The 115343-nt window shown below is 57.5% G+C and carries 87 protein-coding genes, 10 tRNA genes, 6 rRNA genes, 2 other RNA genes and 1 riboswitch (2 of these 106 running past the window's edge); of the genes, 78 read left to right on the plus strand and 27 right to left on the minus strand.

From position 1 onward, the window contains the following. The 10 genes from wzxE to KOL70_RS13355 form a co-directional block, all read left to right on the plus strand. On the plus strand, positions 1–1107 hold the 3' portion of the coding sequence (gene wzxE / locus KOL70_RS13310) for a lipid III flippase WzxE (protein ID WP_215480776.1). It extends 147 nt beyond the left edge of the window; 1107 of the gene's 1254 nt are visible here — the last part of the coding sequence; its start codon lies beyond the left edge, outside the window; it ends in the stop codon at positions 1105–1107. After that, on the plus strand, positions 1104–2174 hold the full coding sequence (locus tag KOL70_RS13315) for a TDP-N-acetylfucosamine:lipid II N-acetylfucosaminyltransferase (protein WP_215480777.1): 1071 nt from the start codon (positions 1104–1106) through the stop codon (positions 2172–2174). The genes wzxE and KOL70_RS13315 overlap by 4 nt, the downstream gene beginning before the upstream one ends. Beyond that, positions 2171–3514, plus strand: coding sequence for an ECA oligosaccharide polymerase (gene wzyE / locus KOL70_RS13320; protein ID WP_215480778.1), 1344 nt, complete (start codon positions 2171–2173; stop codon positions 3512–3514). The genes KOL70_RS13315 and wzyE overlap by 4 nt, the downstream gene beginning before the upstream one ends. A gap of 28 nt (positions 3515–3542) precedes the next feature. After that, complete coding sequence (gene wecG, locus KOL70_RS13325) at positions 3543–4277, plus strand: lipopolysaccharide N-acetylmannosaminouronosyltransferase (RefSeq protein ID WP_021506979.1); 735 nt, start codon at positions 3543–3545, stop codon at positions 4275–4277. Between the two features lie 159 nt (positions 4278–4436). Continuing rightward, positions 4437–4513, plus strand: a tRNA-Arg gene (locus KOL70_RS13330). A gap of 90 nt (positions 4514–4603) precedes the next feature. Next, positions 4604–4679, plus strand: a tRNA-His gene (locus KOL70_RS13335). Between the two features lie 16 nt (positions 4680–4695). Then, positions 4696–4782 (plus strand) — tRNA-Leu (locus tag KOL70_RS13340). Positions 4783–4818: 36 nt separating this feature from the next. Further along, a tRNA-Pro gene (locus tag KOL70_RS13345) sits at positions 4819–4895 on the plus strand. A gap of 35 nt (positions 4896–4930) precedes the next feature. Then, positions 4931–5060, plus strand: a non-coding RNA gene (locus KOL70_RS13350) — RtT sRNA. 35 nt (positions 5061–5095) lie between these two features. Beyond that, positions 5096–5225: non-coding RNA, RtT sRNA (locus tag KOL70_RS13355), on the plus strand. A gap of 629 nt (positions 5226–5854) precedes the next feature. Here KOL70_RS13355 and hemY read toward each other — a convergent pair. The 4 genes from hemY to hemC are packed head-to-tail and all read right to left on the minus strand — an operon-like array spanning position 5855 to position 9886. Next, positions 5855–7051 carry a protoheme IX biogenesis protein HemY gene (gene hemY, locus KOL70_RS13360; protein ID WP_058775512.1) on the minus strand — a complete coding sequence of 399 codons (1197 nt, stop codon included), beginning with the start codon at positions 7049–7051 and terminating at the stop codon, positions 5855–5857. A 2-nt stretch (positions 7052–7053) separates the two neighbouring features. Next, the gene (hemX, locus tag KOL70_RS13365; RefSeq protein ID WP_058758109.1) at positions 7054–8184 is read right to left on the minus strand and encodes a uroporphyrinogen-III C-methyltransferase; all 1131 of its coding nucleotides are present in this window, start codon (positions 8182–8184) and stop codon (positions 7054–7056) included. A 23-nt stretch (positions 8185–8207) separates the two neighbouring features. Continuing rightward, positions 8208–8948, minus strand: a complete 741-nt coding sequence (hemD, locus tag KOL70_RS13370; protein WP_021506976.1) for a uroporphyrinogen-III synthase — start codon at positions 8946–8948, stop codon at positions 8208–8210. Then, positions 8945–9886: a hydroxymethylbilane synthase gene (gene hemC, locus KOL70_RS13375; protein WP_031279613.1), complete on the minus strand. Its 942-nt coding sequence runs from the start codon at positions 9884–9886 to the stop codon at positions 8945–8947. Before hemC ends, hemD begins: the two co-directional genes overlap by 4 nt. 317 nt (positions 9887–10203) lie before the next feature. Here hemC and KOL70_RS13380 point away from each other — a divergent pair, with 317 nt between their 5' ends. From KOL70_RS13380 to KOL70_RS13420, 9 genes are all read left to right on the plus strand, one after another. Continuing rightward, positions 10204–12762 carry a class I adenylate cyclase gene (locus tag KOL70_RS13380; protein ID WP_058758111.1) on the plus strand — a complete coding sequence of 853 codons (2559 nt, stop codon included), beginning with the start codon at positions 10204–10206 and terminating at the stop codon, positions 12760–12762. Between the two features lie 125 nt (positions 12763–12887). Further along, positions 12888–13094 carry a lipoprotein gene (locus tag KOL70_RS13385; protein ID WP_022548017.1) on the plus strand — a complete coding sequence of 69 codons (207 nt, stop codon included), beginning with the start codon at positions 12888–12890 and terminating at the stop codon, positions 13092–13094. A gap of 29 nt (positions 13095–13123) precedes the next feature. After that, positions 13124–13948, plus strand: coding sequence for a diaminopimelate epimerase (dapF, locus tag KOL70_RS13390; RefSeq protein WP_031279612.1), 825 nt, complete (start codon positions 13124–13126; stop codon positions 13946–13948). Next, positions 13945–14649: a DUF484 domain-containing protein gene (locus KOL70_RS13395; RefSeq protein ID WP_021506972.1), complete on the plus strand. Its 705-nt coding sequence runs from the start codon at positions 13945–13947 to the stop codon at positions 14647–14649. The genes dapF and KOL70_RS13395 overlap by 4 nt, the downstream gene beginning before the upstream one ends. After that, positions 14646–15557, plus strand: coding sequence for a tyrosine recombinase XerC (gene xerC / locus KOL70_RS13400; RefSeq protein WP_215480779.1), 912 nt, complete (start codon positions 14646–14648; stop codon positions 15555–15557). The genes KOL70_RS13395 and xerC overlap by 4 nt, the downstream gene beginning before the upstream one ends. After that, positions 15554–16270: a 5-amino-6-(5-phospho-D-ribitylamino)uracil phosphatase YigB gene (gene yigB / locus KOL70_RS13405; protein ID WP_104189200.1), complete on the plus strand. Its 717-nt coding sequence runs from the start codon at positions 15554–15556 to the stop codon at positions 16268–16270. The genes xerC and yigB overlap by 4 nt, the downstream gene beginning before the upstream one ends. Before the next feature lie 173 nt (positions 16271–16443). Then, on the plus strand, positions 16444–18606 hold the full coding sequence (uvrD, locus tag KOL70_RS13410) for a DNA helicase II (protein WP_021506969.1): 2163 nt from the start codon (positions 16444–16446) through the stop codon (positions 18604–18606). 321 nt (positions 18607–18927) lie between these two features. Continuing rightward, complete coding sequence (corA, locus tag KOL70_RS13415) at positions 18928–19881, plus strand: magnesium/cobalt transporter CorA (RefSeq protein ID WP_010617090.1); 954 nt, start codon at positions 18928–18930, stop codon at positions 19879–19881. A 292-nt stretch (positions 19882–20173) separates the two neighbouring features. Next, entirely contained in the window at positions 20174–21226 is a 1053-nt protein-coding gene (locus tag KOL70_RS13420; protein WP_215480780.1) for an AbrB family transcriptional regulator, read from the plus strand. Here KOL70_RS13420 and rarD read toward each other — a convergent pair. Next, positions 21197–22096, minus strand: a complete 900-nt coding sequence (gene rarD, locus KOL70_RS13425) for an EamA family transporter RarD (protein ID WP_152391574.1) — start codon at positions 22094–22096, stop codon at positions 21197–21199. The two genes, KOL70_RS13420 and rarD, sit on opposite strands and share 30 nt — an antisense overlap. 42 nt (positions 22097–22138) lie before the next feature. Continuing rightward, positions 22139–22609 (minus strand): thioesterase family protein, encoded by a 471-nt coding sequence (locus KOL70_RS13430; RefSeq protein WP_031279610.1) that lies wholly within the window; start codon positions 22607–22609, stop codon positions 22139–22141. Between the two features lie 164 nt (positions 22610–22773). On the opposite strand from KOL70_RS13430, the gene pldA reads away from it, so the two are divergent. Genes pldA through rhtC form a run of 3 tightly spaced genes read left to right on the plus strand, consistent with a single transcriptional unit; the run spans position 22774 to position 26132 of the window. Beyond that, on the plus strand, positions 22774–23652 hold the full coding sequence (gene pldA / locus KOL70_RS13435) for a phospholipase A (RefSeq protein ID WP_021506965.1): 879 nt from the start codon (positions 22774–22776) through the stop codon (positions 23650–23652). A gap of 20 nt (positions 23653–23672) precedes the next feature. Beyond that, complete coding sequence (gene recQ / locus KOL70_RS13440) at positions 23673–25496, plus strand: ATP-dependent DNA helicase RecQ (protein ID WP_058758115.1); 1824 nt, start codon at positions 23673–23675, stop codon at positions 25494–25496. Between the two features lie 12 nt (positions 25497–25508). After that, entirely contained in the window at positions 25509–26132 is a 624-nt protein-coding gene (gene rhtC / locus KOL70_RS13445) for a threonine export protein RhtC (protein WP_021506963.1), read from the plus strand. 81 nt (positions 26133–26213) lie between these two features. On the opposite strand, the gene rhtB is transcribed toward rhtC, so the two are convergent. Beyond that, on the minus strand, positions 26214–26837 hold the full coding sequence (rhtB, locus tag KOL70_RS13450) for a homoserine/homoserine lactone efflux protein (protein WP_021506962.1): 624 nt from the start codon (positions 26835–26837) through the stop codon (positions 26214–26216). Positions 26838–26940: 103 nt separating this feature from the next. On the opposite strand from rhtB, the gene pldB reads away from it, so the two are divergent. After that, positions 26941–27936, plus strand: a complete 996-nt coding sequence (pldB, locus tag KOL70_RS13455; protein WP_058775518.1) for a lysophospholipase L2 — start codon at positions 26941–26943, stop codon at positions 27934–27936. 32 nt (positions 27937–27968) lie between these two features. Continuing rightward, the gene (yigL, locus tag KOL70_RS13460) at positions 27969–28769 is read left to right on the plus strand and encodes a sugar/pyridoxal phosphate phosphatase YigL (RefSeq protein WP_058758117.1); all 801 of its coding nucleotides are present in this window, start codon (positions 27969–27971) and stop codon (positions 28767–28769) included. A gap of 34 nt (positions 28770–28803) precedes the next feature. Here the strand turns inward: yigL and glpT are convergent, their stop codons facing one another. Beyond that, a complete protein-coding gene (glpT, locus tag KOL70_RS13465) occupies positions 28804–30144 on the minus strand; it encodes a glycerol-3-phosphate transporter (RefSeq protein ID WP_021506959.1) in 1341 nt (446 codons plus the stop codon). Positions 30145–30548: 404 nt separating this feature from the next. Between glpT and KOL70_RS13470 the strand changes: the two genes are divergently transcribed. Then, positions 30549–31427, plus strand: coding sequence for a carboxylate/amino acid/amine transporter (locus tag KOL70_RS13470; protein ID WP_021506957.1), 879 nt, complete (start codon positions 30549–30551; stop codon positions 31425–31427). Here the strand turns inward: KOL70_RS13470 and KOL70_RS13475 are convergent. Further along, a complete protein-coding gene (locus KOL70_RS13475; protein ID WP_021506956.1) occupies positions 31424–31906 on the minus strand; it encodes a DUF1456 family protein in 483 nt (160 codons plus the stop codon). The two genes, KOL70_RS13470 and KOL70_RS13475, sit on opposite strands and share 4 nt — an antisense overlap. A 90-nt stretch (positions 31907–31996) precedes the next feature. Continuing rightward, a complete protein-coding gene (gene metR / locus KOL70_RS13480) occupies positions 31997–32929 on the minus strand; it encodes an HTH-type transcriptional regulator MetR (protein WP_021506955.1) in 933 nt (310 codons plus the stop codon). A gap of 226 nt (positions 32930–33155) precedes the next feature. Between metR and metE the strand changes: the two genes are divergently transcribed. After that, positions 33156–35426 (plus strand): 5-methyltetrahydropteroyltriglutamate--homocysteine S-methyltransferase, encoded by a 2271-nt coding sequence (metE, locus tag KOL70_RS13485; protein WP_125310331.1) that lies wholly within the window; start codon positions 33156–33158, stop codon positions 35424–35426. Between the two features lie 53 nt (positions 35427–35479). Here metE and KOL70_RS13490 read toward each other — a convergent pair whose 3' ends face one another. Next, entirely contained in the window at positions 35480–36319 is an 840-nt protein-coding gene (locus KOL70_RS13490) for a dienelactone hydrolase family protein (RefSeq protein ID WP_021506953.1), read from the minus strand. A gap of 300 nt (positions 36320–36619) precedes the next feature. On the opposite strand from KOL70_RS13490, the gene udp reads away from it, so the two are divergent. The 10 genes from udp (at position 36620) to tatD (ending at position 46006) form a co-directional block, all read left to right on the plus strand. Beyond that, positions 36620–37381, plus strand: a complete 762-nt coding sequence (gene udp, locus KOL70_RS13495; protein ID WP_021506952.1) for a uridine phosphorylase — start codon at positions 36620–36622, stop codon at positions 37379–37381. 100 nt (positions 37382–37481) lie between these two features. After that, complete coding sequence (locus KOL70_RS13500; protein ID WP_166712309.1) at positions 37482–38753, plus strand: tetratricopeptide repeat protein; 1272 nt, start codon at positions 37482–37484, stop codon at positions 38751–38753. A 117-nt stretch (positions 38754–38870) separates the two neighbouring features. Continuing rightward, positions 38871–40382 carry a DNA recombination protein RmuC gene (rmuC, locus tag KOL70_RS13505; protein ID WP_021506950.1) on the plus strand — a complete coding sequence of 504 codons (1512 nt, stop codon included), beginning with the start codon at positions 38871–38873 and terminating at the stop codon, positions 40380–40382. Positions 40383–40457: 75 nt separating this feature from the next. Next, the gene (gene ubiE / locus KOL70_RS13510) at positions 40458–41216 is read left to right on the plus strand and encodes a bifunctional demethylmenaquinone methyltransferase/2-methoxy-6-polyprenyl-1,4-benzoquinol methylase UbiE (protein ID WP_021506949.1); all 759 of its coding nucleotides are present in this window, start codon (positions 40458–40460) and stop codon (positions 41214–41216) included. 6 nt (positions 41217–41222) lie between these two features. Then, a complete protein-coding gene (locus tag KOL70_RS13515) occupies positions 41223–41828 on the plus strand; it encodes an SCP2 domain-containing protein (protein WP_058758122.1) in 606 nt (201 codons plus the stop codon). Further along, the gene (ubiB, locus tag KOL70_RS13520; RefSeq protein ID WP_021506947.1) at positions 41825–43462 is read left to right on the plus strand and encodes a ubiquinone biosynthesis regulatory protein kinase UbiB; all 1638 of its coding nucleotides are present in this window, start codon (positions 41825–41827) and stop codon (positions 43460–43462) included. The genes KOL70_RS13515 and ubiB overlap by 4 nt, the downstream gene beginning before the upstream one ends. A gap of 110 nt (positions 43463–43572) precedes the next feature. Then, positions 43573–43815: a Sec-independent protein translocase subunit TatA gene (tatA, locus tag KOL70_RS13525; RefSeq protein ID WP_010618194.1), complete on the plus strand. Its 243-nt coding sequence runs from the start codon at positions 43573–43575 to the stop codon at positions 43813–43815. A 9-nt stretch (positions 43816–43824) separates the two neighbouring features. Continuing rightward, entirely contained in the window at positions 43825–44352 is a 528-nt protein-coding gene (tatB, locus tag KOL70_RS13530; RefSeq protein ID WP_104094213.1) for a Sec-independent protein translocase protein TatB, read from the plus strand. 2 nt (positions 44353–44354) lie between these two features. Then, the gene (tatC, locus tag KOL70_RS13535; protein ID WP_021506945.1) at positions 44355–45116 is read left to right on the plus strand and encodes a Sec-independent protein translocase subunit TatC; all 762 of its coding nucleotides are present in this window, start codon (positions 44355–44357) and stop codon (positions 45114–45116) included. Between the two features lie 107 nt (positions 45117–45223). Next, on the plus strand, positions 45224–46006 hold the full coding sequence (gene tatD, locus KOL70_RS13540) for a 3'-5' ssDNA/RNA exonuclease TatD (protein WP_058758125.1): 783 nt from the start codon (positions 45224–45226) through the stop codon (positions 46004–46006). Here tatD and rfaH read toward each other — a convergent pair. Next, on the minus strand, positions 46003–46491 hold the full coding sequence (rfaH, locus tag KOL70_RS13545; RefSeq protein WP_031279607.1) for a transcription/translation regulatory transformer protein RfaH: 489 nt from the start codon (positions 46489–46491) through the stop codon (positions 46003–46005). The genes tatD and rfaH overlap by 4 nt on opposite strands. Before the next feature lie 208 nt (positions 46492–46699). Here rfaH and pepE point away from each other — a divergent pair, with 208 nt between their 5' ends. The 3 genes from pepE (at position 46700) to fre (ending at position 49722) form a co-directional block, all read left to right on the plus strand. Continuing rightward, entirely contained in the window at positions 46700–47431 is a 732-nt protein-coding gene (pepE, locus tag KOL70_RS13550; RefSeq protein WP_058758126.1) for a dipeptidase PepE, read from the plus strand. Between the two features lie 73 nt (positions 47432–47504). Then, entirely contained in the window at positions 47505–48989 is a 1485-nt protein-coding gene (ubiD, locus tag KOL70_RS13555; protein WP_021506941.1) for a 4-hydroxy-3-polyprenylbenzoate decarboxylase, read from the plus strand. A gap of 31 nt (positions 48990–49020) precedes the next feature. Further along, entirely contained in the window at positions 49021–49722 is a 702-nt protein-coding gene (fre, locus tag KOL70_RS13560) for an NAD(P)H-flavin reductase (protein ID WP_021506940.1), read from the plus strand. A gap of 88 nt (positions 49723–49810) precedes the next feature. Here fre and fadA read toward each other — a convergent pair whose 3' ends face one another. Together fadA and fadB are read right to left on the minus strand one after the other, a co-directional pair. Beyond that, entirely contained in the window at positions 49811–50974 is a 1164-nt protein-coding gene (gene fadA, locus KOL70_RS13565) for an acetyl-CoA C-acyltransferase FadA (protein WP_215480781.1), read from the minus strand. 10 nt (positions 50975–50984) lie between these two features. Beyond that, positions 50985–53168 (minus strand): fatty acid oxidation complex subunit alpha FadB, encoded by a 2184-nt coding sequence (fadB, locus tag KOL70_RS13570; RefSeq protein ID WP_058781593.1) that lies wholly within the window; start codon positions 53166–53168, stop codon positions 50985–50987. 185 nt (positions 53169–53353) lie between these two features. Between fadB and pepQ the strand changes: the two genes are divergently transcribed. The 10 genes from pepQ to birA all read left to right on the plus strand — a co-directional run bounded on the left by pepQ (position 53354) and on the right by birA (position 65033). After that, on the plus strand, positions 53354–54685 hold the full coding sequence (gene pepQ / locus KOL70_RS13575) for a Xaa-Pro dipeptidase (protein ID WP_058758128.1): 1332 nt from the start codon (positions 53354–53356) through the stop codon (positions 54683–54685). Beyond that, entirely contained in the window at positions 54685–55302 is a 618-nt protein-coding gene (locus KOL70_RS13580; protein WP_021506936.1) for an IMPACT family protein, read from the plus strand. The genes pepQ and KOL70_RS13580 overlap by 1 nt, the downstream gene beginning before the upstream one ends. A 27-nt stretch (positions 55303–55329) precedes the next feature. After that, positions 55330–56781: a Trk system potassium transporter TrkH gene (gene trkH, locus KOL70_RS13585; protein ID WP_021506935.1), complete on the plus strand. Its 1452-nt coding sequence runs from the start codon at positions 55330–55332 to the stop codon at positions 56779–56781. A 17-nt stretch (positions 56782–56798) separates the two neighbouring features. Then, positions 56799–57347, plus strand: coding sequence for a menaquinone-dependent protoporphyrinogen IX dehydrogenase (hemG, locus tag KOL70_RS13590; protein ID WP_058775529.1), 549 nt, complete (start codon positions 56799–56801; stop codon positions 57345–57347). A gap of 394 nt (positions 57348–57741) precedes the next feature. Then, positions 57742–59283: ribosomal RNA gene (locus KOL70_RS13595) — 16S ribosomal RNA — on the plus strand. An 88-nt stretch (positions 59284–59371) separates the two neighbouring features. Continuing rightward, positions 59372–59446: transfer RNA gene (locus tag KOL70_RS13600), tRNA-Glu, on the plus strand. Positions 59447–59660: 214 nt separating this feature from the next. Then, positions 59661–62565 (plus strand): 23S ribosomal RNA (locus tag KOL70_RS13605). Positions 62566–62770: 205 nt separating this feature from the next. Next, a 5S ribosomal RNA gene (gene rrf / locus KOL70_RS13610) occupies positions 62771–62886 on the plus strand. The 16S, 23S and 5S rRNA genes sit together here with 1 tRNA gene alongside, the layout of an rRNA operon. A gap of 150 nt (positions 62887–63036) precedes the next feature. Further along, positions 63037–64074 carry a UDP-N-acetylmuramate dehydrogenase gene (murB, locus tag KOL70_RS13615; protein WP_215480782.1) on the plus strand — a complete coding sequence of 346 codons (1038 nt, stop codon included), beginning with the start codon at positions 63037–63039 and terminating at the stop codon, positions 64072–64074. Then, entirely contained in the window at positions 64071–65033 is a 963-nt protein-coding gene (gene birA, locus KOL70_RS13620) for a bifunctional biotin--[acetyl-CoA-carboxylase] ligase/biotin operon repressor BirA (RefSeq protein ID WP_215480783.1), read from the plus strand. The genes murB and birA overlap by 4 nt, the downstream gene beginning before the upstream one ends. A gap of 53 nt (positions 65034–65086) precedes the next feature. Here the strand turns inward: birA and coaA are convergent, their stop codons facing one another. Then, a complete protein-coding gene (gene coaA / locus KOL70_RS13625) occupies positions 65087–66037 on the minus strand; it encodes a type I pantothenate kinase (protein WP_058759911.1) in 951 nt (316 codons plus the stop codon). Positions 66038–66433: 396 nt separating this feature from the next. Between coaA and KOL70_RS13630 the strand changes: the two genes are divergently transcribed. The 13 genes from KOL70_RS13630 to rpoC all read left to right on the plus strand — a co-directional run bounded on the left by KOL70_RS13630 (position 66434) and on the right by rpoC (position 80606). Continuing rightward, positions 66434–66509: transfer RNA gene (locus KOL70_RS13630), tRNA-Thr, on the plus strand. Positions 66510–66516: 7 nt separating this feature from the next. Next, a tRNA-Tyr gene (locus KOL70_RS13635) sits at positions 66517–66601 on the plus strand. A 189-nt stretch (positions 66602–66790) separates the two neighbouring features. Then, positions 66791–66865: transfer RNA gene (locus KOL70_RS13640), tRNA-Gly, on the plus strand. Positions 66866–66870: 5 nt separating this feature from the next. Further along, positions 66871–66946: transfer RNA gene (locus tag KOL70_RS13645), tRNA-Thr, on the plus strand. A gap of 106 nt (positions 66947–67052) precedes the next feature. Next, entirely contained in the window at positions 67053–68237 is a 1185-nt protein-coding gene (gene tuf / locus KOL70_RS13650) for an elongation factor Tu (RefSeq protein WP_022547082.1), read from the plus strand. Positions 68238–68464: 227 nt separating this feature from the next. Further along, complete coding sequence (secE, locus tag KOL70_RS13655) at positions 68465–68848, plus strand: preprotein translocase subunit SecE (protein ID WP_021508209.1); 384 nt, start codon at positions 68465–68467, stop codon at positions 68846–68848. Position 68849: 1 nt separating this feature from the next. Continuing rightward, a complete protein-coding gene (nusG, locus tag KOL70_RS13660; RefSeq protein WP_010616908.1) occupies positions 68850–69395 on the plus strand; it encodes a transcription termination/antitermination protein NusG in 546 nt (181 codons plus the stop codon). Positions 69396–69542: 147 nt separating this feature from the next. Beyond that, positions 69543–69971: a 50S ribosomal protein L11 gene (gene rplK, locus KOL70_RS13665; protein ID WP_013507401.1), complete on the plus strand. Its 429-nt coding sequence runs from the start codon at positions 69543–69545 to the stop codon at positions 69969–69971. Between the two features lie 3 nt (positions 69972–69974). Then, positions 69975–70679 (plus strand): 50S ribosomal protein L1, encoded by a 705-nt coding sequence (gene rplA / locus KOL70_RS13670; protein ID WP_021508208.1) that lies wholly within the window; start codon positions 69975–69977, stop codon positions 70677–70679. A gap of 346 nt (positions 70680–71025) precedes the next feature. Further along, positions 71026–71523, plus strand: coding sequence for a 50S ribosomal protein L10 (rplJ, locus tag KOL70_RS13675; RefSeq protein WP_021508207.1), 498 nt, complete (start codon positions 71026–71028; stop codon positions 71521–71523). Positions 71524–71589: 66 nt separating this feature from the next. After that, entirely contained in the window at positions 71590–71955 is a 366-nt protein-coding gene (gene rplL / locus KOL70_RS13680; RefSeq protein WP_021508206.1) for a 50S ribosomal protein L7/L12, read from the plus strand. A 326-nt stretch (positions 71956–72281) separates the two neighbouring features. Then, positions 72282–76310 (plus strand): DNA-directed RNA polymerase subunit beta, encoded by a 4029-nt coding sequence (gene rpoB / locus KOL70_RS13685; RefSeq protein WP_021508205.1) that lies wholly within the window; start codon positions 72282–72284, stop codon positions 76308–76310. Between the two features lie 72 nt (positions 76311–76382). Continuing rightward, positions 76383–80606, plus strand: a complete 4224-nt coding sequence (gene rpoC / locus KOL70_RS13690) for a DNA-directed RNA polymerase subunit beta' (RefSeq protein WP_021508204.1) — start codon at positions 76383–76385, stop codon at positions 80604–80606. A gap of 66 nt (positions 80607–80672) precedes the next feature. On the opposite strand, the gene KOL70_RS13695 is transcribed toward rpoC, so the two are convergent. Next, positions 80673–80858 (minus strand): DUF1127 domain-containing protein, encoded by a 186-nt coding sequence (locus KOL70_RS13695; RefSeq protein ID WP_215480784.1) that lies wholly within the window; start codon positions 80856–80858, stop codon positions 80673–80675. A gap of 175 nt (positions 80859–81033) precedes the next feature. On the opposite strand from KOL70_RS13695, the gene KOL70_RS13700 reads away from it, so the two are divergent. Then, entirely contained in the window at positions 81034–82488 is a 1455-nt protein-coding gene (locus tag KOL70_RS13700) for a PLP-dependent aminotransferase family protein (RefSeq protein WP_152391448.1), read from the plus strand. 162 nt (positions 82489–82650) lie between these two features. Here the strand turns inward: KOL70_RS13700 and thiE are convergent, their stop codons facing one another. The 3 genes from thiE to KOL70_RS13715 form a co-directional block, all read right to left on the minus strand. Next, the gene (gene thiE, locus KOL70_RS13705) at positions 82651–83298 is read right to left on the minus strand and encodes a thiamine phosphate synthase (protein WP_215480979.1); all 648 of its coding nucleotides are present in this window, start codon (positions 83296–83298) and stop codon (positions 82651–82653) included. Then, the gene (gene thiC / locus KOL70_RS13710; protein ID WP_215480785.1) at positions 83298–85220 is read right to left on the minus strand and encodes a phosphomethylpyrimidine synthase ThiC; all 1923 of its coding nucleotides are present in this window, start codon (positions 85218–85220) and stop codon (positions 83298–83300) included. Before thiC ends, thiE begins: the two co-directional genes overlap by 1 nt. A gap of 90 nt (positions 85221–85310) precedes the next feature. Further along, positions 85311–85411, minus strand: a riboswitch (TPP riboswitch). Positions 85412–85562: 151 nt separating this feature from the next. Then, on the minus strand, positions 85563–86069 hold the full coding sequence (locus tag KOL70_RS13715; protein WP_021508199.1) for an Rsd/AlgQ family anti-sigma factor: 507 nt from the start codon (positions 86067–86069) through the stop codon (positions 85563–85565). A gap of 88 nt (positions 86070–86157) precedes the next feature. On the opposite strand from KOL70_RS13715, the gene nudC reads away from it, so the two are divergent. From nudC to KOL70_RS13745, 6 genes are all read left to right on the plus strand, one after another. Further along, positions 86158–86931 carry an NAD(+) diphosphatase gene (nudC, locus tag KOL70_RS13720; protein WP_021508198.1) on the plus strand — a complete coding sequence of 258 codons (774 nt, stop codon included), beginning with the start codon at positions 86158–86160 and terminating at the stop codon, positions 86929–86931. 39 nt (positions 86932–86970) lie between these two features. Then, complete coding sequence (gene hemE, locus KOL70_RS13725; protein WP_215480786.1) at positions 86971–88038, plus strand: uroporphyrinogen decarboxylase; 1068 nt, start codon at positions 86971–86973, stop codon at positions 88036–88038. Positions 88039–88040: 2 nt separating this feature from the next. Continuing rightward, positions 88041–88709, plus strand: coding sequence for a deoxyribonuclease V (nfi, locus tag KOL70_RS13730; protein ID WP_215480787.1), 669 nt, complete (start codon positions 88041–88043; stop codon positions 88707–88709). 62 nt (positions 88710–88771) lie between these two features. Further along, positions 88772–89362, plus strand: a complete 591-nt coding sequence (locus KOL70_RS13735) for a YjaG family protein (protein ID WP_215480788.1) — start codon at positions 88772–88774, stop codon at positions 89360–89362. 188 nt (positions 89363–89550) lie between these two features. Beyond that, the gene (hupA, locus tag KOL70_RS13740) at positions 89551–89823 is read left to right on the plus strand and encodes a nucleoid-associated protein HU-alpha (protein WP_006121511.1); all 273 of its coding nucleotides are present in this window, start codon (positions 89551–89553) and stop codon (positions 89821–89823) included. 68 nt (positions 89824–89891) lie between these two features. Then, entirely contained in the window at positions 89892–90557 is a 666-nt protein-coding gene (locus KOL70_RS13745; protein WP_021508194.1) for a DUF1481 domain-containing protein, read from the plus strand. Positions 90558–90585: 28 nt separating this feature from the next. On the opposite strand, the gene purD is transcribed toward KOL70_RS13745, so the two are convergent. After that, positions 90586–91866: a phosphoribosylamine--glycine ligase gene (gene purD / locus KOL70_RS13750; protein ID WP_159377819.1), complete on the minus strand. Its 1281-nt coding sequence runs from the start codon at positions 91864–91866 to the stop codon at positions 90586–90588. Positions 91867–91884: 18 nt separating this feature from the next. After that, complete coding sequence (gene purH / locus KOL70_RS13755; RefSeq protein ID WP_215480789.1) at positions 91885–93474, minus strand: bifunctional phosphoribosylaminoimidazolecarboxamide formyltransferase/IMP cyclohydrolase; 1590 nt, start codon at positions 93472–93474, stop codon at positions 91885–91887. A 626-nt stretch (positions 93475–94100) separates the two neighbouring features. Between purH and KOL70_RS13760 the strand changes: the two genes are divergently transcribed. From KOL70_RS13760 to aceK, 8 genes are all read left to right on the plus strand, one after another. After that, positions 94101–95642, plus strand: a 16S ribosomal RNA gene (locus tag KOL70_RS13760). Between the two features lie 86 nt (positions 95643–95728). Beyond that, positions 95729–95804: transfer RNA gene (locus KOL70_RS13765), tRNA-Glu, on the plus strand. Between the two features lie 342 nt (positions 95805–96146). Further along, positions 96147–99051: ribosomal RNA gene (locus KOL70_RS13770) — 23S ribosomal RNA — on the plus strand. Between the two features lie 205 nt (positions 99052–99256). Beyond that, positions 99257–99372 (plus strand): 5S ribosomal RNA (gene rrf, locus KOL70_RS13775). A gap of 299 nt (positions 99373–99671) precedes the next feature. Next, the gene (gene metA / locus KOL70_RS13780; protein WP_031279798.1) at positions 99672–100601 is read left to right on the plus strand and encodes a homoserine O-succinyltransferase; all 930 of its coding nucleotides are present in this window, start codon (positions 99672–99674) and stop codon (positions 100599–100601) included. Positions 100602–100871: 270 nt separating this feature from the next. After that, entirely contained in the window at positions 100872–102470 is a 1599-nt protein-coding gene (gene aceB, locus KOL70_RS13785; RefSeq protein ID WP_104093892.1) for a malate synthase A, read from the plus strand. Between the two features lie 16 nt (positions 102471–102486). Further along, entirely contained in the window at positions 102487–103791 is a 1305-nt protein-coding gene (gene aceA, locus KOL70_RS13790) for an isocitrate lyase (RefSeq protein ID WP_132465673.1), read from the plus strand. A 66-nt stretch (positions 103792–103857) separates the two neighbouring features. Then, the gene (gene aceK, locus KOL70_RS13795) at positions 103858–105594 is read left to right on the plus strand and encodes a bifunctional isocitrate dehydrogenase kinase/phosphatase (RefSeq protein ID WP_058780913.1); all 1737 of its coding nucleotides are present in this window, start codon (positions 103858–103860) and stop codon (positions 105592–105594) included. On the opposite strand, the gene iclR is transcribed toward aceK, so the two are convergent. Further along, on the minus strand, positions 105591–106421 hold the full coding sequence (iclR, locus tag KOL70_RS13800) for a glyoxylate bypass operon transcriptional repressor IclR (protein WP_215480790.1): 831 nt from the start codon (positions 106419–106421) through the stop codon (positions 105591–105593). The genes aceK and iclR overlap by 4 nt on opposite strands. Positions 106422–106617: 196 nt before the next feature. On the opposite strand from iclR, the gene metH reads away from it, so the two are divergent. Next, complete coding sequence (metH, locus tag KOL70_RS13805) at positions 106618–110301, plus strand: methionine synthase (RefSeq protein ID WP_215480791.1); 3684 nt, start codon at positions 106618–106620, stop codon at positions 110299–110301. A gap of 149 nt (positions 110302–110450) precedes the next feature. Here the strand turns inward: metH and KOL70_RS13810 are convergent, their stop codons facing one another. The 5 genes from KOL70_RS13810 to pgi form a co-directional block, all read right to left on the minus strand. Further along, a complete protein-coding gene (locus KOL70_RS13810; RefSeq protein ID WP_058769990.1) occupies positions 110451–112541 on the minus strand; it encodes a YjbH domain-containing protein in 2091 nt (696 codons plus the stop codon). Beyond that, positions 112541–113278, minus strand: a complete 738-nt coding sequence (locus tag KOL70_RS13815; protein WP_125309296.1) for a capsule biosynthesis GfcC D2 domain-containing protein — start codon at positions 113276–113278, stop codon at positions 112541–112543. The genes KOL70_RS13810 and KOL70_RS13815 overlap by 1 nt, the downstream gene beginning before the upstream one ends. Further along, the gene (locus KOL70_RS13820) at positions 113275–113922 is read right to left on the minus strand and encodes a YjbF family lipoprotein (RefSeq protein ID WP_058757594.1); all 648 of its coding nucleotides are present in this window, start codon (positions 113920–113922) and stop codon (positions 113275–113277) included. Before KOL70_RS13820 ends, KOL70_RS13815 begins: the two co-directional genes overlap by 4 nt. A gap of 78 nt (positions 113923–114000) precedes the next feature. Next, positions 114001–114249: an exopolysaccharide production protein YjbE gene (yjbE, locus tag KOL70_RS13825; RefSeq protein WP_021508031.1), complete on the minus strand. Its 249-nt coding sequence runs from the start codon at positions 114247–114249 to the stop codon at positions 114001–114003. A gap of 641 nt (positions 114250–114890) precedes the next feature. Beyond that, positions 114891–115343 carry the 3' portion of a glucose-6-phosphate isomerase gene (pgi, locus tag KOL70_RS13830; RefSeq protein ID WP_021508030.1) on the minus strand. The gene runs 1194 nt beyond the window's last position, so the window shows 453 of its 1647 coding nt (coding positions 1195–1647); the start codon falls outside the window, past its right edge; its stop codon occupies positions 114891–114893.

Below are 115343 nucleotides of genomic sequence, written 5' to 3' on the forward strand. Positions count from 1 at the left end.
CTCGGTGTGCTGGCCGGCGCAGGTATCTTCAACGGCGTAACCACCTATGTCGCGCAGTTCCGCCAGCAGCCAGCGCAGCTGCGTGCCGTGACCGGCACTGCGTCAGCAATGGTGCTGGGGTTTTCCACGCTGCTGGCGCTGCTGTTTCTGCTGGCGGCGGAGCCCATCAGCCGGGCGCTGTTTGGTCACGCCGCCTGGCAAAACGTGGTGCGTATCGTCGCCTTTTTGCAGCTGGGCATTGCCTGGGCCAACCTGACACTGGCGCTGCTGAAAGGTTTTCGCGATGCGCGCGGTAACGCGCTGGCGCTGATTGCCGGCAGCCTGATCGGCGTGGTGGGTTATGTGCTGTGCTGGTGGCTGGGTGGCTATGCCGGTGCGCTGGTCGGGCTGGCGCTGGTGCCGGCGCTGCTGGTCGGGCCGGCGCTGTGGATGCTGCGACGCCACCGCGAGGAACTGCCGCTGCGCTGGCTGATGCCGCAGTGGCAGCCGGCGCTGGCGCGTAATCTGGCCAAATTTACCCTGATGGCGCTGATGACGGCCGTGACCCTGCCGGTAGCCTGGGTGATGATGCGTAATCTGCTGGCGCAACAGCAGGGCTGGGCGCAGGTCGGGCTGTGGCAGGGCGTCACCAGCATCTCCGATGCGTATCTGCAATTTATCACCGCCACGTTCAGCGTCTGGCTGCTGCCAACGCTGGCGCGGCTGGAGCATAAAGCCGACATCGCGCGCGAAATTGGCCGTGCGCTGCGCTTTGTGTTGCCGGCGGTGGCGGCGGCCAGCTTTTGCGTCTGGCTGCTGCGCGATGTCGCCATCTGGCTGCTGTTTTCCCCGCAGTTCAGCGCCATGCGCGATCTTTTTGTCTGGCAGTTGTGCGGTGACGTCTTTAAAGTAGGCGCCTATGTTTTCGGATACCTGGTGATCGCCAAAGCCTCACTGCGCTTTTATATTCTCACGGAAATCAGCCAGTTTGTGCTGCTGACCGCCTTTGCGCACTGGCTGATCCCACTGCACGGAACGGCGGGCGCGGCGCAGGCTTACATGGCGACCTACGTGCTCTACTTTGCCCTTTGCTGTGGCGCTTTCTTGATTTATTGCCGGAAAAAATGACGCTATTTCACGTGCTGGGCTCCGATATCCCGCATCACAATCACACGCTGCTGCGCTTTTTTAACGACGTCATGAGCGTCGAAGCGCCAGCCGACGCGCCGCGTCAGTTTATGGTGGTATCGGCCGCGCCGGATACCCTGCTGGCCTATCCTCAGTTGCAGATCGACGTGTATCCCAGCAAGCGCGCGCTGGCGCAGGCGGTGATCGCACGCGCCGCCGATCGCCGTCAGCGCTTCTTCTTTCACGGCCAGTTCAATCCGCGCCTGTGGCTGGCGCTGCTCAGCGGCAAGCTGCGGCGACAGCAGGCGTTCTGGCACGTCTGGGGCGCCGATCTCTATGAAGAGGGCGCCGGGCTGAAGTACCGCCTGTTTTATCTGCTGCGGCGTATCGCCCAGGGGCGCATGGCGCAGGTGTTTGCCACGCGCGGCGATCTGCACTTTTTCCAGCAGCGCCATCTGCGCGTACCCACTTCGCTGCTCTATTTTCCAACGCGCATGCCGGAGGCCGCGATACCCGCCCCTGCCGCCAGCGACAGCTTTACCATTCTGCTCGGCAACTCGGGCGATCGCAGCAACCGGCACATTGAAGGATTGCAGGCGATTCGCCGCCAGTTTGGTGAGCAGGTTAACGTGGTGATCCCGCTCGGTTATCCGGCCAGCAACTATGAGTACATCGATGAGATTGATGCTGCCGCGCAGCGCCTGTTTCCGCGCGGCCAGGTGACGCTGCTGCGCGACAAAATCGACTTCACTGCCTATCTGCAATTGCTGAGTCGCTGTCAGCTCGGTTATTTTATGTTCGAGCGTCAGCAGGGCATTGGTACGCTGTGCCTGCTGATTCAGGCCGGCATTCCGTTTGTGGTCAACCGTAAGAATCCGTTCTGGCGTGACCTGAGCGAGCAGGGGCTGCCGGTGTTATTTAGCGCTGATGCGCTGGATCGCACGCGCGTGGCGGAGGCGCAGCGTCAGCTGGCGCAGTGCGATCGTTCCGCTATCGCCTTTTTTGCCCCGGGCTATCTGGCGGGATGGCGCCACGCGCTGGCGGAGAGTGAAAGGGAGTCAACATGAGCCTGCTGCAGTTTAGTGGTCTGCTGGTGGTGTATCTGTTTTCGCTGGGCTTCATTCTGACGCTGACCTGGCGCGAATTTAAACGGGTGCGTTTTAATTTCCACCTGTTCTTTACCCTGCTGTTTTTACTGACCTTTTACTTTGGCTTTCCGCTGACCAGCGTGCTGGTGTTCCGCTTTAACGTCAGCGTGGTGCCGGCAGACTATCTGCTGCAGGCGCTGCTGGCCGCCACCAGTTTCTACGCCATCTATTACGTCAGCTACAAAGTGCGGCTGCGGCCTGCGCAGGCGGTGCCGCGCAAACCCTGGCTGACGATGAACCGGGTGGAAACCCATCTGACCTGCCTGCTGCTGGCGCTGGTGGCGGTGGGAACCGTCACGGTGTTCTTTATGCATAACGGCCTGCTGCTGTTCCGGCTGTCGGCCTATAACCAGATCTTCTCCAGCGAAGTGTCCGGCGTGGCGCTCAAGCGTTTCTTCTACTTCTTCATTCCGGCGATGCTGATCCGCTATTTCCTTAATCCTACCCAGCGCCAGTGGCTGCTGTTTTTGCTGATCACGGTGGCGTTTGGTCTGCTGACCTATGCGCTGGTGGGCGGGACGCGCGCCAATATCATCATCGCCTTTGCGCTGTTCCTATTCATCGGCATTACGCGCGGCTGGATTACGCTGTGGATGCTGGTGGGGGCTGGCGTGATGGCGATTGGCGGCATGTTCTGGCTGGCGCTGCGTCGTTACAATCTCGACGTGGTGGGTGATGAAGCGTTTTACACGTTTCTCTATCTGACGCGCGACACCTTTTCGCCGTGGGAAAACCTTGCGCTGCTGCTGCAGAATTACGACAAAATCGATTTTCAGGGGCTGGCACCGATCTGGCGTGATTTCTACGTGTTTATCCCGGGCTGGCTGTGGCCGGATCGGCCCTCAATTGTGCTCAACAGCGCCAACTATTTCACCTGGGAAGTGCTGAATAACCACTCCGGGCTGGCGATTTCGCCCACGTTGCTCGGTTCGCTGCTGATCATGGGCGGCGCAGGCTTTATTCCCCTTGGGGCGATAGCGGTCGGGCTGTTGATGAAAGGGTTTGATTCTCTCTACCAGCAGGGGCGCGAAGCCGGCAACCGCTACAGCGGTGCCATTTTGCAAAGCTTCTGCTTTGGCGCGGTGTTCAATATGATCGTGCTGGCGCGCGAAGGGCTGGATGCATTCGGCTCGCGCGTGGTGTTCTTTTGCCTGATTTTCGCCGCCTGCGTTGGGCTGGCGAAGTTACTTTTCTGGCTGTTAGCGCGTGCCGGGCTGATTCGCCCGCGCGCGGAGCCAGTTTTATCGCGCTCTGCTTAACCTCCGGGCCTGACGGGAAATACCGACCATGGAAACCGATCATCCGCGTTATACCCTGCGCGGCATCGATTTACACGCTTTCGCCGATATGGCGAGCTTTCTTCACTTTCTGCTGCCGGACGGCAAGCCGCGCAGCGGCACGCTGGTGGCGATCAACGCCGAAAAGATGCTGACGCTGGAAGAGGATGCCCAGCTACGCGCGCTGATCGCCGCCGCGGAGATCAAATACCCGGACGGCATCAGCATTGTGCGTTCGCTGCGAAAAAAATACCCGCAACTGACGGTGAACCGCATCGCCGGCGCCGATCTGTGGGAAGCGCTGATGGAACAGGCGGGCCGCAGCGGTATTCCGGTGTTTTTAATCGGCGGGCGTGAGCAGGTGCTGCAGGAAACCTGCGATAAATTACGCCGTCAGTGGAACGTCAACATCGTGGGCAGCCAGAACGGCTACTTCGCCCCTGCCGAACGCGAGGCGCTATTTGCGCGCATCGCCGCCAGCGGGGCACAGATTGTGACCGTGGCGCAGGGATCGCCGCGCCAGGAGCTGCTGATGCGCGACTGCCGCGAACACTGGCCGCACGCGCTATATATGGGGGTCGGCGGCACCTATGATGTCTTTACCGGCCACGTCACGCGTGCGCCACGCATCTGGCAGCAATTAGGGCTGGAGTGGCTGTATCGCCTGATACGTCAGCCATCACGCTGGCGTCGTCAGTTAAAACTGCTGAAATATTTACGCTATCACTGGCGCGGCGATCTGTAACGCGGCAGGAATAGTGCTGTAATTCCGGCAGGTTAAGCAGGCAAATTGCGTTATTTATCGACGGAATGCACAAAGCGTAAGCAAACGCGATTTTTTTATGAAAAAGCACTGGACAGCCTGGAGTCAAATACGTAGTATGCCCATCCGCAACGGCGCTACGCGCCCGTAGCTCAGCTGGATAGAGCGCTGCCCTCCGGAGGCAGAGGTCTCAGGTTCGAATCCTGTCGGGCGCGCCATTTAGTTTGTGCGCAAGAGCTTCGGTGGTTGGTTTAACCGCGTTATGCAGTGCATTAAGTAAGCGGTTACGCTTACGCACCAGAATTATGGTGGCTATAGCTCAGTTGGTAGAGCCCTGGATTGTGATTCCAGTTGTCGTGGGTTCGAGTCCCATTAGCCACCCCAGATTTTGCTGGGACATGCGAAGGTGGCGGAATTGGTAGACGCGCTAGCTTCAGGTGTTAGTGTTCTTACGGACGTGAGGGTTCAAGTCCCTCTCTTCGCACCAGGCAAAACAAGTAAGCAGTAACAGGCAGTACAAAATCGGCGAGTAGCGCAGCTTGGTAGCGCAACTGGTTTGGGACCAGTGGGTCGGAGGTTCGAATCCTCTCTCGCCGACCATATTCGAAAAGCCCGCTTTGCAAAAAGCGGGCTTTTTTCGTTCGTAGCAAAAGAGGATGAGAACCTCCGAAGGAGGTTTGAGCCGAGCGCAGCGAGACAACGTTGCGTCAGCAACGGCCCGCAGGGCGCTTCTCGCAGAGAAGCGTAATCCTCTCTCGCCGACCATATTCGAAAAGCCCGCTTTGTAAAAAGCGGGCTTTTTTCGTTCGTAGCAAAAGAGGATGAGAACCTCCGAAGGAGGTTTGAGCCGAGCGCAGCGAGACAACGTTGCGTCAGCAACGGCCCGCAGGGCGCTTCTCGCAGAGAAGCGTAATCCTCTCTCGCCGACCATCATTTAAGAAACCTGCTTTGCAAAAAGCAGGTTTTTTTTCGTCTGTAGCAAAATAGGATGAGAACCTCCGAAGGAGGTTTGCGCCGGGCGCTGCGAAGGAAAAGCAGTCGGGGGAGTTGTCGCTATTACGCGACACCTAACCTGCTGATTTTTAACAGCCTTACCTTTCCTTGCACAGCCTGTCGCTCAGCGGAGACAGCTTTAAACCGGTCTGTCGCGTTTTCGCGACATCGTAACCGCTGTTAGCAGGCAGGGATTATCTAACTGACTGATATAAAATAACTTCCCGTGACTCATGCCATTCTGGCACGCTTTGTGCAATAATCTCTGCGTAGATGCTCATTCCACCTCTTATGTTTGCGGATGCAACATAAACCTAGGAATGATGCAGAGCCCCTTACGGTATCCGTTGTCCAGCTGGCAGTAACGTGCACGCGCTACTGCAGTAAGAAGGACATTACGTTGAGTCGGATACCATCAGTTGTCTTACCGACCTGATCTTACACCTGCTTCTGGCAGGTGTTTTTTTATCTGCCGTTCACGGATTGATGCCGTATTCCCTGCACGCTCTTTCAGGCAAAAAAAAGCCGGGACTGGCCCGGCGTGCACAAAAATAACAACAGTAAAATCAGGCGCCAGGATTGTTCTTCAGCGTCAGTAACAGACCTTCGCGACGCATTTTAGCCGCGTCTTCCGGGCGATGCAGGCGATCGTAAACGTCCGCCAGCCAGGCGTAGTCAAAGCCATCCGGACGCTGTGCCAGCGCCTGCTGGAAGGCTTCTGCGGCCTGCTGCCATTCACCGTGGCGCATCAGCAGCTGGCCGAGCGTGCTGTGCAACAGCGGCGTGGCGCCGTGCTGCTTAATCTGCTGACGCAGCGCTTTCTCCAGGGCCTGCGGGTCACCGCTTTTGATGCGCGGCATCAGCAGCACCAGCCGATCGTCATACTGACGCTTCAGCCCTTCCAGCACGATGCTTTGCGCTGTGTCCGGGTCGTCGCACTCGATCAAATGCTCAGCCATCGCCACCTGCAGCGCGGTCTCCTGACGGGTTTTACGACTCTGGTTCTGCCACCATTTTTTCAGGCCTTCGCTGCCCTGATCGGCCATAGCCTGATTCATCAGACCCAGCCACGCCTGCTGCTGCAGCGCGTTACGCTGGTTCTCATCGTTAATCTGCGCCTTCTGCATAGAGGGCAGGATATCCAGCAGTGCGCCCCAGGCGCCGGTGCGGATATAAGCCTGCTCGGCCAGACGCAGCACTTCCGGATGGCGCGGCGCCACTTCCAGCAGGCGATCGATACCGTGACGTGCGGCGTGATCTTCGTTACGCGCCAGCTGCAGTCGCACGCGGGTGATCTCAACCGGAATGGTATCGTTCTCGGAGAGCTCAGAGGCGCGCTCCAGGTGCTGGTTAGCACGGATTTCATCGCCGCGCTGCTGCGCTGCTTCCGCCGCCAGCAGATAGTTCGCCACCGGCTGATCGGCGTGATCGGCATTCTTTGACAGCAGCTTTTCTACCTGACGGTAATCACCTTCCGCCAGCTTCATCAGCGCGCTTTGCGTGTGACGCTGAGCGCTGCGACGTTTCCGCCCGGTGAACCAGCCGCGGGTGCGGGCGCCGGTGCGGAACAGGCGACGCAGAATCCATTCGACCAGCAGAATCACCAGCAGGCTGAGAATCAGGATGATGGCCAGACCGGTGACGCTGGTCTCAATGTTCCAGTTATCGGTCTGGATCAGCACGTAGCCCTGATGGCCGGCAACCATCGGCCCCAGCACAATGCCGGCAATCAGCAGCAGGAAAAGCACCAATACTTTCAGCATGGTTAGCCTCCCTGTTGATCAGCCGCAGCCGATGGCTGCGCCAGCAGATTGCGCACGCGCGTTTGCATCAGTTTTTCCAGCAGCGCCTGGCTCTCCAGCGTGTCCGGCACGTCCATCGAAATACTCTGCTGACTCAGCTCGTCGAGCTGGGCGAGGAAGGCTTTGGTTGCCGCATCGTTAGTGTCGTACCAGGCACGCACCCAGGTGGATACCGCATCGATGGACTGTTTGTAGATCTCATCCTGATGGCGCGGCACCGCCTGCGCGGCAATCAGCAGACGTGAACGGATGTTTTCGCGCAGATAAACATCCTGATTCGGTGCCAGCAGCGGCTGCGCGGTGTTATCGCGGCGGCGGATGGTGATGAAATCATCCATGAAGTTGTGCCAGCTCTTCACCAGATTCTGACGCCACTCGTGCAGCGAGCTGGAGAGCTCACCGCTGTCGGCATCCATCGGCGATTCATCGCTGTCGTTATCGGCCAGACGCAGATTATCCACGCCGTTCGATAACTGATTCAGCTTGAGGATGATGCCGTCGTAGTCCACCTGGCTGACCGCCGCCAGTGAACTGATGTCCTGGGTCAGCGCGCGGCGCACGTTCATGATGCTGGGATCGTTCATCTCCGCCAGGCTGGTGTCTGCGCTTTTCAGCAGCGCTGCCGCGGTGGTGACGTCCTGATCGCTCCACAGTTTGCGACCCGCCAGTTTGACGAGGTAGTCGGCCTGCGCCAGCAGCCAGGTGCGGGTATCGTTGCCGGAAATAGTGGCCACTTTTTCACGCAGCGTCTCCAGCTCTTTGGCGCTGTTATCCTGCTGGCTGCGTGCTTCCTGCAGCGCAGTATTGGCGTCCGCCAGCTGCTGCGAGAGCTGTTGTTTATCGCTGCCCAGTTGCTGCTGCAGGGCGCTCAGCTGCTCGCTCAGGTTCTGGTTAGTCTGAGCCTGTAAGTCGGCCTGGTGTTTCCCATTCAGGTAAAGTCCCGCGCCAATCGCCAGTGCAATGACAATTGCCACCGCGCTCAGCACCTTGCCGTCGCTCTTTTTTGCGCGAGGCGGCTGGCTGGCTGGCGTCGGGGAAGTGTCCGCAGGGGTGGTTTCTTCAACCATGGCGGAGGAGTCTTTTTGTTCCGTCATTGTGGCTCATCCCAATGTTAAGTTCAGCGTAACGCACGCAGCAGCGCGTCGTTATCCGCACCATCGGCTACCTCAATCTCCTGCCAGCCTAATTCGGCGGCCTGGGTAGCCAAACGTTCACTGACGACCAGCAGTCGACAGTGCAGCAGCCATTCCCGCCGATCGATTGGCGGAAACAGCGCAAACAGTTGTTGTAACATTTCACCGCTGGTCACCACCAGCGTGGTAATACCGCGATCGCGCCAGCGACGGCCTTCAATCGCGCCGTCGTACTGCTTTTCACAGCGCTGATAGCACTCACAGTATTGCACGTCCGCGCCGCGGGCGATCAGCGTCTCCGCCAGCAGTTCACGGCCCGGACTGCCGCGCAGAATCAGCGCACGCTTGCCGCTGACCTGCTGCAGGCGATTCAGTCGCACCAGCTCTTCGCTGGTTTCCCGCGCATGCGGATAGTCAACTTTCAGATTACTGACGGTGTGCAGCGCCAGCGCGGTGCTGCGACCAATGGCATAATAGTCGAGAAATGCCGGCCACGCGCTGCGCTGCTGCTGTAAAGCGGGCTGGGCAAAGTGCACCACCTGCTGCGACAGCAGAAATACCAGGTCACCGGGCTGCAGGGCGGCCAGCTTTAGCGGCAGTTGAGAGAGATCGCGACCCGGCGTGAATTCAATCAGCGGAAACGACCACGCCAGTTTGCCCTGGCTGCGCAGGCGCGCGACCAGTTCGCTGGCGGCGGGTTCCGGACGGGTCACGAGGATAGTCATGCGGGCGGCTGTCCCTGATAAACTTCACGCAGAATGTCGCGCGCGCCGCCGTCCAGCAGCTCTTCGGCCAGTGAAATCCCCATCTGTTCGGCCTGTTCACGCGGGCCGCGGCGTTCGCCCACCACCATCTGGCTGCCATCCGGCGCACCGACCAGGCCGCGTAGCCACAGCTGATCGTCTTCCAGCACGGCAAAACTGCCGATCGGCACCTGACAGCCGCCTTCGAGACGGGTATTCATGGCGCGCTCGGCGCGCACGCAGACGGCTGTGTCGCTGTGGTTCAGCGCCTGCAGCAGCGTAATTAACGGCTGATCGTCGAGGCGGCATTCAATGCCGACCGCGCCCTGGCCCACCGCCGGCAGGGAAAACTCCGCCGGCAGCGCCTGGCGAATGCGATCTTCCAGTCCAAGGCGTTTCAGCCCGGCGGCAGCAAGAATGATGGCGTCATACTCGCCGGCGTCCAGTTTGCTGAGACGCGTACCGACGTTACCGCGCAGCGAGCGGATCACCAGATCCGGGCGCCGTGCGCTGATCTGGCACTGGCGACGCAGGCTGGACGTGCCGACCACCGCGCCCTGCGGCAGCGCGTCGATCGAGGAATAATGATTCGAGACGAACGCGTCGCGCGGATCTTCGCGCTCGCAGATGGTCACTAGTCCCAGACCGTCGGGAAAATCGACCGGCACATCTTTCATGGAGTGCACCGCCATATCGGCACGGTTTTCCAGCATCGCCAGCTCAAGCTCTTTGACAAACAGTCCCTTGCCACCCACTTTCGCCAGCGGCGTATCAAGGATGACATCACCTTTGGTGACCATCGGCACCAGCTCAACCTGCAAGCCGGGATGCGCAGCCATCAGGCGCTGTTGGACATATTGTGCCTGCCACAAGGCAAGCGGGCTTTGCCTGGTAGCAATTCTGAAAATTTTGTTTAACATGCTGTTAACCATTTTGATCGTTCATCGATTATCCTATCATTGATAGGGGAATGCTGTCAGTTTCAACGGATTGACCAGGCTGCAATCTCAGACCGGAGCCCGCTTTTTACGGCGTCAGATTCTGAGGCTGGAGTCCGAAAATGCAGGGCTACGTTTGGAACGTGCTAAACTGTCAGGTAGCGCAACTTTCTTTACGGTCAATCTTCCAGGTGTTAGATTGATCACGTTTCCAGCAATAATTTGCCCGACATCTTTATTATTAAGCGGCAGATTTTGGAAACAGGGTGCTTAACACTGGGACAATCAGGCGAAACGTCTTGTACCTCTACATTGAGACACTGAAACAGAGACTGGATGCGATTAACCAGCTGCGTGTAGATCGCGCACTGGCTGCCATGGGACCTGCTTTCCAGCACGTCTACAGTCTGCTGCCAACATTACTGCATTATCATCATCCGCTGATGCCGGGTTACCTTGAAGGTAGCGTTCCCCATGGCGTCAGCTTCTTTGCGCCTGATGAAAACCAGCAGCAGCTGCTGCAACAGTTAGCGGGCGACCATCCGCTCGAACTCAGCAGCGCGGTGAAGGGCGAACTGCCTATCACCGGCATCTACTCGATGGGCAGCACCTCGTCCGTCGGCCAGAACAGCGTCTCCGATCTCGACATCTGGGTATGCCATCAGTCATGGCTGGATAACGAAGAGCGTCTCAACCTGCAGCGCAAGTGTACGCTCCTGCAAAAATGGTGTGTGTCGCTGGGTGTGGAAGTCAGCTTCTTCCTGATCGACGAAAACCGCTTCCGCCATAATGAGAGCGGCAGCCTCGGCGGTGAAGACTGCGGTTCTACCCAACATATTTTACTGCTGGATGAGTTCTACCGTACCGCCGTGCGCATGGCGGGCAAACGCATTCTGTGGAACATGGTGCCTGGCGAAGAAGAACATCACTACGACGATTACGTAATGTCGCTCTATTCACAGGGCGTGCTGACGCCGAATGAGTGGCTGGATCTCGGCGGTCTCGGCACGCTGTCGGCGGAAGAGTATTTCGGTGCCAGCCTGTGGCAGCTGTATAAAAGTATCGATTCGCCGTACAAAGCGGTGCTGAAAACCCTGCTGCTGGAAGCTTACAGCTGGGAATACCCAAACACGCAGCTGCTGGCGATGGATATCAAACAGCGGCTGCACGACGGCGAAATTGTCTGCTTCGGTCTCGATCCCTACTGCATGATGCTGGAGCGCGTGACGCGCTATCTGACCAGCGTCGATGACACCGCGCGCCTCGACCTGGTGCGCCGCTGTTTTTACCTCAAAGTGTGCGAAAAACTCTCCAGCGAGGAGCAGCATCCGCGCGCGGGCTGGCGGCGTGAAATCCTGTCGCAGCTGGTGAAAGAGTGGGGCTGGGACGATGAGAAGCTGGCGGTGCTGGATAATCGCGCGCAGTGGAAAATCGAACGGGTGCGCGAGGCGCACAACGAGCTGCTGGATGCGATGATGCAGAGCTATCGCAACCTGATCCGTTTTGCCCGTCGCAACAATTTAAGCGTCAGCGCCAGCCCGCAGGACATCGGCGTGCTGACGCGTAAATTGTACGCCGCGTTTGAAGCGCTGCCGGGCAAAGTCACGCTGGTGAACCCGCAAATCTCACCCGATCTGTCGGAAGAGAACCTGACCTTTATTCATGTGCCGGCGGGGCGCGCCAACCGTGCCGGCTGGTATCTGTATAACCAGTCGCCGGACATGAGTTCAATCATCAGCCATCAGCCGCTGGAATATAACCGTTATCTCAACAAGTTAGTGGCATGGGCGTGGTTTAACGGACTGCTGACGCGCAAAACCCGTCTGCACATTAAGGGCAACGAGTTCTGCGATCTGCCGCGCCTGCAGGAGCTGGTCAACGATGTCTCCAGCCACTTCCCGCTGCGCCTGCCGGCACCGACGCCGAAAGCGCTCTACAGCCCGTGCGAAATCCGGCATCTGGCGATCATCGTTAACCTCGAACACGATCCGACCTCAGCGTTCCGCAATCAGGTGGTGCACTTCGACTTCCGCAAGCTGGATGTGTTTAGCTTTGGCCAGCAACAGCAGTGCCTGATCGGCAGCATCGATCTGCTGTACCGCAACTCGTGGAATGAAGTGCGCACGCTGCACTTCAGCGGCGAGCAGGCGATGATTGAAGCGCTGAAAACCATCCTGGGCAAAATGCATCAGGACGCCGCACCGCCGGACACGGTGGAAGTATTCTGCTACAGCCAGCATCTGCGCGGTCTGATTCGTACCCGCGTGCAGCAGCTGGTGTCGGAATGCATTGAGCTGCGCCTGTCGAGCACGCGTCAGGAGCCGGGCCGCTTTAAAGCGCTGCGCATGGCCGGTCAGACCTGGGGGCTGTTTTTCGAGCGCATGAGCGTCTCGGTGCAGAAGCTGGAAAACGCAGTCGAATTTTACGGCGCGATTTCCAACAACAAGCTGCACGGTTTGTCGATCAAAGTTGAATCGAACCAGACGCCGCTGCCGCCGGTGGTCAACGGCTATGCCAGCGAAGGCATCATTCAGTTCTTCTTTGAAGACACCAGTGATGATCGCGGCTTTAACATCTATATCCTCGATGAAAGCAACCGGGTGGAGGTGTATCACCATTGCGAAGGCAGCAAAGAGGAGCTGGTACGTGACGTCAGCCGCTTCTATTCGTCGTCGCACGATCGCTTTACCTACGGCTCGAGCTTTATCAATTTCAACCTGCCGCAGTTCTATCAGATTGTGCACGCCGGCGATCGCTTCCAGGTGATTCCGTTCCGCAGCCAGACGCTGACGCAGCTGTGCGCCACCCAGCCGGACAACGACAACGGCGACTTCCAGCCGCGCTACCAGATGCACTAAAGCCGCTGCGCTGAACGCAGTGGCCTGCCCCCGTTTCTGAACCTTCTGCCGGATATTTCCTGTTGCTTTTACAACGTCAACTGCGATGATAAGCAGCTGGGATTTGGATAAAAAGAGCAGACAGAATGATACGAGTGATGAGCCAGCTGGGTATGGCGCTGGCACTGGTCAGCCTGGTAGGCTGTGGCCTGAAAGGACCGCTGTATTTCCCGCCCAACGATCGGCCGCAACAGAAAAATCAGCCGGTGACTGAGCAGCAGCAGAAAGCAGCACAGGATGCGGATACCAGCGGCCTGGTCACCAGCAAACCGGCTGGCGTGCAGGCGAATTAAACCCGATGAGTCATCCGGCGGAGCAGAAAATGCAGTTCTCGAAAATGCACGGTCTCGGTAACGACTTTATGGTCGTCGATGCCGTGACGCAAAACGTCTTTTTTTCGCCGGAACTGATTCGCCGCCTGGCGGATCGGCATCTGGGGATCGGCTTCGATCAGTTGCTGATCGTCGAGCCACCTTACGATCCGGATCTCGATTTCCACTACCGCATCTTCAACGCTGACGGCAGCGAAGTGGCACAGTGCGGCAACGGCGCGCGCTGTTTTGCCCGCTTTGTTCGCCTCAAAGGGCTGACCAATAAAAGCGACATTCGCGTCAGCACCCAGACCGGCCGCATGGTACTGAGCGTCACCAGCGATGAGCTGGTACGCGTTAACATGGGCGAGCCCAACTTTGACCCGCAGCAGGTGCCGCTGCGCGCTAACAAGGCGGAAAACCTCTATCTGCAGCGCGTGGCCGAGCAGACCGTGATGTTTGGCGCGGTATCAATGGGCAATCCACACTGCGTGATCCAGGTTGAAAGTGTGAAAACCGCCGCGGTGGAGACGCTCGGTCCGGCACTGGAGAGCCATGAGCGCTTTCCCGAGCGCGTGAACGTCGGCTTTATGGAAGTGGTCAATCCGGAACACATCCGTCTGCGCGTGTATGAACGCGGCGCGGGCGAAACCCAGGCGTGCGGCAGCGGCGCCTGCGCCGCAGTGGCCTGCGGCATTCAGCAGGGCATTCTGGCGGAGAAAGTGCGCGTCGATCTGCCCGGCGGCACGCTGCATATCGCCTGGAAAGGGGCCGGTCAGCCGCTGTTTATGACCGGGCCAGCCACACACGTCTATGATGGGTTTATTCATCTATGAAAAATATCGAAGAGCAGACCGACAGCGCGGTTTTGCTGGACGATCAGGCGGTGAGCGCCTGGCTGCGTCACAACCCCGATTTCTTTATTCGCAATGCGCGCCAGGTTGAGCAAATGATGGTGCCGCATCCGGTGCGCGGCAGCGTATCGCTGGTGGAGTGGCATATGGCGCGTCAGCGCAACCACATCCAGCAGCTGGAAGAGGAGATCACGCTGCTGATGGAGCAGGCAACCGCCAATCATCAGCTGTTCGATCGCCTGCTGGCGTTGCAGAGCCATCTCGCGGCGGCCGATAGCCTGCAGGAGATGCTGACGCGCCTGCATCGCTGGGCGCGCGAGCTTGGCCTGGCGGGCGCTAATGTGCGGCTGTTCAGCGACCGCTGGCGCATCGGCGCACCCTCCGATTTCACCCAGCTTGGTCTGTCACGCCAGGCGTTTGAGCCGCTGCGCATCCAGCGCTTTGGTCAGCAGCATCACTACCTTGGCAGTCTGAACGGACCGGAGCTGCTGCTGCTGCTGCCGCAGGCAAAAGCCGTCGGATCGGTGGCGATGTCGCTGATGGGCGAGCAGGGCGATCTCGGCGTACTGATCTTCAGCAGCCGCGACAACCAGCACTATCAGGCGGGCATGGGCACGCTGCTGCTGCAGCATCTGGCACAAATGCTGCCCGACCTGCTGTCTCGCTGGGTTGAGCGCGCATGAGCAGCGCCAGCCCGCTGTTGCCGGCCGTTGAGGGCTTTCTGCGCTATCTGAAAGTCGAACGCCAGCTCAGCCCGCTGACGCAAAAAAATTACCAGCGCCAGCTGCAGGCGCTTATCGCCATGGCGGATGACATGCACATTACCGCGTGGTCGCAGCTGGAACCGGCACAGGTGCGCAGTCTGGCGGCGCGCAGCCGGCGCGGCGGCCTCGGGGCCAGCAGCCTGGCGCTGCGCATGTCGGCGCTGCGCAGTTTTCTCGACTGGCAGGTCAGTCAGGGCATGCTGACGGCCAATCCGGCCAAAGGTATCGCCACGCCGCGCAACGCACGGCATCTGCCAAAAAATATGGATGTCGACGAAGTCAGCCAACTGCTGGAGATCGACCTCGACGATCCGCTGGCGGTGCGCGACCGCGCCATGCTGGAAACCATGTACGGCGGCGGTTTACGTCTCGCTGAGCTGGTGGGCATCGACTGTCGTCATCTGGACCTGGAGAGCGGTGAAGTCTGGGTGCGCGGTAAAGGCAGCAAAGAGCGCCGCGTGCCGATTGGCGGCACCGCCGTCACCTGGCTGCAGCACTGGCTGCCGCTACGCAACTGCTTCGCGCCGCAGGATGATGCGGTTTTTGTGTCGACGCGCGGCAGCCGTATTTCGGCGCGCAATGTGCAGAAACGCTTCGCCGAATGGGGCATTAAGCAGGGCGTCGCCAGCCATATCCACCCGCATAAGCTGCGCCACTCGTTTGCTACCCATCTGCTGGAATCGAGCGGCGATCTGCGCGCGGTGCAGGAGTTGCTCGGCCACGCCAACCTCTCGACCACGCAAATCTATACCCACCTGGATTTCCAGCATCTGGCGTCGGTATACGATGCGGCACACCCGCGTGCCAAACGAGGAAAGTCTGAATGAAGTTTTATCGCCCGCTGGGCCCGATCAAAGCCATCACCTTCGATCTTGACGATACGCTGTATGACAACTATCCGGTGATCCGCAAAACCACGGCGGAATCGCACGCTGCGCTGCAGGCGTATCACCCGGCGCTGCACGAGTTTACGCCGGAAGATTATCAGGCGCTGCGCGATGAACTGCTGCTGCGTGAGCCGGAAATTTATCACGATGTCTCTGAGTGGCGTCGCCGCTCGGTAGAGCTGGCGCTGCTCAACGCCGGACTGCCGGCCGCGCAAGCCAGCGCAGGTGCCCGCGACGTGATGAGCGTGTTTCATCAGTGGCGCAGTGCGGTGGAGATGCCAGAAGAGACGCATCAGACGCTGGCCTGGCTCGGCGAGCGCGTGCCGCTGGTGGCGATCACCAATGGCAACGCCGACCCGCAAAAGCTCGGCATTGATCACTACTTCCAGTTCGCGCTGCGCGCCGGTCCGCACGGGCGCGCCAAGCCGTGGCAGGATATGTACCATCTGGCCGCCGAACGGTTGGGCATTGCGCCGCAGCATATTCTGCACGTCGGCGATGACCTGACCACCGACGTCGCCGGTGCGCTGCGCGCCGGTCTGCAGGCGTGCTGGATCAACCTGCGTGACGGCAATCTGATGAAGATTGATGACGCGCGCCTGTTGCCACACGTGGAAATTCATCAGTTGGCATCGCTGACCTCGCTGCTATAATGGCTGTAAATTTATCCAGTCGTATTCTGTATTCTGCAACGCGCGGCCGTGCAGGCTGTGTGTCACCAGCCTGATCGCTTAGCTGATTACGCCCTCGCAGATATCTGCCCTTGCCGCCAGGCGGCAACGCGAACGGTGCAGGATACGCATCCTACTTGCTTAAAACGGTGCTTATGGACGTTTCCGATCTGCTTAACGGCTTGAATGACAAACAGCGCGAAGCGGTCGCCGCGCCGCGCAGCAATCTGCTGGTGCTGGCCGGAGCAGGCAGCGGTAAAACCCGCGTGCTGGTGCATCGCATCGCCTGGCTGTTGTCGGTAGAGAACTGCTCGCCTTACTCAATCATGGCGGTGACCTTCACCAACAAGGCGGCGGCGGAGATGCGCCACCGTATCGACCAGCTGATCGGTACCAGCCAGGGCGGCATGTGGATTGGTACCTTCCACGGCCTGGCGCACCGTTTACTGCGCGCGCACCACCTGGATGCCGGGCTGCCGCAGGATTTCCAAATCCTCGACAGCGAAGATCAGTTGCGTCTGCTCAAGCGCCTGATCAAAGCCATGAACCTCGACGAGAAACAGTGGCCGGCGCGTCAGGGCATGTGGTACATCAACGGCAAAAAGGACGAAGGGCTGCGGCCTAAGCACATCGAAAGCTACGGCAATCCGGTGGAGCAGACGTGGCTGCGTATCTATCAGGCGTACCAGGAAGCCTGCGATCGCGCCGGGCTGGTCGACTTCGCCGAACTGCTGCTGCGGGCGCATGAGCTGTGGCTCAACAAGCCGCAGATTCTCAATCACTACCGTGAGCGCTTCAGCAATATTCTGGTGGACGAATTCCAGGACACCAACAACATTCAGTACGCGTGGATTCGCATGCTGGCAGGCGACAGCGGCCGGGTCATCATCGTTGGCGATGACGATCAGTCCATTTACGGCTGGCGCGGCGCGCAGGTGGAGAACATCCAGCGTTTCCTGCAGGATTTCCCAGGCGCGGAAACCATCCGTCTTGAGCAGAACTATCGCTCCACCAATAACATTCTGAAAGCAGCCAACGCCCTGATTGCCAATAACAATGGCCGTCTGGGGAAAGAGCTGTGGACCGACGGCAGCGACGGCGAAAAGATTTCACTGTATTGCGCGTTCAACGAGCTGGATGAAGCGCGCTTTGTCGTCAATCGCATCAAAACCTGGCATGAAAACGGCAACGCGCTGCAGGATTGCGCCATTCTCTACCGCAGCAATGCCCAGTCGCGCGTGCTGGAAGAGGCGCTGCTGCAGGGCAGCATGCCGTACCGCATTTATGGCGGCATGCGCTTCTTCGAGCGCCAGGAGATTAAAGATGCGCTGGCCTATCTGCGGCTGCTGGCCAACCGCAACGACGATGCGGCATTCGAGCGCGTGGTCAACACGCCGGTGCGCGGCGTTGGCGATCGCACGCTTGACGTGGTGCGACAGACCGCGCGTGAGCAGCAGCTGACGCTGTGGCAGGCCACGCGCGCACTGCTGCAATCCAAAGCGCTGGCTGGCCGTGCCGCCTCGGCGCTGCAGCGCTTCTGCGAGCTGGTGGATGCGCTGGCGACGGAAACCGCTGAGCTGCCGCTGCACGTACAGACCGATCGGGTGATTAAAGACTCCGGCCTGTGGCTGATGTATGAGCAGGAAAAGGGCGAAAAAGGCCAGGCGCGTATTGAAAACTTAGAGGAACTGGTCACCGCCACGCGCCAGTTCAGCTATCAGGACGAAGACGAAGATCTGATGCCGCTGCAGGCGTTTCTGTCGCACGCGGCGCTGGAAGCTGGCGAAGGCCAGGCGGACAAATGGCAGGATGCGGTGCAGCTGATGACGCTGCACTCGGCGAAAGGGCTGGAGTTCAGCCAGGTGTTTATCGTCGGCATGGAAGAGGGCATGTTCCCGAGCCAGATGTCGCTGGACGAAGGCGGCCGGCTGGAGGAGGAGCGTCGCCTGGCGTATGTCGGCGTGACGCGCGCGATGGAGAAGCTAACGCTCACCTACGCCGAAACCCGTCGCCTTTATGGTAAGGAAGTGTATCACCGGCCATCGCGTTTCATTGGTGAACTGCCGGAAGAGTGCGTGGAAGAGGTGCGGCTGCGCGCCAGCGTGAGCCGGCCGGTGAGCCATCAGCGCATGGGCACACCGGTGGCGAAAAGCGACAGCGGCTTCGCGCTCGGGCAGCGCGTGCGCCACGCTAAGTTCGGCGAAGGCACCATTATCAATCTGGAAGGCAGCGGCGAGCACAGCCGTCTGCAGGTGGCCTTTCAGGGTCAGGGCATTAAGTGGCTGGTGGCGGCTTACGCCCGGCTGGAAACCGTGTAGCGCGGTTGCGCTACCTTGACGACTTTTTCGTCTCAGCGTAACATGCGCGCACTATTATCATGAGAGGACAATGCCTTGGACGCGCCCAGTCGATGCTGGCTCTATACCCTGGTTAACAGGGACAATTTCTAAGGCTACCTCTTTAACGCGGGTAGCCTTAGCGGTTATCAGCGACCTCCCTTTTTGATCCCGTCGCACGAGTCAGCACTGATTTACCCTTGAAGCGAAAGTTTCCGCGTTCAGGCTTTGCCGTGCCCGTGGTGCCAGCAGCACTGCGGTTCACCGCCTTGTCCCATGTCGTCTGCAATGGGGAGTATTGCTATGCTGAGCGCATTTAAACTGGAGCGCGATCGCCTGACGCGCATCGAGCTGGAAGACAACAACGACAAACTCAACACCTCGGTGTGGGTCGATCTGATCGAGCCGGACGACAGCGAGCGTGAGCGCGTGCAGTCGGAACTGGGGCAGAGCCTGGCAACGCGCCCCGAGCTGGAGGACATTGAGGCCTCGGCGCGTTTCTTCGAGGACGAAGACGGCCTGCACATCCACTCCTTTTTCTTTTTTGAAGATGCTGAAGATCACGCCGGCAACTCCACCGTGGCGTTTACCATCCGCGAAGATCGTCTGTACACGCTGCGCGAGCGTGAGCTGCCGGCGTTCCGCCTGTACCGCATGCGCGCGCGCAATCAGCAGCTGACCGACGGCAACGCCTACGAGCTGCTGCTCGATCTGTTCGAAACCAAAATCGAGCAGTTGGCGGATGAGATCGAGAACATCTATAGCGCGCTGGAAAAACTCAGCCGCGTGATCATGGAAGGGCAGCAGGGCGAAGAGTACGACGACGCGCTGTCGCGCCTGGCGGAGCTGGAAGATATCGGCTGGAAAGTGCGTCTGTGCCTGATGGATACCCAGCGTGCGCTGAACTTCCTGGTGCGTAAAGCGCGGCTGCCGGGCAATCAGCTGGAGCAGGCGCGCGAGATCCTGCGCGACATCGAATCGCTGCTGCCGCACAACGAATCGCTGTTCCAGAAGGTTAACTTCCTGATGCAGGCGGCGATGGGCTTTATTAACATCGAGCAGAACCGCATCATCAAAATCTTCTCGGTGGTGTCCGTAGTGTTCCTGCCGCCGACGCTGGTTGCCTCCAGCTACGGTATGAACTTTGAGTTTATGCCGGAGCTGAAGTGGAGCTTTGGTTATCCCGGCGCGATTGGCCTGATGATCCTCGCCGGGCTGGCGCCGTATCTCTATTTCAAACGGAAGAACTGGCTGTAAGTTTACCTGGTGCGCATTAATGCGCACCCTACGGGTTAATGCACCGATTGTGTATTAATGGCGCACCCCACGTAAACGCACCGATTGTGTATTAATGCGCACCCTACGGGTTAACGCACCGGTTATGCATACATACCGTTAACTTCACGCGCGCGTTCTGTTCAACCTGCCAGGCCGTCGTAGGGTCGTCATTCATGACGACCGTCTCCATCGCTATCTGTGGCCTTACCCCTGACGCGCCAGCGCTAATCTGCTAACCTGTTGCCTCAACTCACTTTCTGATTTCCTCCTTATGGCGTGTTTCTCTTTGCGGCAGCAGTGGGCGCTGCTGCTGACGGCTTCGCTGGTGCTGGGCTGCCTGCTGCAGCTATTGCACCTGCCGGCCGCACTGCTTCTCGGTCCGATGATTGTCGGTACCATTATGGGTCTGAGCGGCGCAACTGTGCGCATCGACAAACGGCTGTTCGTGCTGGCGCAGGCGGTGCTGGGCTGCATGATCGGCCAGAGCCTGTCGCCTGCGATCCTCTCACCGCTGCTCGATGACTGGCCGGTGGTGCTGGCGGTGCTGCTGCTGACGCTGGCGGCCAGCGGGCTGTCCGGTTTTCTGCTGGTGCGCTTTAGCTCGCTGCCGGGACCGACCGGCGCGTGGGGATCGTCGCCGGGCGGCGCGTCCGCAATGGTGGCGATGGCGGGCGATTTCGGCGCCGACGTGCGGCTGGTGGCGTTTATGCAATATCTGCGCGTACTGTTTGTTGCTACCGCCGCGGCCGTGGTGGCCCGCATCGGCCTCGGCAACAGCGGTGCCGCCGCCCACATTGTCTGGCTGCCGCCGCTGCACAGTGGCTTCGCGCTGACGCTGCTGGTGATGGTGGTGGGCGCGTGGCTGGGGCAGAAACTGCGTATTCCGTCCGGCGCGCTGCTGCTGCCGGCGCTGATGGGTGCCACGCTGCACGGAACAGGTGTCGCGACGCTGCAGGTGCCGGAGTGGCTGCTGGCACTGGCCTATGCGCTGATCGGCTGGAGCGTTGGCCTGCGCTTTACCCGGCCGATCTTTTTGCTGGCGCTGCGCACGCTACCGCAAATGATCGCCTCGATTATCGGCTTGATGCTGTTGTGCGGGGGGCTGGCGTGGATGCTGACGCGCGTGCTGCACGTCGATCTGATGACCGCTTATCTGGCAACCAGCCCGGGCGGGCTGGATACGGTGGCGATTATTGCTGCTGGCAGCCGGGTCGATATCGCGTTTGTTATGGCGCTGCAGACGCTGCGTCTGTTTACCATTCTGCTCACTGGCCCGGCGATGGCCCGTTTTATCTCACGCTATGCGCACGCGCGTGCGGGCTGAAAACAGCAGCGCGTCCAGAATGAAGATCGCCAGCGCCAGCCAGATGAAGCCGAAGGTCACCATTTTATCCGGCGTCAGGCTCTCACCGTAAAACAGCACCGCCAGCAGGAACATCAGCGTCGGCCCCAGATACTGAAAGAAACCGACCGTCGACAGGCGCAGGCGCGCGCAGGCGGCGGCAAACAGCATCAGCGGAATGGTGGTAATGATGCCGGCGGCGATCAGCTTGATATTCAGGCTGAGCGGATTGGCGCTGAGGTGGCTGGTGGCGCTGTCAGCAAAGCCAAACAGATAGATGGCCGCCAGCGGGAACAGCCACGCGGTTTCAATCAGCATACCGCTCTGTGCATCAACCTGAATCTTCTTGCGCACCAGCCCGTACAGCGCGAAGCTCAGCGCCAGGCCGAGGCCGATGATCGGCAGCGAACCGAACTGCCACAGCTGCACCAGCACGCCGGTGGCCGCCAGCAGCACCGCCAGCCACTGCAGACGGCGGAAGCGCTCACGCAGAAACAGCATGCCAAACACCACGTTAATCAGTGGGTTGATAAAGTAGCCGAGGCTGGCCTCCAGCATATGCTGATTATTCACCGCCCAGATAAACAGCAGCCAGTTGCCGCCGATGGTCAGTGCGGTCAGCGCCAGCAGCAGCACTTTTTTCGGCTGGGCCAGCACGCTGCGCACCTGACGCCAGCTGCGGCTCAGGGTAATCAGTCCCAGCATAAACAGGGCCGACCAAATCACACGGTGGGTCATAATTTCTGTCGGAGGCACTTCTTTGACCAGCTTGAAGTAGGCCGGTGCGATGCCCCAGATAAAGTAAGCGCCCAGCGCATAAAAAATGCCCTGACGCGTTTGTTGCGTATCCATCATCTATTCCAGAAAGCGGCGAGTGTGGCAGGCCGCGCGAAGTTAACCAATAAGATAGGTCGCAGTCGCAGTGGCGATGTAATCGCCCTGCTGATTGTGCAATTCGACGCGCGCAACCGCGACTTTATTCCCGGCGCGCAGCAGGCTGCTGGTGGCGACAAAGCGCTCGCCGCGGCCCGGGCGCAGGTAGTCGACGCGCATATCAATGGTGCCCATGCGCGACAAGCGCTGACGCAGCTCCTCTTCGCTGATGCTCTGCTGGCGCGACAGCGCATGGCTGACGCACACCAGCCCGGCGGCAACATCCAGCACTGAGGCAATCACGCCACCGTGCAGAATCTGCTGCGCGGCGTTACCCACCAGCATGGTTTTATTGGCAAAGCCGAGTTCGGCGTAATCGGCTTCAAGGCGATCCAGCTCAAGGCCCAGTGCCTGATTAAACGGCATGTGATAGACAAAGATTTCGCCAATCAGCCGGCGCGCTTCCTGCTGTGTCAGCATCGGGGATGACATTTTTCCTGCCTTAAGATGTTAAAGAATTGTGTATATTATGCCGCGTTCGCGCCGCTTTCCAGTTTCAGAAATCCGCGCTAATCAACCACCGGGTTTGCGTGTAGAATGGCGTGCTTTTTGAACCGTCGCCCGACGATAACTTTTGCAGCGCTCTGGAGAATTCTATGCGTAAGCAGTACGCCTTGCTGGCCGCGGCATTTATGGTTCCTGCGCTGGCGCAGGCCGATGAAGCCACCGTGAAAGAGGTTCATGACGCACCAGCGGTGAAGGGCAGTATTATCGCTAACCTGCTGGAAAAACACGATAACCCATTCGTGCTTTATCCCTATGAAAATAACTATCTGCTTTACACCTACACCAGCGACATGAATAAAGAGGCGATTTCCTCTTACAACTGGGCAGACAAAGCGAAAAAGGATGAAGTAAAATTCCAGCTCAGCCTGGCGTTTCCGCTGTGGCGCGGCATTTTGGGTGACAACTCGGTGCTGGCCGCGTCGTATACTCAGCGCTCCTGGTGGCAGTTGTCGAACCGGGGGGCTTCATCACCGTTTCGTGAAACCAACTATGAGCCGCAGATTTTTCTCGGCTGGGCCACCGACTATTCACTGGGCGGCTGGACATTACGCGACGTCGAGCTGGGTCTGAATCATCAGTCAAATGGCCGTAGCGATCCCACGTCACGCAGCTGGAACCGCGCTTACGCCCGTCTGATGGCGGAGAACGGCAACTTCCTGGCGGAAATCAAACCCTGGTATCGTCTGCCGGAAAGTGCCAGCAACGACGATAACCCGGACATCACCAAATACATGGGCTACTACCGCGCGAAGCTGGGCTATATGCTCGGCGACAGCATTTTCAGCGTGGAAGGCAACTACAACTGGAATAGCGGCTACGGCGGTGCAACCTTCGCGTGGAGCTATCCGATTTCTGAACACGTGCGCTTTTACACGCAGCTGTTCAGCGGTTATGGTGAATCCCTTATTGACTATAACCATCGCCAGACGCGTCTTGGCGTCGGCGTAACGCTTAACGATCTGTTCTAACCAGTCAAAACAGGATTACCGTGGCAACATCGGCAGTGCTTAATCAGGAAATGCTGGCGCAGCAGGTATTACAGGATACCTTCGGCTATCAGCAGTTCCGTCCGGGTCAGCAAACCATCATCGAAACCGCGCTGTCAGGGCGCGACTGCCTGGTGGTGATGCCGACCGGCGGCGGTAAATCGCTGTGCTATCAAATCCCGGCGCTGGTGCGCGAAGGGCTGACGCTGGTGGTTTCGCCGCTGATTTCACTGATGAAAGATCAGGTCGATCAGCTGCTGGCGAACGGCGTGGCGGCGGCGTGCCTTAACTCGACGCAGACGCGTGAGCAGCAGCAGCAGGTGTTTGCGGACTGCCGCAGCGGCAAACTGCGGCTGCTGTACATCGCGCCGGAACGTCTGATGATGGATAACTTCCTCGACACCCTGCAGCACTGGAATCCGGTGATGCTGGCCGTCGATGAAGCGCACTGTATTTCGCAGTGGGGCCACGATTTCCGTCCGGAATATGGCGCGCTCGGTCAGCTGCGCCAGCGCATTCCGCAGCTGCCAGTGATGGCGCTGACCGCCACCGCCGATGAAGCCACGCGTAACGACATCGTGCATCTGCTGCAGATGCACGATCCGCTGATTCAGATCAGCAGTTTTGACCGTCCCAACATTCGCTACACGCTGGTGGAGAAGTTCAAGCCTACCGAGCAGCTGCTGCGCTATGTGCAGGATCAGCGCGGCAAAAGCGGCATCATCTACTGTAACAGCCGCGCCAAAGTGGAAGACACCGCTGCGCGTCTGCAGAGTCGCGGCATCAGCGTTGGCGCTTATCATGCCGGCATCGACAGCGAGCAGCGCGCACGCGTGCAGGAAGCCTTTCAGCGTGACGATTTGCAAATCGTGGTCGCGACCGTGGCGTTCGGCATGGGCATCAACAAGCCCAACGTGCGTTTTGTGGTGCACTTCGACATTCCGCGTAATATCGAATCCTACTATCAGGAGACCGGCCGCGCCGGGCGTGATGGCCTGCCGGCGGAAGCGATGATGCTGTACGACCCGGCTGACATGGCGTGGCTGCGTAAGTGTCTGGAAGAGAAAGCGCCCGGGCCGCTGCAGGATATTGAACGCCACAAACTCAACGCCATGGGCGCGTTTGCCGAGGCGCAAACCTGCCGTCGTCTGGTGCTGCTTAACTACTTTGGTGAAGGTCGCCAGCAGCCGTGCGGCAACTGCGATATCTGCCTCGATCCGCCGCGGCGCTATGACGGCCTGGTCGAAGCGCAAAAAGCGCTGTCGGGCATTTATCGTACCGGGCAGCGTTTTGGGATGAGCTATATTGTTGAAGTTTTGCGCGGCTCAACCAACCAGCGCATCCGCGATAACGGCCACGACAAACTGCCGGTGTACGGCCTCGGGCGCGAGCAGAGTCAGGAGCACTGGGTCAGCGTGCTGCGCCAGCTGATCCATCTGGGCATGGTGACGCAAAACATCGCCATGCACTCGGCGCTGCAGCTCACCGAGGCCGCGCGCCCGGTGCTGCGCGCTGAAGTGCCGCTGATGCTGGCGGTACCGCGCACCGTGACGGTGAAAAGCCGCAGCAGCGCGCCAAAAGTCTACGGCGGCAATTACGATCGCAAGCTGTTCGCCAAGCTGCGTAAGCTGCGTAAAGCCATCGCCGACGAAGAGAATATTCCGCCTTACGTGGTGTTTAACGACGCCACGCTGATTGAAATGGCAGAACAAATGCCGGTCAGCGCTTCAGAGATGCTGAGCGTGAACGGGGTCGGTCATCGCAAACTGGAGCGCTTCGGTAAGCCGTTCCTGCTGATGATCAAAGAACATCTTGATGAAGAATAAGGGAAATAAACCATGCTGATGTTATTTGCCACCGTCGCGCTGGTGCATCTGGTTGCGCTGATGAGTCCGGGACCGGACTTCTTTTTTGTCTCACAGACCGCCGCCAGCCGCTCGCGCAAAGAAGCGATGATGGGCGTGCTCGGCATTACGCTGGGGATTGTGATTTGGGCCGGTGTCGCGCTGATGGGCCTGCATCTGATTCTGGAGAAAATGGCGTGGCTGCATGAAATCATCATGGTCGGTGGCGGGCTGTATCTGCTGTGGATGGGCTGGCAGCTGCTGCGCTCAGCGCGTCAGCGTCACAAGCAACCTCATACGGAAGCGCCGGTGGTTGAGCTGCCAAAGCGTGGCATGAGCTTCCTCAAAGGGTTTCTCACCAACCTGTCTAACCCGAAAGCCATCATCTACTTCGGCAGTGTGTTTTCACTGTTCGTGGGTAACGATGTGGGCGCGATTGAGCGCTGGGGCCTGTTCCTGCTGATCGTCGGTGAAACCTTTGCCTGGTTTACCCTGGTGGCGGCGATTTTTGCCCTGCCGTGGATGCGCGATAAGTATCAGCGGATGGCGAAGTGGGTGGACGGTATGGCGGGCGTGCTGTTTGCCGGGTTTGGTATTCACCTCATCATCTCCCGATAAGATCCCGAACCGTAGCGGCGCAATTTTTTGCGCGTTTCAACTGGGCGCGATAAAGCGTGCCGCTACGATCAATGCCAATCGTTACGCCATTTTACGTGCGCTGGCCAGCAGTGCGCCGACCGCCATAAACAAGCCACCAAACACCCGATTCAGCAGTTTCATCTGCTTCGGACCTTTGATCCAGCCAGCAATGCGCGTCGCCAGCGTGGCGTAACCAATCATCACAATGATGTCGACCACGATGGTGGTCACGCCGAGCACCAGATACTGCATCAGCTGCGGCTGGTGCGGCACGATAAACTGCGGAAACAGCGCGGCGAGAAACACAATGCTCTTCGGATTGGTGAGATTCACCAGCAGCGCGCGCTGAAACAGACGACGACGCGGCATCGCTTTGGCCACCGCATTGAGATCGATTCCGCCCGCTGAGCGCCACTGCTGAATGCCAAGCCACACCAGATAGGCCGCGCCCGCCCATTTCAGTACCTCAAACGCCAGCACCGACTGCGAAAACAGCGCGCCCAGACCGGCGCCCACCAGCACAATATGCACGGCAAGACCCAGCTGTAATCCGGTAATTGAGGCTGCCGCACCGCGATAGCCGTGGCTGATGCCGGTGCTCATGGTGTTGATCGCGCCGGAACCGGGCGAGAGGCTGAGGATGGTCGTGGTTAACAGGTAGGTTAACCACCATTCAATGGTCATGGGTGACATTCCCTGAAGAGAGTGAAGTGTGACACAATACGCCAGAAAATCGCGCTGCGCTATTAAGTGCAGAGCCGCGTTTGACGTTTTTTCAGGGGGACGGATGCAGCAGCATAAACAGAGTTGGCTCGGACGTGAGCACGCTTTTTCAGCCTTTGCTACCGGTCCGCTGCTCGACTTCTGGCGTCAGCGTGAAGAGTGTGAATTCAGCGGCGTGGGCAATCTGACCATTCGCTATGTGCGCTTCACCTCACCGCAACACCGGCGTGTCATCCTGATTGTGCCCGGACGCATTGAAAGCTACATCAAATACCCCGAGCTGGCCTATGACCTGTTCCACTGCGGCTACGATGTGGTGATTATCGACCATCGCGGTCAGGGGCGTTCAGACCGGCTGCTGGCCGATTCGCATCGCGGACACGTGGTGGAGTTCAGCGATTATGTCGACGATCTGGAAACGCTGTATCTGAAAGAGATCGTCAGCCATCACTATCAGCAGCGCTACGTGCTGGCGCACTCGATGGGCGGCGCAATTGTGGCGCTGTTTCTGGCGCGTCAGCCGCAGGCCTTCCACGCGGCGGTGTTTTGTGCGCCGATGTTTGGTATCGTGCTGCCGCTGCCGCCGTTTCTGGCGCACCGTATTCTCGACTGGGCGGAAAAGCTGCCCGCGCTGCGCGACGGCTACGCGCTGGGCACCGGACGCTGGCGCGCCAGCCCGTTTGGCATTAACCGGCTGACGCACAGTCGCGAACGCTATCGTCGCAATCTGCGCTTTTACGCTGACGATCCGGCGATTCGCGTCGGCGGCCCCACCTATCACTGGGTGCGGGAAGGGATTCAGGCCGGACGCCATATCCTTAATCAGGTGGCGCAGATTACGACACCGATTCTGCTGCTGCAGGCCAGTGAAGACGACGTGGTGGATAACCGCGCGCAGGATCTGTTCTGTGAAGCCATGGCGGCAGCGGGACATGCGGTGGAAGGCACCACGCCTTACATCATTCAGGGCGCGCGTCACGAGATCCTGTTTGAAACAGACGCCATGCGCGCCGAAGCGCTTAATGCGGTGGTCGACTTTTATCAGCGCCACCGTGACTAATGTATTCTTAGACATCAATACCAGAGGCCTACATGTACCACATCGTTGCATCCGACCTGGATGGCACGCTGCTTTCTCCGCAACATCGTCTGACGCCGTTTGCCCGCACCACGCTGCAGGAACTGGTGGCGCGCGATGTGCATTTTATCTTTGCCACCGGACGCCACTACATTGACGTCGGTCAGATGCGCGATAAGCTCGGCATTCCGGCGTATATGATCACCTCAAACGGCGCGCGCGTGCATAACGCCGACGGCGAACTGGTGTTCAGCCACAATCTGGACAGCGATATCGCCAGCGAGCTGTATGGCCTGAAGTATCACGATGAGAAAATCCTGACGCACGTTTACCGCGACGATGAGTGGCACATCAGCCGCCATAATCCGCAGGAAGCGGAGTTTTTCCAGGAATCGGTGTTCACCTATCAGGTGTATCAGCCCGGCATGCTGGCCACCGACGGCATCAGCAAAGTGTTCTTCACCTGCGACGATCCGGAGCATCTGGTTCCGCTGGAACAGGCGATTGAAGCGCGCTGGGGTGACCGGGTTAACGTCAGTTTCTCGCTGCCCACCTGTCTGGAAGTGATGGCTGGCGGCGTCTCGAAAGGGCACGCGCTGGAAGCGGTGGCGAAACAGCTGGGCTATTCGCTGAAAGAGTGCATCGCGTTTGGCGACGGCATGAATGATGTCGAGATGCTGAGTATGGCGGGCAAAGGCTGCATCATGCGTAACGCCCATCAGCGCCTGAAAGATACCCTGCCGACGCTGGAAGTGATTGGCAGCAACGCCGATGACGCGGTGCCGCAGACGCTGCGCAAATTGTTCCTCGCCTGAATAAAACGGGCCGGTATGCACCGGCCCGCTCAGATTACGCCTGCTGCTGCTTGTGGCGATGCTCGCTGACCATGGTCAGCAGCAGTAACACCACCGCCAGCACCGATCCGACAATCATCACTAAGAAACCGCCGTCCCAGCCGAAGAAATCCACGGTGTAACCGACAATCGCACTGGCTGCCACCGATCCGCCGAGATAGCCGAACAGACCGGTAAAGCCTGCCGCAGTGCCGGCCGCTTTTTTCGGTGCCAGCTCCAGCGCGTGCAGACCAATCAGCATCACCGGACCGTAGATCAGGAAGCCAATGACGATCATGCAGATCATATCTATGCCCGGATTGCCCGGCGGGTTCAGCCAGTAAATGATGGTGGCGATGGTCACCAGCGTCATGAAAAATACCCCGGTGGCGCCGCGATTGCCGCGGAATACCTTGTCCGACATCCAGCCGCACAGCAGCGTGCCCGGAATCCCGGCGTATTCGTACAGGAAATAGGCCCACGAGGATTTATCCAGCGTGAAGTGCTTCACCTCTTTCAGATAGGTCGGTGACCAGTCGAGGATGCCGTAGCGCAGCAGATAAACGAATACGTTGGCCAGCGCGATGTACCACAGCAGCTTATTCGGCAGCACGTACTGCATGAAAATCTGCTTCGCCGTCAGCTCCTGTTCGTGGTTCTCGCTGTAATCCGGCGGATAGTCATTCTTCCATGCCTCAATCGGCGGCAGCCCGCACGACTGCGGCGTATCGCGCATCAGCGCAAAAGCGATGATGGCGACGAGGATGGCACCAAACGCCGGCATATAGAGCGCAGCTTTCCAGTCGTTAAACCACGCCATGCCGAGCAGGAACAGCAGCGGAGGAATGCCGCCACCCACGTTGTGCGCGCAGTTCCATACCGACACAATGCCGCCGCGCTCTTTCTGCGACCACCAGTGCACCATGGTGCGTCCGCACGGTGGCCAGCCCATGCCCTGGAACCAGCCACACAGAAACAGCAGCACGAACATCACCATGATGCTCGAGGTTGCCCATGGCACGAAGCCCATCACCAGCATCACGGCGGCGGCGAGAATCAGGCCGGCGGGCAAAAATACCCGCGGGTTGGAGCGATCCGAGACCGATCCCATGATGAATTTGGAAAAACCGTAGGCGATGGAGATGCCGGAGAGGGCAAAGCCAAGGTCGCCACGGGAAAAGCCCTGTTCGACCAGGTAAGGCATCGCCAGCGCAAAGTTTTTGCGCACCAGATAATAGGCGGCGTAGCCAAAGAAAATGCCGAAGAAGATCTGCCAGCGCAGACGACGATAGAGCGGATCGACGCGATCGTCCGCCACCTGGGGCTGGTGTGGTGCAGGTTTAAAAATACTCAACATCAGAATGGCCCTCCAGGGCGCAATATAGTTATCGATTCCCAGCAGGTTGGGGCAAAAAAAAGTACGACAGCGAACAGAAAGCAACCTTTCCATTTCGCGCACAGAATAGTGATGGTTACGCGCAGTTACTGTGACGTGTGACACATATGTTACAGTTTTATGACAATAAAGAGCGATATAAACCAGCAAATGTTGGATTTCGCGCATTTGTGCCAGAGAAAATGGCGCGCCGCCTCATAAAAATCGCCGCCCGCCGGTCAACCCGCCATGCGGACGCGTGCCTGCTGACCGGGCAGCGAAGATGCGATCGTGTTTAATTTCATCACTTGTCAACCAGATTATCCCGCCAGCGCGCTGTAGTTTGTTTACACTAGCGCCAGTGTTGAACTTTAGGATGCATAACCGTGCTGTTGCTGATCGTTACCACCATTCTGTGGGCTTTTTCTTTTAGTTTAATCGGGGAGTATCTGGCGGGGCAGGTGGATACCTGGTTCTCGGTGCTGATGCGTTTAGGCCTGGCGGCGCTGGTCTTTCTGCCGTTTCTGCGCTGGCGCGGTTACCGCGCCTCAACGTTGCTGCTCTATATGCTGGTGGGCATGCTGCAATTAGGCATCATGTATCTGATCAGCTTCGAGGCTTATCTCTATCTCAGCGTGCCGGAATTCCTGCTGTTTACGGTGATGACGCCGCTGTATGTCACACTGATTTATGACCTGCTCAGCAAGCGCCCGCTGCGCATTGGCTATGCCTTCAGCGCGCTGCTGGCGGTGCTCGGTGCGGCCATTATCCGCTACGACAAAGTCAGCGATGATTTCTGGTTCGGACTGCTGCTGGTGCAGGCGGCTAACATCTGCTTTGCGATTGGCATGGTGGGCTATAAGCGCCTGCAGGAAGTCCGCCCGATGCCGCAGCACACCGCGTTCTCGTGGTTCTATCTCGGCGCAGTGCTGATCGCGGTGATCGCCTGGTGCATCTGGGGCAATCCGCACAAGCTGCCGACCACCACGCTGCAGTGGGGCGTGCTGGTGTGGCTGGGCGTGGTCGCGTCCGGGCTGGGTTACTTCATGTGGAACTACGGCGCGACCCAGGTCGATGCCGGGACGCTGGGCATTATGAACAACATGCACGTGCCGGCAGGATTACTGGTGAATTTGGCGATCTGGCAGGAGAAGCCGCACTGGCCGAGCTTTATCGCCGGGGCGATAGTGATTTTTGCGTCCCTGTACGTGCATAAACGCTGGGTACTGGGACACACGGCCAAAAGCGGCAGTTCAGGCGCTTAGCTTTTTTTCGCGGGTGTCGATGGCCGCTGAATCAGCGTTAAGCCTTTCAGGAAGTTACGCAGAATCTGGTCACCGCACTCGCGATAATTTTTATGATCCGGATTACGGAAAATCGCGCCGATCTCCGCCTGTGACACCTTGAAGTTAGCCTTCAATAAGATATCCGGGATATCGGTGGTTTTCAGCGCGAAGGCGATGCGTAATTTCTTGAGAAAGATATTATTGTTCATGCGGCGCTCAACCGACGGGGCCGGCGCGTCTTCGCTTTTGCCGCGACGGTAGAAAATCAGACCGTTGAGGAAGTAGCCCATCAGCACATCCGGCAGTTTACGAAACGCTTCATCGTCATCTTTCTTCAGCCACGCCTGCACATCTTCACGCGGTACTTCACTGCCCGCCAGCGCAAAAATCTCCACCACTTTGCTGTCGCTCAAATCCAGCATATAGCGCACGCTGCGCAGCACATCGTTATTGGTCATGGTGAAACTCTCCGGTAGCGGTTAAGGCGGCGCATTATAGAGCAGGCAGGGCGGGGATAACAGCACGGGCGACATTGGCCGCCCGCGGCATCAGGACGAGACCGGCTGCAGGGAACCGGGGCGCGAGGCATCGCGCACGTAAGGCAGGTGCTCGCAGGCGTGCTGACGGGCAAAGCGCACAAAGGCCTCCAGCACCGGCTGTCGCTGCTCGCCGTCGCGCATCGCCGCGTATAAACGGCTCCACAACCCGTCGCCCAGCGTGCGTGTCACCACCAGCCCCTGGTGCTCAAAGCTCTCTACCACCCAGTGCGGCAGCGCGGCAATGCCCATGCCGGCCGACACCATCTGGATCAGCAGCAGCGTATTATCCACGCTCTTCAGCGCCGGGCTGACGCCGGCTGGCTGTAAGAAGTTACGCCACACGTCCAGCCGCTGACGCTGTACCGGATAGATCATCAGCACCTCATCGGCCAAATCTTCCGGCGTGATGTGGGCCAGCTGCGCCAGACGGTGATCCGGCGCCAGCACCAGCCGCACCTCAAAATCAAACATCGGCGCATAGAACAAACCGCTGCGCGGCAGAATATCGGACGTCAGCACCACGTCCAGTTCGCCCTGCTGCAGCGCCGGCTGCGGATCAAAGGTCACGCCGGATTTGAAGTCCATCACCACCTGCGGCCAGCTCTGACGGAAATTGTTCAGGGCCGGCGTCAGCCACTGGATGCAGCTGTGGCATTCGATAGCGATGCGCAACGTGGTCTGATGCGGCTCATGACAGGCCTGCAGCGCCTGCTGAATCTGCGGCAGAATCTGCTCCGCCAGCTGCAACAGAATCTCTCCCTGCGGCGTAAAACGGAGCGGCTGGCTCTTACGCACGAACAGCCGGAAGCCCAGCCGCTGTTCCAGGTCGCTGAACTGGTGAGACAACGCCGATTGCGTCTGATGAAGCTGGGCGGCGGCGGCAGCCAGCGAGCCGGTGTGCCGTAACGCCTGCAGCGTCCGCAGGTGTTTGAGTTCGATCATGAGAGTCCTTCACATCGAGATTGAACAAATTGCGCTTGAGACACATACAGTACCCGCAGATTATAGCGGTGTAAACATCTGGACGGCTAAACATCTCAGTCAGACGCGACGGCCACTTTACCTTTGTCCAGCTAACACGCTCAGCGCACGGCAGGATTGCCCGCTGGATGAACGTAAATCGGTTGCTGCGACTGTCGCACAGCGAATAACTTCTGGAGAATCTCACATGACCATTCTGAACCATACTCTCGGTTTCCCTCGCGTCGGACTGCGCCGCGAACTGAAAAAAGCGCAGGAAAGCTACTGGGCCGGGAACAGCTCACAGGACGAACTGCTGGCGGTGGGTCGTGAACTGCGCGCCCGTCACTGGCAGCAGCAGAAAGACGCCGGTGTTGATCTGCTGCCGGTCGGCGATTTTGCCTGGTACGATCACGTACTGACCACCAGCCTGCTGCTCGGTAACGTACCGGCACGGCACCAGAATAAAGACGGCTCGATTGACCTCGACACCCTGTTCCGCATCGGCCGCGGTCGGGCGCCCAGCGGTGAGCCTGCGGCGGCGGCAGAGATGACCAAATGGTTTAACACCAACTATCACTACATCGTGCCGGAATTTACCCAGGGTCAGCAGTTCCGTCTCAGCTGGACGCAACTGCTGGACGAGGTGGATGAAGCGCTGGCGCTCGGCCACACCATCAAACCGGTGCTGCTGGGGCCGGTGACCTATTTGTGGCTGGGTAAGGTGAAAGGTGACGCCTTTGACCGCCTGTCACTGCTGCAGGCCATTCTGCCGGTGTACCGTCAGGTGCTGGCTGAACTGCGTCAGCGCGGCATCGAATGGGTGCAGATTGATGAGCCGGCGCTGGCGCTGGAACTGCCGCAGGCGTGGCGCGAGGCGTTTAAACCGGCTTATGATGCGCTACAGGGCGAAGTGAAACTGCTGCTGACCACCTACTTTGACAGCATTGGTCAGAATCTTGATGTCATCAAAACGCTGCCGGTGCAGGGCCTGCACGTGGACCTGGTGCACGGCAAAGACGATCTCCAGCAGCTCAACCAGCAGATCCCGGCGGACTGGCTGCTGTCGCTGGGGGTAATCAATGGCCGTAACGTCTGGCGCGCCGATCTCACCCGCTGGTTTGAGCGCCTGCAGCCGCTGACCGGCCAGCGTCAGCAGCTGTGGATCGGTTCCTCCTGTTCGCTGCTGCACAGCCCCATTGATCTGAGCGTGGAAACCCGCCTCGACGACGAGGTAAAAAGCTGGTTCGCCTTTGCGTTACAGAAGTGTACGGAGCTGTCGCTGCTGAGTCAGGCGCTGAACCAGCACGATGCCGCTGCGCTGCACGCCTGGAGCGCGCCGATTCGCGCCCGGGCAAACTCTGCTCGCGTGCACAACCCCGCCGTGGCGCAGCGTCTGGCGCAAATCCAGGCCAGAGACACTGAGCGCAACAGCAGCTACACCGTGCGTGCTCAGGCGCAGCGTCAGCGCTTTAACCTGCCAGCGTGGCCCACCACTACCATCGGTTCTTTCCCGCAGACGACCGAGATTCGCGGCCTGCGCCTCGACTTCAAAAAAGGCAACATTGACGGCGGCCACTACCGCACCGGTATCGCGGAACACATCCGGCAGGCGATTGCGGAGCAGGAGCGTCTGGGGCTCGACGTGCTGGTGCATGGCGAAGCCGAGCGTAACGACATGGTGGAGTACTTCGGCGAAAACCTCGACGGCTTTGTTTTCACGCAGAACGGCTGGGTACAGAGCTACGGCTCGCGCTGTGTTAAGCCGCCGGTGATCATCGGGGACGTCAGCCGCCCGCAGCCGATCACCGTCGAGTGGGCAAAGTATGCGCAGTCGCTGACCGACAAACCGGTGAAGGGCATGCTGACCGGACCGGTCACCATCCTGTGCTGGTCGTTCCCGCGGGAAGACGTGACGCGCGAAACCATCGCAAAACAGATTGCGCTGGCGCTGCGCGACGAAGTGCAGGACCTGGAAAAAGCCGGTATCGGCATCATTCAGATTGACGAACCGGCGCTGCGTGAAGGCTTGCCGCTGCATCAGTCTGACTGGGCAGCCTACCTGCGCTGGGCGGTGGACGCGTTCCGCCTCAACGCTGCGGTGGCGCAGGACGAGACGCAGATTCACACCCACATGTGTTATTGCGAGTTCAACGACATCATGGATTCGATTGCCGCGCTGGACGCCGACGTGATCACTATCGAAACCTCACGTTCTGATATGGATCTGCTGGATGCGTTTAAAGCGTTTGAGTATCCGAACGAAATCGGGCCGGGCGTGTATGACATCCACTCACCCAACGTACCGAGCGTGGAGTGGATGGAAGATCTGCTGCGCAAAGCGGCGCAGAGTATTCCGCAGCAGCGCCTGTGGGTGAACCCGGACTGTGGCCTGAAAACGCGCGGCTGGAGTGAAACGCGTCAGGCACTGGCCAACATGGTGAAAGCGGCGCAGAAGCTGCGCGCCGAAACCGTTTGATGGCAGGATAATACGTTGTGTTGTTGAGTTGGGGCGCGCTGGCGCCCCTTTTTTTATTCCGCGTTCGGCGCGACACCATACTGCTTAAACCACGCCAGCATGCGCTGCCAGCCATCCTGCGCGGAATCGGCGTGGTAGCTCGGACGATAGTCGGCGTTAAAGGCGTGGCCAGCTTCCGGATACACCACAATCTCGGCTTTGGCATTGGCCGCGTGCAGGGCCTGGCGCATCTTATCGATACTTTCCAGTGGAATGCTTTCATCCTGGCCGCCATACAGGCCCAGCACCGGTGCATTCAAATCTACTGCAATATCAATGGGATGTTTCTGCTGCTTCAGCGTTTTCTCGCCCTCCAGGCGACCGTACCAGGCGGCGGCGGCGCGCACCTGCGGATTATGGGCGGCAAACAGCCAGCTGATGCGACCGCCCCAGCAGAAACCGGTGATCGCCAGACGACGGATATCGCCGCCGTGGCGCGCCGCCCAGTTGGCCACGTGGTCGAGATCCGACAGTACCTGCGAATCCGGCACTTTGCTCACCAGCTCTTTGAACAGGGTGGGGATATCGTTGTAATCGTTGGGATCGCCTTCGCGGAAATAGAGCTCCGGCGCCACGGCGAGATAGCCTTCCAGTGCCAGACGGCGGCACAGATCGCGGATGTGCTCGTGCACGCCGAAAATTTCCTGCACCACCAGCACGACCGGCAGCGTGCCGCTAAACTGTTGCGGACGAGCATAATAAGCCGGCAGGTTCTCACCCTGGCTCGGCACGGACGTCTCGCCCGCGTGAATGGCATCGCTGGCGGTAATGATGGTGCTGGCTGCGGTGGGCTGCACCGCTGGCGCAAAGCCGTCGGTGGCGGATTTTTGTGCCATATTGTCTTCGGTTTTCATGGTTCTCTCCGTGCTAGCAAGTGCGCAATCACGTAACTATAGCCTGGCCTTACGGCAAGGCTGGCGTAGGGTACGGGGGATGGTTAACCTGGTCTGCTTCTCTATTAACACTGCCTTTTACGGTTACACAGCACCGCTTGTAGCAATTCAGCGCAGCAGACCGCTAATATGTGATTAGAGTCACACAATATTTTTAGTTCAATGTAACTTTCATTATTGATAGTGAATTCAGTCACATATTTATCCGGGCCGCTGACGTAAAGTGGCGCGCTTATTCCCCTTATCTTCCAGGAGTCTGATATGGCCCAGTCTGACGTTTTCCACCTTGGCATCACCAAAGCCGATTTGAAAGGAGCCACGCTGGCGATTGTTCCTGGCGATCCGGAGCGCGTGAAGAAAATCGCGGCGCTGATGGAGAATCCACAGCACCTCGCGTCGCACCGTGAATTCACCACCTGGCTGGCGGAGATCGACGGCAAACCGGTGGTCGTCTGTTCCACCGGTATTGGCGGTCCGTCCACCTCTATCGCCGTTGAAGAGCTGGCGCAGCTGGGCGTGCGTACCTTCCTGCGTGTGGGTACCACCGGCGCGATTCAGCCACACATCAACGTGGGCGATGTGCTGGTGACCACCGCCTCGGTCCGTCTGGACGGTGCCAGCCTGCACTTTGCGCCGATGGAATTCCCGGCGGTGGCTGACTTCGCCTGCACCACCGCGCTGGTGGCCGCGGCAGAAGCCTGCGGTGCGACCACGCATATTGGTGTCACTGCCTCGTCAGACACCTTCTATCCTGGCCAGGAGCGCTACGATACCTTCTCCGGACGCGTGGTGAGCCGCTTCCAGGGCTCGATGAAAGAGTGGCAGCAAATGGGCGTACTTAACTATGAGATGGAATCCGCTACACTGTTAACCATGTGCGCCAGTCAGGGACTGCGTGCCGGCATGGTGGCTGGCGTCATCGTGAATCGCACGCAAAAAGAGATCCCGGATGCGGCCACCATGAAGCAGACAGAAAGCGATGCGGTGAAAATTGTGGTGGATGCCGCGCGTCGTTTACTTTAGCGCGCCAGTCAGGGAATGATTTCGAGACCAGGCTTATAGGGAGCTCAGCAATTGCCTGATTAGAATGCGCGCAATTTCAGCCGATTCTGAGAAATTTCCTATGCGCAAAACGATCTCTGTCCCACGTCCGGGTTTTACCAGCCGTCCTGCTGCAATGCAGGCCCGCGTTGAGAGTGCCGCCGCGCGGTTTCGTCAGGCAATGGCCGCGTCAGATTATCCTCTGGCGCGCCAGTGCTGCGAAGAAGTGCTGCGCGTCATGCCTAACCAGATGCAGGTGCTCAGCGACTACGCGCTGACGCTGATGCGCGTCGGCGAACATAAAAAATCCTACAAAATTTACCAGAAAATCTATCAGGCACCGGCGGCGCAGCGCGCGCAGGCGTCGGAAACCTGGCTGGATGGCCTGACGGAAGTGTGTGGCTGGCTGGATAAGACAGATGAAGTGGCGCGCTATGGCTTGGAATCGCTCACCCAATCCGACGTGCGTTTCAGTCAGGGCGCGAAAGCGACTTTTCCCGCACCGGCGCCTGCGCCGATTAACCGCAGCAATCCGGCAGAAAATATCATTTCCTTCAGCCTGTACGGCGGTCAGCCGCGCTACTGCGAAACCCTGATTAAAAACGTTGAGGTGGCGCGCGAGCTCTATCCGGACTGGATGTGCCGCATCTATCTCGACGATAGCGTGCCGCAGCACGTGTGGCAGCGCCTGACCCAGCCAAACACCCAGCTGGTGGATATGTCGCAGGAGAAAACCATTTTCCCTACGCTGTGGCGTTTTCTGGTGATGGACGATGTTAGCGTAAAACGCTACATCGTACGGGATGCGGATTCGCTGCTGTCAGAGCGCGAAGTAGCGGCCGTCGACGCCTGGCTGGCTTCGCCATTCTGGTTCCACCACATGCGCGATTATTACTCGCACACCGAGCTGTTACTGGCCGGCATGTGGGGCGGCTGTCACGGCGTGTTTCACAACGTGGAGCAGCAGATGCGCGACTTTATCGCGCAGTATGACGGCAGCGAGCGCTTTACCGACCAGTACTTCCTCAAGGTAGCGCTGTGGCCAACGGTGCGCGACAGCATCCTCAATCACGACGATATCTTTCACTTCCACCACGCGCAGCCGTGGCCGGCGCATGCGCCGATTCGCTGGCAGACCGACAGCTTCCACGTCGGCAGCAACGCCGGTTTCGCCAGCATGGCCGGCAAAGTGGCCAACGCCGAAAATGGCCAGCAGCAGGTGGAGCTGACCTACGGCGGCAACAGCTGGTGCTATCCGGCGAAGGTGAAAAGCGACAGCGAATGGGTGCTGCCGATGCCGTTTTTCCTGATCGACGCCTGGAAAGCGGGCGACCTGACCGTGCGCGCCCTGTAGTTGCCCGGACGGTGCCCATCGCGCCCGCGATAAAATCCGCGGGTTGCCATGAATGTTCTGGACATTCATACAGTGGCGCTCTACCTTCTCCTCAGCGAGACGATCCGCGGGGGGATTATGGATCAGCAACTTATCATCAGCGGCGCGCTGGCGCTGGCCGGTTTGGGTATTGGCTGGATTATTGCCCAGCTGCGCGCCGGCCATCAGCACGCCAGCTTCACCACCGAACGCCGCCTGCTGGAACAGGCGCAGCAGCGTCAGCAGCAGCAGCTGGAACAGCTGCAACAGCAACTGCAACAGCGCGAACAGGAGCTGCGCCAGCTTCACGGCACGCTAAGCGGCGCGCAGGAGCGCCTGCAGCAGCTGGATTACTGGCGGGCCGAGAGTGAACAGCTCAGCCGCGAGCTGCGCAATCAGCTGGAAGTTAACAGCGCGCAGGAAGCCGAACTGCGGGAAGTCACCATTCGATTAGAAGAGACGCGTTTCGCCGCTGAGGAGAAGCAGCGTCTGCTGACCAACAGCGAACAGCGCCTGAGTGCGCAGTTTGAAAATCTCGCCAACCGAATCTTCGAAAACAGCGGAAAACGCGTCGACGAGCAGAACCGGCAGAGCCTCAACAGCCTGATCGGCCCGTTGCGCGAACAGCTGGACGGCTTCCGCCGCCAGGTCAACGACAGCTTCGGCCAGGAAGCGCGTGAACGCCACACGCTGGCGCACGAAATTCGCCAGTTGCAGCAGCTCAACGCGCAGATGGCGCAGGAAGCGATCAACCTCACCAAAGCGCTGAAGGGCGACAATAAAATTCAGGGCAACTGGGGCGAAGTGGTGCTCAGCCGGGTGCTGGAGGCCTCAGGCCTGCGCGAAGGCTACGAGTATCAGACTCAGGTCAGCGTGCAGCTGGAGCAGCAGGGCCGTATGCAACCGGATGTGATTGTGCGTCTGCCGCAGGGTAAAGATGTGGTGATTGACGCCAAAATGACGCTGATTGCCTACGAGCGCTACTTCAACGCCGACGATGAGCTGACGCGCGAACAGGCGATTCAGGAGCACATCAACGCGGTGCGTGGCCATATCCGGCTGCTGGGGCGTAAAGATTATCAACAATTGCCCGGTTTACGCTCGCTGGATTATGTGCTGATGTTTATTCCGGTCGAACCGGCGTTTCTGCTGGCGATCGACCGCCAGCCGGAGCTGATCAGCGAAGCGCTGCAGCAAAACATTATGCTGGTCAGCCCGACCACGCTGCTGGTGGCGCTGCGCACCATTAATAATCTGTGGCGCTATGAGCATCAGAGCCGTAATGCCCAGCGCATCGCCGACCGCGCTGCGCGCTTGTACGACAAGATGCGGCTGTTTGTCGATGACATGAGCGGCATCGGACATAGCCTCGACAAAGCGCAGCAGAGTTATCAGCTGGCGATGAAAAAGCTGGCGCAGGGGCGCGGCAATCTGATCGCCCAGAGTGAGTCGTTTCGTGCGCTTGGCGTGGAGATCAAACGGCCCATCAACCCGCAACTGGCAGAGCAGGCGCAGCCCGACGCGGCGGATGATACATGGGCCGATGACAGCGAGCCCGCTGAAAATGCGGCAGATTCTTCCGCCGCTTCCCTGCGCCGCATCAACGAATAACACGCCGGTGGCGTGCTCGGATCGCCCGACTCTGATACACTTCGGGAAGTATTGTTTGTGGAACAGGTAAAACCGATGGCAGATGAATCACAGCAGGAAACTACCCATTTTGGCTTTCAGACCGTCGCCAAAAGTGAAAAGGCCGATAAAGTCGCGGACGTGTTTCACTCCGTCGCGGCGAAATATGACCTGATGAACGATCTGATGTCGTTCGGCATCCATCGCGTCTGGAAGCGTTTTACCATCGACAGCAGCGGCGTGCGCCGCGGTCAGCGCGTCCTGGATCTGGCCGGCGGTACCGGCGATCTGACGGCAAAATTCTCGCGCCTGGTCGGTGAAACCGGTCAGGTGGTGCTGGCTGACATCAACAGCTCAATGCTGAAGATGGGACGCGAAAAGCTGCGCAATCTCGGCGTAACCGGCAACGTCAGCTACGTGCAGGCTAACGCAGAAGCGCTGCCGTTCCCGGATAACTATTTCGACTGCATCACCATCTCCTTCGGCCTGCGTAACGTGACCGAAAAAGAGAAGGCGCTGGCGTCGATGTTCCGCGTGCTCAAGCCGGGCGGCCGTCTGCTGGTGCTGGAGTTCTCTAAACCGGTTTTCGATCCGCTGAGCAAAGCCTACGACACTTACTCTTTCCACATTCTGCCGCGCATCGGACAGCTGGTGGCAAAAGACGCGGAGAGCTATCGCTATCTGGCGGAGTCGATTCGTATGCATCCGGATCAGGAAACCCTGAAGGCGATGATGAACGACGCTGGCTTTGAAAATACCAGCTACTACAACATGACCGGCGGCATTGTGGCGCTGCATCGTGGCTTTAAGTTCTGATTAATCATGACTTTTACCCCTCTCATCACCGGCGGTCTTGAGACCGCCCTGAACCGTGTGTTGTACCGCGATCGCAGCCTGAAAACCGCACGCCAGCGTCTGGCCGGCAAAGTCCTGCTGCTGCGCCTGCAGGAGCTGGATTTTCCGCTGGTGCTGGTGTTCAGTGAAAACCAGCTGGATGTGCTAAGTGACTGGCAGGACCGCAGCGACTGCAGCGTCAGCCTGCGTTTCAGCACGCTGCCTAAGCTGCGCGATCGTCAGCAGCTGACCAGCCTGATTCGCAGCGGTGAGCTGGATGTGGAAGGCGATCTGCAGGTGGTACAGCAATTCTCCGCGCTGATGGATCTGGCTGAACTCGATCCGGCCGAATATCTCGCGCCGTGGGTGGGCGACATCGCGGCACAGGGCATCAGCCAGGCCGCTCAGCGTGCGCTGGCCCAGCTCAGACAGCAGGTCACCCGCCGTCAGGATTATCTGGGGCAGGTGCTGACCGAAGAGTGGCGCGTGGCACCGGGAGCGCTGGAGCAGGCGTGGTTTTGTGAGGAGGTAGAAGCGATGGAACGTGCGCTTAATGCGTTTGAGGCGCGTTTGGCACAGCTGGAGGCGAAATGACGCTGGGAGAAATTCGGCGCTTATACTTCATTATCAAAGTTTTTCTGACCTACGGGCTGGATGAACTGATTCCGCATATGCGCATCACGCTGCCGCTGCGGCTGTGGCGGCGCTGTGTTTTCTGGATCCCCAACCGGCACAAAGAAGCCGAGATGGGCATCCGTCTGCGTCTGGCCATGGAGCAACTCGGTCCGGTTTGGATCAAGTTCGGTCAGATGCTCTCGACGCGCCGCGACCTGTTCCCGCCGAAAATTGCCGATGAGCTGGCGATTTTGCAGGACCGCGTGGCGCCGTTCGACGGCGTGAAAGCCAAGGCGCAGATTGAGCGTTCGATTGGCGGCCCGGTGGAAACCTGGTTCGACGACTTCGATATCAAACCGCTGGCATCGGCTTCGATTGCCCAGGTGCATACCGCGACGCTGAAATCCAACGGCCGCGAAGTGGTGATCAAAGTGATTCGCCCGGATATCCTGCCGGTGATCAAAGCTGACATGAAGCTGATTTACCGCCTGGCGCGCTGGGTGCCACGTCTGCTGCCGGACGGTCGCCGGCTGCGTCCGATGGAAGTGGTGCGCGACTACGAAAAAACGCTGATTGATGAGCTCAATCTGCTGCGTGAAGCCGCCAATGCGATTCAGCTGCGCCGCAACTTTGACCAGAGCCGCATGCTGTACGTGCCGGAAGTGTTCTCCGACTACTGCAGCGAAACCATGCTGGTGATGGAACGCATTTACGGCATTCCTATCTCCGACGTTGCCACGCTGGAGCAGCACGGCGTCAACATGAAGCTGCTGGCCGAACGCGGCGTGCAGGTGTTCTTCACCCAGGTGTTCCGCGACAGCTTCTTCCACGCCGATATGCATCCCGGCAACATCTTCGTCAGCTACGAGCATCCGGAAGATCCGCAGTACATCGGCATTGACTGCGGCATCGTTGGCTCGCTGAACAAAGAAGATAAGCGCTACCTGGCGGAAAATTTCATCGCCTTCTTCAACCGCGACTACCGCAAAGTGGCCGAGCTGCACGTCGACTCGGGCTGGGTACCGCCGGATACCAACGTGGAAGATTTTGAGTTCGCGATCCGCACCGTGTGCGAGCCGATTTTCGAAAAGCCGCTGGCGGAAATCTCCTTTGGTCACGTGCTGCTCAATCTGTTCAACACCGCGCGCCGTTTCAATATGGAAGTGCAGCCGCAGCTGGTGCTGTTGCAGAAAACCCTGCTGTACATCGAGGGCATCGGCCGTCAGCTCTATCCGCAGCTCGATCTGTGGAAAACCGCCAAGCCGTTCCTGGAGGACTGGATTAAGGATCAGATCGGCATTCCGGCCATTCTGCGGGCGGTGAAAGAGAAGGCGCCGTTCTGGGCGGAGAAACTGCCGGAGCTGCCGGAGCTTTTTTACGACAGTATGCGCCAGCACAAGTTATTGCAGCACAGTGTCGATAAACTCGTCACCGATTTGAACGCGCAGCGCACCCGTCATCATCAGGCACGTTATCTGTTTGGCGTCGGGGCTACACTGTTATTAAGTGGCACCGCCGTGCTGTTGAGCCGGCCTGACTGGGACTTCTTCCCGGCGCTGTTAATGGCCGCCGGCATCGTTACCTGGCTCATCGGCTGGCGCAAGACAAACTGATTGTCTGCCTGGTGCAAATCGCGTAATGTCGCAGGCTTAAGTCCGGGTAAAAACGGACTTTCTGTGCGTTACAGTTAACCGTTTTTCACAGAATATTAGAGGCATATCTCATGGGCGGTATCAGTATTTGGCAATTGTTAATCATTGCCGTCATTGTTGTACTTCTGTTCGGTACCAATAAGCTTCGTAACCTGGGTTCGGATTTAGGCTCTTCCATTCGCGGCTTCAAAAAAGCCATGAGCGATGAAGACGAGAAAAAGGATCAACCGAAAGAGCAGGACGCTGACTTCAACGCCAAACTGGCAGACAAACAGCACACCCCGGCGAGCAAAGACGACGCCCGGGACAAGTAAGGTAAAACTGTGTTCGATATTGGTTTTAGTGAACTGGTATTGGTGTTCGTGATCGGGCTGATTGTACTGGGCCCGCAGCGCTTACCGGTTGCGGTGAAAACCGTTGTTGGCTGGATCCGGGCCATTCGCTCGCTGGCTGCTAATGTGCAGAACGAACTGGCCCAGGAGCTGAAACTGCAGGAGCTGCAGGACAGCCTGAAAAAGGTCGAAGAGGCAGGACGCGGCACGCTGTCGCCGGAGCTGAAGCAATCCATGGAAGAGCTGCGTAAAACCGCGGACTCCATGAAGCGCTCGGTGCAGCAAAGCATCGATATCGAGAAAGCGGAAGATGAAGCCAACACCATTCATCAGCCGCCCGCTGCCGCGCCACAGCCCGCTGCCGCACCGCAGCCCGCAGAGCCGCACAGCGTCGTGACGCCGGCCAGCGCGGCACATCAGGCCAGCGCCCCGGCGCAGGCGCCGCAGCCTGCACCAGCCACCAGCCACAGCGATTCCGTCGCGCCTGCGTCCACTCCTCCCGTAAAAGATGAACGATAAACATGGCCGTTGAAGATACCCAACCGCTCATCAGCCACCTGATTGAGCTGCGCAAGCGTCTGCTGAACTGCATCATCGCGGTGTTTGTTATCTTCCTGTGTCTGGTTTACTTCGCCAACGACATCTATCACGCAGTGGCAGCGCCTCTGATTAGCCAGATGCCCGCCGGCGCCAGCATGATCGCCACCGACGTTGCCTCACCGTTCTTTACGCCGATCAAACTGACCATCATTGTGTCGGTGTTTCTCGCGGTGCCGGTGATTCTTTATCAGGTCTGGGCGTTTGTCGCCCCCGCGCTGTATCGCCATGAGCGCCGCCTGGTGATGCCGCTGCTGTTCTCCAGTACGCTGCTGTTTTATGTCGGCGTGGCCTTTGCCTACTTCATTGTGTTCCCGCTGGCATTTGGCTTCTTCGCCAAAACCGCGCCGCAGGGCGTCACCATCGCCACGGACATCACCAACTACCTCGACTTTGTCATGACGCTGTTCATGGCGTTTGGCGTGGCGTTTGAGGTGCCGATTGCCATCGTGCTGCTGTGCTGGACCGGCATTACCAGCCCGGACGATCTGAAAAAGAAGCGGCCGTATATTCTGGTCGGCGCGTTTGTGGTTGGGATGTTGCTCACACCGCCTGACGTTTTCTCGCAAACTTTGCTCGCTATTCCGATGTACTGCCTGTTTGAAGTCGGCGTATTCTTCTCCCGCTACTATGTGGGTAAAGGACGTCAGGCGGCAGACGATGAGGAACAGAACCCCGACGCCTGATGTCTTTTATGCAGGGCATCCCGCTGATGGGGTGATGATGAATCTTAACCGCCCGCCTGCCGGGCGGTTTTTCTATCCGTCGCTTTAAGACGGAATGGGGAGCAAACATGTTTGATATCGGTGTAAACCTGACCAGCACGCAATTCGCAAAAGATCGCGATCAGGTGGTAAAACGCGCGCGCGAAGCAGGCGTCACCGGCCTGTTAATCACCGGCACCAATGCCCTGGAGAGCCAGCAGGCGCGTCAGCTGGCGACCCGGCACGCGGGCTACTGCTGGTCGACCGCCGGCGTGCACCCGCATCATGCCAGCGAGTGGTCGGCGGAAACCGCCAGTACGCTGCGCCGCCTGGCTGACAGCGAGCAGGTGGTGGCGATTGGTGAATGCGGACTCGACTTCAACCGTAATCTTTCCGCGCACGAGCAGCAGGAGTACGCGTTTGATGCGCAGCTCCAGCTGGCGGCAGAACTGCAGCTGCCGGTGTTTTTACACTGTCGTGAGGCGCATGAACGTTTTCTGGCGGTGCTGCAGCCGTGGCTGCCGAAACTGGTGGGCGCGGTGGTGCACTGTTTTACCGGCACGCGTGACGAGCTGGAAGCCTGCCTGGCGCTGGGCTTATCGGTGGGCATTACCGGCTGGGTGTGCGATGAACGGCGCGGAATGGCACTGCGTGACATGCTGCCGCTGATTCCGGCAGATCGTCTGCTGCTGGAGACGGACGCGCCCTATCTGCTGCCGCGCGATATGCGACCGCGTCCGACCTCGCGCCGTAACGAACCCTGCTTTCTGCCGCATATCGTTCAGCAGGTGGCGCACTGGCGTGGTGAACAGCCAGACGCACTGGCGGCACGCGTCGACCACAACGCACGTCAGCTATTCAGGCTGGCTTAAACCTTACGGAACTGCTTGTTGTCCACGCTGCGCATCACCTGTTTATTCAGCAGGTTAAGCAGCAGGATTGAGCGGGTTTCACCATCGGGCTCGGCAAAAATAGCGCGCAGCCCTTCAAAGGTGCCGTCGGTGATCAGCACTTCATCACCAACCTGCGGCGTTTCCGGATCCAGCAGGATCTGCGGCGCATCGGTTTGCAGCGCTTCGATCACTTCATACGGCACCGTCGCGGGCATGGCACCAAAGCGCACAAAGTGGCTGACGCCGCGCGTGCTGCTGATGGTGGTGGTGTGAATCGCTTCCGGATCGAATTCGATAAACAGATAGTTGGGAAACAGCGGCTCACTCACGGTGGTGCGTTTGCCGCGCACAATCTTCTCCAGAGCGATCATCGGGCTGAGGCAATTCACCTCCTGCCGCTCAAGATGCTCCTTCGCGCGCAACAGCTGACCACGTTTGCAATAGAGTAAGTACCAGGATTCCATAACTGCTCCCAAATAATGGACGCTAAGAATAACAAACCTGTTGTCAGAGTTATAGCGCATCGGCGGCCGGAAACCCGGTCACACAAGAAAAATCTCTACGAATTTTCCGATTGGTGCGGCGAACTAACGCTTTTCAGCAAGAAAATTGACGTCTGGCGATCATCTGTATCAGACTGCCAACCCATTAGACGAAGAAAAAGGACGGCTGATGGAACTGTTTTTACTGAGCAATGGCAAAGTGGCCGACGATGCGCCGCTGCTGAGCTATGCGCATCCGCAGCTGCACGCGATGATTGCCCAGCGCGGCATCACCTCGGCGGTGCTGGTGCCCTATGCCATTATTCGTGACGATCACGCCCAGCGTGCGCAGGCGTTGTCTCAGTCACTGGGCATTCCGGTGCGCACGGTACACGAGTTCGAGACACCGGTTGCGGCCATTGAGCAGGCGGAGCTGATTCTGGTGAGCGGCGGCAATACCTGGCTGCTGAACCAGATGCTGCACGAGCAGGGGCTGATCGTGGCGATTCAGCGCGCAGTGCGCGAGCGCGATGTCCCTTACGTTGGCTGGAGCGCGGGCTGCAACGTGGCGACACCGTCGATTCGCACCACCAATGATATGCCGGTACGCAGCAGCGTGGTGCTGCCTGCGCTGGGGCTGTTCCCGGTGCAAATCAATCCTCACTATCTTGATGCGCACGTCAGCGGCCACATGGGCGAAACCCGTGATGAGCGTCTGGCCGAGTTCTGCGCAGTGAATCCGCAGGAGTCGGTGATTGCGCTGCGGGAAGCCAGCTTCCTGCACGTCAGTGAGAACCGTCTGCGCTACTACAGCGCGCGCGGTGAAGATTTCAAAGTGTTCCGTCACGGTGAAGCGATTGCCGCTTATCACGATGTGCTGGCCCTGCAGTCGCTGGTGCCGTTTTCCTGTCAGCCCGCCTGACGCAGAAACTCAAACACGCTGGCGTGAACAAACTTATAATGACGCTTCACTCTGGCCGGAAGACTAACGCCGCATGAAATATCAGGATTTACGAGACTTTCTCGCGCTGCTGGAACAGCGCGGCGAGTTAAAGCGCATCACTCAGGAGATCGATCCTGTCCTCGAGATGACCGAAATCGCCGACCGCACGCTGCGGGCCGGTGGCCCGGCGCTGCTGTTCGAAAACCCGAAGGGCTACAGCATGCCGGTGCTGTGCAACCTGTTTGGCACGCCGAAGCGCGTGGCAATGGGTATGGGCCAGGAAGAGGTCAGCGCGCTGCGCGAAGTGGGTAAGCTGCTGGCGTTTCTGAAAGAGCCGGAGCCGCCGAAGGGGTTCCGCGATCTGTTCGATAAGATGCCGCAGTTCAAACAGGTGCTGAACATGCCGACCAAACGGCTGCGTAATGCGCCGTGTCAGGAAGAGATTTTCAGCGGTGACGAGGTCGATCTGGCGCGCATCCCGGTCATGAAATGCTGGCCGGGCGATGCGGCGCCGCTGATTACCTGGGGATTAACCGTCTCGCGCGGACCGCATAAAGAGCGGCAGAACCTCGGCATTTATCGTCAGCAGGTGATTGGTAAAAATCGGGTGATCATGCGCTGGCTGTCGCATCGCGGTGGCGCGCTGGATTTCCAGGAGTGGTGCAAAGCGCATCCCGGTGAACGCTTCCCGGTGGCGGTAGCGCTGGGCGCCGATCCGGCCACCATTCTTGGCGCGGTCACGCCGGTGCCGGATACGCTATCGGAATATGCGTTTGCCGGTCTGCTGCGCGGCAACAAAACCGAGGTGGTGAAGTGCGTTTCGAACGATCTGGAAGTGCCGGCCAGCGCCGAAATCGTGCTGGAAGGCTACATCGAACCGGGCGACATGGCGCCGGAAGGGCCGTACGGCGATCACACCGGCTACTACAATGAAGTAGACAGCTTCCCGGTGTTTACCGTGACGCACGTAACCCAGCGGCGCAACCCGATTTACCACTCCACCTACACCGGTCGTCCGCCGGATGAGCCCGCGGTACTGGGCGTGGCGCTGAACGAAGTGCTGGTGCCGATTCTGATCAAACAGTTCCCGGAGATTGTGGATTTCTATCTGCCGCCGGAAGGCTGCTCTTATCGCCTCGCGGTAGTGACGATTAAAAAACAGTATGCCGGTCACGCCAAGCGCGTGATGTTCGGCGTGTGGTCGTTCCTGCGCCAGTTTATGTACACCAAGTTTGTGATTGTGTGTGACGATGACGTCAACGCGCGTGACTGGAACGACGTGATTTGGGCCATCACCACGCGGATGGATCCGGCGCGCGATACGGTACTGGTAGAAAACACGCCAATTGACTATCTCGACTTCGCTTCGCCGGTTTCCGGACTTGGCTCGAAGATGGGACTGGATGCCACCAACAAGTGGCCGGGTGAAACCCAGCGTGAATGGGGGACGCCGATTGTGAAAGATCCTGCGGTTACGGCGCGTATTGATGCAATCTGGGATGAGTTAGCGATCTTTGCCGAGCCGCCGCAGCGCTGATGGCGGCTGAGAACCATAAAAAAGGGCACCTATGACGACGTTAAGCTGCAAAGTGACTTCGGTTGAAGCAATTACGGACACGGTTTACCGCGTGCGGTTAATTCCGGCGGCGGATTTTAGCTTCCGCGCCGGCCAGTATCTGATGGTGGTGATGGATGAGCGCGACAAGCGCCCGTTTTCGCTTGCATCGACGCCAATGGAAAAGGACATAATTGAGCTGCACATTGGTGCCTCAGAGCTGAACCTGTACGCCATGGCGGTGATGGATCGCATCAAAAATGATCGGCAGATCACCGTGGATATGCCGCACGGCGACGCCTGGCTGCGTGAAGACAGCGCGCGGCCGATTGTGCTGATTGCCGGCGGCACCGGCTTCTCCTATGCGCGTTCGATTCTGCTGACCGCGCTGGCGCAGCAGCCGGATCGCGATATCGCTATCTACTGGGGCGGCCGCGAGCTGAGACATCTGTACGATCTGGATGAACTCAATGCGCTGGCGGTGAAGCATCCGAACCTGAAAGTGATTCCGGTGGTGGAGCAGCCGGCGGAGGACTGGCAGGGGCGCAGCGGCACGGTGCTGACCGCGGTGATGCAGGATTATGCCAGCCTGAGCGGACACGATATCTATATTGCTGGCCGGTTTGAGATGGCAAAAATTGCCCGCGAGCGCTTCTGTGCCGAACGTGGTGCGTTAGAAGCGCAGATGTATGGCGATGCGTTTGCCTTTATCTGATGTGTGACACGGTGCGCATGCACGTGCCGCTGCAAAAAAAAGCCCGCCCGGTTAGGCGGGAACACGTGCAAGTGTAGTGGTCAACGTATTAAACCCGTTCGAATACCGTCGCGATGCCCTGGCCTAAGCCAATGCACATGGTTGCCAGACCAAACTGTGCATCGCGACGCTCCATCAGATTCAGCAACGTGGTGCTGATACGAGCGCCGGAACATCCCAGCGGATGCCCGAGTGCGATTGCGCCGCCGTTAAGGTTCACTTTCTCATCCAGCTGCTCCAGCAGCCCTAAATCTTTCAGGCACGGCAGCGTCTGCGCGGCGAAGGCTTCATTGAGTTCGAACAGATCGATATCCTGCACGCTCAGCCCGGCGCGCTTCAGCGCCAGCTTACTGGCCGGTACCGGGCCGTAACCCATGATCGACGGATCGCAGCCGACCACCGCCATGCTGCGGATGCGTGCGCGCGGCGACAGCCCCAGTTCGCGCGCGCGGCTTTCGCTCATGATCAGCATGGCGGCCGCGCCGTCGGACAGCGCCGACGAACTGCCGGCGGTGACCGTGCCGTTGACCGGATCGAACGCCGGACGCAGCGCGGCTAAGCCTTCAAGGCTGGTGTCCTCGCGAATCACTTCGTCGCTGTCATAGCGTTTCAGCACGCCATCGGCATCGTGGCCGTAGGTCGGCACGATTTCGCGTCTGAAATCACCGCGCTGAGTGGCGGCCGCAGCGCGCTGGTGTGAACGCAGCGCGAAGGCGTCCTGCTGTTCACGGCTGATGTGGTGCATGCGCGCCAGCATCTCGGCGGTCAGCCCCATCATGCCAGCCGCTTTCGCCACGGTGCGCCCCAGGCCGGGATGAAAATCCACGCCGTGGTTCATCGGTACGTGGCCCATATGTTCCACGCCGCCAATCAGACAGCTGTGGGCATCGCCGACCATAATCGCGCGCGCCGCATCGTGCAGCGCCTGCATGGACGAGCCGCACAGGCGATTGACGGTGCTGGCCGGCACGCGATGCGGGATCTCCGCCAGCAGCGCGGCGTTGCGGGCGATATTAAAGCCCTGTTCCAGCGTCTGCTGCACGCAGCCCCAGATAATGTCATCCAGCGCGGCGGCATCGACGGCCGGATTGCGGCTGAGGAGTTCGCGCATCAGATGGGCGGAGAGATCCTCGGCGCGCACCTGGCGAAAGGCGCCGCCTTTGGAACGGCCCATCGGCGTGCGCACGGCATCAACAATCACTACGTTTTCCATGTTCATTACCTCAGGCAGTTTGCAGCGCCGCTGCGTCAATCGGTTGAGCGACGGGATACCAGCTCTGATGCTGGTGGGCTTTCTGAACCAGCAGCTCAGGTAGCGCGTACAGCGGGCCGAGCGCGAGGTAGCGTTTAGCCTGATCGACGACATTGCTGATGCCCAGCGTGTCCATATAGCGGAACGCGCCACCGCGGAACGGCGGGAAGCCTAAGCCATACACCAGCGCCATATCCGCCTCGGCGGGGGAAGCGATGATGTTTTCTTCGAGGCAGCGCACCACTTCGTTGAGCATCGGCAGCATCATGCGGTTGGCGATCTCTTCATCGCTGAATACCCGCTTCGGTTCACATACCGGCTCCAGCAGCGCATCGACATCTGCATCGGCGCGCTTCTGCGCTTTGCCTTTTTTATCCTGCTCCCAGCGGTAAAAGCCCTGGCCATTTTTCTGGCCGTAGCGTTTGGCTTCAAACAGCACATCAATGGCATCGCGGTAATCTTTCTGCATCCGCGACGGGAAGCCCTGCGCCATCACCTGTTGCGCATGATGCGCGGTATCAATGCCCACCACGTCCAGCAGCCACGCCGGCCCCATCGGCCAGCCAAACTGCTTCTCCATCACTTTATCGATCTGGCGGAAGTCCGCGCCGTCGCGCAGTAGCAGGCTGAAGGCGGCAAAGTAGGGGAACAGCACGCGGTTCACAAAGAAGCCGGGGCAGTCATTCACCACAATCGGCGTTTTGCCCATCTTGCTGGCCCACGCCACCACTTTGCTGATGGTGGCTTCAGAGGTTTGCGCACCGCGAATCACTTCGACCAGCGGCATACGCGGCACCGGATTGAAGAAGTGCATGCCGCAGAAATTTTGCGGACGCTGCAGCGCCTGCGCCAGCTGGCTAATCGGAATGGTGGAGGTATTCGAGGCCAGCACGGCATCATCCCGCAGTTGCTGCTCGGTTTCAGCCAGCACTTTGGCTTTGATTTGCGGGTTCTCGACCACCGCTTCGACCACCACATCGGCGCGATCAAAGCCGCTGTAATCCAGCGTCGGCTGAATGCTCGCCAGCACGCTCGCCAGCTTCGTGCCGTCGATTTTGCCGCGCTCCAGCTGCTTGTTAAGCAGCTTGCTGGCTTCATTCATGCCCAGCGTCAGCGCCTGCGGATTAATATCTTTCATCTTCACCGGCACGCCTTTCCAGGCCGACTGCCAGGCGATCCCGCCGCCCATGATGCCTGCGCCCAGTACCGCCGCCTGCTCTGGCGTGCCGGCCGCGCTGCTGTGTTTCTTCGCCAGGCCTTTTACGTACTGGTCATTGAGAAAGATGCCAACCAGCGCGCGTGCCACATCGCTCTGCGCCAGCGGCACAAAAGCAGCGGTTTCCAGCTTCAGCGCATCATCACGACCTAAGCCCGCTGCCGCTTCGATGGTTCGCACCGCGGCGATCGGCGCTGGATAGTGTTTACCGGCGGTTTGCTGCACCATGCTTTTGGCGAGGGTAAAACTCATCGCGGCTTCAATCGGACTGAGCTTAAGCGGTGCCAGCTTCGGCGCACGACGCGCCTGCCAGCTTCCCTGGGCTATGGCATCCTGCAGCATGGTCAGCGCCGCGCTGCGCAGCTTCTCGCTGCTGACCACCGCATCCACCAGACCGAGCTTCAGCGCGCCCGGGCCATCAATATCTTTGCCGGCGGCGATGATCTCCAACGCGCTGTCGGCACCGAGCAGGCGCGGCAGACGCACGCTGCCGCCGAAGCCCGGCATAATGCCAAGTTTGGTTTCCGGCAGGCCAATGCGCGCGGTGGGCGTGGCCACGCGGAAGTCGGTCGCCAGCACACACTCGCAGCCTCCGCCCAGTGCGTAGCCGTCAATGGCGGCGATGGTCGGCACCGGCAAATCTTCCAGACGATTAAAGATGCTGTTGGCGAATGTCAGCCACTGGCTGAGCTGCTCAGCGGGCGCATCAAACAGCGACAGGAATTCTGTGATATCCGCCCCGACAATAAACGCCGGTTTGGCGGAAGAGAGCAGCAGGCCGCGCAGCGTGCTTTGCTGCTCCAGTACGCTCAGCGCCTCGCCTAAGGCGGCGACAGTTTTGGTATCAAGTTTGTTCACCGAACCGGGCGCATCAAAAACCAGCTCGGCGATGCCATCGTCAAGCCAGTGCACTGAAAGGGTATCGCCTTGGTAGAGCATGTCCGTCTCCTGAAACGCGAAAGATGATCTGGTCATACCAGATGATCAGGAGTGTGGGTGTCATGTTAATTTTTTGCAAACGAGAGTTTGCTTATTTGATACGGCGATCACAGCGCGCGCAGCACGGCATCCCCCGCGCGGCTGTGCTACACTGCCGCCACTTTCGCGACATCGGAGACAAGTCCATGGATTCACTGAAAACCCTGTATCACGCGCATATTTCAACGCTGCAGCAGCGTGCGCAACAGGTGCTGGCGCGCTTTAAGCTGGACGCCATGCTGATTCATTCAGGCGAGTTGCTGACCGTATTTCTTGACGATCATGACTATCCGTTTAAGGTGAATCCCCAGTTTAAAGCCTGGGTGCCAGTGACCCAGGTGCCCAACTGCTGGCTGTGGATCGATGGCGTGAATAAACCCAAACTGTGGTTCTACTCGCCGGTCGATTACTGGCACAACGTCGAGCCACTGCCGGACAGCTTCTGGACCCAGGATGTCGAGGTCATCGGCCTGAAAAACGCTGACGATATCGCTCAGCTGTTGCCGGCACAGCGCGACAATGTGGCCTATATCGGGCCGGTACCGTCCCGCGCCACCCAACTGGGCATCCGCAGCGAGGGGATCAATCCTCAGGGCGTCATCGACTTCCTGCATTATCATCGCAGCATCAAAACCGATTACGAGCTGGCCTGTATGCGCGAAGCGCAGAAGCTGGCGGTGGCAGGCCATCGCGCAGCGAAAGAGGCGTTCTTCTCCGGCATGAGCGAGTTTGATATCAATCTTGCCTATCTGACCGCCACCGGCCACCGTGACATTGATGTACCGTATGGCAATATCATCGCGCTGAATGAACATGCTGCGGTACTGCACTACACCCGGCTTGATCACCAGCCGCCGGCGAAACGTCACAGCTTCCTGATTGATGCCGGCGCAGAGTATCTTGGCTATGCGGCCGATTTGACGCGGAGCTACGCGGCGCAGAGCAAAACGCGCTACGCGGAAATGGTTGCTGCGATGAATAAAGAAGAGCTGGCGCTGATCGCCACGCTGAAAGCCGGCGTGCGCTATACCGATTACCATCTGCAAATGCATCAGCGCATCGCGCGTCTGCTGCTGAAGTTTGAACTGGTGCAGGGGCTGAGCGAAGAGACGCTGGTGGCGGAAAACCTCACCGGTCCCTTTATGCCGCACGGCCTCGGCCATCCGCTGGGCCTGCAGGTGCACGACGTTGCCGGGTTTATGCAGGACGACAGCGGCACGCATCTGGCAGCGCCATCGCAATATCCTTATCTGCGCTGTACGCGGGTGCTGCAGCCGGGCATGGTGCTGACCATTGAACCGGGCTTCTATATTATCGATTCACTGCTGGCGCCGCTGCGCAGCGGTAAGTTCAGTCAGCACTTTGACTGGCAGGCAATTGATGCCCTGAAGCCGTACGGGGGCATTCGTATCGAGGATAATGTGGTGATTCACGCCAGCCGCATCGAAAACATGACGCGTGACTTGCATCTGGCCTGATGGACGCTTACGACATTCCCGCTGAGGCCGTCAGTCTCAGCGAGGAGACCATCAAAAAGAGCCGCTTTATTACCCTGCTGGCGCATACCGATGGGGTGGCCGCTGCGCGCGCCTTTGTGCAGCAGGTAAAGCACGAACACCCGACCGCGCGGCATCACTGCTGGGCCTGGGTGGCGGGCGCGCCCGATGATTCACAACAGCTGGGGTTTTCTGACGATGGCGAACCCTCCGGCACGGCCGGTAAGCCGATGCTGGCGCAGCTGATGGGCAGCGGCGTGGGCGAGATCACCGCCGTGGTGGTGCGCTATTATGGCGGTATCATGCTGGGCACCGGCGGGCTGGTGAAAGCCTACGGTGGCGGCGTGCAGCAGGGGCTGAAGCTGCTGGCGCGCCAGCGCAAAGTGCCGATGCAACGTTTTACCCTGCAGTGTGACTATGCGCAGCTGAGCGATATAGAGCGTCTGCTGCAGCGTTTTGACGGCAGTATTGAACAGAGCCATTATCAGGATCGCATTACGCTACGTCTGGCGTTGCCCCATCCGCAGATTGATGGCTTCAGGCAAAACCTTTCTGATTACAGCCGGGGCGCTTTGGCGCTGATCCCGCTGGACAACTAACCGCATCTGTTTAAAGGAAACGGCTGAATGCATTTTCGCGCCATTACCCGCATCGTGGGCCTGCTGGTGATTCTGTTCTCGGTAACCATGATCCTGCCTGGCTTAGTGGCCCTGATTTATCGCGACGGTGCCGGGCGCGCGTTCAGTCAGACGTTTATGATGGCGATCGTCATCGGTTCGCTGCTGTGGTGGCCCAACCGCAAACAAAAAAGTGAGCTGAAACCGCGTGAAGGCTTTCTGATTGTGGTGCTGTTCTGGACCGTGCTGGGCAGCGTGGGGGCAATGCCGTTTATCTTCGCAGAGCAGCCACATCTGTCGGTGACCGACGCCTTCTTCGAATCGTTCTCTGGCTTAACCACCACCGGTGCCACCACGCTGGTGGGGCTAGACTCGCTGCCGAAAGCCATTCTGTTCTATCGCCAGATGCTGCAGTGGCTCGGCGGTATGGGGATCATCGTGCTGGCGGTCGCTATTCTGCCGATTCTTGGCGTCGGCGGTATGCAGCTGTATCGCGCCGAAATGCCGGGGCCGCTGAAAGATAACAAAATGCGCCCGCGCATTGCCGAAACCGCGAAAACCCTGTGGCTGATTTATGTGCTGCTGACGGTGGCCTGTGCATTGGCGCTGTGGCTGGCGGGCATGCCGATGTTTGATGCTATCGGCCACAGCTTCTCGACCATCGCCATCGGCGGTTTTTCTACCCATGATGCCAGCATCGGCTACTTCAATAGCCCGACCATTAATACCATCGTGGCGATTTTCCTGCTGATCTCCGGCTGTAACTACGGCCTGCACTTCTCGTTGCTCAGCGGGCGAAACCTGAAAGTCTACTGGCGCGATCCGGAATTCCGCATGTTCATTGGCGTGCAGCTGACGCTGGTGCTGATTTGTACCCTGGTGCTGTGGTTCCATAATGTCTATTCCAGCGGCTGGCAAACCCTCAATCAGGCGTTCTTCCAGGTGGTATCGATGGCGACGACGGCGGGCTTTACCACCGACAGTATTGCGCGCTGGCCGCTGTTCCTGCCGGTACTGCTGCTGTGTTCAGCCTTTATCGGCGGTATGGCGGGTTCGACTGGCGGTGGCCTGAAGGTGATTCGTATTCTGCTGCTGTGCAAGCAGGGGTCGCGCGAACTGAAACGCCTGGTGCATCCCAATGCGGTCTATACCATTAAACTGGGGAACCGTGCGCTGCCGGAACGTATTCTCGAAGCAGTGTGGGGCTTTTTCTCGGCTTACGCGCTGGTGTTTCTGGTCAGCATGCTGGCGATTATCGCCACCGGCGTGGATGACTTCTCGGCCTTCGCCGCGGTGGCGGCGACGCTGAATAACCTTGGCCCGGGTCTGGGTGTGGTGGCAGATAACTTCACGTCGATGAATGATGTCGCCAAGTGGATTTTAATCTCCACCATGCTGTTTGGACGCCTTGAAGTGTTCACGCTGCTGGTGCTGTTCACGCCCACCTTCTGGCGCGAATAATAAAACAGGAATGAGTGATGAAAGCGTTAATTCTTTATTCCAGCCGTGACGGGCAAACCCGTGAAATCGCGGCGCGTATTGCCCGCACGCTGACACCGCAGCAGCTGTGCGATGTGCTGGATCTGGCGCAGGCACCGCAGGTGGAGTGGGCACAGTATGATCGCGTTCTGATTGGTGCCTCGATTCGCTATGGTCACTTCCAGCCCGAGCTGATGAAATTCGTCACGCAATATAAGGCGGAACTGCAGCAGCGCGTCAGCGGCTTTTTCAGCGTCAATCTTACTGCGCGCAAAGCCGATAAGTGCACGCCGGAAACCAATGCCTATACGCGTAAGTTCCTGGCGCAGTCACCGTGGCAACCGGATCGCTGTGCGGTGTTTGCCGGTGCGCTGCGCTATCCACGCTATCGCTGGTTCGATCGCATCATGATTCAGTTCATTATGCGTATGACTGGCGGCGAAACGGATACCACCAAAGAAGTTGAATACACTGACTGGCAGCAAGTCACGCTTTTTGCCCAGGATTTCGCACAGTTACCAGGCAAATTGCCGCAAAATAACGCGTAGTGGTGAAATTTAGGCCGAACGATCATTTTTTTGCAATAAACCCTTGTCAGCCAGAATTAACTCCCTATAATGCGCCACCACTGAGACGGCAAAGCGGCAACGCAGACGGCTCAGCAGGGCGTGAAGTGATTCACCCCGCCGGAGAAAAACGCTGAAAAAAGTGTTTGACTCTGAAGGAGGAAAGCGTAATATACGCCACCTCGCGACAGCAGGCCGAACGCCGCGTCGCACCGCTCTTTAACAATTTATCAGACAATCTGTGTGGGCACTCGCAGGATTGATATCAGCGTCTCCGGACGTAAAAAATATCAAGTCTTTGCTGAGTGAACACGTAATTCATTACGAAGTTTAATTCACAGAGCATCGCTGCACTCGTTGCAGCAAATCAAACTTTAAATTGAAGAGTTTGATCATGGCTCAGATTGAACGCTGGCGGCAGGCCTAACACATGCAAGTCGAACGGCAGCACAGAAGAGCTTGCTCTTTGGGTGGCGAGTGGCGGACGGGTGAGTAATGTCTGGGAAACTGCCCGATGGAGGGGGATAACTACTGGAAACGGTAGCTAATACCGCATAACGTCGCAAGACCAAAGTGGGGGACCTTCGGGCCTCACACCATCGGATGTGCCCAGATGGGATTAGCTAGTAGGTGGGGTAATGGCTCACCTAGGCGACGATCCCTAGCTGGTCTGAGAGGATGACCAGCCACACTGGAACTGAGACACGGTCCAGACTCCTACGGGAGGCAGCAGTGGGGAATATTGCACAATGGGCGCAAGCCTGATGCAGCCATGCCGCGTGTATGAAGAAGGCCTTCGGGTTGTAAAGTACTTTCAGCGGGGAGGAAGGCGGTGAGGTTAATAACCTCGCCGATTGACGTTACCCGCAGAAGAAGCACCGGCTAACTCCGTGCCAGCAGCCGCGGTAATACGGAGGGTGCAAGCGTTAATCGGAATTACTGGGCGTAAAGCGCACGCAGGCGGTCTGTTAAGTCAGATGTGAAATCCCCGGGCTTAACCTGGGAACTGCATTTGAAACTGGCAGGCTTGAGTCTCGTAGAGGGGGGTAGAATTCCAGGTGTAGCGGTGAAATGCGTAGAGATCTGGAGGAATACCGGTGGCGAAGGCGGCCCCCTGGACGAAGACTGACGCTCAGGTGCGAAAGCGTGGGGAGCAAACAGGATTAGATACCCTGGTAGTCCACGCCGTAAACGATGTCGACTTGGAGGTTGTGCCCTTGAGGCGTGGCTTCCGGAGCTAACGCGTTAAGTCGACCGCCTGGGGAGTACGGCCGCAAGGTTAAAACTCAAATGAATTGACGGGGGCCCGCACAAGCGGTGGAGCATGTGGTTTAATTCGATGCAACGCGAAGAACCTTACCTGGCCTTGACATCCAGAGAACTTAGCAGAGATGCTTTGGTGCCTTCGGGAACTCTGAGACAGGTGCTGCATGGCTGTCGTCAGCTCGTGTTGTGAAATGTTGGGTTAAGTCCCGCAACGAGCGCAACCCTTATCCTTTGTTGCCAGCGGCTCGGCCGGGAACTCAAAGGAGACTGCCGGTGATAAACCGGAGGAAGGTGGGGATGACGTCAAGTCATCATGGCCCTTACGGCCAGGGCTACACACGTGCTACAATGGCGCATACAAAGAGAAGCGACCTCGCGAGAGCAAGCGGACCTCATAAAGTGCGTCGTAGTCCGGATTGGAGTCTGCAACTCGACTCCATGAAGTCGGAATCGCTAGTAATCGTAGATCAGAATGCTACGGTGAATACGTTCCCGGGCCTTGTACACACCGCCCGTCACACCATGGGAGTGGGTTGCAAAAGAAGTAGGTAGCTTAACCTTCGGGAGGGCGCTTACCACTTTGTGATTCATGACTGGGGTGAAGTCGTAACAAGGTAACCGTAGGGGAACCTGCGGTTGGATCACCTCCTTACCTGAAGATACCTTCCCGCGAAGTGCTCACACAGATTGTCTGATAGAAAAGTAACGAGCAGGACGGCTGCGAAGTCGTGACACTTTGTGTCCCCTTCGTCTAGCGGTTAGGACTCCGCCCTTTCACGGCGGCAACAGGGGTTCGAATCCCCTAGGGGACGCCACTGCTTGGTGACAGGTGAAAGGTGTCTCCACAGAATATCTCAAAACTGACGGTAACGTCGTGTTTGAGATATTGCTCTTTAACAATCCGGAACAAGCTGAAAATTTGAAACGACGCGTCGTTTTCATTCTCCGTAATAAGAATGAAATCACGATGCGTTCGGGTCTCTCAAATGCTTGCAGTCCGCAGCGTTGCAAAACGCCTGTGGGTTGTGAGGTTAAGCGACTAAGCGTACACGGTGGATGCCCTGGCAGTCAGAGGCGATGAAGGACGTGCTAATCTGCGAAAAGCGACGGTAAGGTGATATGAACCGCTACAGCCGTCGATGTCCGAATGGGGAAACCCGGTGCACTCTGTGCATCATCGTTTGATGAATACATAGTCAAACGAGGCGAACCGGGGGAACTGAAACATCTAAGTACCCCGAGGAAAAGAAATCAACCGAGATTCCCCCAGTAGCGGCGAGCGAACGGGGAGCAGCCCAGGACCTGAATCAGCTTGTGCATCAGTGGAAGCGTCTGGAAAGTCGCGCGATACCGGGTGACAGCCCCGTACACGAAGATGCACAGGTTGTGAGTCCGACGAGTAGGGCGGGACACGTGGTATCCTGTCTGAACATGGGGGGACCATCCTCCAAGGCTAAATACTCCTGACTGACCGATAGTGAACCAGTACCGTGAGGGAAAGGCGAAAAGAACCCCGGCGAGGGGAGTGAAACAGAACCTGAAACCGTGTACGTACAAGCAGTGGGAGCACCTTCAGGGTGTGACTGCGTACCTTTTGTATAATGGGTCAGCGACTTATATTCTGTAGCAAGGTTAACCGCATAGGGGAGCCGAAGGGAAACCGAGTCTTAATTGGGCGTTAAGTTGCAGGGTATAGACCCGAAACCCGGTGATCTAGCCATGGGCAGGTTGAAGGTTGGGTAACACTAACTGGAGGACCGAACCGACTAATGTTGAAAAATTAGCGGATGACTTGTGGCTGGGGGTGAAAGGCCAATCAAACCGGGAGATAGCTGGTTCTCCCCGAAAGCTATTTAGGTAGCGCCTCGTGAACTCATCTCCGGGGGTAGAGCACTGTTTCGGCTAGGGGGCCATCCCGGCTTACCAACCCGATGCAAACTGCGAATACCGGAGAATGTTATCACGGGAGACACACGGCGGGTGCTAACGTCCGTCGTGAAGAGGGAAACAACCCAGACCGCCAGCTAAGGTCCCAAAGTCATGGTTAAGTGGGAAACGATGTGGGAAGGCACAGACAGCCAGGATGTTGGCTTAGAAGCAGCCATCATTTAAAGAAAGCGTAATAGCTCACTGGTCGAGTCGGCCTGCGCGGAAGATGTAACGGGGCTAAACCATGCACCGAAGCTGCGGCAGCGACACTATGTGTTGTTGGGTAGGGGAGCGTTCTGTAAGCCGCTGAAGGTGTGCTGTGAGGCATGCTGGAGGTATCAGAAGTGCGAATGCTGACATAAGTAACGATAAAGCGGGTGAAAAGCCCGCTCGCCGGAAGACCAAGGGTTCCTGTCCAACGTTAATCGGGGCAGGGTGAGTCGACCCCTAAGGCGAGGCTGAAAAGCGTAGTCGATGGGAAACAGGTTAATATTCCTGTACTTGGTGTTACTGCGAAGGGGGGACGGAGAAGGCTAGGTTATCCGGGCGACGGTTGTCCCGGTTTAAGCGTGCAGGTGTGAAGACCAGGCAAATCCGGTCTTCTTTAACACTGAGGCGTGATGACGAGCCGCTACGGCGGTGAAGTAACTGATGCCCTGCTTCCAGGAAAAGCCTCTAAGCTCCAGGTAACACGAAATCGTACCCCAAACCGACACAGGTGGTCAGGTAGAGAATACCAAGGCGCTTGAGAGAACTCGGGTGAAGGAACTAGGCAAAATGGTGCCGTAACTTCGGGAGAAGGCACGCTGGCGCGTAGGTGAAGGGACTTGCTCCCGGAGCCGAGGCCAGTCGAAGATACCAGCTGGCTGCAACTGTTTATTAAAAACACAGCACTGTGCAAACACGAAAGTGGACGTATACGGTGTGACGCCTGCCCGGTGCCGGAAGGTTAATTGATGGGGTTATCCGCAAGGAGAAGCTCTTGATCGAAGCCCCGGTAAACGGCGGCCGTAACTATAACGGTCCTAAGGTAGCGAAATTCCTTGTCGGGTAAGTTCCGACCTGCACGAATGGCGTAATGATGGCCAGGCTGTCTCCACCCGAGACTCAGTGAAATTGAAATCGCTGTGAAGATGCAGTGTACCCGCGGCAAGACGGAAAGACCCCGTGAACCTTTACTATAGCTTGACACTGAACATTGAGCCTTGATGTGTAGGATAGGTGGGAGGCTTTGAAGCGTGGACGCCAGTCTGCGTGGAGCCAACCTTGAAATACCACCCTTTAATGTTTGATGTTCTAACGTAGGCCCGTAATCCGGGCTGCGGACAGTGTCTGGTGGGTAGTTTGACTGGGGCGGTCTCCTCCCAAAGCGTAACGGAGGAGCACGAAGGTTGGCTAATCCTGGTCGGACATCAGGAGGTTAGTGCAATGGCATAAGCCAGCTTGACTGCGAGAGTGACGGCTCGAGCAGGTGCGAAAGCAGGTCATAGTGATCCGGTGGTTCTGAATGGAAGGGCCATCGCTCAACGGATAAAAGGTACTCCGGGGATAACAGGCTGATACCGCCCAAGAGTTCATATCGACGGCGGTGTTTGGCACCTCGATGTCGGCTCATCACATCCTGGGGCTGAAGTAGGTCCCAAGGGTACGGCTGTTCGCCGTTTAAAGTGGTACGCGAGCTGGGTTTAGAACGTCGTGAGACAGTTCGGTCCCTATCTGCCGTGGGCGCTGGAGAATTGAGGGGGGTTGCTCCTAGTACGAGAGGACCGGAGTGAACGCACCGCTGGTGTTCGGGTTGTCATGCCAATGGCACTGCCCGGTAGCTAAGTGCGGAAGAGATAAGTGCTGAAAGCATCTAAGCACGAAACTTGCCCCGAGATGAGTTCTCCCTGACCCCTTGAGGGTCCTGAAGGGACGTTGAAGACGACGACGTTGATAGGCCGGGTGTGTAAGCGCAGCGATGCGTTGAGCTAACCGGTACTAATGACCCGTGAGGCTTAACCTTACAACGCCAGAGGCGTTTTGGTCCGAGAGACCGAAAGAATTTTCAGCTTGTGACGGAAAAATTAGCGGAAACGAAAGATTTTGCGCTGAGGCAAGGCGCCGGACGAGACGGTACGAGGGAGCATACAGAAGTATGTGACTGAGTAGCGCGAGGACGGGCAACGCGGCATCAGTGAAAAAGATTCGTTTCGCGCACAAAGAATTTGCCTGGCGGCAACAGCGCGGTGGTCCCACCTGACCCCATGCCGAACTCAGAAGTGAAACGCCGTAGCGCCGATGGTAGTGTGGGGCCTCCCCATGCGAGAGTAGGGAACTGCCAGGCATCAAACCAGTGAAGAAGCCCCGGACGAGAGTCCGGGGCTTTTTTACGCCCGTACTTCAGCAAATTTACCGCTAAAAACGCGAAAACTCCCCACTGTAAAACCGTGCAATCGGGTAAACTACGGCCAGATTAATCAGTAAAGGCCGTAACATGTCCAGCCCTCAGACTTCCCTGAAAGCGTTCAACACACTGGGTCTTGCAATCGCGGCTGAAAAGCTTGTTGTTGCGGATAGCGCAGAAGCCATTTCCTCTGCCTGGCACGCCAGCCAGCAAAATAATCAGCCGTTTATGGTGCTTGGCGAGGGCAGTAACGTCCTGTTCCTCGAAGATTTTGCCGGCTGCGTGGTGATCAACGCGATTAAAGGCATCACCCTGGAAGAGCACGACGAAGCCTGGCATCTGCACGTTGGTGCTGGCGAAAACTGGCATCAGTTGGTTGAGCACACTCTAAAGAGAGGCCTCACCGGGCTGGAAAATCTGGCGCTGATTCCAGGCGTGACGGGATCGGCACCCATCCAGAACATTGGCGCTTACGGTGTTGAATTTAAAGATATTTGCCAGTACGTCGAGGTGTTACACCTGCCGGATAGCACAGTCACGCGTCTGCACCGTGATGAGTGCCAGTTTGGCTATCGCGACAGCATCTTCAAACACGCGATGAAGCACGACTATGTGATTGTGGCCGTCGGTCTGCGTCTGGCCAAGCAGTGGAAACCGGTGCTGAGCTATGGCGATCTGGCGAAGCTCAATCCCGCTACCGTATGCGCGTGGGACGTATTCAATGCGGTGTGCCATATGCGGCAAAGTAAGCTGCCCGATCCGCGCATAACAGGCAATGTAGGCAGTTTCTTTAAAAACCCCCTGATTTCCACTCAGCAGGCAGAGGCATTGCTCACGCACTATCCTGCTATGCCGCACTATCCACAGCACAGTGGTGATGTCAAGCTGGCCGCGGGCTGGCTGATCGATCAGTGTGCGTTGAAAGGCTATCGTCTTGGCGGCGCTGCGGTGCATCGGCAGCAGGCACTGGTACTGATCAATGAAGACAATGCCACACCGCAGGATATTGTCGCCCTGGCCCATCATGTGCGTCAGGAGGTGGGGGAAAAATTTGCCGTGTGGCTGGAGCCAGAAGTACGTTTCATTGGCGCGCAGGGCGAGCGTAACGCCGTCGAGGTGATTTCATGAAAGATCATAGCGTTCCATTAAAACTGGTCGCCCTGCTGGCCGATGGCGAATTTCACTCTGGTGAACAGCTGGGTGAAGCGCTCGGTATGAGCCGCGCTGCCGTGAATAAACATATTCAGACGCTGAAAAGCTGGGGCCTCGATGTCTACACCGTGACAGGGAAAGGTTACAGCCTGCCAGCGCCGATTCAGTTGCTGAATGAAGAGGCGATACTGGCGCATCTGCATCAGGCGGATCTGGCGGTGATTCCGGTTATTGACTCAACGAATCAGTATTTACTCGATCGCATGGACCAGCTGAACTCCGGCTATGCGTGCATCGCGGAATATCAACAGGCCGGGCGCGGCCGGCGCGGACGGAAATGGTTCTCGCCGTTTGGCGCCAATCTCTACATGTCCATGTACTGGCGACTGGAGCAGGGGCCAGCTGCGGCAATGGGTCTGAGTCTGGTGATTGGTATCGTGATGGCAGAGGTTATCCAGTCGCTGGGCGCGGCAGACGTCCGCGTTAAGTGGCCAAATGACCTCTATCTGCAGGATCGTAAACTGGCGGGTATTCTGGTTGAGCTCACCGGTAAAACCGGCGATGCGGCGCAAATTGTGATGGGCGCGGGGATCAACCTGGTAATGCGGGGCGAAGGCACGGCGGAAATCAATCAGGGTTGGATCAATCTGCAGGAAGCGGGCATCAAGATCAATCGTAACGAACTCGCCGCCAGGCTGATAAACCGTCTGCGTGAAGCTTTACCGCTGTTTGAACGCGATGGGCTGGCGCCGTTTGTCGGCCGCTGGGAAGCGCTGGATAACTTTATCCATCGCCCGGTAAAACTGCTGATTGGCGATCGTGAAGTGCATGGCATTGCGCGCGGAATTGATAAGCAGGGCGGTTTATTGCTGGAACAGGATGGTGAGATTAAATCCTGGGTCGGTGGCGAGATCTCATTACGTCCCGCTAATTAACACAGTAAACAGTAATGCATTAAACGCCCTGATAAAGCAGGGCGTTTTTAATACTATTTTCGTAACCGTACACTTTGCACGGCATGATCCGCAGACTTGGTCATGATCAGGCTGGCCCGTTCACGCGTAGGTAAGATGTTTTCTTTTAAATTCAGCCAGTTGATCTCTTTCCATAACCCACGTGCAATACTCTCTGCTTCCTCTTCAGGCAGCTGAGAATAGTGGTGGAAATAAGAGTCCGGATCGCTGAAGGCACCTTCGCGGAATTTAAGAAAGCGATTAACGTACCAGCGCTCTAATAAATTTTCTGGCGCATCGACATATATTGAAAAGTCGACGAAATCTGAGACAAATACATGATGCGGATCGTGCGGATAATCCATACCGCTCTGCAGGACGTTCAGCCCTTCCAGAATCAGGATGTCCGGCTGCTGCACCACCTTATCGCCATCCGGGATGACATCGTAAATCAGGTGTGAATACACCGGTGCGGTGACCTGACTGGCGCCCGATTTCAAATCCGATACGAACTTCACCAGTCGATGCATATCATACGACTGCGGGAAGCCTTTCTTTTTCATCAGGCCGCGCTCTTTCAGCACCGCATTAGGGTGCAAAAAGCCATCGGTGGTGATGAGTTCCACCTTGCGGTGCTCGGGCCAGCGGCTAAGCAGCGCCTGTAACACGCGCGCGGTGGTGCTTTTACCGACGGCGACACTGCCGGCAATACTGATAATGTACGGGATCTTCTGGCCATTGGTGCCAAGGAACTGCTCCAGCACCGCCTGACGGCGCAGATTTGAACTGATATAGAAGTTCAGCAGACGTGATAGCGGCAGATAGATCTCGGCAACTTCTTCCAGCGAAAGATCTTCATTGATACCGCGCAGCCGTTCAATTTCACTGGCGGCCAGCGTCATCGGTACAGAATCTCTCAGCGCAGCCCATTGCTGGCGATCAAACTGCAGGTAGGGCGTCGTCAGTGGCGTCGTTTTTTTACTCATAAGCATGCATCTGACCGCAAATTCTGGCTCATCAACACCTTGCAGCAACAGGCATACAGCGATGTGTCGAACTCAGTTGTACGTCACAGGGGTAATTTAACGAGAACAATGGGCAGGAGGGTAACACCAGTGTGACTTTAAAAAGAAGTAAAATGATAAACCTGAGCACGCTTTCGTAAGCAGGCCCGCATTTTTATGATCACAGTATGAGGCTAACGCAGTATCAAAGAATAATCAGGCTGTGGGCTGGCGGAAAAACACACCATGTTTGCTGCTTTTTGCTGCGCTGGCGGGGCGTTTTGCGAGGATTTGCACAAATAGTAAGCGGTAGTGCAAATTTAGCAATTTTTTTGTTGCATCCTGAACCCGGTCTTCCTAGAATGCGCGTCACTTGATGCCGGCTTAGCTCAGTTGGTAGAGCAACTGACTTGTAATCAGTAGGTCACCAGTTCGATTCCGGTAGCCGGCACCATCAAGTAGGTGGGATTCCCGAGCGGCCAAAGGGAGCAGACTGTAAATCTGCCGTCACAGACTTCGAAGGTTCGAATCCTTCTCCCACCACCATCTCAACCTCTCGGTTGAGCGTCAGATAAAGGCTTATCTGATGGGTGAGTTCAACTCTCTCACCTTCGAATTCAGATTGCGCAGTAGCGTGATCACCGTCAGTCGGAAACTCTGACTGGCTCGAATAATAGAAGGTCTTCTTTTATTATTCATAAGCTACAGAAAGAACAGGTAGCCGAGTTCCAGGATGCGGGCATCGTATAATGGCTATTACCTCAGCCTTCCAAGCTGATGATGCGGGTTCGATTCCCGCTGCCCGCTCCAGATGTGCTGATATGGCTCAGTTGGTAGAGCGCACCCTTGGTAAGGGTGAGGTCCCCAGTTCGACTCTGGGTATCAGCACCACTTCCTTTATCTCTCTCCTGATTCTCTCTCTGTAAAACTAACATCAGGTTTTGCCTGGTTAATGTGACGATATCTTTGATATATCCGTGTCTTAGAGGGACAAGCGATGGCTAAAGAGCAATTTCAACGTAACAAACTGCACGTAAACGTGGGCACCATCGGTCACGTCGACCACGGTAAAACCACTCTGACTGCGGCAATCACCACCGTTCTGGCAAAAACCTACGGCGGCCAGGCACGTGCATTCGATCAGATCGATAACGCGCCAGAAGAGAAGGCTCGTGGTATCACCATCAACACCTCTCACGTTGAATATGAAACCCCGACCCGTCACTACGCACACGTTGACTGCCCAGGCCACGCCGACTATGTGAAAAACATGATCACCGGTGCTGCGCAGATGGACGGCGCGATCCTGGTTGTTGCGGCGACTGATGGCCCAATGCCTCAGACCCGTGAGCACATCCTGCTGGGTCGTCAGGTTGGCGTTCCTTACATCATCGTGTTCCTGAACAAGTGCGACATGGTTGATGACGAAGAGCTGCTGGAACTGGTTGAGATGGAAGTGCGTGACCTGCTGTCTGCTTACGACTTCCCTGGCGACGATACCCCAATCGTACGCGGTTCTGCGCTGAAAGCGCTGGAAGGCGACGCTGAGTGGGAAGCGAAAATCGTTGAGCTGGCTGAGCACCTGGATAACTACATCCCGGATCCAGTCCGTGCTATCGACCTGCCGTTCCTGCTGCCAATCGAAGACGTATTCTCAATCTCTGGCCGTGGTACCGTTGTTACCGGTCGTGTTGAGCGCGGCATCGTGAAAGTGGGCGACGAAGTAGAAATCGTAGGTATCAAAGCGACTGCTAAATCTACCTGTACCGGTGTTGAAATGTTCCGCAAACTGCTGGACCAGGGTCAGGCAGGCGAGAACTGTGGTGTTCTGCTGCGCGGTATCAAGCGTGAAGAGATCCAGCGTGGTCAGGTTCTGGCTAAGCCAGGTACCATCAAGCCACACACCCAGTTCGAGTCAGAAGTTTACGTTCTGTCTAAAGACGAAGGCGGCCGTCATACTCCGTTCTTCAAAGGCTACCGTCCACAGTTCTACTTCCGTACCACTGACGTAACCGGTTCAGTAGAGCTGCCAGAAGGCGTTGAGATGGTAATGCCAGGCGACAACATCAAAATGGTTGTTACCCTGATCCATCCAATCGCAATGGACGAAGGTCTGCGTTTCGCAATCCGCGAAGGCGGCCGTACCGTTGGCGCGGGCGTTGTTGCTAAAGTTATCGCGTAATAGCGATAATATTTGACGCAATGCACACGGAAAGGGCATCATTTGATGCCCTTTTTGTACGCTGTTAACCAGAACCTGGCTCATCAGTGATTTTCGATCATAATCATTGCTGAGACAGGCTCTGTATTACGGCGCTGGATACCGAGTTATGCCCAAAAGCGCATTCGGTTTGGATGCCTCGCTCTGCGGGGCAGAATAGTTTCTGAATTATTGTGGCAGGTTGGTTTATGAGTGCGAATACCGAAGCTCAAGGGAGCGGGCGCGGCCTGGAAGCGGTAAAGTGGGTAGTTGTGATCGCATTGCTGCTGGTAGCAATCGTCGGTAACTACCTGTATCGCGATGTGACACTGCCTTTACGCGCGCTGGCTGTCGTGGTGTTGATCGCTGCGGCGGGCGGCATTGCGTTGCTGACCACCAAAGGCAAAGCAACCGTGGCTTTTGCACGTGAAGCAAGAACCGAAATGCGTAAGGTCATCTGGCCAACTCGCCAGGAAACATTGCACACCACGTTAATCGTTGCCGCGGTCACTGCCGTGATGTCACTGATTTTGTGGGGGCTGGATGGTATTCTGGTCCGTCTGGTATCGTTTATCACTGGCCTGAGGTTCTGAGATGTCTGAAGCTCCAAAAAAACGCTGGTACGTCGTTCAGGCGTTTTCCGGTTTTGAAGCCCGCGTAGCCAAGTCGCTGCAAGAGCATATCAAACTGCACAACATGGAAGAACTGTTTGGCGAAGTCATGGTGCCGACTGAAGAAGTCGTGGAAATCCGTGGCGGCCAGCGTCGCAAAAGCGAACGCAAATTCTTCCCTGGTTACGTACTGGTCCAGATGGTGATGAATGACGCCAGCTGGCACTTAGTGCGCAGTGTACCGCGTGTAATGGGCTTCATTGGTGGTACCTCTGACCGTCCGGCACCGATCAGTGATAAAGAAGTGGATGCGATCATGAACCGCCTGCAGCAGGTGGGTGACAAGCCGCGTCCGAAAACGCTGTTCGAGCCAGGCGAGATGGTGCGTGTCAACGACGGCCCGTTTGCCGACTTCAACGGTGTGGTCGAAGAAGTGGATTACGAGAAAAGCCGCCTGAAGGTTTCTGTTTCTATCTTCGGCCGTGCAACGCCGGTTGAACTCGACTTTGCTCAGGTGGAGAAAGGCTAAGCCTTTTGTTCACTTTTTAGCTCTTGCGGGAGGCGCGAAATTTACCTATAATTTCGCGCCTTTTGTTTTTATGCGCTGGCAACAGCGTGTAAATCGTTATCACGGGGAGCCTGTTCGCCAGGCGCTATACCCAATAGAGGAAATATCATGGCCAAGAAAGTACAAGCCTACGTCAAGCTGCAGGTTGCAGCTGGTATGGCTAACCCGAGCCCACCAGTTGGTCCGGCTCTGGGTCAGCAGGGTGTTAACATCATGGAATTCTGTAAAGCGTTCAACGCCAAAACAGAATCACTGGAAAAGGGTCTGCCTACTCCAGTAGTTATCACCGTATACAGCGACCGTTCTTTCACCTTCGTTACCAAAACACCTCCGGCTGCCGTTCTGCTGAAAAAAGCAGCAGGCATCAAGTCTGGTTCTGGTAAGCCGAACAAAGATAAAGTCGGTAAAGTAACTCGTGCTCAGGTACGTGAAATCGCAGAAACCAAAGCTGCGGACATGACTGGTGCTGACGTAGAAGCGATGACTCGCTCTATCGAAGGTACTGCTCGTTCCATGGGCCTGGTAGTGGAGGACTAAGAAATGGCTAAGCTGACCAAGCGCATGCGCGTGATCCGTGACAAAGTTGATGCGACTAAACAGTATGACATCAACGAAGCTGTTGCTCTGCTGAAAGAACTGGCTACCGCTAAATTCGTAGAGAGCGTGGACGTTGCTGTTAACCTCGGCATCGATGCACGTAAATCTGACCAGAACGTGCGCGGCGCGACCGTTCTGCCACACGGTACTGGTCGTTCAGTACGTGTTGCCGTCTTTACCCAGGGCGCAAACGCTGAAGCTGCTAAAGCAGCTGGCGCTGAGCTGGTAGGTATGGAAGACCTGGCTGATCAGATCAAGAAAGGCGAAATGAACTTTGACGTTGTTATTGCTTCTCCGGATGCAATGCGCGTTGTTGGCCAGCTGGGCCAGGTTCTGGGCCCACGTGGTCTGATGCCAAACCCGAAAGTTGGTACCGTAACTCCTAACGTTGCTGAAGCTGTGAAAAACGCTAAAGCGGGTCAGGTTCGTTACCGTAACGACAAAAACGGCATCATCCACACCACCATTGGTAAAGTGGACTTCGATGCTGACAAACTGAAAGAAAACCTGGAATCTCTGCTGGTTGCGCTGAAAAAAGCGAAACCTGCTCAGGCGAAAGGCGTGTACATCAAGAAAGTCAGCATCTCTACCACCATGGGCGCCGGCGTTGCCGTTGACCAGGCTGGTCTGAACGCAGCAGCAAACTAATTGCTGCTTGTAACGGGCGAAAAATTCATCTAGAATCTTACGCCCGTTGTTCTGGTTGATCCGTCAATTCAGAACCCAAATTCATAGTCGCGGAGTGCACAGGTCTAACACCTTGTCATTCAGCGACTAAGGTTGGAGCCAGGCCTGATCCTGGCCTCCGTCCAAGACCGCAGGAGCAGAACCTCTTCGGAAGTGATGCTTAATATCCTGCGTAGACGGTGACAGAACCAAAAAGAATTTTTTCTTCACTGGATTCTGCTCACCGTGTAACGCGCTTACGGCCTTCGGGTGTGTAAGTGAAGTGAGTTCCGGGAAATTTTCCCGGTCAAATCCAGGAGCAAAGCTAATGGCATTAAATCTTCAAGGCAAACAAGCAATTGTTGCTGAAGTTAGCGAAGTAGCCAAAGGCGCGCTTTCAGCGGTTGTTGCGGATTCCCGTGGCGTTACCGTTGATAAAATGACTGAACTGCGTAAAGCAGGTCGTGAAGCTGGCGTCTACATGCGTGTTGTTCGTAACACCCTGCTGCGCCGCGTCGTTGAAGGTACTCCATTCGAGTGCCTGAAAGACACGTTTGTTGGTCCGACCCTGATTGCATACTCTATGGAACACCCGGGCGCTGCTGCTCGTCTGTTCAAAGAGTTCGCGAAAGCGAATGCAAACTTTGAGGTCAAAGCTGCAGCCTTTGAAGGTGAGCTGATCCCGGCGGCACAAATTGACCGTCTGGCAACGCTGCCGACTTACGAAGAAGCACTGGCACGTCTGATGTCGACCATGAAAGAAGCTGCTGCTGGCAAGCTGGTCCGCACTCTGGCTGCTGTTCGCGACGCGAAAGAAGCGGCTTAAGGCCAGATTCTTTTTCTTCGTACTTGCTAACGTATAAACTTTTACTGATTCTTAGGAACAATTGTCATGTCTATCACTAAAGATCAAATCCTGGAAGCCGTTGCAGCTATGTCCGTAATGGAAGTAGTTGAGCTGGTTTCTGCTATGGAAGAAAAATTCGGCGTTTCTGCTGCTGCTGCTGTAGCTGTTGCTGCTGGCCCGGCTGAAGCTGTTGAAGAGAAAACTGAATTCGACGTTATCCTGAAAGCTGCTGGCGCGAACAAAGTTGCTGTAATCAAAGCCGTTCGTGGCGCAACTGGTCTGGGCCTGAAAGAAGCTAAAGACCTGGTTGAAGCTGCTCCAGCTGCAATCAAAGAAGGCATCAGCAAAGACGACGCAGCTGCACTTGAAGCTGCTCTGAAAGAAGCTGGCGCTGAAGTTGAAGTTAAGTAAGACAACCCTCGGGTTGCAGTCTGCGTAAACAGACTGATGGCTGGTGACTTTTTGGTCACCAGCCTTTTTGCGCTACAGGGGAACGATGGCGTTTCGCACTGTTTGTCCATTGTTCCTCTTCAATATCTTTTTCTATCGACGACTTAATATACCGCTTTCCTGTGAGGGTTCCCTGCCTGCGCAACGGCGATGAAATGATTTAAGAGTGATAGAAAGATGTATTGCATGGGGTGCTGCGCATCGCATGAAAAACAAAATAGTGTTGCATGAACTGTCCCTTCAGGACGGACAGCGTGGGTCGACTTGTCAGCTAGCTGAGGAACCCTATGGTTTACTCCTATACCGAGAAAAAACGTATTCGTAAGGATTTTGGTAAACGTCCACAAGTGCTGGATGTGCCTTATCTCCTTTCTATCCAGCTTGACTCGTTCCAGAAGTTTATCGAGCAAGATCCAGAAGGCCAGTACGGTCTGGAAGCAGCCTTCCGTTCCGTGTTCCCAATCGCGAGCTACAGCGGCAACTCTGAGTTGCAGTATGTCAGCTACCGTCTGGGTGAGCCGGTGTTTGACGTGACAGAATGTCAGATCCGTGGCGTGACGTACTCCGCACCGCTGCGCGTTAAACTGCGTCTGGTGATCTACGAGCGCGAAGCGCCGGAAGGCACCGTAAAAGACATCAAAGAACAAGAAGTGTACATGGGCGAAATTCCGCTCATGACCGACAACGGTACCTTTGTCATCAACGGTACTGAGCGTGTTATCGTTTCTCAGCTGCATCGTAGTCCTGGCGTATTCTTTGACAGCGATAAGGGTAAAACGCACTCTTCCGGTAAAGTGCTGTATAACGCACGTATTATCCCTTACCGCGGTTCATGGCTCGACTTTGAGTTTGACCCGAAAGACAACCTGTTCGTCCGTATTGACCGTCGTCGTAAGCTGCCGGCCAGTATCATCCTGCGCGCGCTGGATTACACCACTGAGCAGATTCTCGATCTGTTCTTCGAAAAAGTGGTGTTTGAAATCCGCGACAACAAGCTGCAGATGGAACTGGTGCCTGAGCGCCTGCGTGGTGAAACCGCCTCCTTCGATATCGAAGCCAACGGCACGGTCTACGTTGAGAAAGGTCGTCGCATCACTGCGCGCCACATCCGTCAGCTGGAAAAAGACAACATTCAGCACATCGAAGTGCCGGTCGAGTACATCGCGGGCAAAGTGGTCGCGAAAGATTACATCGATCTGAACACCGGTGAGCTGATCGTGCCGGCGAACATGGAGCTGTCACTGGATCTGCTGGCGAAACTGAGCCAGTCCGGTCACAAGCGCATCGAAACCCTGTTCACCAACGACCTGGATCACGGCCCGTACATTTCTGAGACGCTGCGCGTTGACCCAACCAACGATCGCCTGAGCGCGCTGGTTGAGATCTACCGCATGATGCGTCCTGGCGAGCCGCCAACGCGTGAAGCCGCAGAAAACCTGTTCGAGAACCTGTTCTTCTCCGAAGATCGTTACGATCTGTCGGCCGTTGGCCGCATGAAGTTCAACCGTTCTCTGCTGCGTGACGAGATCGAAGGTTCCGGTATCCTGAGCAAAGACGACATCATTGAAGTGATGAAGAAGCTCATCGGTATCCGTAACGGTATTGGCGAAGTGGATGATATCGACCACCTCGGCAACCGTCGTATCCGTTCTGTCGGTGAAATGGCGGAAAACCAGTTCCGCGTTGGCCTGGTGCGTGTAGAGCGCGCTGTGAAAGAGCGTCTTTCTCTGGGCGACCTCGACACGCTGATGCCACAGGACATGATCAACGCCAAGCCAATTTCGGCCGCGGTGAAAGAGTTCTTTGGTTCCAGCCAGCTGTCCCAGTTTATGGACCAGAACAACCCGCTGTCTGAGATTACGCACAAACGTCGTATCTCTGCTCTGGGCCCAGGCGGTCTGACCCGTGAACGTGCCGGCTTCGAAGTGCGTGACGTACACCCGACTCACTACGGTCGCGTATGTCCAATCGAAACCCCGGAAGGTCCGAACATCGGTCTGATCAACTCACTCTCTGTTTACGCGCAGACTAACGAATACGGCTTCCTCGAAACGCCGTACCGCCGCGTGGTTGACGGTAAAGTGAGTGATGAAATTCATTACCTCTCTGCTATCGAAGAGGGTAACTACGTTATCGCTCAGGCGAACACCAACCTCGCCGATGACGGCAGCTTTGTTGACGATCTCGTCACCTGCCGTAGCAAAGGTGAATCGAGCCTGTTCAGCCGCGATCAGGTTGACTACATGGACGTTTCCACTCAGCAGGTGGTTTCTGTCGGTGCGTCACTGATCCCGTTCCTGGAGCACGATGATGCTAACCGCGCCCTGATGGGTGCGAACATGCAACGTCAGGCTGTACCTACCCTGCGTGCTGACAAGCCGCTGGTTGGTACCGGTATGGAACGTGCTGTAGCGGTCGACTCCGGTGTAACTGCCGTCGCGAAACGTGGTGGTACCGTGCAGTACGTCGATGCGTCACGTATCGTTATCAAAGTTAACGAAGACGAGATGTATCCGGGCGAAGCAGGTATCGACATCTACAACCTGACCAAGTACACCCGTTCTAACCAGAACACCTGCATCAACCAGATGCCGTGTGTTTCTCTGGGTGAACCTATCGAGCGTGGCGACGTGCTGGCTGACGGCCCGTCTACCGACCTCGGTGAGCTGGCGCTGGGTCAGAACATGCGCGTGGCGTTCATGCCATGGAACGGTTACAACTTCGAAGACTCCATCCTCGTTTCTGAGCGTGTAGTACAGGAAGACCGTTTCACCACCATCCACATTCAGGAACTGGCTTGCGTGTCGCGTGACACCAAACTGGGGCCGGAAGAGATTACCGCTGACATCCCGAACGTGGGTGAAGCTGCGCTCTCCAAACTGGATGAATCTGGCATCGTGTATATCGGTGCGGAAGTGACCGGTGGCGACATTCTGGTAGGCAAGGTCACGCCGAAAGGTGAAACCCAGCTGACGCCAGAAGAGAAACTGCTGCGTGCGATCTTCGGTGAAAAAGCCTCTGACGTGAAAGACTCGTCACTGCGCGTGCCGAACGGCGTTTCCGGTACGGTTATCGACGTACAGGTCTTCACCCGCGATGGCGTGGAAAAAGACAAGCGCGCGCTGGAAATCGAAGAGATGCAGCTGAAGCAGGCGAAAAAAGACCTGTCTGAAGAACTGCAGATCCTCGAAGCGGGCCTGTTCAGCCGTATCCAGGCCGTCCTGATTTCAGGTGGTGTGGAAGCGGAGAAACTGGACAAGCTGCCACGTGAGCGCTGGCTGGAACTCGGTCTGACCGACGAAGAGAAGCAGAACGCGCTGGAGCAGCTGGCTGAGCAGTATGACGAGCTGAAGCACGAGTTTGAGAAGAAACTCGAAGCGAAGCGTCGCAAGATCACCCAGGGCGACGATCTGGCACCGGGCGTGCTGAAAATCGTCAAGGTGTATCTGGCCGTTAAGCGTCAGATTCAGCCTGGTGACAAAATGGCGGGTCGTCACGGTAACAAAGGTGTTATCTCGAAGATCAACCCAATCGAAGACATGCCATACGATGAGAACGGTACGCCGGTCGACATCGTACTGAACCCGCTGGGCGTACCATCGCGTATGAACATCGGTCAGATTCTGGAAACCCACCTGGGTATGGCGGCGAAAGGCATTGGTGAGAAGATCAATGCGATGCTGAAGAAGCAGGAAGAAGTCGCCAAACTGCGTGAGTTTATCCAGCGTGCTTACGATCTGGGCACCGATGTGCGTCAGAAAGTTGACCTGAACACCTTCTCGGACGACGAAGTGCTGCGTCTGGCAGAGAACCTGAAAAAAGGTATGCCAATTGCGACGCCAGTGTTCGACGGTGCGAAAGAGAGCGAAATCAAAGAGCTGCTGCAGCTCGGCGGTCTGCCTTCTTCCGGTCAGATCACCCTGTTCGACGGCCGTACCGGTGAGCAGTTTGAGCGTCAGGTAACCGTAGGTTACATGTACATGCTGAAACTGAACCACCTGGTCGACGACAAGATGCACGCCCGTTCTACCGGCTCTTACAGCCTGGTTACGCAGCAGCCGCTGGGTGGTAAGGCGCAGTTCGGTGGTCAGCGCTTCGGTGAGATGGAAGTGTGGGCACTGGAAGCATACGGTGCCGCGTATACCCTGCAGGAAATGCTTACCGTTAAGTCTGATGACGTCAACGGCCGTACCAAGATGTATAAAAACATCGTTGACGGCAACCATCAGATGGAACCGGGCATGCCGGAATCCTTCAACGTACTGTTGAAAGAGATTCGCTCGCTGGGTATCAACATCGAGCTGGAAGACGAGTAAGCACTCGCAAGTACTGGTTATGGGACGCGCCTAGCGCGTCCCTGAGAGTTCCACTCCGACGGGAGCTAATCCGTGAAAGACTTACTTAAGTTTCTGAAAGCGCAAACTAAAACCGAAGAGTTTGATGCGATCAAAATTGCGCTGGCCTCGCCAGACATGATCCGTTCCTGGTCTTTCGGTGAAGTTAAAAAGCCGGAAACCATTAACTACCGTACCTTCAAGCCGGAGCGTGACGGTCTTTTCTGTGCCCGTATTTTCGGACCGGTAAAAGATTACGAATGCCTGTGCGGTAAGTACAAGCGTCTGAAACACCGTGGCGTGATCTGTGAGAAGTGTGGCGTTGAAGTCACGCAGACCAAAGTGCGTCGTGAGCGTATGGGCCACATCGAGCTGGCTTCGCCGACCGCGCACATCTGGTTCCTGAAATCACTGCCATCCCGCATCGGTTTGCTGCTGGATATGCCGCTGCGTGATATCGAGCGCGTGCTGTACTTCGAATCTTATGTTGTGGTCGAAGGCGGCATGACCAACCTGGAAAAACGTCAGATTCTGACCGAAGAGCAGTACCTTGACGCGCTGGAAGAGTTCGGTGACGAATTCGACGCGAAGATGGGTGCGGAAGCTATCCAGGCGCTGCTGAAAAATATGGATCTGGAGCAGGAGTGCGAGCAGCTGCGTGAAGAGCTGAACGAAACCAACTCTGAGACCAAACGTAAAAAGCTGACCAAGCGTATCAAGCTGCTGGAAGCGTTCGTGCAGTCTGGCAACAAGCCAGAGTGGATGATCCTGACCGTTCTGCCGGTACTGCCGCCAGATCTGCGTCCGCTGGTACCGCTGGACGGCGGTCGTTTCGCTACGTCGGATCTGAACGATCTGTATCGTCGCGTGATCAACCGTAACAACCGTCTGAAGCGTCTGCTGGATCTGGCTGCGCCAGATATCATCGTACGTAACGAAAAACGTATGCTGCAGGAAGCGGTAGATGCCCTGCTGGATAACGGCCGTCGCGGTCGTGCCATCACCGGCTCTAACAAACGTCCTCTGAAATCTTTGGCCGACATGATCAAAGGTAAGCAGGGTCGTTTCCGTCAGAACCTGCTGGGTAAACGTGTTGACTACTCCGGTCGTTCGGTTATCACCGTCGGTCCATACCTGCGTCTGCATCAGTGCGGTCTGCCGAAGAAAATGGCACTGGAGCTGTTCAAACCGTTCATCTACGGCAAGCTGGAACTGCGTGGCCTCGCGACCACCATTAAAGCGGCCAAGAAAATGGTTGAGCGCGAAGAAGCGGTCGTCTGGGATATCCTGGATGAAGTGATTCGCGAACACCCGGTACTGCTGAACCGTGCACCAACCCTGCACCGTCTGGGTATCCAGGCGTTTGAACCGGTGCTGATCGAAGGTAAAGCGATCCAGCTGCACCCGCTGGTGTGTGCGGCGTATAACGCCGACTTCGATGGTGACCAGATGGCTGTTCACGTACCGCTGACGCTGGAAGCCCAGCTGGAAGCGCGTGCGCTGATGATGTCTACCAACAACATTCTGTCTCCAGCGAACGGCGAGCCAATCATCGTTCCTTCACAGGACGTTGTTCTGGGTCTGTACTACATGACCCGCGACAAAGTGAACGCCAAAGGCGAAGGCATGGTACTGACCGGCCCGAAAGAAGCTGAGCGTGTTTATCGCGCTGGCCAGGCCGAGCTGCATGCACGCGTTAAAGTGCGTATCACTGAATACAGCAAAAATGAGCAGGAAGAGCTCGTTGCGAAAACCAGCCTGATCGACACCACCATTGGTCGTGCGATCCTGTGGATGATCGTACCGAAAGGTCTGCCTTACTCCATCGTCAACCAGGCGCTGGGTAAGAAAGCGATCTCTAAGATGCTGAACACCTGTTACCGCATCCTGGGCCTGAAGCCGACCGTTATCTTTGCTGACCAGACCATGTACACCGGCTTTGCCTATGCAGCCCGTTCAGGTGCCTCAGTAGGTATCGACGACATGGTGATTCCTGCCAAGAAAGCAGAAATCATTGCAGAAGCCGAAGCGGAAGTGGCCGAGATCCAGGAGCAGTTCCAGTCTGGTCTGGTTACCGCGGGCGAACGTTACAACAAAGTCATCGATATCTGGGCTGCGGCTAACGAACGCGTATCCAAAGCGATGATGGATAACCTGCAGACCGAAACCGTGATCAACCGTCACGGCGAAGAAGAGCAGCAGGTTTCGTTCAACAGCATCTACATGATGGCCGACTCCGGTGCGCGTGGTTCTGCGGCACAGATTCGTCAGCTGGCAGGTATGCGTGGTCTGATGGCGAAGCCAGATGGCTCCATCATTGAGACGCCGATCACCGCGAACTTCCGTGAAGGTCTGAACGTACTCCAGTACTTCATCTCGACCCACGGTGCGCGTAAAGGTCTGGCCGATACCGCACTGAAAACGGCGAACTCCGGTTACCTGACCCGTCGTCTGGTAGACGTGGCGCAGGACCTGGTAGTCACCGAAGACGACTGTGGCACATTCGAAGGCATCATGATGACCCCGGTCATCGAAGGTGGCGACGTTAAAGAGCCGCTGCGTGAGCGTGTACTGGGGCGTGTGACGGCAGAAGACGTGCTGAAGCCGGGTACTGCGGACATCCTGATCCCGCGTAACACCCTGATCGATGAGCACTGGTGTGACGTGGTTGAACTGAACTCCGTGGACGCGATTAAAGTGCGTTCCGTGGTGAGCTGTGAAACCGACTTCGGTGTGTGTGCACACTGCTACGGTCGCGATCTGGCACGTGGTCACATCATCAACAAAGGTGAGGCCATCGGCGTTATCGCAGCACAGTCCATCGGTGAGCCGGGTACCCAGCTGACCATGCGTACCTTCCACATCGGTGGTGCGGCATCGCGTGCAGCAGCTGAATCCAGCATTCAGGTGAAGAACAAAGGTACTATCAAGCTGACCAACGCCAAGTCAGTAACCAACTCCTCCGGGAAACTGGTTATCGTCTCGCGTAACGTTGAGCTGAAGATGATCGACGAGTTCGGTCGTACCAAAGAGAGCTATAAAGTGCCTTACGGTGCGGTCATGGCGAAAGGTGATGGCGAGCAGGTTGCCGCGGGCGAAACCGTTGCAAACTGGGATCCACACACCATGCCGGTTATCACCGAAGTGGGCGGTTTCATCCGCTTCACCGACATGATCGACGGTCAGACCATTACCCGTCAGACTGACGACCTCACCGGTCTGTCATCGCTGGTGGTACTGGATTCTGCAGAGCGTACTGCGGGTGGTAAAGACCTGCGTCCGGCACTGAAAATCGTTGATGCCAACGGCAACGACGTACTGATCCCGGGCACCGACATGCCGGCACAGTACTTCCTGCCAGGTAAAGCGATTGTGCAGCTGGAAGATGGCGTGAAGATCAGCTCGGGTGATACCCTGGCGCGTGTTCCGCAGGAATCTGGCGGTACCAAGGACATCACCGGTGGTCTGCCACGCGTTGCCGACCTGTTCGAAGCGCGTCGTCCGAAAGAGCCAGCTATCCTGGCGGAGATCAGCGGTATCATCTCCTTCGGTAAAGAGACCAAAGGCAAGCGTCGTCTGGTGATCACCCCGGTTGACGGTAGCGATCCGTATGAAGAGATGATTCCGAAATGGCGTCAGCTCAACGTATTCGAAGGTGAACGTGTAGAACGTGGTGACGTCGTATCCGACGGCCCAGAGTCTCCGCACGACATCCTGCGTCTGCGTGGCGTCCATGCTGTGACCCGTTACATCACTAACGAAGTGCAGGAAGTTTACCGCCTGCAGGGCGTTAAGATTAACGATAAGCACATCGAAGTCATCGTGCGTCAGATGCTGCGTAAAGCAACCATCATGAACGCGGGTAGCTCGGAGTTCCTGGAAGGCGAGCAGGCGGAAGTCTCTCGTATCAAGATCTCCAACCGCGATCTGGAAGCGAACGGCAAAATCGGCGCGACGTACATGCGTGACCTGCTGGGTATCACCAAAGCCTCGCTGGCAACCGAATCGTTCATCTCTGCGGCATCGTTCCAGGAGACCACCCGTGTCCTGACCGAAGCAGCGGTAGCCGGCAAGCGCGACGAACTGCGCGGCCTGAAAGAGAACGTTATCGTGGGTCGTCTGATCCCGGCCGGTACCGGTTATGCTTACCACCAGGATCGTATGCGTCGCCGTCAGGCGGGTGAAGCACCGGTTGCACCGCAGGTGACTGCGGATGAAGCCTCTGCCAGCCTCGCTGAGCTGCTGAACGCCGGTCTGGGCGGTAGCGACGACGAATAATCGTCTGCTCTGCTGACCATGAAAAAACCCTGCCTCGGCAGGGTTTTTTTTCGTCTGAAATCCGCGTTATTTCTGATTGATATCCTGACGCGTCAGCCCGATGTCACGTAGCTGCGCATCACTCAGGTGCGAAAGAATCTGCCGCGTTTCCCGCCTGGCCTGCCAGCGTTTGATTGCGCGCACGCCGCCACGGAAGATATCGAGTAAGGTCACGCTGAACGGTTTTGCCGCCCGGTTCTGATCGAATTCCATAATCCCAGCCCTCAGTATGATGTCTAAACAACATTTTCCCTCTGATGGCGAATGCAATACAGATTCAAAAATCACTTATCTTTAACATACAGATTGCGCCCGTACCGATCTGAATGGTAGAAATAGGCGTCATCTGTACTGATTTTTGATCACCGTTAACGCAGCGAGGCACACAATGACGCGCTATCAACATCTGGCCTGTCTGCTTTCAGACCGTATTGAGCAGGGGCTGTATCGCAGCGGCGAACGCTTGCCCTCGGTGCGTACGCTCAGCATTGAGCACGGCGTCAGCATCAGTACCGTGCAGCAGGCTTATCATCTGCTGGAAGAGAAGCAGCTTATCGTGCCGCAGCCGCGTTCCGGCTATTTTGTCGCTACCCGTAAAGCCACGCCGCCGGTGCCCGCGATGACCCGACCCGTACAGCGTCCGGTTGAGATCACCCAGTGGGAATCGGTGCTGGAGCTGCTGAGCAGCCGCATTAATGGCGACGTGCTGCAGCTGGGCAGCGGCATGCCGGACCTGACCCAGCCGACGCTCAAGCCGCTGTGGAAAATCATGGGACGCATGGCGCAGAAGCAGGACATTGATCAGCTCAACTACGATAGCCTGCTCGGCGTGGCAGCGCTGCGCGAGCAGATTGCGCGGCTGACAATTGACAGCGGCTGTCAGCTGACGGCGGAAGATATTGTCGTCACCACCGGTTGCCATGAAGCGCTGTCGGTGTCGATTCGCGCCGTGTGCGAGCCAGGCGATATCATTGCCGTTGAGTCGCCCGCGTTTCACGGCACCATGCAGACACTGCGCGGTCTGGGCATCCGCGCCATTGAAATCCCTACCGATGCGGTCAGCGGGATCAGTCTTGAGGCGCTGGAGCTGGCGTTTGAGCAGTGGCCAATCAAAGCGGTGGTGGTGGTACCCAACTGTAATAATCCGCTTGGATTTATCATGCCGGAAGCGCGTAAGCGCGCGCTGCTGACGCTGGCGCAGCGCTTTGACGCGGCGATCATTGAAGATGATGTTTACGGCGAGCTGGCGTGGGAGTATCCGCGTCCGATCACCATCAAATCGCTGGATATGGATGGCCGCGTGCTGCTGTGCAGCTCGTTTTCCAAAACCCTGGCGCCCGGCTTGCGCGTGGGCTGGGTCGCGCCGGGACGCTATCGCGATCGCGTACTGCACATGAAATATATTGGCACCGGTTCGACGGCAACGCAGCCGCAGTATGCGGTCGCAGAGTTTATTCGTCAGGGCCATTACCTGCCGCATTTGCGCCGCATGCGCCATGTGTATCAGCGTAACTATGAGACGTTTAGCTGCTGGGTGCGCCACTATTTTCCCTGCGGTATTTGCGTCTCGCGGCCGCAGGGCAGTTTCCTGATGTGGATTGAGCTGCCGGAAGCCTTCGATGCGGTGCGGCTGAATGCGGAACTGCGGGAGCTGAAAATCCAGGTGGCGGTCGGTTCGCTGTTTTCGGCGGCGGGTAAATATCGCAACTGCCTGCGCCTCAATTATGGTCTGCCAATGAATGAGCAAACCGAGCAGGCGATTGCCAGCCTCGGCGCAGCCGTGGAGCGTGCTATGCAGGCCTGCAGTGCGGAAACGCGCCATACTACCTCCCTGACAGAATAACGGTGGAAAGGCAGGGCCGGACAGAGAGTCGGGGAAGCCAGCCCTGGCCCGCTGCAAGCGACAGCGGGCAGGCTCACTTTAGCGATTGTCCCCGGTCGCGCCAGCCCTGACTGCTGCCGTTTGCGCGCCGTATTCGCGGATTTTTAGCGCCGTTGCAGTCAGTTACAACGCTTTTGCGACATGCTCTGGGGATTCTACCAGCGCCAGCAGCTGGCGGGTGGCCGCCTGCCAGTCTTCTGCCTGGGTAATCGCGCTGACCACGGCAATGCTGCCGACGCCAGTCGCCAGCACCTCCGGCACGCGTGCCAGCGAAATGCCGCCAATCGCCACGGTGGGAATATGCTGTAGCCGCGCCAGATGGCGCTTCAGCTCGGCAATGCCCTGCGGCGCAGAGGGCATCTCTTTGGTTTGTGTCGGAAAGATGTGGCCGAGCGCAATATAGGACGGACGCAGCGCCAGCGCGCGATCCAGCTCGGCGTCATCGTGTGTCGACAGACCCAGGCGTAAGCCGGCGTGGCGGATAGCGTCCAGGTCGGCCACATCCAGATCCTCCTGACCAAGATGCACACCATAGGCGTTGTACTTAATCGCTAAGCGCCAGTAATCGTTAATAAACAGCCGCGCGCCGTACTGTTTGCCCAGGGCGATGGCATCACGTACTGCGACTTCAATCTGGCGATCATCGCCATCTTTGATGCGCAGCTGGAGGGTGCGCACGCCGGCTGCCAGCAGGCGTTCAATCCACAACACGCTGTCGACAACCGGATAGAGCCCCAATTTTGGCGCGGTGGCAGGGAAGGCTTCAGTCATCATTTTTCCTCTTTCAGGGCATCGGCGGCGTGATACAGCTCGCCGCCACGGCTACGGAAGGCATCGGACATTTGCGCCATGCCCAGCGCTATCGGCTGGGCTTCCGCCTGCTGGCGGGCGGCAAATTCGCGCACTTCCTGGGTGATTTTCATTGAACAGAATTTGGGGCCGCACATGGAACAGAAGTGGGCCACTTTGCCGGATTCCTGCGGCAGGGTTTCGTCGTGATAGGCCCGCGCGGTATGCGGATCGAGCGCCAGATTAAACTGATCTTCCCAGCGGAACTCGAAGCGAGCTTTCGACATGGCGTTGTCGCGGATCTGTGCGCCGGGATGGCCTTTAGCCAGATCGGCAGCGTGCGCGGCGATCTTGTAGGTAATCAGCCCCTGCTTAACATCCTCTTTATTCGGCAGGCCAAGGTGCTCTTTCGGCGTGACGTAGCACAGCATCGCGCAGCCAAACCAGCCGATCATGGCGGCGCCAATCCCGGATGTGAAATGATCGTAGCCCGGCGCGATATCGGTCGTCAGCGGGCCCAGCGTATAAAACGGCGCTTCATGGCAGTGCTCCAGCTGCTCGGTCATATTGCGGCGGATCATCTGCATCGGCACGTGACCGGGGCCTTCAATCATGACCTGCACATCATATTGCCAGGCGATTTGCGTCAGCTCGCCTAAGGTACGCAGTTCGGCAAACTGGGCTTCGTCGTTGGCGTCCTGAATCGAGCCGGGGCGTAAACCATCACCGAGAGACAGCGCCACATCATAGGCGGCGCAGATTTCACAGATTTCGCGGAAATGCTGGTAGAGGAAGTTTTCCTGATGATGTGACAGGCACCACTTCGCCATGATTGAGCCGCCGCGCGACACGATGCCGGTCAGCCGTTGTGCAGTCATCGGCACATAGCGCAGCAGCACGCCCGCGTGAATGGTGAAGTAATCAACACCCTGCTCAGCCTGTTCCAGCAGGGTATCGCGGAAAATGTCCCAGTTAAGATCTTCTGCGATGCCGTTGACCTTTTCCAGCGCCTGATAGATTGGCACCGTGCCGATCGGCACCGGACTGTTGCGCAAAATCCACTCGCGCGTTTCATGGATATAGCGGCCGGTCGACAGATCCATCACGGTATCTGCCCCCCAGCGCGTGGCCCACACCAGTTTTTCCACTTCCTCTTCAATCGACGAACTTACCGCCGAGTTGCCGATGTTGGCGTTGACCTTCACCAGAAAATTGCGGCCGATAATCATCGGCTCCGATTCCGGATGATTGATGTTGGCAGGAATGATGGCGCGGCCGCTGGCCACTTCGGCGCGCACGAATTCGGCGCTGATATTCTCCGGCAGCTGCGCGCCAAAGCCGTGGCCGGCGTGCTGCTGCAACAGCGTTGTGCTGCGGATACGCTCACGTCCCATGTTTTCGCGCAGCGCGATGAACTCCATCTCCGGCGTAATGATGCCCTGACGCGCATAGTGCAACTGCGTGACGCGGCGACCCGCTTTGGCCCGGCGCGGCAGCGGCAGGTGTTCAAAACGCAGATGATCCAGCCCGTCATCTGCCAGCCGCTGCTGACTGTAGCTTGAGCTGAGTGCGCTGATGGTTTCGCTGTCGTTGCGTTCGGCAATCCAGCCGGCGCGTAATTTTGCCAGACCCTGATGCACATTGATGGTCGCGTGGGGATCGCCATAGGCACCGGCAGTGTCATACACCGGCACCGGTTCATTTTCTGCGTATTGCGGATGATCTTTGCTGCCGCCGGTGTGCGTCGGGCTGAGCTGAATTTCGCGCATCGGGACGCGGATATCCGCGCGGCTGCCGCTGATCCAGATACGTTTTGAGTTAGGGTAGGCGGTTCCCTGGAGCGAATCGATAAATTTTTGCGCCTGCGCGCGTTGTTCACGACGTGAGGTTTTAGCATCAGACATAGCAAGTTTCCTGAAAACAAGGGGAAGCTGCTTGTCCGGAGTCCGGAAGGAGTAACAGAAACGGTGCGGGCGCCTGACTGCACCGTGCTGATCACATCTACTCTTGTTCCCTTCGCAGGTACTAACCTGATCAGGTTCCGCGGATCCCGAATTAACGGTCTCAGCCCCTAAGGGCACTCCGACAAGTTTACGTTTTACGCGATAAGCGACTTTACTGACTGCTGCACGCTGCGCTTATATCGCAAAGTTTGATTGTGGATTGTCGTTAAAAAGACAATAAAAAAGCCCATTCAGCATAAAAGGGCTTTTCCTGAATAACAAGTCTTTTACAACTGCAGCGGTTCAGGCCGGACGAGCAATGGTGCTGTCATTGGCCACCGGCGGGCGCGCCAGCTGGTTATCCCAGGCGAGCTGAATCAGTTTGTCTTCCAGCGTAAAGCGTGACTCCAGCGCTTCGCCCACTTCTGACAACGCCTGCTGGAAATCCACGCAGTTGTCGTCATTAATGGCCTGCTGCAGATGGCTGTCATACAGTTGCATCAGACGTTCAGTATTGCCTTCCAGCGCCGGATAGATCTGCGCCGCCGCAATCATCGGGCTGTCGCCGGACATCTCGCTGATGATGCGCTCGTAAACGCTGAAGTGGCCGGTAGAGAGATAGTCCACCAGACGATGGCAAAACGCATCCAGCGCCTGTTCATCCAGCGCGGTCAGCGCTTCTTTGTTCGGCTTCATGCCAATTAACTCGTAATAGGTGACGAGCAGCTGTCGACGGGCGCGCAACCATGAGTCGACTAATTCATTACCGCCACCTACACGCTCGGTCAGGTTATCTAACTGGGTAAGCATACGGGGCTCCAGGTGAGTTATAGTTGTTTATTACACACTTAACATCAGGATTTCAGCGTGCCATTTGACGCTAAGGACAACGATTAAGATGCAACGTGAGATCTCAAGCGTAGACGCTGGCTGGTGGATTGTCAGCTCCGCGCAGAAACTTTGGTTGCCGCAAGGCGAGTTGCCGCATGGCTTATCCGGCGAGTTTGGCCTGACCGGCAGCAGCGGCAGAGTGATTGGCGAGTGGCAGGGCGAAAACGTCTGGCTGGTATGCGAAGCGCGTCCGGACAATATGGCCTCGGTGCGCCAGCTGATTGACGAAGATGTCGGTCTGTTTCAGCTCGCCGGGCGCGGCGTGCAGCTGGCTGAGTTCTACCGTTCGCATCGCTGGTGCGGTTATTGCGGCCATGAAATGCAGCACAGCAAGCGCGAATTTGCCTGCCTGTGCAGCCACTGCCGCGAGCGCTACTATCCGCAAATCGCCCCCTGCATCATTGTGGCGATTCGTCGCGGTGAGGAGATCCTGCTGGCAAACCATGCGCGCCATCGCAACAGCATCTACACCGTGCTGGCCGGTTTTGTCGAAGTCGGCGAAACGCTGGAGCAGGCGGTGGCCCGCGAGGTGATGGAAGAGAGTAACGTGCGGGTAAAAAATGTGCGTTACGTGACCTCGCAGCCGTGGCCGTTCCCGCACTCATTGATGATGGCGTTCATGGCGGAGTACGATGGCGGCGAGCTGCAGCACGATGGTAAAGAGCTGCTGGATGCTGGCTGGTATCGCTACGACGATCTGCCCCTGTTGCCGCCGCCGGGCACCGTGGCGCGCCGGCTGATTGAAGATACGGTTGCGCTGTGTCGCGCCAGCGCGGCGTGAAAATGCTACACTGCCGGCCTTAGCATGAGAGAGCCCATTATGAGTGAACTGAAGAACGATCGTTATCTGCGCGCCCTGTTACGCCAGCCGGTGGATATCACCCCGGTATGGATGATGCGACAAGCCGGGCGTTACCTGCCGGAATACAAAGCCACGCGCGCTGAGGCCGGTGATTTTATGTCGCTGTGTAAGAACGCGGAGCTGGCATGCGAAGTCACCCTGCAGCCGCTGCGCCGCTATGCGCTGGATGCCGCGATCCTCTTCAGCGATATCCTCACCATTCCGGATGCGATGGGCCTGGGGCTCTACTTTGAGACCGGCGAAGGCCCGCGTTTCTCCCATCCAATCATCTGTCGTGCCGATGTGGATAAACTGCCGGTGCCGGATCCGGAGCAGGAGCTGGGTTACGTGATGAATGCGGTGCGCACCATCCGTCACAACCTCAAAGGCGAAGTGCCGCTGATCGGTTTCTCCGGCAGCCCGTGGACGCTGGCAACCTACATGGTAGAAGGCGGCAGCAGCAAGGCTTTCACCAAAATCAAGAAGATGATGTACGCCGAGCCGCAGACACTGCACGCGCTGCTGGATAAGCTGGCAGAGAGCGTGATCCTTTACCTCAACGCGCAGATTAAAGCGGGTGCGCAGTCGGTGATGGTGTTTGATACCTGGGGCGGCGTGCTGACCGGGCGCGACTATCGCGAATTCTCACTCTATTACATGCACAAAATCGTCGACAGCGTGCTGCATGAGAACGAAGGACGACGCGTGCCCATCACCCTGTTTACCAAGGGCGGCGGCCAGTGGCTGGAAGAGATGGCGGCCACCGGCTGTGATGCGCTGGGTCTTGACTGGACCACCGATATTGGCGAAGCGCGGCGCCGTGTGGGCGATAAAGTCGCGCTGCAGGGCAACATGGATCCGTCTATGCTGTATGCACCCCCTGCACGAATTGAGCAGGAAGTGGCAGGGATTCTGGAAGGCTTTGGCGCAGGCGAAGGCCACGTCTTCAACCTCGGTCACGGGATTCATCAGGATGTTCCGCCAGAGCACGCTGGCGCGTTTGTGGAGGCGGTGCATCGGCTATCACGACCATATCATCAGGGATAAGCATGGATTTAGCCGCACTACGACAGCAACAGGTACAGCTCGCCGCCAGCGTGGTGCGGCAGGATGATTTTGACGTACTGCCGCCGCGCTTCATTGGCGGCGCCGATGTCGGTTTTGAACAGGGCGGCGAGGTAACGCGCGCCGCCCTGGTGATCCTCGAATACCCTTCATTAACGCTGGTGGAGCATCGCATCGCGCGTGTCGCGACCACCATGCCTTACATCCCCGGTTTTCTCTCGTTTCGCGAAATTCCAGCCCTGCAGGCGGCGTGGCAGCAATTGTCGCAGCGGCCCGATCTGCTGTTCGTCGATGGCCATGGCATCTCTCATCCGCGCCGACTGGGCGTTGCCGCGCATTTCGGCTCGCTGCTGGATGTGCCGACTATCGGCGTAGCGAAAAAGCGCCTGTGCGGCCGTTTCGCTGAGCTGAATGCGGCACCGGGCAGTCGTCAGCCGCTGATGGATAAAGGCGAGCAGATTGCCTGGGTGTGGCGCAGCAAGACGCGCTGCAATCCGCTGTTTGTCTCAACCGGCCACCGCGTCAGCCTCGACAGCGCACTGCACTGGGTTGAAGCCTGCATGGCTGGCTACCGCTTGCCGGAGCCAACGCGCTGGGCCGATGCCGTGGCGTCTGGCCGTCCCGCTTTTGTGAAGTGGCAAAATGCGCGCTAACGCTGTTTGTGCGCGGCTTTTGCGGTACACTGCCGCCAGCTAATCTACCGAGAGTAAGTTTGATGTTACAGAACCCCGTCCATTTGCGTCTGGCGAAGCTGGAAAGCTGGCAGCACATGACCTTTATGGCCTGTCTGTGCGAGCGGATGTTCCCCAATTACTGGGCCTTCTGTCAGCAGACCGAGTTAGCCGATCCGCAGCTCTATCGCCGCATTCTCGATCTGGTGTGGGAAAGCCTGACGGTGAAGGATGCCAAAATCAATTTCGACAGCCAGCTGGAGAAACTGGAAGCGGCGATCCCAAACGGTGACGACTTTGACGTTTACGGCGTGCACCCGGCGATTGACGCCTGCGTGGCGCTGAGTGAACTCCTGCACGCGCAGCTGAGCGGTGAAACGCTGGAGCACGCCATCGAAGTCAGCCGCACGTCGATCACCACCGTGGCCATCCTCGAAATGACCCAGGCCGGTCGCGAAATGAGCGACGAAGAGCTGCGTGACAACCAGGCGGTAATTGACGAATGGGACCTGCAGTGGGAGATTTTTCGCCTGCTGGCAGAGTGCGAAGAACGGGACCTGGAGCTAATCAAAGGGCTACGTGCAGACCTGCGTGAAGCCGGAATCAGTAACATCGGTATAATTTTTCAGCAATAAGGCGAGAAAACGTGACTTCAGGCCCGAATTACCGCGCCTGGAGGCTTCACATCAGCCCCCTGTCTGGTCTACATTTGGGGGGCTGAAAATTGTGGCTATCGGTGCGTGCAGGCTGAAGAGTGCCAGAATATGGCTTTTCCCTCGCACTCGTTGCTTAGCAAGCGATAAATACACTTTAAGGATAACTTATGAACAAGACTCAACTGATTGATGTGATCGCAGAGAAAGCGGACCTGTCTAAAACCCAGGCTAAAGCTGCGCTGGAATCTACCCTGGCTGCGATCACTGAGTCTCTGAAAGAAGGTGATGCTGTACAACTGGTTGGTTTTGGTACTTTTAAAGTGAACCACCGCGCTGAGCGTACCGGTCGCAACCCGCAGACTGGCAAAGAGATCAAAATCGCTGCAGCTAACGTGCCAGCGTTCGTCTCTGGTAAAGCACTGAAAGACGCTGTTAAGTAAGTTTTCCGCATCGCGGTTTAGCTTTAAAAGAGGGGCGATTTCGCCCCTTTTTGTTACCGGGGCCTGCTATGCTGAACATCTCTCCTCAGCGCCTCTGCGCCATCCTCCTCGGGGTATTACTCACCGGCTGCAGTGCCACTCCCGATCTTCCGGCTTTCACCGCCAGCGGCTATCTGTCTGACCGTGGCACGGTGCGAATCTGGCGTAAAAACGGCGACCACGAAGCCGTCCATCTGCGTACCGTCTATACCCCTTTCAATGGCGATAGCCGGGAAACCACCGACTATATCTGGCAGGCGGATAAACTGCTGAGCGTGGAACGGCACGTCACTGGCCAGCAGCCGGACGACGTAACCCTGCGTTTCGACCATCAGGGCAACCTCAATTTTATGCAGCGACAGCTGGCTGGCCGGCGTGAAGCCGTCAGCGCCGACAGCGTCGAGCTGTACCGGTTTGACGCGCAGCGCATGCTGGCGCAGAGCAATGCACTGCTGAGTGGTCGGGTACTGTTGCGGCAGGGGCACTGGCAGGGCGGTACGCAGGTTCGTGACTGTGAGGGGCAGCAGGTGAATGTGGCGTTCGATCGCGACACGCTGGCAACGCTGTATCGACAGCAGCAGGGGCAGCAACAGCCGATTACCCTGTCGTGGCTGGAAGCGCCAGAGGGGATTCAGCTGCTGCGTGCCACGCCGGAAGATGAGTGCCGCTGGCAGCCGAAAGAGGCTGATTTTTAGCGGCGACCAGCTGGCCGCCGCCGGGGGCTTACTTGCGGTTAATCGCGCGGTAACCGATATCATTACGGCAGAAGCTGCCGTTCCATGAGATGTGCTGTGCCAGCGCGTAGGCATTCTTCTGCGCTGCCGCCACATCTTCACCCAGCGCAGTCACGCACAGTACGCGACCGCCGCTGGTCACCACCAGGTCATCTTTCAGGGTGGTGCCGGCATGGAATACCTTCCCGTCCGGTACGTCTTCCAGCGGCAGACCGTGGATCTGATCGCCCGTGTTGTAGTCGCCCGGATAACCGCCTGCGGCCAGCACCACGCCGAGCGACGGGCGCGGATCCCACTGTGACTGCTGCTCATTGAGCTTGCCGTCGACGGCGGCGAGGCACAGCGCGACCAGATCCGACTGCAGGCGCAGCATGATCGGCTGCGTTTCCGGATCGCCGAAGCGGCAGTTGAATTCGATCACCTTCGGCTGACCGGCTTTGTCGATCATCAGACCGGCATACAGGAAACCGGTGTAGGTGTTACCTTCAGCTTTCATGCCGTTGACGGTTGGCCAGATGATCTGATCCATCACGCGCTGGTGGATCTCATCGGTCACTACCGGTGCCGGTGAGTAAGCGCCCATGCCACCGGTGTTCGGGCCGGTGTCGCCGTCGCCAACACGTTTGTGATCCTGGCTGGTGGCCATTGGCAGGACGTTATCGCCGTCCACCATCACGATGAAGCTGGCTTCTTCACCATCAAGAAACTCTTCGATGACGATGCGGTGACCTGCGTCGCCAAATGCATTGCCGGCCAGCATGTCCTGCACCGCCGCTTCCGCTTCGGCCAGCGTCATGGCGACGATGACGCCTTTACCCGCGGCCAGACCGTCCGCTTTGATGACGATCGGCGCGCCTTTCTCACGCAGGTAAGCCAGCGCCGGTTCCACCTCGGTGAAGTTCTGGTATTCCGCCGTCGGGATCTGCTGGCGGGCAAGGAAATCTTTGGTGAAGGCTTTTGAGCCCTCCAGCTGCGCGGCCGCCTGCGTCGGGCCAAAGATTTTCAGGCCGGCGGCGCGGAACGCATCGACCACGCCAATCACCAGCGGCGCTTCCGGCCCGACGATGGTCAGGTCGATGTTTTCCTGCTGCGCAAACGCCAGCAGTGCCGGAATATCGGTGGCGCTGATGGCCACGTTCTGCAGGGCCGGCTCCAGCGCGGTACCGGCGTTACCTGGCGCAACAAATACGGTTTCTGCCAGCGGCGACTGTGCTGCTTTCCACGCCAGCGCGTGTTCACGTCCACCATTACCAATCACTAAAATTTTCATCGTTACGGCTCCAGGCTATTAATGGCGGAAATGACGCATGTCAGTGAAGATCATCGCGATGCCGTGCTCGTCGGCGGCGGCAATCACTTCATCATCGCGGATGGAACCGCCCGGCTGGATCACACAGGTGATGCCCACTGCCGCCGCAGCATCAATGCCGTCGCGGAACGGGAAGAAGGCGTCGGAAGCCATGGCGGAACCCTTCACCTCCAGTCCTTCGTCAGCGGCTTTGATGCCGGCAATTTTGGCAGAGTAAACGCGGCTCATCTGGCCCGCGCCAATACCGATCGTCATGTTGTCGCGTGCATACACAATGGCGTTGGATTTAACGAACTTCGCCACTTTCCAGCAGAACAGCGCGTCACGCAGTTCCTGTTCGGTCGGCTGACGTTGGCTGACCACGCGCAGCTGGCTGGCATCGACCATACCGAGATCGCGATCCTGAACCAGCAGGCCGCCGTTGACGCGTTTGAAGTCGAGACCGGCCACGCGGCTCTGCCACTGACCGCACACCAGCACGCGGACGTTCTGTTTGGCTGCGGTTACGCGCAGCGCAGCGTCACTGGCCGATGGCGCAATGATGACTTCCACGAACTGACGGCTGATGATCGCCTGGGCGGTCGCTTCATCCAGCTCGCGGTTAAAGGCGATGATGCCGCCGAACGCCGAGGTCGGATCGGTTTTATAAGCGCGCTCGTAGGCGGCAAGAATTGAATCGCCTGCGGCGACGCCACATGGGTTAGCGTGCTTGACGATAACGCAGGCTGGCTCGCTGAACTCCTTGACGCACTCCAGTGCCGCATCGGTATCGGCAATATTGTTGTAGGACAGCGCTTTGCCCTGCAGCTGCTGTGCGGTGGCGACCGACGCTTCGCTGACTTGCTCTTCAATATAGAAAGCAGCGTCCTGATGGCTGTTCTCGCCGTAACGCATATCCTGCTTTTTAATAAAGTTGAGGTTCAGGGTGCGCGGGAAGCGGCCGGCCGGCGCGGTGCTTTCGCCGTGATAGGCCGGTACCAGGCTGCCAAAGTAGTTGGCAATCATGCTGTCGTAAGCGGCGGTGTGTTCAAAGGCTTTGATGGCCAGATCGAAACGGGTTTCCAGCGTCAGGGAGTTTTCGTTGGCATCGAGCTCCGCGATGATCGCGTCGTAGTCACTGCTCTTTACCACGATCGCCACGTCTTTGTGGTTCTTGGCTGCCGAGCGCACCATGGTGGGGCCGCCGATATCAATGTTCTCAACGGCATCTTCCAAGCTGCAGTCAGCTTTCGCCACGGTTTGGGCAAAGGGATAGAGGTTCACCACCACCATGTCGATAGGATTGATGGCGTGCTCGGCCATGATGGCATCATCGGTGCCGCGGCGGCCCAGAATGCCACCGTGCACTTTGGGGTGCAGCGTTTTGACGCGTCCATCCATCATTTCCGGGAAACCGGTGTAGTCAGAAACTTCCGTGACGGGCAGGCCGGCATCTGCCAGCAGGCGCGCAGTGCCACCTGTGGAGAGCAGCTCAACACCACGATGGGAGAGGGCCTGAGCAAATTCGAGGATACCGGCTTTGTCAGAGACACTGAGCAGAGCGCGGCGTACAGGACGACGTTGTTGCATGGTGGTTTTATCCCTTGGCTTTGTTTCGCGTAAATAAGAGCGTTACATCAGGCTTAACTTTCTCTCTCTATATAGAAGAGAACATTTACCTCAGGTAACGCCCCAAAAGGGGCATCCTTGACGTCGCGGGGCATTGTAGCGAAAACGTTTGCGCGATGCTCGCCTAAATTTATTACCGGCTGCAGATGTGGATAACTTTGTGTGTAACCGGGTATAAGGTGGGGTTTTGCTGTGGAATGCAGCGAACGATTGTTTTTATTGAATTTAGCGGTTGCGCGTGCCGAACAACTCCCTATAATGCGCCTCCATCGACACGGCACAACGACTTACGGAATGCGGTGTAGACAGGAAGCTTCGTTAAGAACTTCCGCCGGAGAAAAACGCTGAAAAAAGTGTTTGACTCTGAAGGAGGAAAGCGTAATATACGCCACCTCGCGACAGCAGGCCGAACGCCGCGTCGCACCGCTCTTTAACAATTTATCAGACAATCTGTGTGGGCACTCGCAGGATTGATATCAGCGTCTCCGGACGTAAAAAATATCAAGTCTTTGCTGAGTGAACACGTAATTCATTACGAAGTTTAATTCACAGAGCATCGCTGCACTCGTTGCAGCAAATCAAACTTTAAATTGAAGAGTTTGATCATGGCTCAGATTGAACGCTGGCGGCAGGCCTAACACATGCAAGTCGAACGGCAGCACAGAAGAGCTTGCTCTTTGGGTGGCGAGTGGCGGACGGGTGAGTAATGTCTGGGAAACTGCCCGATGGAGGGGGATAACTACTGGAAACGGTAGCTAATACCGCATAACGTCGCAAGACCAAAGTGGGGGACCTTCGGGCCTCACACCATCGGATGTGCCCAGATGGGATTAGCTAGTAGGTGGGGTAATGGCTCACCTAGGCGACGATCCCTAGCTGGTCTGAGAGGATGACCAGCCACACTGGAACTGAGACACGGTCCAGACTCCTACGGGAGGCAGCAGTGGGGAATATTGCACAATGGGCGCAAGCCTGATGCAGCCATGCCGCGTGTATGAAGAAGGCCTTCGGGTTGTAAAGTACTTTCAGCGGGGAGGAAGGCGGTGAGGTTAATAACCTCGCCGATTGACGTTACCCGCAGAAGAAGCACCGGCTAACTCCGTGCCAGCAGCCGCGGTAATACGGAGGGTGCAAGCGTTAATCGGAATTACTGGGCGTAAAGCGCACGCAGGCGGTCTGTTAAGTCAGATGTGAAATCCCCGGGCTTAACCTGGGAACTGCATTTGAAACTGGCAGGCTTGAGTCTCGTAGAGGGGGGTAGAATTCCAGGTGTAGCGGTGAAATGCGTAGAGATCTGGAGGAATACCGGTGGCGAAGGCGGCCCCCTGGACGAAGACTGACGCTCAGGTGCGAAAGCGTGGGGAGCAAACAGGATTAGATACCCTGGTAGTCCACGCCGTAAACGATGTCGACTTGGAGGTTGTGCCCTTGAGGCGTGGCTTCCGGAGCTAACGCGTTAAGTCGACCGCCTGGGGAGTACGGCCGCAAGGTTAAAACTCAAATGAATTGACGGGGGCCCGCACAAGCGGTGGAGCATGTGGTTTAATTCGATGCAACGCGAAGAACCTTACCTGGCCTTGACATCCAGAGAACTTAGCAGAGATGCTTTGGTGCCTTCGGGAACTCTGAGACAGGTGCTGCATGGCTGTCGTCAGCTCGTGTTGTGAAATGTTGGGTTAAGTCCCGCAACGAGCGCAACCCTTATCCTTTGTTGCCAGCGGCTCGGCCGGGAACTCAAAGGAGACTGCCGGTGATAAACCGGAGGAAGGTGGGGATGACGTCAAGTCATCATGGCCCTTACGGCCAGGGCTACACACGTGCTACAATGGCGCATACAAAGAGAAGCGACCTCGCGAGAGCAAGCGGACCTCATAAAGTGCGTCGTAGTCCGGATTGGAGTCTGCAACTCGACTCCATGAAGTCGGAATCGCTAGTAATCGTAGATCAGAATGCTACGGTGAATACGTTCCCGGGCCTTGTACACACCGCCCGTCACACCATGGGAGTGGGTTGCAAAAGAAGTAGGTAGCTTAACCTTCGGGAGGGCGCTTACCACTTTGTGATTCATGACTGGGGTGAAGTCGTAACAAGGTAACCGTAGGGGAACCTGCGGTTGGATCACCTCCTTACCTGAAGATACCTTCCCGCGAAGTGCTCACACAGATTGTCTGATAGAAAAGTAATGAGCAAAGCGTCTTACGAAAGAGACTTCAGTGTCCCCTTCGTCTAGAGGCCTAGGACACCGCCCTTTCACGGCGGTAACAGGGGTTCGAATCCCCTAGGGGACGCCACTTGCTGGTAATGAGTGAAAGGCGTTACCGATAATACTTCAGAGTGTGCTGATTAAGCATGCTGCGAAGTATTTGCTCTTTAACAATCCGGAACAAGCTGAAAATTGAAACGACACGTCGTTTTCATTCTCCGTAATAAGAATGAAATTTACGATGTGTTCGAGTCTCTCAAATTTTCACACCCCATGTGGAATGCAGGAATCAACAAGCATGGAAAAAGGCAAGGCGCATCGGCGCACAGCCAGCGGAGCGTACTGACGTACGTGAGCATGGCGAGCACCGCTGCAACGCAGCATTTTTCCAGCGCAGTGATTCCGGACATGAAACGTCTGTGGGTTGTGAGGTTAAGCGACTAAGCGTACACGGTGGATGCCCTGGCAGTCAGAGGCGATGAAGGACGTGCTAATCTGCGAAAAGCGACGGTAAGGTGATATGAACCGCTACAGCCGTCGATGTCCGAATGGGGAAACCCGGTGCACTCTGTGCATCATCGTTTGATGAATACATAGTCAAACGAGGCGAACCGGGGGAACTGAAACATCTAAGTACCCCGAGGAAAAGAAATCAACCGAGATTCCCCCAGTAGCGGCGAGCGAACGGGGAGCAGCCCAGGACCTGAATCAGCTTGTGCATCAGTGGAAGCGTCTGGAAAGTCGCGCGATACCGGGTGACAGCCCCGTACACGAAGATGCACAGGTTGTGAGTCCGACGAGTAGGGCGGGACACGTGGTATCCTGTCTGAACATGGGGGGACCATCCTCCAAGGCTAAATACTCCTGACTGACCGATAGTGAACCAGTACCGTGAGGGAAAGGCGAAAAGAACCCCGGCGAGGGGAGTGAAACAGAACCTGAAACCGTGTACGTACAAGCAGTGGGAGCACCTTCAGGGTGTGACTGCGTACCTTTTGTATAATGGGTCAGCGACTTATATTCTGTAGCAAGGTTAACCGCATAGGGGAGCCGAAGGGAAACCGAGTCTTAATTGGGCGTTAAGTTGCAGGGTATAGACCCGAAACCCGGTGATCTAGCCATGGGCAGGTTGAAGGTTGGGTAACACTAACTGGAGGACCGAACCGACTAATGTTGAAAAATTAGCGGATGACTTGTGGCTGGGGGTGAAAGGCCAATCAAACCGGGAGATAGCTGGTTCTCCCCGAAAGCTATTTAGGTAGCGCCTCGTGAACTCATCTCCGGGGGTAGAGCACTGTTTCGGCTAGGGGGCCATCCCGGCTTACCAACCCGATGCAAACTGCGAATACCGGAGAATGTTATCACGGGAGACACACGGCGGGTGCTAACGTCCGTCGTGAAGAGGGAAACAACCCAGACCGCCAGCTAAGGTCCCAAAGTCATGGTTAAGTGGGAAACGATGTGGGAAGGCACAGACAGCCAGGATGTTGGCTTAGAAGCAGCCATCATTTAAAGAAAGCGTAATAGCTCACTGGTCGAGTCGGCCTGCGCGGAAGATGTAACGGGGCTAAACCATGCACCGAAGCTGCGGCAGCGACACTATGTGTTGTTGGGTAGGGGAGCGTTCTGTAAGCCGCTGAAGGTGTGCTGTGAGGCATGCTGGAGGTATCAGAAGTGCGAATGCTGACATAAGTAACGATAAAGCGGGTGAAAAGCCCGCTCGCCGGAAGACCAAGGGTTCCTGTCCAACGTTAATCGGGGCAGGGTGAGTCGACCCCTAAGGCGAGGCTGAAAAGCGTAGTCGATGGGAAACAGGTTAATATTCCTGTACTTGGTGTTACTGCGAAGGGGGGACGGAGAAGGCTAGGTTATCCGGGCGACGGTTGTCCCGGTTTAAGCGTGCAGGTGTGAAGACCAGGCAAATCCGGTCTTCTTTAACACTGAGGCGTGATGACGAGCCGCTACGGCGGTGAAGTAACTGATGCCCTGCTTCCAGGAAAAGCCTCTAAGCTCCAGGTAACACGAAATCGTACCCCAAACCGACACAGGTGGTCAGGTAGAGAATACCAAGGCGCTTGAGAGAACTCGGGTGAAGGAACTAGGCAAAATGGTGCCGTAACTTCGGGAGAAGGCACGCTGGCGCGTAGGTGAAGGGACTTGCTCCCGGAGCCGAGGCCAGTCGAAGATACCAGCTGGCTGCAACTGTTTATTAAAAACACAGCACTGTGCAAACACGAAAGTGGACGTATACGGTGTGACGCCTGCCCGGTGCCGGAAGGTTAATTGATGGGGTTATCCGCAAGGAGAAGCTCTTGATCGAAGCCCCGGTAAACGGCGGCCGTAACTATAACGGTCCTAAGGTAGCGAAATTCCTTGTCGGGTAAGTTCCGACCTGCACGAATGGCGTAATGATGGCCAGGCTGTCTCCACCCGAGACTCAGTGAAATTGAAATCGCTGTGAAGATGCAGTGTACCCGCGGCAAGACGGAAAGACCCCGTGAACCTTTACTATAGCTTGACACTGAACATTGAGCCTTGATGTGTAGGATAGGTGGGAGGCTTTGAAGCGTGGACGCCAGTCTGCGTGGAGCCAACCTTGAAATACCACCCTTTAATGTTTGATGTTCTAACGTAGGCCCGTAATCCGGGCTGCGGACAGTGTCTGGTGGGTAGTTTGACTGGGGCGGTCTCCTCCCAAAGCGTAACGGAGGAGCACGAAGGTTGGCTAATCCTGGTCGGACATCAGGAGGTTAGTGCAATGGCATAAGCCAGCTTGACTGCGAGAGTGACGGCTCGAGCAGGTGCGAAAGCAGGTCATAGTGATCCGGTGGTTCTGAATGGAAGGGCCATCGCTCAACGGATAAAAGGTACTCCGGGGATAACAGGCTGATACCGCCCAAGAGTTCATATCGACGGCGGTGTTTGGCACCTCGATGTCGGCTCATCACATCCTGGGGCTGAAGTAGGTCCCAAGGGTACGGCTGTTCGCCGTTTAAAGTGGTACGCGAGCTGGGTTTAGAACGTCGTGAGACAGTTCGGTCCCTATCTGCCGTGGGCGCTGGAGAATTGAGGGGGGTTGCTCCTAGTACGAGAGGACCGGAGTGAACGCACCGCTGGTGTTCGGGTTGTCATGCCAATGGCACTGCCCGGTAGCTAAGTGCGGAAGAGATAAGTGCTGAAAGCATCTAAGCACGAAACTTGCCCCGAGATGAGTTCTCCCTGACCCCTTGAGGGTCCTGAAGGGACGTTGAAGACGACGACGTTGATAGGCCGGGTGTGTAAGCGCAGCGATGCGTTGAGCTAACCGGTACTAATGACCCGTGAGGCTTAACCTTACAACGCCAGAGGCGTTTTGGTCCGAGAGACCGAAAGAATTTTCAGCTTGTGACGGAAAAATTAGCGGAAACGAAAGATTTTGCGCTGAGGCAAGGCGCCGGACGAGACGGTACGAGGGAGCATACAGAAGTATGTGACTGAGTAGCGCGAGGACGGGCAACGCGGCATCAGTGAAAAAGATTCGTTTCGCGCACAAAGAATTTGCCTGGCGGCAACAGCGCGGTGGTCCCACCTGACCCCATGCCGAACTCAGAAGTGAAACGCCGTAGCGCCGATGGTAGTGTGGGGCCTCCCCATGCGAGAGTAGGGAACTGCCAGGCATCAAACCAGTAAAGAAGCCCCGGACGAGAGTCCGGGGCTTTTTTACGTCCGTACTCCGGCAAATTTCCCGCTAAAAACCCTTCCATAACGACTTATTTAATCCTGAAAAAATTCTAACGCACTTTTTTCCCGACCTCATTCCTGCTGCTCACCGCGCGGCGCTCGGGGCTATTGCCGCTCAATGCTGAAACATTTTCATAAACCGCATGAAGACTCGACATCCAGCGACAGCCAGGCTAATCTCGGGCATCTGGATGTCTAAACGTTTATATGGTTATCAGCAAGAGGTCAGCAGGTTATGCCAATCAGGATCCCCGACGAATTACCGGCAGTGAATTTTTTGCGTAATGAGAATGTCTTTGTCATGACTTCATCGCGCGCCAGTGTTCAGGAGATTCGTCCGCTTAAAGTGTTGATCCTTAACCTGATGCCTAAGAAAATTGAAACCGAAAACCAGTTTCTGCGCCTGCTCTCTAACTCGCCGCTGCAGATCGATGTTCAGCTGTTACGCATCGACAGCCGCGAGTCGCGCAACACGCCAAGCGAGCATCTGAACAACTTCTACTGCAACTTCGACGATATCGCTAACGATAACTTTGATGGCCTGATTGTCACTGGCGCGCCGCTGGGGCTGGTTGATTTCAATGATGTTGCCTACTGGCCACAGATTCAGCGTGTGCTGCACTGGGCGAAAGAGCACGTCACTTCTACGCTGTTCGTTTGCTGGGCGGTGCAGGCGGCGCTTAACATCCTGTATGGCATTCCTAAACAGACGCGACAGAACAAGCTGTCTGGCGTCTATGAGCATCAGATCCTTCATCCGCACGCGCTGCTGACGCGCGGATTTGATGACAACTTCCTCGCGCCGCATTCACGCTATGCTGATTTCCCCAGCCAGCTGATCCGTGACTACACCGATCTTGAGCTGTTTGCCGAATCGGAAAGCACCGGTGCCTATCTGATGGCGAGTAAAGACAAACGCCTGGCCTTTGTTACCGGCCATCCGGAATATGACGCTCTTACGCTGTCGGGTGAGTACCATCGGGACTACGAAGCCGGCCTGCACCCTGAGGTGCCGTTCAACTACTTCCCGCAGGACAATCCGGAATTGCCGCCGCGCGCCACCTGGCGTAGCCACGGCAACCTGCTGTTCTCCAACTGGCTCAACTACTACGTCTACCAGATTACGCCATTCGATCTGCGTCACATGAATCCAACGCTCGAGTAAAACGCCTGCTAAAAGCGCGTTTAAACCTGCCGTGACAGCCGCGTGTTATCGCGGCTTTTTTTTGCCTTTTTTCTATGATGGAACGTATTGCCTTTATTTCGTGAGATTAAATTACAGTTAAATCAGATAAATAAAATCAAATAAACAATAAAATGGAAATAGTTTTTGAAATTAAAATAAAAATGATTATGCTCTGATCTTGCCGGTTAAAAAACACCCTACAGCCCGATCCTGTCGTTAGAAAAAGGATCAAACCAGGAGGCAGCCCGCATGACAGACACGGTTATCAGCCCGACACTGACCTTTAGCCAGCCCTTTACCCACGCGGAGAAGCAGCTGCTGACGCCCGAAGCCATTGATTTCCTGCACTCGCTGGTAGTGCGCTTTGCACCCGAGCGCGAGCGTCTGCTGAAAGCGCGTCAGCAGCGCCAGCAGCGCTACGATCAGGGGGCGTTGCCAGACTTCGATTCGGAAACCGCTTCCATTCGGCAAAGTGACTGGCAGGTGAGGCCCATTCCTCAGCTACTGCGCGATCGCCGCGTCGAAATCACCGGTCCGCCAGATCGCAAAATGGTGATCAACGCGCTGAACGCTAACGTCAAAGTGTTCATGGCCGATTTTGAGGATTCTCTGGCACCGACCTGGCAAAAACTGCTTGATGGCCAGCTGGCGCTGCGCGATGCGGTTAACGGCACGCTGAGCTTCACCAGCGAAAACGGCAAGATCTACCAGTTACGATCCGATCCGGCGCTGCTGATGTGCCGGGTTCGCGGCTTACATCTGGATGAGAAGCATGTTGAGTGGCGCGATCGGGCCATTCCCGGCGGGTTATTCGACTTTGCGCTCTATCTGTTTCACAACGTCACCGCGCTGCTGGATAAGGGCCACGGTCCGTGGTTCTATCTGCCGAAAACCGAGCATGCGGCGGAAGTGGCATGGTGGCGGGAAATCTTCCGCTTCAGTGAAGATCGTTTCGATCTGCCGCGCGGCACCATCAAAGCCACGGTATTGATCGAGACGTTGCCCGCGGTATTCCAGATGGATGAGATCCTGTGGGAACTGCGCGATCACGTGGTTGGCCTCAACTGTGGTCGCTGGGATTACATCTTCAGCTACATCAAAACGCTGGGCCAGCATGGTGACCGCATTCTGCCGGATCGTCAGCAGATCAGCATGGACCAGCCGTTCCTCGAGGCTTATTCGCGCCTGCTGATCAAAACCTGTCACCGGCGCGGTGCGCTGGCGATGGGCGGCATGTCGGCGCTCATCCCGGCCAAAGACACTGAACGCAACGCCTGGGTGATGCAGAAAGTGCAGGAGGACAAAGCACGTGAAGCGGGCAACGGCCATGACGGTACCTGGGTCGCGCATCCAGGCCTGGCGGATATCGCCATGGCAGAGTTTGACCGTCAGCTGGGCGATCGCCCCAATCAGCTGCACGTCAGTCGTGAACAGGATACGCCGATCACCGCCGAGCGCCTGCTGCGCCCGTGCCGTGGTCAGCGCACCGAAGCCGGGATGCGCGCCAACATCCGCGTTGCGCTGCAATATCTGGAAGCGTGGATCAGCGGCAATGGCTGCGTGCCTATTGATGGGCTGATGGAGGATGCCGCTACCGCGGAGATTGCCCGCACCTCCATCTGGCAGTGGATTCACCACAAGCAAATCCTCAGCGATGGTCAGCTGGTGACCGCCGCGCTGTTCGAACAGTTTCTTGATGAAGAGCTGGCGGCCCTGCGCCACAGCCTGGGTGACACGCGCTTTGACGCCGGTCGCTATGAAGATGCGGCTGCGCTGATGGCGCAAATCACCACCGACGAACAACTGGTTCCTTTCCTCACCCTGCCGGGCTACCGCCTGCTGCCCTGACTCTGGAGATACTGCTATGTCAAATCGTACCCAACAGATCGCTCAACTGGAAAACAGCTGGCTGGCATCACGCTGGCAGGGCATTACCCGTCCTTACAGTGCCGAAGAGGTCATTAACCTGCGCGGCTCCGTCAATCCCGCCTGCACGCTGGCGGATCGCGGCGCGAGAAAGCTGTGGGCACTCCTGAATGGTGAGGCGCGCAAAGGCTATATCAACAGCCTCGGTGCCCTGACCGGCGGGCAGGCGGTGCAGCAGGCGAAAGCCGGCATTGAGGCGATTTATCTCTCCGGCTGGCAGGTGGCGGCCGATGCAAACCTGGCCGGGCAGATGTATCCGGACCAGTCGCTGTACCCGGTCAATTCGGTGCCAAACGTGGTGGAACGTATTAACCAAAGTTTTCAGCGCGCCGATCAAATCCAGTGGGCGAGCGGGCTGTCGCCGGACGATGACGGCTTTATCGATTACTACCTGCCGATTGTCGCCGATGCGGAAGCCGGATTTGGTGGGGTTCTCAATGCTTTTGAGCTGATGAAAGCGATGATTCAGGCCGGTGCCGGCGCGGTGCACTTTGAAGATCAGCTGGCGGCGGTGAAGAAGTGCGGGCACATGGGCGGCAAAGTTCTGGTGCCGACGCAGGAAGCGATTCAGAAACTGGTGGCGGCGCGGCTGGCGGCCGATGTGATGGATGTGCCCACGGTGCTGATTGCGCGCACCGATGCCGACGCTGCCGATCTGATTACCTCCGATTGCGACGAGCGCGATGCGCCGTTTATTACCGGTGAACGAACCGCTGAAGGCTTCTTCCGCACCCATGCCGGTATCGAACAGGCGATAGCCCGCGGCCTGGCGTATGCGCCGTATGCCGATGTGCTGTGGTGCGAAACTTCCACGCCGGATCTGGCGCTGGCGCAGCGCTTCGCCGAGGCGATTCACGCGCAGTATCCCGGCAAGCTGCTGGCTTACAACTGCTCGCCTTCGTTTAACTGGAAGAAGAATCTCGACGATCGCACCATTGCCCGCTTCCAGCAGGCGCTGAGCGAAATGGGCTACCGCTTTCAGTTCATCACCCTGGCGGGTATCCACAGCATGTGGTTCAACATGTTCGACCTCGCGCACGCTTATGCGCAGGGCGAAGGCATGCGCCACTACGTGGAAAAGGTGCAGCAGCCGGAATTTGCCGCACGCGAACGCGGCTATACCTTCTCTGCACATCAGCAGGAAGTGGGCACCGGTTATTTTGATCGCATCACCACGGTGATTCAGGGTGGCAGCTCGTCGGTTACCGCGCTGACCGGCTCCACCGAAGCCGCACAGTTCTGATCAGCGTACTCGCGGTGCGCAGCATGGCGCACCGCTTCACTGGCTCACGCTTGCCGGAGATTGCCGATGTCACCGAGAGAATCCCTTATCGCCCACACGATTCTGCAGGGTTTTGATGCGCAGTACGGTCGCTTTCTCGATATTACCGCAGGCGCGCAGCAGCGCTTTGAACAGGCGGACTGGCAGGCGGTGCAGCAGGCGATGAAAGCGCGTATCCATTTGTACGATCATCACGTCGGGCTGGTCGCCAATCAGTTGCGCATCCTCAACGAGATGGCCGACTGGGATGACGCCTTCTGGCTGCGGGTGAAAAGCCATTATGCCACACTGCTGCCGGGCTATCCGCGTCATGAAATTGCCGAAAGCTTTTTTAATTCTGTCTATTGTCGCTTGCTGGGGCACAGCCACTTACTGCCTGAGCGGCTGTTTATCCTGCCGTCACAGCCGTACGCGCCCGCGCCGCCGGCGCAGCGACCGCTGTCGCGCCTGTACCGGCCGCAGCACAGCTGGCATGAGACGCTGCGTCAGGTATTGAATGACATTCCGTTGCGGCTGACGTGGCAGGATCAGACGCGCGACATCGGCTGGATTGTGCGTCACCTGCACGAGCAGTTCAGCGCGGCACAGCTGGCCCATGCCACGCTGGATGTCGCCAGCGAGCTGTTTTATCGCAACAAAACCGCCTGGATTGTGGCGCGGCTACAGCTGAGCGCGGGCGAAATCGTGCCGTGTCTGCTGCCGATTCAGCGCGATGATGCCGGCCGGTTGTGGATTGATACCTGTCTCACTGACAGCAATGATGCCAGCATCGTGTTTGGCTTCGCCCGCGCCTACTTTATGGTGTACGCGCCGGTGCCGGCCGCGCTGGTGGCCTGGCTGCAGCCAATTTTGCCGGGCAAAACCCTCGCCGAGCGCTACATGGCGATTGGCTGCCAGAAACATGGTAAAACCGAATGCTACCGCGAATATCTGGATTACCTGGCGCACAGTCAGGAAGCGTTCACTATCGCACCCGGCGTGCGCGGAATGGTGATGCTGGTATTCACGCTGCCCGGTTTTGATCGGGTATTTAAGGTGATTAAAGATCGCTTCGCGCCGCAAAAAGAGGTGACGGATGCGCAGGTGCGCGCCTGTTACCGGCTGGTCAAAGAGCACGACCGCGTCGGGCGCATGGCCGACACCCAGGAGTTTGAGCATTTCGCCATCCCGCGCGCGCGTATTCCGGCGGCGCTGATGGCGGAGTTTGAGCGCGAGATCCCGGAAAAAATCGAGCTACGCGATGACGTCGTGATCATCCGCCACTTATGGCTGGAGCGTCGTATGCAGCCGCTTAACCTGTGGTTAATGCAGGCGACGCCGGAACAGCGCCAGCACGCCATTGAGGAGTACGGCGATGCGATTTGTCAGCTGGCGGCGGCCAATATCTTCCCCGGCGATATGCTGTTTAAAAACTTCGGCATGACGCGCCATGGCCGCGTGGTGTTTTACGACTATGATGAAATCCGCCCGATGACCGAGCTGGTGTTCCGCGATGTTCCGGCGGCGCGTTACGAAGAGGATGAGCTGCAGGCCGAGCCGTGGTACAGCGTCGGGCCGGATGATGTGTTTCCGGAAACCTTCCGTTACGCGCTGTGCAGCGAACCGGCGACCGGAAAATTGCTGCAGGCGCTGCATCCGCAGTTGTTCGATCCCGGCTGGTGGCGCGCACTGCAGGCGCGGATCCGTGCCGGGCATATTGAAGAGGTGATGGCGTGGCGCGCCGGACAGCGTTTCAGCGCGCGCTACGCGTCAGTGGCCGCCTAGCGGCCGGCATAGCTCAGCGTCACCTGCTTCGCCGCGCGGATCACCAGCGCCCCGAGTTCGGTAATGCGGTCGTCGGTCATACGCGCCAGCGGGCCGGAGATGGAGATGGCGGCAAACGGTTCGCCGTGTTCATCATAAATCGGTGCCGCCACACAGCGCAGGCCGAGCGCGTGCTCCTCGTCGTCGTGCGAAAAACCCATCTTACGGATCAGCGCCAGATTCTCCTTCAGGCTATGCGGCGACATCAGGGTTTTCGGCGTGTAGTGATGCAATCCCTTCTGATGCAGCAGGGCGGTGACCTGATCATCGCTGAGGTGAGCGAGAAACGCTTTGCCGGCACCGGACGCATGCATCGGCAACTTGCCGCCAATCGGCGCTGACATGCGCATCAGCTGGGTGCACTGTACCTGGTCAATAATCACCGCCTGATAATCACTGAGATCCAGCACCGCCAGATTCACGGTTTCGCCGGCTTCTTCCATCAGCCGGCGCAGAATCGGGTGCACGATCGCCAGCAGATTGCGGCTCTGCAGAAAACTGCTGCCGACCACAAAGGCATGAGCGCCAATGGTCCATAAACCGAGGTCGCCCACCTGATGCACAAATCCCTGCTGCTGCATGGTGGTCAGCAGGCGATGAGTGGTGGAGTTGGGAAGCCCGGCCTGTTGCGCCAGCTCGGTCAGCGCCACGCTACCGTGTGATTCGGCAATCAGCTCCAGCAAACGCAGCCCGCGCGTCAGAGATTGTACCTGGCCGCCGGCAGGGGCACTGGCCGCCGGAGCCGTACGGGGTTTTTTGCCGCGTTTCGCGGGCGCAGGGGTTACCATAACATCTCCACAGTCATTGCAGGTATGGAAACCATTTTCGTTTTTAATGGTATGAATGCAAACGCTGGCTGACTGGTCGGATCTGCTGGTCACTTTGCCGCCGGTGGTCGCAAACGGGTGACTTTTGCTCATTTGAAAGTTGTGCCAGTATGACTGGCTGGCATTTAGCCAGCGTAATGACGTGGATGGGGCAAGAGTGAGCAATAAAACCGCAACGCTACAGCAGCAGCTGGCACAACGCATCATGATTCTGGACGGTGGCATGGGCACCATGATCCAGAGTTACAAACTGGATGAGCAGGATTTTCGCGGCAGCCGCTTCGCTGACTGGTCGTGCGATGTGAAAGGCAATAATGACCTGCTGGTGCTGAGTAAGCCGGACGTCATTCGCGAAATCCACGATGCTTACCTGGCGGCTGGCGCGGATATTCTCGAAACCAACACCTTCAACGCCACCCCGATTGCCATGGCCGACTATGAAATGGCCGCGCTGTCGGCGGAGATCAACTTCGAAGCGGCGAAACTGGCGCGCGCCTGCGCCGACGCGTGGACGGCAAAAACGCCCGACCGCCCGCGCTACGTTGCTGGCGTGCTCGGCCCGACCAACCGCACCTGCTCGATCTCGCCAGACGTCAACGATCCCGCGTTTCGTAACATCACCTTCAATCAGCTGGTGGACGCCTACCGCGAATCGACCCATGCGCTGATTAGCGGCGGTGCTGACATCATTATGATCGAAACGGTGTTCGATACCCTGAATGCCAAAGCGGCGATCTATGCGGTACAGAGCGAGATGGAAGCGATGGGCGTGACGCTGCCGCTGATGATCTCCGGCACCATTACCGATGCGTCAGGCCGCACGCTCTCCGGCCAGACCACGGAAGGATTCTACAACTCACTGCGCCACGCGGAGCCGCTGTCGTTCGGCCTCAACTGCGCGCTTGGTCCGGACGAACTGCGCCAGTATGTGCAGGAGCTGTCGCGTATTGCCGAAGGCTATGTCAGCGCCCACCCTAACGCCGGTCTGCCGAATGCCTTCGGCGAATATGACCTTGATGCGGCGACGATGGCGGCGCAGATTGGCGAGTGGGCGCGCGCCGGTTTCCTCAACATTATCGGTGGCTGCTGTGGCACCACGCCGCAGCACATTGCGGCGATGGCGGCAGCGGTCGAGGGCGTGCCACCGCGCCCGCTGCCGGAAATAGCCGTCGCCTGCCGTTTGTCTGGCCTCGAACCGCTCAATATTCAGGCCGATTCACTGTTCGTCAACGTGGGTGAGCGCACTAACGTGACCGGCTCGGCCAAATTTAAACGCCTGATTAAAGAAGAGAAGTACAACGAAGCGCTGGACGTGGCGCGCCAGCAGGTGGAAAACGGCGCGCAGATTATCGATATCAATATGGATGAAGGCATGCTGGACGCGGAAGCGGCCATGGTGCGCTTTCTCAACCTGATTGCCGGTGAGCCGGATATTGCGCGCGTGCCGATCATGATCGACTCCTCGAAATGGGAGGTGATTGAGAAAGGTCTGCAGTGCATTCAGGGCAAAGGCATCGTCAACTCCATCTCAATGAAAGAGGGCATCGAGCCGTTTATTGCACACGCGCGCAAAGTGCGGCGCTACGGCGCGGCGGTGGTAGTGATGGCATTCGACGAAGTGGGTCAGGCGGACACCCGCGCGCGCAAAATTGAGATCTGCCGCCGCGCCTACCACATCCTCACCGAAGAGGTTGGTTTCCCGCCGGAAGACATCATTTTCGACCCCAATATCTTTGCCGTGGCTACCGGCATCGAAGAGCACAACAACTACGCGATGGATTTCATCGGTGCCTGTGAAGACATCAAACGCGAACTGCCGCATGCGATGATCTCCGGCGGCGTCTCCAACGTGTCGTTCTCGTTCCGCGGTAACGAACCGGTGCGTGAGGCGATTCACGCGGTGTTCCTCTACTACGCCATCCGCAACGGTATGGACATGGGCATCGTCAACGCCGGTCAGCTGGCAATTTATGACGATCTGCCGGCGGAGCTGCGCGATGCGGTTGAGGACGTGATCCTCAACCGGCGCGACGATGGCACCGAGCGACTGCTGGCGCTGGCGGAGAAGTATCGCGGCAACAAAGGCGAGGGTGAGCAGGACAAGCAGCAGGCCGAATGGCGCAGCTGGGACGTGGTGAAGCGGCTGGAATATTCGCTGGTGAAAGGCATCACCGAATTTATCGAGCAGGACACCGAAGAGGCGCGCCAGGCTGCGGCACGGCCGATTGAAGTCATTGAAGGGCCGCTGATGTCCGGCATGAATGTGGTCGGCGATCTGTTTGGCGAGGGCAAAATGTTCCTGCCGCAGGTGGTGAAATCGGCGCGCGTGATGAAGCAGGCGGTGGCTTACCTCGAACCCTTTATCCAGGCGAGCAAAGAGGCCGGCCGCAGCAACGGTAAAATCGTGCTGGCGACGGTAAAGGGCGACGTGCACGACATCGGCAAAAACATTGTTGGCGTGGTGCTGCAGTGTAACAACTACGAAATCATCGACCTGGGCGTGATGGTGCCGGGCGACAAAATCCTGAAAACCGCGCGTGAGGAAAACGCCGACATCATCGGACTTTCCGGCCTGATTACCCCGTCGCTCGACGAGATGGTGAACGTGGCGAAAGAGATGGAGCGCCAGGGCTTTACGCTGCCGCTGCTGATTGGCGGGGCCACCACCTCGAAAGCGCACACGGCGGTGAAGATTGAGCAGAATTACAGCGGCCCGACGGTCTATGTGCAGAACGCCTCGCGCACCGTCGGCGTGGTCTCTTCGCTGCTGTCGCCCACGCTGAAAGAGGCGTTTGTGGCGCGCACGCGTAAGGAGTACGAGACCGTGCGGATTCAGCACGCGCGTAAAAAGCCGCGCACGCCGCCGGTCACGCTACAGGCCGCGCGCGATAATCATTACGTCATTGACTGGCAACGCTACACGCCACCGGTGGCGCATCGTACCGGCGTCAGCGCAGTGGAGGCCAGTATCGATACGCTGCGCAACTACATTGACTGGACGCCGTTTTTTATGACCTGGTCGCTGGCCGGCAAATATCCGCGTATCCTGGAAGATGGGGTGGTGGGCGAAGAAGCCACGCGGCTGTTTGCCGATGCCAATGCGATGCTGGATAACCTCAGCGCGCAGGGTACGCTCAGGCCGCGCGGCGTGGTCGGTATTTTCCCGGCTAACCGGGTTGGCGACGACATTGAAATCTACCGTGACGAGACCCGGCACGAAGTGCTGTGCGTCAGCCATCATTTACGTCAGCAAACGGAAAAAACCGACTTCGCTAACTACTGTCTGGCGGACTTCGTGGCGCCGAAATCCAGTGGTAAAGCGGATTATCTCGGCGCGTTTGCCGTCACCGGCGGGCTGGAGGAGGATGCGCTGGCGGCGGCGTTCGACCAGCAGCACGATGATTACAACAAAATCATGGTGAAAGCGGTGGCGGATCGCCTGGCGGAGGCGTTTGCCGAATACCTGCATGAGCGCGTGCGTAAGGTGATCTGGGGCTATGCCGCCCATGAAAATCTCAGCAACGACGAGCTGATTCGCGAAAATTACCAGGGCATTCGTCCGGCGCCGGGCTATCCGGCCTGTCCGGAACACACCGAGAAGGCACAAATCTGGCAGCTGCTGGATGTGGAGCATCACACCGGCATGAAGCTGACCGAATCTTTTGCCATGTGGCCCGGTGCCGCGGTGTCCGGCTGGTATTTTAGTCATCCGGAGAGTAAGTATTTCGCCGTGGCGCAGATTCAGCGCGATCAGGTGGAAGATTACGCGGCGCGTAAAGGCATGAGCGTCAGCGACGTGGAGCGCTGGCTGGCACCGAATTTAGGCTACGACGCGGATTGATGAATTGCCGGCGCAGAGCGCGCGCAATCAAATGTGCCATATTGTTTGCGCAATAAATTGCGCCGCTACAAATACGTGCACACTCTGTAGCGGCGCGATTCATCGCGCGTTTTTTTAAAACCGGCGCGGGTTTAACCCCGCGCTACGATTTAATTAAAACGCGCATCGCGATCGGCGGTCAGATCGTACAGCTGGTACTTACGGCCCAGCATCTGACCACCGTCACGCGTCAGCGGCACCCAGTTCACCTGCGCACGGCCACGGGTTGGCGTGACGGTAAACAGATCCATCGGAATCGAAATATAGAAACCTTTGGTGAAATCCCCTTCGCCATACGCTTCGGCTGACACGTTGGTTTTGGTGGCGTAGAAGCCGACCATTACGCCGCTGTCAAAGCGCTTCGACACATCCAGCGTGACCCCTTTGTCCTTCGCCAGATATTCACCGACGCTGGCTTTCACCAGCACATCCTGCATGAACCACGGACGCCAGTAAGCGGTAAGGTGCCCGGTCGGCGCCTTATAGTCGGTGAACTGCATCATGTTGTCCCAGTCACGCTGCTTCACGTAGTTCGCATCGAGACCGAAAGCCCAGTTGCTGTCCACCGGGCGATACAACAGCTCGCCGCCCACGCCGCCGTACATGGTTTCCAGATAGCCACCGTACACCTGGCCGTAGAAGCCATTGCCGAGATAGCGCATGTAGTTGGCCTGCAGATCATTCACGTAAACGTTGTTCTCCACGTAGTCGCGAATGTGGGTGCGCACGCGCGGCAGCGTCGAGTCGGCTGGCGCGCCGTTGTAGTTGAACTTGTCATAGTTGTTGGCGATGTTGCCAAACAGGCTGCCGCCAATCAGCCAGTGATCGGTCAGCCAGTAATCGACATTGCCCATTACGCCGAGCTGATACATGTAGAAGCTTTCCGGACCGCCGACCGACTGGTTCAGCACCGGCGACAGGCTGTAGTTAAGGCGATCCTTACGGATGAAATAGCCCTGTTCGGTGGTGCCCGGATCGATAGGTTCTTCACGCGTCTGCTGCAGCGGCTGCTCGTGACCGAGCGGATAGCCGCGCAGTTCGTTATTCAGGCTGACCACATCGGTGCGCGTGGTGACCTGCGGCATGTTAAAGCGCGACTCGGTGACTTCAATCGTATCAATGCCCGCCGGCAGATTGTTCATGATGATGCGGTTAGCGCGGTCAACGCCTTCGCGCGTGTCGCGATATTTGGTCTGCTCACCGGAAACGTATAGCGTGCGGCCTTTGGTCTGGATGCGCGGACCATCCAGTCCGGCATTGTATTTCAGATCGGTAAGCTGATTAGCGACCACCGTCGGCTGCAGCAGATCGCCCTGCGGCTGTGGCTGATAAGCCGGTTTTGCGCTATCAAGGTGCGACTGGTGTAACGAATTAAAGTTGGTGCGTACGGTCACGCCAAACATAAAGGTATTGCCGCGCTCGTAGCTGGCGTTGATATCCGCCCAGTCGGTAAGGCGATAGATTGCGCCAACGTTGACCTTACTGCGCTGCTCCAGCCGGCCGGCAAAATCGTCCTGATAATCGTTGCCTTCATACTCCAGCTTGAGGCGCAGCGGCTGCCACGGCGTCTGGTATTCGATGCCACCAAACAGTGCCGCCGGGCCGTGGAACATCTGGGAGCCGTTAATGGAACCCGCCGAACCGCCGCCGGTGCGGCTGCAGAAGCTATCGCTGTAGGAGCAGAACGGGTTTTTGATGGTGCCGCTGTTGCCGAGATAGCCCCAGCCCAGGCCGAGGCTGAAATCAAACGGTCCCCAGGCTTTACTCGCCACCAGATATTCGCTGTCGAACAGGCCGGTACCGCCCAAATCGCGCGAACCCACCGCCACTTCCGGCAGCCAGAAGCTCTCCTGCCACAGGCGCAGCTTCAGGTCGAAGGCTTTGTCTTTATAGCTCTGGTTGCCGCTGAAGCCTTCCACCGCACTGTAGCGGCGGGTGCGTACGTCGGTATAGCGCACCGTGGTTTCCAGCCACGGGAACAGCTGCAATGACGCAGAATAGTAACGATATTGATCGTTATCGCGGAAGTTCAGGCTAAATTCGCCCTCTTTTGCCATGCGCGCGGTCGGCGTTTGCATCAGGCCCACGCCGCCAAAATCAGATTGTGAAGGACCGACCGGTTCCGGCCAGGTTTCCGCCTGCACCTGGCATGCGGCGGCGACAGAAGCAGCCAACAGGCTGAGGAGTAATTGTTTTTTCATCAGTCTGGCATCCGGTGAGTCAGAACGGAAAGCATGCGCGCATTCAAATCAGGCTGGCCCCAGGGCAGGCTCCATGTGGAAAAGCCCAGCCAGATGATGCTGCCAGGCTCGACTTCAACATGCCGCTGATTCCAGTAAGCGATCGGCACCTGCTGCGTCTCACCTGACGGCGCAATCACCGTGGCCACGCTGCGCTCGGCACCCGATAAACGCGCATGCGGCGCGAGGTAGTCACGCACCGTGCGTCCTGGCTGCCAGCTCTCACTGCCGGGATGGCTGAGTGCGCCCATCACCCGTACCTGCGTCGGCGCTGCCACGATGTACAGGTCGTAGCTGCCCTGCAGTTTACGGTTGGCTTCCGGACGCAGCCGCACCCAGTCGGGATCGAGCGAAGTAAACTGGCGCCCGGTAACCTGCAGGGCGCTGAGCTGCTGGATTACGCTGCCGATGGTCGCGGCCAGTGAAGTACCGCTGTCGGCCTGCCAGGCGCGCAGATCCGCCAGCAGCTGAGCGTGCTGCTGCTGCGCCACGGCGGTCGCACCGCGTTCGGCAATCACCGTGCCCGGCCACCAGCTGTGCAGCGCCGGGTTCGTTACCAGTTCACTCAGGGTGCTGGCATGATCGATCTGGAAACTGCGCTGATCGTGCGCAGGGTGTACCGTCACCTGGCTATCCGCCAGCGCGTGGCTGGCCGCCGTGAGGGCGAGTGCCGCCAGCAAAGAATTGATTTTTTTCATGATTTTGCCGGCTTCAGAAGGGTGGTTGCAATCGGGAACTGGTCAGCCGCCAGCATCTGCTGCGCCTGCAGCACCGTACCGTCGCGGTTATCGATCCAGAAGGTGTTCTGCCAGCTGACGCCGGGGCTCTCCATCTCAACCGTTTCGTGCCAGACGCGGCAGGGCACCCGCTCGCCGGCGAGGTTCAGCACTTCATCGTCGCCGCGCTGAAAGGTGGAGTGGGCGGTGGCGGCGCGCACGTTGTCCTGCTCGCGCCACTGCACGACGCGCGTCCACTGCGCGCCATTTTGCAGCCGCAGCGCATCGGCCAGCGGATCCTGCGCCAGGTTACTGACGGCCTGCAGGTTGTCGCGCAGACCGAGGGTTTTCACCAGGCGGCCGTGCTGCATCACCAGCATGGCTTTATCCTGGGTTACCCATTTCTGCTGGCCGTTTTCCAGGTAGCCCAGCACCACAAAGATGCGCGGACCGTTGTCGACGCGCGCATACAGGCTGGCATAGGGCAGGTTAGCGATTTGTTCATCGCTGACGGTGACATCGTCCGGACCGCTGATGGCGAGCATCACGGTCTGTTCGAGGCCTTTTTGCGTTTGTGTGCAAGCCTGCAGCAACAGGCAAAGAAGCAGCAAAGAGAGTCGGCGCACTGTGTATCCCTGTCTCAATAGAGGCAAAAAAACAAAAAATAACCACACGACTGTGTGGTTATGTTTAAAGGTGCTACATCAACGAGTGGTGCTCGTTGTGGTAGTGGTTGTTGTACCGGTATTTGCACCGTCGCCACCGCCAGCAGCGGCAACGCCGAGACCCACTAACGCACCGAGTGCGCCGATACCCACAGCGGTGGTCGCACCGGTCGAGATTGCTCCCGCCTGCGCGCCTGCTGCAGCACCGGCTTCTTCCGGTGCGGCAATCGCAGCGGAAGAAACGGCAACGTAAAGTAAGGCTGCACCGGCAACCATCAGTTTTTTCATAACAACGTTTCCTGCATCTTGATAAAACGTGAATGAAGGATATTACCCGTCATACCGTACGCTGCCGTCCGATGGCCGCTGGGCCGCATGCAGCTGGCTAACCGTGGTCAGCGCGCAATAATGTTTCCCGGGCCGCCGGGCGACAGCGGGGAAGTATTCAGGGCAGCCTTGAAGGCGCGTTCAGTATAGGGCAACAAATTACCAGAGTTCAGCGCCAGAAAAAGAGGGGGATTAAGCAGGACATTTCTGGTGATAAATAAGGCGAATTGGCGTTAGCTGCTTTTTTTAATTGCGCTTTTTTCGCTGGCTGGAATATTTGCGCAGGACGTTATAGCACAGCAGCATTTTTCACTTTTGCATTAAAAAATGGCACGGAATAGGAATAATCAGATTTTCCTGAAAGGGTTAAAATAGAAAGACAAATTTAATCAGTTGCTTAGGTGGGTGAGGCGGATAAATCAGATCCATTTTTTATCAGATGAGCCCGCCACTCATGATGGCATCTTCCGATTTTCCTTAGGCCATTTTAAGAATTATCTAACCGCAGCGTGGCAGCAAAATCCGCTTATTTACGGCGGGGCAGTTGATCGGAGCAAAAAAAAGGCGGCATGTGCTGCCGCCTGATGAGCCTGGGAGTGAAATTAACGCCAGGATTTGTAGCGATTAATTAAGCCATTGGTGGAGCTATCATGGCTGTTAATCTGCGCATCGTTTTCCAGCTCCGGCAAAATGCGGTTAGCCAGCTGTTTGCCCAGCTCAACGCCCCACTGATCGAAGGTGAAGATGTTGAGAATCGCGCCCTGAGTGAAGATCTTGTGCTCGTACAGCGCAATCAGCGCGCCGAGGCTGAACGGAGTGATTTCACGCAGCAGAATCGAGTTGGTCGGACGGTTACCTTCAAACACCTTGAACGGCACGATATGCGCGACGGACTCCGCCGATTTACCGGCATCGGTAAACTCTTTCTCTACCACCTCGCGGGCTTTACCAAACGCCAGCGCTTCGGTCTGAGCAAAGAAGTTGGAAAGCAGCTTCTGGTGGTGATCGGCCAGCGCGTTGTGGGTCTGCGCCGGCGCAATGAAGTCGCATGGAAT

This window comes from Pantoea sp. B270 (assembly GCF_018726825.1).
In the GTDB taxonomy this organism is placed as follows: domain Bacteria; phylum Pseudomonadota; class Gammaproteobacteria; order Enterobacterales; family Enterobacteriaceae; genus Pantoea; species Pantoea dispersa.

What these genes read in the sequence shown, in the direction of transcription:
- tatC (WP_021506945.1), top strand. Translation starts at nt 44,355, where the DNA reads ATGGCCGTTGAAGATACCCAACCGCTCATCAGCCACCTGATTGAGCTG.
- metA (WP_031279798.1), top strand. Translation starts at nt 99,672, where the DNA reads ATGCCAATCAGGATCCCCGACGAATTACCGGCAGTGAATTTTTTGCGT.
- nusG (WP_010616908.1), top strand. Translation starts at nt 68,850, where the DNA reads ATGTCTGAAGCTCCAAAAAAACGCTGGTACGTCGTTCAGGCGTTTTCC.
- KOL70_RS13395 (WP_021506972.1), top strand. Translation starts at nt 13,945, where the DNA reads ATGAAAAATATCGAAGAGCAGACCGACAGCGCGGTTTTGCTGGACGAT.
- hemE (WP_215480786.1), top strand. Translation starts at nt 86,971, where the DNA reads ATGAGTGAACTGAAGAACGATCGTTATCTGCGCGCCCTGTTACGCCAG.
- tuf (WP_022547082.1), top strand. Translation starts at nt 67,053, where the DNA reads ATGGCTAAAGAGCAATTTCAACGTAACAAACTGCACGTAAACGTGGGC.
- hemC (WP_031279613.1), bottom strand. Translation starts at nt 9,886, where the DNA reads ATGTTAAACAAAATTTTCAGAATTGCTACCAGGCAAAGCCCGCTTGCC.
- hemY (WP_058775512.1), bottom strand. Translation starts at nt 7,051, where the DNA reads ATGCTGAAAGTATTGGTGCTTTTCCTGCTGCTGATTGCCGGCATTGTG.
- rplK (WP_013507401.1), top strand. Translation starts at nt 69,543, where the DNA reads ATGGCCAAGAAAGTACAAGCCTACGTCAAGCTGCAGGTTGCAGCTGGT.
- rplA (WP_021508208.1), top strand. Translation starts at nt 69,975, where the DNA reads ATGGCTAAGCTGACCAAGCGCATGCGCGTGATCCGTGACAAAGTTGAT.
- yigB (WP_104189200.1), top strand. Translation starts at nt 15,554, where the DNA reads ATGAAGTTTTATCGCCCGCTGGGCCCGATCAAAGCCATCACCTTCGAT.
- purH (WP_215480789.1), bottom strand. Translation starts at nt 93,474, where the DNA reads ATGCAACAACGTCGTCCTGTACGCCGCGCTCTGCTCAGTGTCTCTGAC.
- wecG (WP_021506979.1), top strand. Translation starts at nt 3,543, where the DNA reads ATGGAAACCGATCATCCGCGTTATACCCTGCGCGGCATCGATTTACAC.
- KOL70_RS13500 (WP_166712309.1), top strand. Translation starts at nt 37,482, where the DNA reads ATGCGCAAAACGATCTCTGTCCCACGTCCGGGTTTTACCAGCCGTCCT.
- xerC (WP_215480779.1), top strand. Translation starts at nt 14,646, where the DNA reads ATGAGCAGCGCCAGCCCGCTGTTGCCGGCCGTTGAGGGCTTTCTGCGC.
- tatA (WP_010618194.1), top strand. Translation starts at nt 43,573, where the DNA reads ATGGGCGGTATCAGTATTTGGCAATTGTTAATCATTGCCGTCATTGTT.
- aceA (WP_132465673.1), top strand. Translation starts at nt 102,487, where the DNA reads ATGTCAAATCGTACCCAACAGATCGCTCAACTGGAAAACAGCTGGCTG.
- trkH (WP_021506935.1), top strand. Translation starts at nt 55,330, where the DNA reads ATGCATTTTCGCGCCATTACCCGCATCGTGGGCCTGCTGGTGATTCTG.
- rplJ (WP_021508207.1), top strand. Translation starts at nt 71,026, where the DNA reads ATGGCATTAAATCTTCAAGGCAAACAAGCAATTGTTGCTGAAGTTAGC.
- hupA (WP_006121511.1), top strand. Translation starts at nt 89,551, where the DNA reads ATGAACAAGACTCAACTGATTGATGTGATCGCAGAGAAAGCGGACCTG.
- KOL70_RS13385 (WP_022548017.1), top strand. Translation starts at nt 12,888, where the DNA reads ATGATACGAGTGATGAGCCAGCTGGGTATGGCGCTGGCACTGGTCAGC.
- KOL70_RS13810 (WP_058769990.1), bottom strand. Translation starts at nt 112,541, where the DNA reads ATGAAAAAACAATTACTCCTCAGCCTGTTGGCTGCTTCTGTCGCCGCC.
- pepE (WP_058758126.1), top strand. Translation starts at nt 46,700, where the DNA reads ATGGAACTGTTTTTACTGAGCAATGGCAAAGTGGCCGACGATGCGCCG.
- aceK (WP_058780913.1), top strand. Translation starts at nt 103,858, where the DNA reads ATGTCACCGAGAGAATCCCTTATCGCCCACACGATTCTGCAGGGTTTT.
- KOL70_RS13490 (WP_021506953.1), bottom strand. Translation starts at nt 36,319, where the DNA reads ATGAAAACCGAAGACAATATGGCACAAAAATCCGCCACCGACGGCTTT.
- fre (WP_021506940.1), top strand. Translation starts at nt 49,021, where the DNA reads ATGACGACGTTAAGCTGCAAAGTGACTTCGGTTGAAGCAATTACGGAC.
- ubiD (WP_021506941.1), top strand. Translation starts at nt 47,505, where the DNA reads ATGAAATATCAGGATTTACGAGACTTTCTCGCGCTGCTGGAACAGCGC.
- thiC (WP_215480785.1), bottom strand. Translation starts at nt 85,220, where the DNA reads ATGTCTGATGCTAAAACCTCACGTCGTGAACAACGCGCGCAGGCGCAA.
- rhtB (WP_021506962.1), bottom strand. Translation starts at nt 26,837, where the DNA reads ATGACCATTGAATGGTGGTTAACCTACCTGTTAACCACGACCATCCTC.
- KOL70_RS13475 (WP_021506956.1), bottom strand. Translation starts at nt 31,906, where the DNA reads ATGACCAATAACGATGTGCTGCGCAGCGTGCGCTATATGCTGGATTTG.
- dapF (WP_031279612.1), top strand. Translation starts at nt 13,124, where the DNA reads ATGCAGTTCTCGAAAATGCACGGTCTCGGTAACGACTTTATGGTCGTC.
- purD (WP_159377819.1), bottom strand. Translation starts at nt 91,866, where the DNA reads ATGAAAATTTTAGTGATTGGTAATGGTGGACGTGAACACGCGCTGGCG.
- coaA (WP_058759911.1), bottom strand. Translation starts at nt 66,037, where the DNA reads ATGAGTAAAAAAACGACGCCACTGACGACGCCCTACCTGCAGTTTGAT.
- KOL70_RS13515 (WP_058758122.1), top strand. Translation starts at nt 41,223, where the DNA reads ATGACTTTTACCCCTCTCATCACCGGCGGTCTTGAGACCGCCCTGAAC.
- iclR (WP_215480790.1), bottom strand. Translation starts at nt 106,421, where the DNA reads ATGGTAACCCCTGCGCCCGCGAAACGCGGCAAAAAACCCCGTACGGCT.
- wzyE (WP_215480778.1), top strand. Translation starts at nt 2,171, where the DNA reads ATGAGCCTGCTGCAGTTTAGTGGTCTGCTGGTGGTGTATCTGTTTTCG.
- murB (WP_215480782.1), top strand. Translation starts at nt 63,037, where the DNA reads ATGTCCAGCCCTCAGACTTCCCTGAAAGCGTTCAACACACTGGGTCTT.
- rhtC (WP_021506963.1), top strand. Translation starts at nt 25,509, where the DNA reads ATGCTGATGTTATTTGCCACCGTCGCGCTGGTGCATCTGGTTGCGCTG.
- hemX (WP_058758109.1), bottom strand. Translation starts at nt 8,184, where the DNA reads ATGACGGAACAAAAAGACTCCTCCGCCATGGTTGAAGAAACCACCCCT.
- KOL70_RS13420 (WP_215480780.1), top strand. Translation starts at nt 20,174, where the DNA reads ATGGCGTGTTTCTCTTTGCGGCAGCAGTGGGCGCTGCTGCTGACGGCT.
- KOL70_RS13430 (WP_031279610.1), bottom strand. Translation starts at nt 22,609, where the DNA reads ATGTCATCCCCGATGCTGACACAGCAGGAAGCGCGCCGGCTGATTGGC.
- KOL70_RS13315 (WP_215480777.1), top strand. Translation starts at nt 1,104, where the DNA reads ATGACGCTATTTCACGTGCTGGGCTCCGATATCCCGCATCACAATCAC.
- thiE (WP_215480979.1), bottom strand. Translation starts at nt 83,298, where the DNA reads ATGACTGAAGCCTTCCCTGCCACCGCGCCAAAATTGGGGCTCTATCCG.
- fadA (WP_215480781.1), bottom strand. Translation starts at nt 50,974, where the DNA reads ATGGAAAACGTAGTGATTGTTGATGCCGTGCGCACGCCGATGGGCCGT.
- ubiB (WP_021506947.1), top strand. Translation starts at nt 41,825, where the DNA reads ATGACGCTGGGAGAAATTCGGCGCTTATACTTCATTATCAAAGTTTTT.
- tatD (WP_058758125.1), top strand. Translation starts at nt 45,224, where the DNA reads ATGTTTGATATCGGTGTAAACCTGACCAGCACGCAATTCGCAAAAGAT.
- hemG (WP_058775529.1), top strand. Translation starts at nt 56,799, where the DNA reads ATGAAAGCGTTAATTCTTTATTCCAGCCGTGACGGGCAAACCCGTGAA.
- KOL70_RS13700 (WP_152391448.1), top strand. Translation starts at nt 81,034, where the DNA reads ATGACGCGCTATCAACATCTGGCCTGTCTGCTTTCAGACCGTATTGAG.
- yigL (WP_058758117.1), top strand. Translation starts at nt 27,969, where the DNA reads ATGTACCACATCGTTGCATCCGACCTGGATGGCACGCTGCTTTCTCCG.
- pldA (WP_021506965.1), top strand. Translation starts at nt 22,774, where the DNA reads ATGCGTAAGCAGTACGCCTTGCTGGCCGCGGCATTTATGGTTCCTGCG.
- yjbE (WP_021508031.1), bottom strand. Translation starts at nt 114,249, where the DNA reads ATGAAAAAACTGATGGTTGCCGGTGCAGCCTTACTTTACGTTGCCGTT.
- KOL70_RS13815 (WP_125309296.1), bottom strand. Translation starts at nt 113,278, where the DNA reads ATGAAAAAAATCAATTCTTTGCTGGCGGCACTCGCCCTCACGGCGGCC.
- birA (WP_215480783.1), top strand. Translation starts at nt 64,071, where the DNA reads ATGAAAGATCATAGCGTTCCATTAAAACTGGTCGCCCTGCTGGCCGAT.
- rplL (WP_021508206.1), top strand. Translation starts at nt 71,590, where the DNA reads ATGTCTATCACTAAAGATCAAATCCTGGAAGCCGTTGCAGCTATGTCC.
- fadB (WP_058781593.1), bottom strand. Translation starts at nt 53,168, where the DNA reads ATGCTCTACCAAGGCGATACCCTTTCAGTGCACTGGCTTGACGATGGC.
- KOL70_RS13735 (WP_215480788.1), top strand. Translation starts at nt 88,772, where the DNA reads ATGTTACAGAACCCCGTCCATTTGCGTCTGGCGAAGCTGGAAAGCTGG.
- KOL70_RS13695 (WP_215480784.1), bottom strand. Translation starts at nt 80,858, where the DNA reads ATGGAATTCGATCAGAACCGGGCGGCAAAACCGTTCAGCGTGACCTTA.
- nudC (WP_021508198.1), top strand. Translation starts at nt 86,158, where the DNA reads ATGCAACGTGAGATCTCAAGCGTAGACGCTGGCTGGTGGATTGTCAGC.
- secE (WP_021508209.1), top strand. Translation starts at nt 68,465, where the DNA reads ATGAGTGCGAATACCGAAGCTCAAGGGAGCGGGCGCGGCCTGGAAGCG.
- rarD (WP_152391574.1), bottom strand. Translation starts at nt 22,096, where the DNA reads ATGGATACGCAACAAACGCGTCAGGGCATTTTTTATGCGCTGGGCGCT.
- aceB (WP_104093892.1), top strand. Translation starts at nt 100,872, where the DNA reads ATGACAGACACGGTTATCAGCCCGACACTGACCTTTAGCCAGCCCTTT.
- rfaH (WP_031279607.1), bottom strand. Translation starts at nt 46,491, where the DNA reads ATGGAATCCTGGTACTTACTCTATTGCAAACGTGGTCAGCTGTTGCGC.
- ubiE (WP_021506949.1), top strand. Translation starts at nt 40,458, where the DNA reads ATGGCAGATGAATCACAGCAGGAAACTACCCATTTTGGCTTTCAGACC.
- KOL70_RS13715 (WP_021508199.1), bottom strand. Translation starts at nt 86,069, where the DNA reads ATGCTTACCCAGTTAGATAACCTGACCGAGCGTGTAGGTGGCGGTAAT.
- rmuC (WP_021506950.1), top strand. Translation starts at nt 38,871, where the DNA reads ATGGATCAGCAACTTATCATCAGCGGCGCGCTGGCGCTGGCCGGTTTG.
- KOL70_RS13580 (WP_021506936.1), top strand. Translation starts at nt 54,685, where the DNA reads ATGGACGCTTACGACATTCCCGCTGAGGCCGTCAGTCTCAGCGAGGAG.
- nfi (WP_215480787.1), top strand. Translation starts at nt 88,041, where the DNA reads ATGGATTTAGCCGCACTACGACAGCAACAGGTACAGCTCGCCGCCAGC.
- rpoB (WP_021508205.1), top strand. Translation starts at nt 72,282, where the DNA reads ATGGTTTACTCCTATACCGAGAAAAAACGTATTCGTAAGGATTTTGGT.
- metE (WP_125310331.1), top strand. Translation starts at nt 33,156, where the DNA reads ATGACCATTCTGAACCATACTCTCGGTTTCCCTCGCGTCGGACTGCGC.
- udp (WP_021506952.1), top strand. Translation starts at nt 36,620, where the DNA reads ATGGCCCAGTCTGACGTTTTCCACCTTGGCATCACCAAAGCCGATTTG.
- glpT (WP_021506959.1), bottom strand. Translation starts at nt 30,144, where the DNA reads ATGTTGAGTATTTTTAAACCTGCACCACACCAGCCCCAGGTGGCGGAC.
- corA (WP_010617090.1), top strand. Translation starts at nt 18,928, where the DNA reads ATGCTGAGCGCATTTAAACTGGAGCGCGATCGCCTGACGCGCATCGAG.
- pepQ (WP_058758128.1), top strand. Translation starts at nt 53,354, where the DNA reads ATGGATTCACTGAAAACCCTGTATCACGCGCATATTTCAACGCTGCAG.
- uvrD (WP_021506969.1), top strand. Translation starts at nt 16,444, where the DNA reads ATGGACGTTTCCGATCTGCTTAACGGCTTGAATGACAAACAGCGCGAA.
- metR (WP_021506955.1), bottom strand. Translation starts at nt 32,929, where the DNA reads ATGATCGAACTCAAACACCTGCGGACGCTGCAGGCGTTACGGCACACC.
- hemD (WP_021506976.1), bottom strand. Translation starts at nt 8,948, where the DNA reads ATGACTATCCTCGTGACCCGTCCGGAACCCGCCGCCAGCGAACTGGTC.
- KOL70_RS13745 (WP_021508194.1), top strand. Translation starts at nt 89,892, where the DNA reads ATGCTGAACATCTCTCCTCAGCGCCTCTGCGCCATCCTCCTCGGGGTA.
- pldB (WP_058775518.1), top strand. Translation starts at nt 26,941, where the DNA reads ATGCAGCAGCATAAACAGAGTTGGCTCGGACGTGAGCACGCTTTTTCA.